The organism is Cytobacillus sp. FSL K6-0265, from assembly GCF_038003465.1.
In the GTDB taxonomy this organism is placed as follows: Bacteria; Bacillota; Bacilli; order Bacillales; family Cytobacillaceae; genus Cytobacillus; species Cytobacillus stercorigallinarum.
On sequence record NZ_JBBOPE010000001.1, the window covers coordinates 4263763 to 4379105 of the forward strand.

Here is a 115343-nt window from a genome sequence, read left to right on the forward strand (position 1 = left end):
TTTGTCATGGTTTTTCGCTTTGGTGCGCAGTCTCATCTTATTTGTTGCAGTTAATGCGGTTTCACTCCCTGAAAAAAAGAATGAAACAAATAAGAGAAAAATAATAGCAATAATCAAATCTAGACCCCCTAACAAATGGACAGCATTTAATCGTTATTAATTTATATACCCATAGTATACCTAACTACTCCTTCCAAAAAACCTACTTGATCGACTTTAAAAGAATGATACATTCTAGGCAATAAAAAAAGGCTAGGAACTGCTTTTCGCGCATCCCCTAGCCTTTCATCGTCACCTTATTTTACGCTTTAATAATTTGCAGCTTTTCTTTAATACTTGTTCGCGGCTTTGCTTCAGGTATATGATCAGCATAACCAATCATTAAAGTAGCTACTACTTTCTCCCCTGGTTTGACACCAATCGCTTCACGGAAGACAGGATTGTAAATCCAATCATTGGTCCGCCAAATCATACCGATGCCTCTTTCCCATGCAGCTAATTGGAAGTTTTGAATCATTGCACTCACTGCCCCGTAGTCTTCATCCCATGTTTTCTGACGAGGGTCCTCAGGCATAACAACGACAAGATGCAATGGAATAGAGCGGAAGTAAGCTGATTTATTCTGTGCTTTTTCAGGAATACTACCATCTTTTGCTTTTTGCGATTGACAATAAGCATCAATAAACTTCTCTTTTCCTTCTTCAGCAAAAAGTAATAAGCGCCATGGTTCCGTCATTTTATGATTCGGTGCCCATTTTGCCACCTCTAGTAGCTCTACAATTTCATCTATACTTACAGGATCTTGTTTAAACTTTTTAATCGAACGGCGATCCTTAATAATCTCATCTATCTTTCTTTCCATTTCAAGTCACCTTCTTCTAACAATTTGCTTACCTGCCTATTATACTATTTTCTGAACTTTCTTTCATGTGCAAGCAACCATCCTTTTCTTTCCATGCCACCTGCATAGCCAGTTAATTTCCCATTTGTTCCAATAATTCGATGACAAGGAATAATGATGCTGATTTTATTTTTACCATTCGCGCTACCGACCGCGCGCACAGCTTTTTCATTCCCGATAATGACAGCAATGTCTTTATAAGAAGCCGTTTCACCGAAGGGAATCGTTGTTAATGCTTGCCATACATTCGTTTGAAAGGTTGTCCCATTTAACTCATAAGTGAGATCAAAAACCTCTCTCTTCCCTTGAAAATATTCCTCTAATTGCCGTACGCATGCCTTCATTACATCTGGAGAGTCATCCCTCAATGGTTCTTTAATTTCCGTTCCATCAAGAAATTGAACAGCTGTGATGGCTTTTTCTGTTCCTTCGATGGCTAGCACACCAACAGGAGAATTTATTTGAACAAGCGTTTTCGCCATAACGATCCCACTCCCTCTTTTTTACTTGTATTCTATCATTCTTTCTAAAATTTAGTTAGAGAAAGGAGGAAATTACCTTGTAAGCGCTTAACTATTTATAAGTAAATAATTATTGAAAAGGAGAGGATCAACGAATGAGTTTATTGAACGCATCATTTCACTTAAATCTACAAACAGATTTAAAATTTGGGTATGAGGTCGTTCAACAAGAGCTTGCAGACAAAGTGAAATCGACAGGAAAGAAAAAAGTCTTTATTTGTACAGATAAAGGCTTGATATCATCAGGTGTCGTAGAAAAGGTTACTCAAGTATTAGAGGCTGGATCGATTGAATACGCTGTTTATGCCGATATCGAACCCAATCCGACTGCCCATTCTGTTATGGAAGGCGTGAAGAGTTTCCAGCTAGAAGGTGCCGACTTGATCATTGCCCTTGGTGGCGGTAGCTCCATGGACTTTGCCAAAGGGCTCGCTGTCGCAGTCACGCATCCAGGACATGTGCTGGAATACTCGCTTGGTGGTAAGAAAATAGAAGATAAGTTGCCACTACTTTTCGCGATTCCGACAACAGTCGGAACGGGTTCTGAAGTCACCATAGCAAGTGTCATTACCGATAGCGATGGCGGTAGAAAACTTGTGCTTGGCTCCCCGTTTCTTGTTCCGAAAGTCGTGTTTGTGGACCCCGCACTTACGCTCGGATTACCGCGTAAGCAAGTCGCGGCAACAGGCGCTGATGCACTTGTCCACGCCATTGAATCTTATGTTTCTCTACCTGCTAATCCGTTTACAGACGCTCTTGCCCTACAAGCCATTCGCATGATCTGGTCCTATTTACCACAAACCTACGCACATGCAGATAATTTAGAAGCGCGAGGCCAAGTCCATCTTGCTAGCACACTAGCAGGCATGTCATTTAGCCTTGGCGGACTAGGAATTGTTCATTCCTTATCACATCCGATGTCTGCGCGGTACGGTGTGCCTCATGGTATTGCCAATGCCGTTATTCTGCCAAAAGTCATTGCCTACAACCTTCCTGCCTCTACAGAAAGATATGCGACCATTGCTCGTATGATTGATCCGTCGTTACACGCCGTTGGTTTACAACAAGCAGGCAAAGCACTGATTCCACTAGTAGAAGATTTATTACAGTCTATTGATATTCCAAAAGATTTCACACATCTCGACCACAACTTCACAGATGGAGATATCGCCCAACTTGCAGAAGATGCTATGAATGACCATGGAACCATCCATTACAATCCGAGAAAAGCGGTGAAAGAGGATCTGGAAGCTATTTATAAAGAAGTCCTACCGGTGAATGTCGACCAAAAGGTTTATCATTGATTAGCTAGTTCTCTACCGAGGATAAAGATAATAGGGTTTATCTCATCGTCTTCGTCAAAAAAGCCTGCACAAACACAGACGCCTTAATTCGTGTTTGTACAGGCTTTTATTAAGCAAGAACTGGATATTGCTTTATTTTCTTGTACGCTGTAAAAATTCCTTCGTTCTGTCTTTCTGAGGGGCATTAAAGATTTGCTCTGGTGTGCCTTCCTCAGCAATGACGCCTTTATCCATGAAGACGACGCGGTCCGATACTTCACGGGCGAATTCCATTTCGTGCGTTACGATGAGCATGGTAAGTCCCGTTCCCGCTAGCTCTTTCATGACTTTTAACACTTCACCAACCATTTCCGGATCAAGTGCTGATGTTGGTTCGTCAAACAGCATGACATCGGGTTCCATAGATAATGCTCTTGCAATGGCTACACGTTGTTTTTGACCACCGGATAGTTGCCTCGGTTTTGCTTCTACATACGCATCCATACCAACGACATGGAGATATTTTTTAGCGACTTTTTCGGCCTCTTCTTTTGAACGCTTTAATACTTTTATTTGACCAACAACACAGTTCCCTAACACATTGTGATTATTGAATAAGTTAAAAGATTGAAATACCATGCCAAGGTTTTTTCGATATTGATGGACATTATGTTTATCATCTAGAATATTTTCACCATTATAAATAATTTGTCCACCGCTTGGCTTTTCCAGTAGATTCACACATCGGAGTAATGTTGATTTTCCCGATCCTGATGACCCGATGATTGTGACAACTTCTCCTTTATTTACTGAGAAGTTAATATCCTTTAGTACTTCATGACTCCCGAAAGACTTACTTAACCCTTGAATGTCAACGACCGTACTCATTTTCTCATCTCTCCTTTCCGCCACTTAAGCTCCTGTTGTCTTTCTTTTGATATCCTCTGCTGTGTCCATTTCACCTGCAATGACATAGTTTGCTGGTCCATCCATTCTTCTTTCGATATAGCGCAAAATTAATGTCACAGTATAAGTCATAATGAAATAAATAATACAAACAACAAAGAATGATTCAAAATAGCGGAAATTATTACCGGCAATCGAATTTGTTTGGAAAAACAATTCGGATATCGAGATGACACTTAGTACAGCGGTATCTTTAATATTAATAATGAACTGGTTTCCTGTTGCGGGAAGAATGTTGCGAATGACCTGTGGTAAGACAACATTCATCATTGTCTGTACGTGGTTCATACCGATTGCTTGTGCTGCCTCATATTGACCTTGATCGACAGAGATAATTCCTCCGCGAACGATTTCTGCCATATAAGCACCTGTGTTAATGGAAACAATGACAATACCTGCAATTAACGGATCCATCTGATAACCAAAAGCCATCGCTGCACCGTAAAAAATAACCATTGCCTGTACAATCATTGGCGTACCTCTAAAAAATTCAATATAAGCTGATAATATAAGATTAACGACCTTCAATAATAATCGTTTTGACCCTTTTTCTGGCATTGGGATCGTCCGTAAAACCCCTGATAATAGACCAATTAACGCACCGAAAACGGTACCAATTAGGGCAATTAATAATGTTACACCTGCGCCGCGTAGGAACATTGGCCAATACTCGACTACGATGCGAATAATCCATTCAATACTCATTGATATTATCTCCTTTTCTCTCATAACGATTGGTCCCTTTTTTACCAATCATTCTGCTAAGGATACATGGTCATGAAGAAACTCGACTGTGGAATAGGCTCTTTTTTATTAAAAGTCTCACCTGCTCCACTATGGTATTAAAAAGACAAGTCTCAACTGCAAAATGGTATTTCCTTATCTCGAAACAAAACCGGCTACATCTCATGCAGCCGGCTCATTTAGTTATTCTGCCGCTGGCTGATTCTCAATCGCAGCATCCATCAATTCTTTCTGCTCTTCTTCAGAAATATCTGCAAGGATTTCATTGATTTTATCTGTTAATTCGCTATCTTTTTTCAACCCTACTGCAATGGCAGTATCTTCTTCACTTGTCTCAAATCCTTCAGTAAATTCAACCATCGCAAAATTATCATTAGCAGCTGAAGCACTTACACCTTCTGGGCGTTCAGAAACATAACCGTCAATAATTCCGGACTCTAACGCAACACGCATAGCAGGGAAGCTCTCCATCGCTGTTTGCTGTTGTACGCCGTCAATTTGATTAATCACTGAATAATGAAATGTATTTAATTGGGCAGTAACTTTTGCTCCACTGAAGTCTTGAATCGATGTAGCATTTTCGTAATCGCCACCTTTTTTCACAACCATCACTAAATCAGATTCGTAATAGTTATCGGAAAAATCAATTGTTTCTTTTCGTTCTGCTGTTGGTGACATCCCAGCGATAATGGCATCAATCTTATCTGAGTTAAGAGAAGGGACTAAGCCATCCCATTTTGTTTTCACAATCACTAGTTCTTTCCCTAAGCCTTCTGCTATTTTCTTAGCAATCTCAACATCGTACCCGCCTGCAAACTCTGAATTACCTTCAATTGCTACTGCGCCGTTACTATCATCCATTTGCGTCCAGTTAAATGGCGCATAACCAGCCTCTAGTCCTACACGAAAAACGTCTTTATCTTCTCCACCTGAACCCGTGTTACCTTCTGCTTCGTCACCTGAACCACAAGCAGCTAGAAACATACTCAGTACTAAAGCCATAGCTAGTAAAGCAAATCTCTTTTTCATTTCTATTCCCCCTAATATATTTTTCTATTAATTAAACTATTCCGAATTAAGAAAAAGAATAACAAAAAAGACCTGAGATGAACTCAGGTCCTTGTTATTCTTCCGCCTAAATCCTCTACTTTTCCCATTTTAGAGATAGTGCAACTTAATAAACCGGGTAAGCTTATTAAGACAGTCCTGCAATTATTCACTGCAGACCCAACATGCTATACAATCGGATATAGCACATTTCGGCGATATTTCCTTCTCTTTAGTCTCATCATGCCTTATCACTCTACTAAAGACTGTTAAATACCGCGCCTCTACCCCACCAGAAAAAGTGAGGTTTATTCAATTTGATATCTATTAGGCTACAATAGTTTAATAGCGTCTGTCAATATAAACTCTATGGAAAATTGGTCCTTTTTTCGCACATCCTTTTGATTAGAGGACAATGATCAATATTAAACTTGTTTACTTGAAGCTAGCTCTTTTAGCTGGACACTCAACCGGTTAATATCGGCTACCGAATGATTTACGTTTGATACCATTGCATGTTCATCTTCTATGATGGCAACGATTTCTTCTGTAGCTGCGGCATTTTCCTCTGATATATTCGCCATATTTTCAATCTGTTCTTGAATTTGTTCAAACTTTTCGGTTGCCGCGGAAACCTCGTTTACTCCTCTCACTAACTCTAAGTTGTTTTCTTGTAATGATGTTTGTATTTCGTTGAAAAAGGCAGATATCTCTGTTAACAGTGCTTGTCCCTGCTTTACAGCACCCTCCCCTTCAATAGAGCTTTTACGTGCTTCAAGGGACTGATTGAAAAGGGTATTCGTCACTTCAGAGATCGCCACCGTAATTTCAGCACTTTGCTCAGCTAACTTCCTTACTTCATCTGCAACGACCGCAAAGCCTCGCCCATGCTCTCCCGCTCTTGCTGATTCAATCGCTGCATTTAATGCAAGTAAATTTGTTTGTTCTGCTATTTGTTTAATGCCTGCCAATAATTTATTCACTTGTTCCATACTTGAATGAACATCTGATACCGTCGATGCTGTCACACTAATCGTTGTATTTACAGTATTCATATGTGTTGTAACATCGACAATCTTAGTTAAACCGTCTTGTACTTTTTCATTCATATTCTTCGATTTTTCTACGACGTCCTCTGAAATGGCAACTGACTCTTTTGTGTTTTGTAAAGACTGACTCATAGAATCATTGACAATATTCAAACTGTTCGCTTCTTCTTGAATACTTGTTGCCATCTGTTGAGCAGCTTCTAATACTTGTTGGCTTGACTCATGTATCGTTTCAATATTTTGCTTAAAGAGCCCAATATGATTTTCTAGCGTCACTGTACCTTTATCAATTGAACCAAAAGTGTCTTGCAACTGCATAAGGAGGTCTTTTGACTCTAATTCTTTTTGCTCTGCTTGGTCAATTAATTCCCTCCCCCAACTAGCTAATAAATAAAATAAATACAAAATCCCGTTGCTGACAAGAATAATAGTTACAATACTCCGGACACTATTACTTTCACCCAATAACTGATGGCCGATAATCAAGTAGGTTGCAATAAAACTAACATTATAGAATACCAAAAAAGCAACAATCATTTCTTTTTTAAAATATAGTACCACCATTGCAATCGTTAAGAATAAAATATAATGCTTATTCAAAGCATACCCGTCAATAAAAAAGAGTGCCATCACAATAAGGTTTGGTGTAGCAGCATACAAAAAACCCTTTACGTAATCATTGATACGCAAAAAGTACAGAACAATTGCCATGACAATGACAAACATCCCAGCACTCATAATGACAATTGAATCGCTTATACCCCGGTCAATAACAATGGGGAAGACTAATAAGACAGCTAATATCATTAATCCCCACATATTCACTTTATGAACTCTTAATAATTCATTCTTTTGCGTATCCAATTGTTTCTCCTCCTAATTTCATCCAAAAAGGACTTTCAGCCTATTATTTGGGTTTTTTTTCTTTTATTTCTAGTATTTATTTCGGTATGATTAACTATAATGTTAGTTCTTTACAACTAAATATTTTAGGAGGATACATATGAGAATTGCTATTATGGGAACAGGATCTTTAGGAACGATTATTGGGGCACACTTATCAAAAGGGGTGCATCAAGTGGAATGCATCGATGTAAATACCGATCATATCCATGCATTAAACAGAAACGGTGCAACAGTTGTGGGGACTGTTAACCTAAAGGCCTCTGTGAAAGCCATCACGCCAAATGAAATGACTGGCATTTATGACCTTGTCTTACTTTTAACTAAGCAAGTATACAATAAATCAGTACTCCTACAACTTCAAGCGCATATGAACGAAGCAAGTATATTACTCTCTCTTCAAAATGGTGTTCCAGAAGAAAGTTTAATAGAATCACTTGGTGCAGATCGTATAATCGGTGGCTCTGTAGAGTTTGGTGCTACTTGGGTAAAACCAGGTGTCTCACAATTAACATCAGACAAACAGGCATTCTCTGCGCACGCTTTTCAAATTGGTGAGTTAGACGGACAGATGACTGATCGTGTGAATCAAGTAAAAACCGTTCTTGAAGATGTTGGTGGCACCATCGTGTCAAATAATCTAATCGGTACAAAATGGTCCAAGCTTCTTGTCAATGTAGCGATGAGCGGTATGTCTGCCGCACTAGGTTGTACATATGGGGATATACTGAGTAATGAGGCCGCTGTCACAAGTGCTGTGATGTTGGCTGATGAAACATTGAAGGTTGGTTACGCGAATAACATTCAATTTAGCGAACTGGCTGGTGTAAATGTAGGTATTTTCTCTATTAACGAAGACAAGAGCAATCTACCAAGGGTCATCCAAATTGCTAAACAAGCATTTGGTCCTCAAGCACTGCTCAAAGCTAGTATGCTACAAGATTTAGAAAAAGGATTACAAACAGAAGTCGACTATATTAACGGTTACATCTCAACAAAAGGGACCGCCCTACAAGTTCCTTCACCAGTAAATGATCTTGTCACTAGCTTAATCAAACAAGCGGAAGAAACAAAACAACTGCCGGAGTTTGATAAGAATATTAAAGCTTTTGAATCCCTATTAAACAAAGAAATGGCTGTTCATTAATCCATAATTGAAAGACTGGTGAGACGTTCTAAATCGAACATCTCACCAGTCTTTTTTTCTTCTAATTCGCATGCGGGTTTAGAGAAATAATTGGTTGATACATAAGTATAATCCAGTAAATAAAAGGATTAAGTAAGAAATAATTGAGAAAAACCTTTGGCTCATGACTTTAAATAATAACTGCCCTAAAAATATGCCAATTAGTGCAACAGGAGCCCCGGCCAAACTAGCGAGCCAAACTGTTTGTGTAGTGCCAGCAACAACCATTTGGATAGCCAGACTAATCACATAGATATATAAATAAAAAGCAATTGTCGTCCCTCTCAGACTTTCCATATTCGTTTTTGTGCCCGAAAAATACAATAATAACGGCGGACCTGGCATACCAATACTTGTCGTTAACATACCAGATAACCCACCAGCACCATAATCTCTATTTTTCGTTTGCTTCATCTTCAATTGAGCAATCATCAACACTGTCAAAACTAAAATTAAAACGCCTATACCTATTTTTAACCAATTGAGTGGTAACCAAAGAAAAATGACCATCCCTAAAGGCAACCCACAAATACTACCGATGGTAAGTCGTTTTAACACTTTTTGATCCACGTCAACCTTGACTTTCCCTATCATGACAATCGAAATAAACAAAGATAAAATTAAGTTGATTTGAATGGCTTCCATCGGCTCAAAAAACAGTAGTAAAAATGGCGTCGCTAGAATAGAAAAGCCATACCCCGTACTCGCCTGTAATATAGAAGCAATTAAAATAAGTAGTATATATAAAATGAGCAATTGAGCAAACCACCTTCACTATTCCAGAGACTTTTTCTCCTTCCTCTATTTTACCATTTTAGCTAACAAAACCCTCATAAGATGAGACTTTTTGTTTCACGTGGAACGAGGACTTATCAGCTTAAGATAAAAAAGTGCCTTTTAGTTAAAGTGGTTCAGGCTTTCTTAAATACAAATACAAATACAAATATAAATATAACTATTACCTTTATTACTTCTTTTCTGCCCTAATGATATAAACCGGCTCATTTCCTAATTTCCTCTGAGAGACCATCATTTCTATATGGTCAAAACCTGCATTTTCCATTGCCTTCATCATATCCCCCGATGAAACTCTCGGTCCTCTGGCATCTGCGGTTTTTTCAATATCAATACATAAGAACGTACCTCGAGCTTTTAAGGTGCGATTGATTTCTTCGAGTACGGTAGATAATGGATTTACCTCATGTAGCGAGATGGAAGCAATCGCAATATCTACTTGTTCATCTGCTAATGGGATCTCTTTAAAATTTGCTGTTACGGGCTGAATGTTTGTGATTCCTCTATTCTCAGCTGTAGACTGCAAATAGTTTAAGATTTCCTCATCTAAATCAAGCGCATAAACTGTATCTACCCTTTCTGCAATAGGTAGTGCCACGTACCCTGCACCAGCTCCTATATCTAATACGACATCACTATGGTTGAGGGGGAGATATTGAAATAATTCCTCAGCAGGAGAACGACCAATATGTTCAAGGTTACTAATTTTTCTTTTTACTTTTTCATTCATAAAAAAACCCCTTTTCAATTACAGATATAAAGACTCCATAATAACTATAATTTATTTACTCTTCTTTGTAAATGGTTAATTTTGTAGTGGAAGAAAAAACGGAGCAGCGTTTTTCTGCTCCTTATTAGGATGCCTTTGTTTGGAGAAGCTTAATGCCTAAGCCGACAAAGATCATGCCTGTTACCTTATTAAGGATAAATTCTGCTTTAGGATTATTTCTAAGTTTTTTCGTCGTTGTAGAGGCAAACAGAGCGACAATCGAACACCAAATGGTCCCTGTTACAACATAGGTCATACCAAGTATGATAAAAGGAAGTGGGCCATATCCATTGTCTACAGAAATGAATTGAGGAAGAAATGAAATATAGAAAAGCGCCACTTTTGGATTGGTTAAATTCGTTAGTAAACCTTGAGCAAACACTTTCCTTGCAGTTAAAGGTTTCGTCTTTTTGACCTCAAATTGAGAGGATTTTTGAATGACCATACGTGCGCCTAGATAAATTAAATACGCCGCACCAATCACCTTTATAATAGTAAATAAAATGGCTGATGTCGTTAAAATAAGGGATAGTCCAATAGCAGCTAAAAATGTATGCACCATCGCACCTGTAGATATACCAAGAACAGAGTATATCCCTGCCTTCTTTCCTTGCGAGACACTCCGTGAGACAATATACATCGTATCTGTCCCTGGGGTAATATTCATAATAATCGCGGCGGCTAAAAACACCGTAAAACTTGTGATGCCAAACATTTAATCTGCCCCCCTCAAGTAATAAATTCACTCCTATTGTACTCCTCTCGCGAGAAAATAAATAGAATATTTTAAAAGTTATTTCTGAACGAAGATAGCCATTTCTCACTTCTATCAGAATAAGGCTCTCCTGCCACATGACTATACTCATTAATCACTTTAACTCCAGCAGTCAAAATTCATCATCAATATTTTTTATTATAAGAGATTTCCAAGTAAGGATTGACAGGCCACAATCCCCCATGATTATTCGTGGACCATTTTGTTTAAAATCTCCTCATACATAAAAAATGCCTCCTGATCGATAGAGCATTCAAGGAAGGTAACGATTATTCTCTTGCTGGATGAATAAATGGTTAACGGCTATACTATAAGAGATTCTTACTGAAAATTAGAGGTGTACAACGTGAAGCATGTAAATATTTTGATTGCCGATGATGAGGCGGAAATTGCTGACCTTGTTGGGCTCCATTTGGAAAAAGAAGGCTTTCATATTTTCAAAGTAAATGATGGAGAAGAAGCAGTAAAAATTGTACAATCACACCCCATTGATTTGGCTGTCTTAGATATTATGATGCCCCGTCTAGACGGGCATGAAGTCACTAGAATGATTCGCGAACAAAACTATCTTTTTCCGATCATCTTTTTAAGTGCTAAAACATCAGATTTTGACCGTATCACTGGGCTTGTCATTGGTGCGGATGATTATATGACCAAACCGTTTAATCCTATGGAATTAGTGGCACGCGTCAAATCACAATTACGGCGGACAATGCTGTATAATCAATCAGCTTCAAAAGAAAATATATTAGAGTTTCGAGGACTTACAATTGATCCTGATCAACATAAAGTAACAAAATATGATACGGTCCTCTCTCTCACCCCGAAGGAATTTGATATTCTCCTCTTACTCGCTAACCATCCGAATAAGGTTTTTAGTGCAGAGCATATTTTTCAAACTGTGTGGGGAGATGCTTATTATGACAACCAAAATACAGTGATGGTTCATATTCGCACATTAAGGAAGAAACTTGGTGAAGACAAGAACGAGTTCATTAAAACCGTCTGGGGAGTAGGTTATGCCTTTCATGGTTAATTATAAAATCAGCTTTCAAACGAAACTATTACTACTCGTCTTCGTTAGCATGATAGTAGCTGGCGTAATCACATATGCACTTTTTGCATTTATGCAATATTATTATCATCAGTTTGTATTAATCGGTGATCCTTTAGCTCAAATCAGGTTGGCATTAGGAAATACAGGGCTGATTATTACTTTTGCAATTCTATATATTCTATTTACACTCGTATTATTCAAATTACTTACAAGAAGAATTTCATCGTATTTCAGTCACATTTCACATGGTTTAAAGCAATTAGCTAACAGTGATTTTCAATACGAAACAAAAATCTCTACTAATGATGAGTTTAGCCAGATAGCAATTGATTTAAATACAGCTAGTCTCAAGCTAAAAGAGGCGATTGAGCGTGGAGATTTCGCTGAGTCAAGCCGTGATCAGTTAATTGTCAATCTCGCCCATGACTTGCGGACACCACTCACATCCGTTATTGGCTATTTAGATATTATCAAAAAAGACACTAGCTTAAACGAGGAACAAAAAAAGCATTATACAAACATTGTCTATAAGAAGGCTGGACGGTTAGAAGAATTAATTGATCACCTTTTTGATATTACGAAATTAAATTATGGGAAGCTCTCTATTACGAAAAGTGAAATTAATTTAAGTGAGTTATTATTACAACTCTGTGAGGAAATGTATCCTGTCCTTAAGAAGAACCACTTAGAGGCAAGATTACAATTGCAACCCTCCTTAATGATTGAAGCAGATGGGAGACAATTAGCACGTGTCTTTGAAAACCTCCTCAATAACGCCATACGCTATGGTGTGGATGGTCAATTTATCGATATTCACTCTTCATTAGATGAAGAAGTAGCGGTTGTGCAGATGATTAACTATGGTGATGATATCAGAGAAGAGGACCTGCCTTATATTTTCGATTCCTTTTACACATCCGACCCTTCTCGCGCCCATCAAGAAGGGGGAACAGGGCTAGGGCTATTTATTGCCAAAAATATTGTGGAACAACATGGCGGTCGTATTACTGTCGATAGTACTGTCATACAAACTAAATTTGAGATTAGACTTCCCGTTCATCCATCTACTTTGGATGATTAAAGGGAAATTTTAAGAAAAACTTTAGATTTACCCCTACTTTTTTTTAAGTTTCATTCTTTATCTTTAGTTCTATGAATTGAAGGAGGAATAGACGTATGAAGAAGTGGGGATTTTTTTTAGCCATTATTTTATTTTTATTAATAGCCGTCAATCAATATCTTACTTCCAATAAAGCCAATTTGTTAAGGGATGATATTGAATATACCATTGAGGATAACGAAAACAATGACTTCAAACCCATTCCCTCTAGTCGAAATTTAGCTTTGGAAGAAGATATGATACACGATGGTCAGTTATTACTTGTTAATGAAGACCATCCATTGAAGAAAAATACGATACTAGACGATGTTGTCAACGTATTTGAATATGATGAAATGAATAAAGAATTTGGTCTTATCGATGCTAATATTGAATTATCGATAGATTTATTAAAACGATTTAATGACATGATACATGCAGCTAACAAAGAAGAGGATTATCAATTTTTACTAACGAGTGGTTATCGAGGCTGGGACACACAACAAGCGCTGTATCAGGAAAAAGGTTCAGATTACGCTCTACCTGCTGGCTATAGTGAGCATAATTTCGGGCTTGCCCTTGATGTTGGATCTCAGACAACAACGATGTATAAAGCAAAGGAAGCCGAATGGTTAGAAGAAAAGGCGTGGATGTATGGTTTTATTTTACGATACCCTGAGAATAAAAGTGATATTACCGGCATTTCATATGAGCCATGGCATATTCGCTATGTTGGCTTGCCACATAGTGCAGTTATGCATGAGAAGAATCTTGTGTTAGAGGAGTATTTAAGACTGCTAGAAACAGAGAAGACAATTGACTTTATATTAGATGATGTAACTTATCATATTCGATATTACCCGGTCCATGATAGCAAAACTATTACCTTACCGGATGACGATTACTATCAAATTTCTGGTGATAATAAAGAGGGAGTGATAGTCACTTCTTACTCTCTTTAAAAAAATAACTGAGCTTTGACCATACTAATACATGAGAAACAAGAAAATTACCCGAGTGATGTGCACAATTCAGCATGCACACCACTCGAGTATAATTAAGCAGGACTTCATAACCGCTGTTATAATACATCTTTCTCCATACCCAATCTTTGAACCACATCTGCTCGATCGACTTCATCAATCCAGTTACCATACTTTTCATATAGCTGCCTCAGTATCTGAACATTGCGGGCAATGACTTCACAGCCACGATCATCGTATATGAAAAAGATGACATCTCTCGTTAAATTAATCAAGAAAACATCTGGATAATTGACATGATAGCCACCAAAACGTGGTTTTAAAGGAAAGTCTTCATGAGCAGCTGCTTTTATAAGTGATTCTATTTGTATGTCTCGGCACTGACATAATAAAGAGAATTGCTGTAATTGGTATACGTCTGCATCCTCCGCTTCAAAAGGGTAAGGCATGGTTTCCACCTGAAGTTGATACAACTTTTTACATTGCTTCAAATGAGATTGGTAAACCTTTAATTTTCTCGTTCTCTTTTCTTTTTCAACCATTTTATACATATTAGTCACTAGCATCACTTCATCCTCGCTAGCAAATAACTCATTAAAAAGGGTTGTTGCCTGTTCATAAACAAGCTCAAATCTATCCATATTTAACTGACCTTGTTCGTTAAATTGGTAGATTTCTCTAGCGAACGTGAAAGGAATACCGATATTCCATTGCTGATAAATACTTGGCATTAGTTTTAATCCTGGAAAATGAGACTGCAAATAGTTTGATAACTCCATAGAAGCCCTTTCTTACATGATTGCATATTGTTCATTTAACACATCGGTAATAAACATATGACCAGGTGCATGCGTAATCATAATCTCTGGTTTTGCCCGCATCGCCACCGCTTGTGGGGTCACGCCACATGCCCAAAATACAGGAACTTCTCCATCTTTAATGGTCACCGCATCTCCGAACTCAGGCTTGTTAATATCTTTAATCCCTATTTTTTCAGGATTTCCTAAATGTACCGGGGCACCGTGGACTGAAGGAAAACGACTCGTTACTTGAATAGCCCTTATCGCATCCGCTTCTTTCATTGGTCTCATACTTACCACCATCGGGCCTTCAAACATACCAGACTTTACACATTCAATATTAGTTTCATACATAGGCACATTGCAGTTTTCTTCAATATGCCTGATTGGAATATGATTATTTAACAGCGCTTCTTCAAAAGTAAAGCTACATCCAATTAGGAAGCCAACCATATCTGTGCGCCAATAACCGGTTGCATCCTGCACCTCATCCACAAGTTCTCCATGCTTATATATACGGTACTTAGGGATATCTGTCATAATATTGCCGTTTGGTGCGGCTAACTTTGGTATAACTGATCCGACCTCTGTTACATCTATAATCGGACAAGGCTTTTGGTTTCTTTGACAAAATAATAAAAAGTCAAAGGCAAGTTCTTTTGGTAATACAGCTAAATTCGCTTGGATAAAGCCATTAGCAATGCCAGCAGTGGGCTGCTTCCAATGACCGTCCCTAATCTGCTTACGTGCTTCTTCAGGACTTACTGTTGTTAAATTCAATCTCATTCACACCTTTCAGGCTCTTATTCAAACAATTGTGGAATACCATTAATTAAAGAGTAACCGCCCATTAATGCCATAACAATGACAATTAGTAGTCCAAAAAGGGTTAACCATAAAGGATGTTTATAGTCGCCGACAATCTTCACCTTATGTGCAGCAATTAACATCACACCTAGCGCGATAGGCAAAATGAGTCCATTTAATGAACCAACTAATACGAGAATCTTTACCGGTTGTCCAATCAAGACAAATACTAAGGTTGATATGGCGATAAAACCGACCGTAAACCACTTCGCATTTTTATCAATAAAATGGGTGAATGTCCGTATAAATGAGACAGATGTATAAGCTGCACCAACAACAGATGTCACCGCTGCTGCCCACATAATCACACCAAATATTTTATAGCCAATATTGCCGGCAGCATGTTGAAACACAGATGCAGCTGGATTATCAGGATTTAATGGTAACCCTTGAGAAACAATCCCTAAAGCAGCTAAGAAAAGGAAAATTCTCATAAGTGAGGCAATTCCGATGGCACTCACTGCACTTCTTGTGACTTGTGGTAAAGCTTCTTTCCCTTTAATACCAGCATCTAATAAACGATGGCCACCAGCAAAGGTAATATAACCACCAACTGTTCCACCTACTAGAGTAACAATAGCTAAAACATCGATAGTCTCAGGTACAAAAGTGCGTACTACAGCTTCACCAACTGGCGGAGAAGAAACAAACATAACATAGACCATTAGACCAATCATCATAAAGCCCATTAATTGGGCAAAACGGTCCATCATCTTCCCTGCCTCACGAACAACAAAGATAGCAATGGCAATTAAGCCACTCAATAACGCACCTAATTCTGGAGAAACACCAAATAATACATTCGTTCCGAGTCCTGCTCCGGCAATATTTCCGATATTAAATGCGAGTCCCCCCATCACAATGAGTATAGCTAAAAAATATCCTAAGCCCGGTAAAACCTGATTAGCGATATCTTGAGCTTTCTTTTCTGAGACGGCTAGAATTCGCCAAATATTCAATTGCGCACCAATATCAATGATAATAGAAATTAATATGACAAAACCAAAACTTGCAACGAGTTTTTCTGTAAAAACAGTTGTTTGTGTTAAAAAGCCTGGCCCTATGGCTGAGGTAGCCATTAGGAAGGCTGCACCCAGAATAATACTTCTTGTAGACTGTGTTTTCATTCGCTTTCTCCTATTCTTTTCACTTGGATACTCTCTTTTTGAAGTGTTGCATGAATAAGTTTGGCAAATGCTAGTGCATGTTTACCATCTCCATGAATACAAACGGTATCCGCTAAGATCTCAACATCCTTTCCACTTACCGATGCTACTTTCCCTTCCTTTACCATACGTACTACCTGTGCGACCGCTACCTCTTGATCGGTAATTAATGCATTTGATTCTCTCCTTGAAGTCAAGGAACCATCATCCTGATACGTACGATCAGAAAATACTTCACTAGCAGTTTTTAAGCCGATCTTCTTACCCGCTTTTACTAGCTCACTACCGGCTAAGCCAAATAAAATTAATTCTGGATCGATTTTGTACACAGCTTCTGCAATAGCTTCAGACAATTGGGCATCTTTTGCTGCCATATTGAAAAGGGCTCCGTGTGGTTTGACATGTTGCAACTTTCCGCCCTCAGACTGTACAAAAGCGGACAATGCGCCAATTTGGTAGACAACAATATCGTACGCTTCTTGAGGGGAGATATTCATTTCCCTTCTGCCAAAGCCCACTAAGTCTTGTGTTCCTGGATGAGCGCCAATACCCACTTTTTTCTCTAATGCCAGTTTCACTGTTTTACGCATCGTTGTCGCATCACCTGCATGGAAGCCACAAGCAATATTTGCACTGGTCACATAATTTAATATTTCCTCATCATTACCAATTGTGTAGTTCCCGAAACTTTCACCCAAATCACAGTTTAAATCAATCTTTGTCATCGTTATCCTCCTTATCGATATTTTATTTGGATGCTCTGTTTATACTCATAAAGTCTTTGCTCCTTTTGAATATAGAGCCTTTGAGCTGCTGCAAAAGATATCTTTTCAAAATACACTTCTTCTCCAGGCTTTGTCTGAGCCAAAACATGTAAATCGATGGATGCCACTTGCCCAATCTTCGGATAGCCTCCAGTCGTTTGCCTATCAGCCATTAAGATGATCGGTTGCCCATCAGGTGGTACTTGAATGGTACCCATAGTAACCGCCTCTGAGATCATTTCTTTCTCTTCTGATAATGCGAGTGCGCTCCCACTCAGGCGATAACCCATGCGGTCAGACTGTGATGCCACTTTATATGGGTGACTGAATAAAGCGATTTTGCTGTCTTTATTAAAAAGAGAAAATTGTTTCCCTTCAATCACTCTAATTCTTTGATTAGACGGTCTCCTTGTTTGAATCGGTATACTCCACTGTGCTTCAACAAACGGCTTGTCTGGTTGTTTTAAAGAATCCATGATTTTGCCCGATAACCTACTCTTCTCTTTCAAAGATAATTGATCGCCTTTTTGAAGAGCACGCCCTTTATGACCACCTATATGAGCTCGTAAGTAAGTAGCATAACTATCCATAACCACCTCGACATCAAATCCACCTGCAATGGCTAGATAAGTCCTACATCCCTCTTTATATGAACCAAATGTTAATTCACTTTTCGCCTTTACCCATATAGGACGCCACAACCTCACCTTTTGACCATTGATTTGCGGGCCAATATCTCCTCCACAAAGACTAATCAAACAATCTTCATGAAAGACAATCCGTGGGCCGATTAATGTCATTTCTAATGTAGGTTGTTCTTCGTTGTTCCCAACAAGCATATTCGCAATCTTATGTGCATCTTGATCCATGACACCACTAGCGATTACACCATACTTCTGGAAACCTGTTCGCCCAAGATCTTGTACGGTCGTTAATAAACCTGGTTTCTTAATCTCTATCATGACTGTTCAGCCTCCAATTGCTTGTACTCCTCAAAGCTAATTGGCTTAAATTGAATGCGATCCCCAGCTCTTAGCAATGTTGGCATTTCTCCCTCTGGAGTAAATAATTCGATTGGTGTCCTTCCGATCAATTGCCAACCCCCAGGTGTTTCAATAGGATATACACCTGTTTGCATCCCTGCAATCCCAACAGTCCGAGCTGGAATTTGTAGCCTTGGTGATTTCCTTCTGGGTGCCGCAATCTTTTCAGACATCCCACCGATAAATGGAAATCCGGGGGCAAAACCAATCATATGGACCAAATAATCACCAGCTGCATGAATCGTAATTACTTCATCGGGTGTTAGGTGATTTAACCGGGCAACTTCATCTAAATCGGGCCCAAACTCCCCACCATAACAGACAGGAATGTCAATTTTCCTGGAAGATAGATGAGTTTGTGTATCCACAGATTTTAATAATTCATTCAGTTCTGCACAGACAAATTCATAAGGCAGTTGGTCTTTACCGCATAATTGACTAACCTTCCAAATATCATAAAAAACTGCAATATTCGTATAAGCAGGAATACATTCCTTCAGCCACGGTAAGCGTTGACCCTCGAGAAAATGCGAGAACATTTGAATATGTTGTTGAGTTTCAGATGAAATCTGATCCCCTAATTCTATGAGCAAAGCTTGATCTCCCAACGGACAAAAGCGCCATTTCAATTTACACCCCTCCTTTATATAGGTTGTTCAGTTTATTTATAAAAAACCAAATTATACTAATAATCTATTTTTACAGATTATTTTATTTAAATAATACAATAAAGTATTTAAAATAAAAAGCAACTCTAACTATATTTACTATTTTTCAATAATAAAGGTTGTTAGCATTGCTGTATTGAAGACATGCTTTTTAGTTTTTTGTATTTAATGGATACTGCTTCATCAAGTTCGTGATTTGATTACAAAAATGAGTAGCGTTTTTCTCACAATCCTCTTTTACCCAGTTTAGTATAATTTTAGTGAACCCGCCGATTTGAAATTGAATTAAGTATTCTGCAATATCAACGTCAGTGAATACTTCCTCTAGCCCTTCTTCTATCATTTCAATGAATTCTTCCATAACTAAGTATTCCAAATCATGAGCAAATAGTTTTCTCAACACTGGCTTTTGTAGTTCTGTAATCATAAATATCATATGGATCATTTGTCCTATAGTTAGGTTGTCTTGTCTCTTCCTCATGTTGAATAAATCTCGATACAATTGACGTAAATAGATGCGAATAATATCTTCTTTTGTTCCAAAGTTTCTATAAAAAGTTACTCGTGCAATCCCTGCTTGTTTCGTAATTGCCGATATTTTTATTTCACGAAATTGGCATTGATTCATCAAATCCATTAAAGCATTGCACACAATCTCTCGTGTTTTGGTTACTTGCTTATTCGTTGCATCATTCAATTGTCTACTCCTTTTAAGGATATTATTTACTATCTCTCTATAAACACAATTGTTCTCATCTAGTTCTAAATACTCAACAAATCTAACGAAACACATTCTTTTTACCTATATCGTATTTATTTTAACATAAAACACGCTAGAAAAAACCTGCTCAAAAATATATAGATAGAATCGACGAATTAACAGTATACTAATTTTTGAATCCAAGAAAAATAGGTGATAGTAAATGACCTTTGATCAACTAAAACATTTTTCAACTGTGGCAAAAACACAATCATTCACTGTAGCAGCTCATGAACTTTTCCTTTCGATATCGGCATTAAGCCAATCCATCAGTAGTTTAGAGACCGAGCTAGGGCTGACGTTATTTAAACGCTCGCGTTCTGGTGCCCATTTAACTGCTGAAGGCGCTCTGTTAATTGAAAAGGCAGAGGAAATCATGAAGATGGCGGAAGAATTTCAAACGATCGCACAAACGCAAACAGAAAAACTCCAAGGACATCTTCGTATTTCTACGATTCCAGGTCCTTCAAACGCCCTACTTGCCGCCGTATTTTCTTTTAAAAAAGAACACCCAAATGTCTCAATAGAGCTTCAAGAGTTAGGACCAAAGGAAATAACCGAAAAACTAATCAATGAAGAAATAGACGTGGGTATGCTTGTTGTTGGGCCATCTTCTGAAGTAAATGAAGATAAATTCCACTTTGAACCTCTACTAGAAGGCTATATGGTTGCTGGTGTACAGGCCCATTCCACCCTTGCTGAAAAGCCTTTTATTTCAAAAAAGGATTTATCAAGATATCCGATTATTTTATATCAAGATGCTTATCTTAGTCAGACAATCAAACAGCTTCTTGATCACAATAGCGAAAGAAATTTAGTTGTAAAAACCAATCATACAAATGCGATTACCCAATGGGTATCGAGTGGTAATGCGATAACGATTGGACTTGATTATTCATTTCAACATATTGATGGGATTACAGGGGTAAAAATACAAGAATTAAAAGAGGAAAAAGTTCACTACGGCTGGGTTCATTTAAAGAAAAAACATATAAACCGACTGACAGATATTTTCCTTGAAACATTAAATCAGGAAATAAACAAACTTCTTGCACAATAAGAAGCAACCTAAAATAGTATTTAATATTGTAATAGTGGGACGTTTAACAAATAAAGTAGCGTTCATTACAGTAGTTCTGGCAATTGATATGGCTATAGAAAGGTAATGAATATTAATGTAAAAGGGGTTTCCCTTGGTTTACAATATATGCTACCAATTATGCTTGTAAATGGATTCAGTCTTTTCATCAAATTGCTCTTCCGTTGCTGGTTGAATGGTCACGCCAGGACAACCGCCGTATGGGCAGCATTTCATAGTTGCTGGTGGTAAAGGTGCATAATAAAAAGAGGATGCCTTTATATGGCACCCTCCTTTTTATATTAAACTAATATTAACCAAAGAATCATTGTTGTAATGAGGGTAACAATCCCCTGTAATAAGGTTGCCATTGTCTGTGCTTTATAAGCATCTGTCACTTGCATCCCTGTGAACTGTGTTACAACCCAGAAATAGCTATCATTTACATGACTTACTGCCATTGCTCCTGCACCAAGCGCCATGACCACTAGTGCTAATGGGACAGCTCCTTCAATTCCAACTACTGGAAGCATTGGAGCTATTAGCGATGACGTTAACACAAGAGAAGTCGTTGACGATCCTTGCGCTGTCTTTAAGGCCGCTCCGATAATAAATGGGATAAGTAGGAATAACACCCCTGTAAAGACATCAGAAATATCCCACCCTTGAATGATATCTGCAATGCCTGAATTTTTAATCATTGTTCCAAATGAACCACCGACACCAGTAATTAATAGGATCGGTGCAGCATCTAATAATCCTTTACCTACCCAACCGGTTAAAGTTTCTTCATCTAATTTCGGTAATAACGGCAATGCAACAACTATACCTAGTAATAAAGCCATCACTGGATTACCTAAGAAGATAAGAAATTGAGCAAAGCCACCATCAAAGTTTAACAATGAAATAACCGAGCCCAGAGCAATTAATAGAATCGGAAAGATTATTGGCAAGAATGCTTGAAAGGTTGAAGGCATTTTACCAAAAGAGGCCACTACCTTATCGTAATCAAATTCTTCTGAACTATTATCTTCTGGTACTTCAATTTTTGTTGCTACTTTGACAGACCATAAGTACCCAACTGCTGCAGCTGGTATTGCAACGATAAAACCAATCAGAATAACTGTACCTAAATATACATCTGCACCAATGTTCCCTGCAGCTGCAATGGGTCCTGGTGTAGGAGGTACGAGGGTATGAGTAGCATAAAGCCCTGTTGCTAATGCAACTGACATAGAAGCCATAGCTACTTTAGCTCTCTTAGCTAGCGCTTGTCTTAAACTATTCAAAATAATAAAACCAGAATCACAAAAAACAGGAATAGAGACGATAAAACCAATAATGCTCATAGCTAATTGTGGTCTTTTCGGACCAACAATTCGTAAGACAACTTCCGCCATTCGATAAGCAGCGCCGGCCTTTTCTAGAATCACACCAATAATCGTACCAAATACGATGACTAGACCAATACTAGTCATTACACCACCAAAGCCTGTATTGATGCTCTCTATAATTAACTCAAAAGGCATTCCCGATGCAAAACCTACGAATAAAGCACCAATAAGTAAGGACATAAATGGGTGGATTTTGAATTTAGCTGTAGCCAAAACTATAATTAACACACCAATAGCAATAATTAAAAACAACATTGTATTACCCTCCTAACAAGCTATTTTATTTATTGTAAGCAAGATACGTTCTTATCACTCGTTCTGCCGCTGACTCGAGTAACTCTTCTGTTCGGGCCATCGCTTCTTCTAAATCCATAGGGCCTGTTGTTAAACTATGCACACTTGTGATTCCGTACTGATACAACTCATCGATCCCTTTACCTATCGATCCAGCTAATACGAAAACAGGTGCTCCCTCAACCTTTGCTGCCTCAGCTACACCCATAGGTGTTTTCCCTGAAGCTGTTTGGTAATCACACTGCCCTTCGCCAGTAAACACACAAGTTGCTCCCTTTAATTTCTCTCGCAACCCTGTATACTCAATAACAATATCAATACCTCTTTTCATTTCAGCAGGGAAAAAGGCTTGAAAAGCGCCCCCAGTACCACCAGCTGCACCTGCACCCGGCCGGTCATGTAAGCGAACTTTAGTCGCTTGTTCAATCACATCTGCCCAGTTAACCATATAACGATCTAACATCTCGACCACTTCAGGACTTGCCCCTTTTTGAGGACCAAAAACATGAGAAGCGCCATTAGGACCAACAAACGGATTCTGTACATCAGAAGCGATTAGAAATTGACAATCCTTAATCCGCGAATCAAGAGAGTCTAATTGAACAGTCGTAACCTTGCCTAACGCTTCTCCACCAAGACCAATTTCTTCTCCGGCATCGTTCATCATTTTTAGCCCTAGAGCTTGTAACATACCAGCTCCGCCATCATTGGTAGCGCTTCCACCAACTGCTAAAATAAAATGGCGATATCCATCATCTAACGCTTTCTTAATTAATTCCCCTGTGCCAAAAGTTGTAGCAATCAATGGATTACGTTCACTTTTATCTATCAGCTCTAAACCGGAGGCACTTGCCATTTCAATGACACATGTTTTTTCATCGCCGAGTACACCATACTCCGCCTCGACCTTTTTGTGTAATGGACCCATTACACTAACTTTTACCTTCTGTCCCTCCGTTGCGGATACAAGACTATCCATTGTTCCTTCTCCACCATCCGCTACAGGAACAGAAATAACTTCACACGAGGGAAGCGCTTTCTTAACACCTCTAGCAATTGCTTCTGCAGCAGAAACACTTGATAAGCTACCTTTATATGAATCAGGTGCAATAACTACTTTCATAAAATCGCCCACCTAACATCTATTGTGTTATCCTTATTATAATTATGTGTTATACTATTTGTCATCGGTATGGTTGAACAAAAAAACAGATTATTTTGGATTAATTTTTATCTATTATAAACAGATTGTGATATTATTTTACTGATATATAACAAACGAAATGAAGAGAATAAGGATGGGCCATATATGTTAACACGTGAAATTGCCGCAGAAATTGTTAAACAAACCATGGTTAGACTGGATAGGAATATAAACATTATGGATGATAGAGGCAAAATTATTGCATCTGGTAATTCCGATCGAATCAATACGATTCATGAAGGAGCAACCGAAGTTTTACGTACTGGTAGAGCTGTCACCATTAGTGATAAGGATATTCAGTGGAAAAATTCATATCCCGGTGTTAACCTACCTATTCATTTTCAAAAAAAAATCATCGGTGTGATTGGCATTACTGGTGACCCAGAGGAAATTTTCGAATTTGGTGAGTTAGTAAAAATGATTACAGAGATGATGATTCAACAATCTTTTAGTTTAGATCAGTTAGAATGGCAACAAAAAGCGAAGGATCATTTATTCGATGATTTATTACAGGACTCAATCGAATATCCATCAATTGAACAACGATTTAAATTATTTGAGATTCAACTTTTGCCCCCCTTTCAAGTGTCAGTCATTAAAACAGATATGCCTAAATTGAAAAAAAATGACTTTATCCAATGGGTGGAGAGATTTTTTCCTAAAGAGAATACATTGATTGGTTTCCTAGGGATAAATCAACAATTTATTCTTCATACAGGCTTAACAGAGAAACAAATCATGAATCGCTACCAAAATTTCATTTCATTTATAGAAGAAAAACAACTCACTGCGAGAATTGGATTGGGTGCGAATGTAAATACTGTCAATGACATTCATCATTCCTATCAGCAGTCGATTTCAGCTTTAACGTTAAGTGATGAGTCTTCTATTTTTTCCACTTTTAAAGAAATTGAAGCACAAGCATTACTGAATGAACTGAGTGAAGCATCTAAAACCTACTATTATACAAGAGTACTGAATGGACTTTCGGAGAAACTCATTGAAACACTTGAAAGCTTGTTTGCAAACAATTTAAACCTTGGAGAGTGTGCAAAAAGTTTATTTATCCATAGAAACTCACTCATTTATCGGTTAAAGAAAATCAAAGAAATAACCGGATATAACCCACAGCATACTCTCGATGCGATTACACTGCAACTTGCGATTTGGCTTAGGAAAATGCATAAAGAGTAAAACACCTTCCTTACTTAATGGATGGTCCCCTTCTCTAGTGTTCCAGCCAAAAAAAGCTCGCCATCTGGTGAGCTTTTCTCATCTATATTGCCTTAAAATAAAAAAATGCAACGCTAAACGATAGCCGTTGCATTTTTATTTTTGTGAAAATCAAATAGACTGCTACTTTAATGAGCACATTCACCTAACCTACCACTGATTGATTCTTCGCTTCTTGCTTCTCCTTTTGCCTGATCGCTTTAAATTTTTTCGTCTCAGATACAATCACTGGAGACAAGAATAAGAGTGCTATTAAGTTAGGCAGAGCCATCAACGCATTGAATATATCTGCAATTCCCCAAACTAACTCTAATTCAAGACCTGCTCCTACCATAACAACAGCAACGAAAACAATTTTATAAATCCATGTGTTTTTATCACCGAATAAATAACCAAAACACTTCTCTCCATAATAAGACCAACCAATAATTGTTGAATAAGCAAATAGTATAATACCGAAAATAACAATATAATTACCTACATGTGGAAGGAAGAATTCAAATGCTTCTCCAGTTAGAGAAGAGGCATCGCCATGTCCAACATATATGCCGCTCATTACAATCGCAAGACCTGTTACAGTACATACAATCAATGTATCAATAAATGTACCCGTCATTGATACGAGTGCTTGTCTTCCTGGATAATCCGTTTTCGCAGCCGCTGCTGCAATCGGTGCAGATCCTAAACCAGCCTCATTGGAAAATACCCCACGAGCAACACCGTATCGAATAGCCATCCCAATTGCACCACCGGCTGCAGCAGAAGGGTTAAACGCTTCTTTAAATATAAGGGCAAAAGCTGCAGGAACCTCTGTTATATTTAAAATAATTATAAGCAGTCCACCAGCTAAATAGAACAAGGCCATGAATGGAACGAAAATTCCGGTAATTCTCCCGATACCTTTAATTCCACCTAATAAAACAAGACCTGTTAACACCATTAGAACAAAGCCTGTTAGCCAAGGATTAATATTAAAATTTGCTTGAAGTGAACCCGCTACTGTATTTGCCTGCGTCATATTACCAATGCCAAAGGAAGCTAAAAAACCAAACAAGGCGAATAAAACAGCTAACCACTTCCACCCAAGCCCTTTTTCAATATAATACATTGGTCCACCTGATATTTCTCCTTTGTGGTTCGTCACACGATATTTAACAGCCAATATCGCCTCTCCATACTTGGTGGCCATTCCAAAAAAGGCTGCTACCCACATCCAAAATAGAGCACCGACACCCCCCATTAAAATAGCCGTTGCTACACCCGTCATATTCCCAATTCCAAGGGTAGCTGCCATTGCAGTCATTAGCGATTGGAAGTGAGAAATATCTCCATTATCTTTCTTGCTATTCTCACTTTTACTAAAAGCAAGCTTCAATGCATAAGGTAAGTCTCGAACTTGTAAAAGCCCTAACCTAATAGTAAGAAAAATACCTGTACCAACAATTAGAATAAGGGTGATTGGGCCCCATACAAAGTTCCCTATCATTTTAACTATTTCATGAAACAACTCCATCCATTCTCCTCCTTTTTTTATCTTTTGATGTAAATAATTCAACATTAAATGAATGATAGTATGATCAAAGTGCTTGAAGGATCTGTTAAAACGTTACTACATTACTCAACTAAATGAATTCTAAATTTTTATTCTAATATGAATATTATATCTAATATTCATCCTTTTCGACAGACTTTTATGATATTTTTCTATCTTAGTCAATATTCGAGTAGATTTTCAAAATTAGTAACTCAGGTGACAAAATGCAAATGTAATGGAGAAAAGAAACTATTAAAATCCGATTCTTTACCTTTATAACGGAGAAATTATTGCGTATGGGATCAAGGAGTGGAACCTATAAAAGAGACTATAGACCCATTCCGATCAAGGCTGGTATTATCAGCACAACAAGCGGGCAAAACGCCAAAGAGTATGTCTCGTAAAGTGACCCGCGCAGACAACACTTTGCAAGCAATGTATTATGGTGAAGGAACTAGTAAGCTATGGGTTGTTTAAAAAGGCGAATGGTAAAATATGTCTACGAACGTTCAAAAGAAAAATTGGCTGGAATGAGCCCTGTTGAATACCAAACTCACTCCAGCCAATCAGCTCCATAATAAAAAAGTAGGCAATCACCGTCACCTACTTTTTTGTTTTAAGCTTGCACTTCCCGATATTCTGCCTTCTTCTTAAATAAGGCAGCGACAAAGGGACAAGCTGGGATAATTTTTTTATTTTGACTTTTCACCTCTTGCACAACCGAATCCACTAGTTGTTCAGCAAGACCTGTCCCTCGTGCTTCTTCCCCTACATATGTATGTTCAATAACAATGGTGTGATCGTCTCTTTCTGCAAAAGTAACTTCTCCTTGTTCCTTCCCACTATCATCAATACCATAATGACGATTACTTGCTTTTTTAATTTCCATGTCTCACACCTCCTTCATTCATTTTCTTTTTTCAAACACGACCGTACATACATTTGAGCACTATACATTTTTAATTATAGTATGTCCAAACCCATAATGGGATATGTGGTTGTTTTTTCTTCACCCGAATAAACGCTATTGGGTTCGTTGTATGGATATGGCCTACATGGGCACATCTAGGGTTCGTTTTCTAGAGCCGTTATTGCAGTTGACGAAGGGGCTTTTGATGCATTAATTCTTGAACCTGCGAAGCATAAGTGGTTTGAGGCTTACGACAATCTAAAGCATTTAACCATTGACTATCTCATATAACTTTGAATGGGTATCATTTCACCCTTCTCTTCATTGATATGTGACATAGTGACGAATGATTTATTTTAAATAGTGAATAATAATTTAAACCCTTATATTTGCTAAAAATACCTTTCTAAGAGGATTCACCCGCCTCCTTTTCTCCATTTCCTCCTTAGCGAAAAAAAACAATTCTTACTAACGCCTTGAATAATCGAGAATTCGAGATATAATACTTGTATACAAGTATACTAAATGAGAAGGTGTCATGATGAACGAACCAATGGAATTTCTCTACCCTTCCAAATGGCTCACGAAAGCTTCGACAGGTGAGCGCGTTGTAAGTGAATTAAGGATGCAAATTCTCTCAGGACGTATTGAAAGCGGTACCATTCTTTCAGAAAATAAATTAGCTGCAGAATTTTCAGTAAGTCGATCACCAATAAGAGAAGCATTAAAGATTCTTTCTGCTGAAAATATTATTCGTCAAGAACGAATGGGTGCAGTCGTCATTGGTTTATCCGAGAAAGAAATAGAAGAAATATATGATGTGCGCATTCTTATTGAAACGTTTATCTATCAACGGCTTGTACGTTCAGATATTACTGACCTTGTAAAGGAACTCAATAAGATTTTAGAAATGATGAAAGTCTCTATTAAATATAATGATGCGGATGAATTCTCACTTCAGGATTTACAATTTCATGAAACAATTATTCGAGCCGCTAATCACTCTTATATATTAATGATCTGGAATAATTTAAAACCGGTCATGGAGGGGATGATTCTTTTATCCATGCGCAAGCGTTTTAAAGAAAACCATCAGGATTTCGAGCGAATTTTCACAAACCACGCACTCTATATTGAAGCAATTGAGAAAAAAGATAAAACATTAATGATTCAATCTCTCCATCAAAATTTTGATGATGTGCAAGGACGAGTTGAAGATATGTGGAAATCCCAAGAGATACTTGCAGAAGGGGGCGGAACAAAATGACCACCTATATGTTAGGTGTAGATATTGGAACAACCAGCACAAAGGCTGTTCTTTTTACAAAAGACGGGAAAGTCATTCAAAAAGAAAATATCGGCTACCCATTGCATACACCGGATATGTCTACAGCTGAGCAAGACCCTGAAGAAATTTATCAAGCGGTCAAGCAGGCGATAACGAACATTATGAAAAAAAATAGCAAAATGATGCCAGCATTTATTTCCTTTAGTAGTGCCATGCATAGCTTAATTGCTATCGATGAAAATGATCAACCATTGACCCCATGTATTACATGGGCTGACAACCGTAGTGAATCATGGGCACATAAAATTAAAGATGAATGGGGTGGCCATGAGATTTATAAGCGAACAGGGACCCCTATTCATCCAATGTCCCCATTAAGTAAAATAACATGGATCACAAACGAACGCCCAGAAATAGCCAATAGAGCGAAAAAATACATTGGTATAAAAGAGTATATTTTCAAGAAGTTTTTTAACCAATATGTTGTTGATTATTCTATCGCATCAGCAATGGGGATGATGAATCTTACTGAATTAACATGGGACAAAGAAGCTTTAAAGATAGCGGGCATTCGCGAGGACCAGCTATCCACCCTGGTTCCCACAACTCAGATATTCACACAATGTGACAGTGAGCTTGCCTTACAAATGGGACTTGATCCCCATACCCCTTTTGTTATCGGTGCAAGTGATGGTGTTCTCTCTAACCTTGGTGTCAATGCAATTGGTAAAGGGGAAATTGCCGTCACCATCGGAACTAGTGGAGCGATTCGTACGATTATTGATCGTCCGCAAACAGACGAAAAAGGGCGGATTTTCTGTTATGCCCTAACGGAAGATCATTGGGTCATTGGTGGCCCTGTTAATAATGGTGGGATTGTCCTCCGTTGGATTCGTGACGAGTTTGCCTCATCTGAGGTAGAGACTGCCAAGCGTTTAGGACTCGATCCATATGAAGTGTTAACGAAAATTGCTGAACGTGTGAGACCGGGCGCAAACGGGCTTATTTTCCACCCTTTCCTTGCAGGTGAAAGAGCACCTGTATGGAATCCAGATGTTCGGGGATCATTCTTTGGTTTAACCCTTTCACATAAAAAAGAACATATGATTCGCGCTGCATTAGAAGGTGTCATTTTTAACTTATACACTGTTTTTCTCGCTCTTATGGAGTGTATGGACGAACCTGTTACGCGTATTCAAGCGACAGGCGGATTTGCCCGCTCTGCCGTTTGGCGCCAAATGATGGCAGATATTTTTGACTCTGAAGTGGTCGTACCTGAAAGCTATGAAAGTTCCTGCTTAGGTGCATGTATCCTTGGGTTATACGCTACTGGTGAAATTGATAGTTTTGCAGTGGCTTCTGACATGATTGGTAGTACACATAAACATACACCAGATGAAGATGCAGCCAATGAGTATCGTCAACTAATGCCTAGTTTTATCAACCTGACAAGAGTATTAACAGAGGAATATACAAAAATCGCCAACTATCAAAGAGGCTTGATAGGGAAAGATAGCGAATAAAAAGGAGAGAGAACTATGCCATTATTTATTGTTGCCTTAGGTATCATCGCCCTATTGCTCCTCATCATGGGACTTAAACTCAACACATTTGTCTCACTGATTATCGTTTCATTTGGTGTTGCCTTAGCTCTTGGCATGCCAACATCCGAAATTGTTGGCACAATTGAAAGCGGTCTTGGCGGAACACTTGGACATATCGCTTTAATCTTTGGTCTAGGTGCGATGCTTGGAAAATTAATCGCTGACGCTGGTGGCGCACAAAGAATTGCAATGACCCTTGTCAATAAGTTTGGAGAGAAAAATATCCAATGGGCAGTTGTCCTATCATCCTTTATCATTGGGATTGCCCTATTCTTTGAAGTAGGTCTTGTATTACTTATTCCTATCGTATTTGCGATTTCAAGAGAATTAAAAGTATCGATTCTCTATCTGGGTATCCCGATGGCAGCAGCATTATCAGTTACACATGGATTCCTACCACCTCACCCTGGACCAACTGTTATTGCTGGGGAGTACGGTGCAAATATCGGTGAAGTGCTATTATATGGGATGATTATTGCCATCCCAACAGTGATTATTGCTGGTCCAGTTTTCACTAAAATTGCGAAGAAAATCGTACCAAACTCATTCACAAAGAGCGGAAATATTGCTTCGTTAGGTGAGCAAAAACAATTTAAACTTGAGGAAACACCAGGATTTGGTATCAGTGTATTTACAGCGATGTTACCAGTCATCCTTATGTCGATCGCAACAGTTATTACATTGCTCCAAGAAACAATGGGCTTTAGCGATAACCTATTCATTGTTGTGATTAAGTTCATTGGTGATGCGTCAATCGCGATTTTGATTTCCCTTCTTGTTGCTATTTACACAATGGGCATTGGCCGCAATATTCCTATCAAACAAGTAATGGATTCTTGCACAACAGCCATCACACAAATTGGAATGATGCTACTGATCATAGGTGGCGGTGGTGCTTTTAAGCAAGTATTGATTGACGGTGGGGTTGGTGATTACGTAGCCCAATTATTCGAAGGCACGACCCTTTCACCTATTTTGTTAGCCTGGACCATCGCAGCTATCCTGAGAATTTCCTTAGGTTCTGCTACAGTTGCAGCACTAACAACAGCAGGACTTGTAATCCCATTACTCGGCCAAACAGACGTCAACCTTGCGCTCGTTGTACTCGCAACAGGTGCAGGTAGCTTAATCGCATCCCACGTCAATGACGCAGGTTTCTGGATGTTTAAAGAGTATTTTGGTTTATCAATGAAAGAAACATTTGCTACATGGACATTATTAGAAACAATCATTGCTATTTCTGGCTTAGTATTTACTTTATTATTGAGCTTGATTGTATAAGTTAGTTTCGGGGTTGAGTGGGTTTTTATAACTCACTCGCCTTTTTTGTTGTATGGGGGAATTGGGGTTAAGGGGGATGGATTGTTGGGGTGTGGTTGGTTTTGGGTGGATGGGTGGATTGATTGGGCGGAGTGGATAAGGCGGAGTGGATCCATTATCCTATTTTATGTATTTGAAGCTGTCGGAGATTTCCCCTTGGAAGCGATGAATCCCTACCTGGAGTAGATTAGGACTGACACACTTTAATTGGCAATTCCCCTTTACTCGAGTTTTCGCATCATTTATATGGCTTATATCCTTTGTAGATTCTCTATTTGCCTTGTTTCTCCTTTTACTTTGCTTATTTCCATTGCGGATTCCCTATTTGCTTTGTTTCTTCTTTTTACGTTGCTTATATCTTTTGTAGATTCTCTATTTGCTTCGTTTCTCCTTTTTACGTTGCTTATATCCATTGCTGGTTCCCTATTTGCTTTGTTTCTTTCTTTTGCATAGCTTATATCCTTTGTAGATTCCCTATCTGCTTTGTTTCTCCTTTTTACGTTGCTTATATCCATTGCTGGTTCCCTATTTGCTTTGTTTCTCCTTTTTACGTTGCTTATATCCTTTGTAGATTCTCTATTTGCTTCGTTTCTCCTTTTTACGTTGCTTATATCCATTGCTGGTTCCCTATTTGCTTTGTTTCTCCTTTTTACGTTGCTTATATCCATTGCGGATTCTCTATCTGCTTCGTTTCTCCTTTTTACGTTGCTTATACCCATTGCTAATTCTCTATTTGCTTTGTTTCTCCCTTTTACGTTGCTTATACCCCTTGCGGATTCCCCATTTGCTTTGTTTCTCCTTTTTACGTTGCTTATATCCATTGCTGGTTCCCTATTTGCTTTGTTTCTCCTTTTTACGTTGCTTATATCTTTTGTAGATTCTCTATTTGCTTTGTTTCTCCTTTTTACGTTGCTTATATCCCTTGCGGATTCCTATCTGCTTCGTTTCTTTCTTTTACATGGCTTATATCCATTGCTGGTTCCCTATTTGCTTTTTTCTTTCTTTTGCATAGCTTATATCCTTTGTAGATTCCCTATCTGCTTTGTTTCTTCTTTTTACGTTGCTTATATCCTTTGTAGATTCTCTATTTGCTTTGTTTCTCCTTTTTACGTTGCTTATATCCATTTTCGATTTCCTATCTGCTTCGTTTCTTTCTTTTACATGGCTTATACCCATTGCTGGTTCTCTATTTGTTTTGTTTCCCCCTTTTACATGCCTTATATCCATTACAGATTCCCCATTTGCTTTGTTTCTCCTTTTTACGTTGCTTATTTCCATTGCTGATTCTCTATTTGCTTTGTTTCTCCCTTTTACGTTGCTTATATCCCTTGCTGATTCCCTATTTGCTTCGTTTCTCCCTTTTACGTTGCTTATTTCCATTGCTGATTCTCTATTTGCTTTGTTTCTCCCTATATCCATTTTCGAATCCCCCATCTGCTTTGCTTTTTCCTTTTTACATGCCTTATACCCGTACTTCACTCTCGTTCCCCATCTTAATTTCCCTCCTCATTAATTAACGTGTAATTCTAGGTTCATTGTAGAATGAGCACTTTTCTACTGCCCAACTAAAAAAGACACGATCAAATTTTGATCATGTCTGATTGTAATTAACTAGCTATTCTATTCAAAAGCAGGAATCGCCGTTTCATCATAATTTTCTTCTAAGAATTTTTTCACTTCAGGGCTTGTCATTGCTTCTGCAAGTTTTTGAATCGCTTCTGAGTCTTTATTATCTTCGCGAGCGACAAGTGTGATGGCAAAGTCATTATCAATACCTTCTGTGAGTAGTGCATCACTTTTCGGTGTTAAACCTAGTGGAGCAGCATAAGCAGGAGTCATTACGACGGCATCAGCATCATCATACATTCTCGCTAGCATTAATAAATCTACCTCTTCGAACTGATAATTCTTTGGATTGGATGTAATGTCTGATTTTGCGTAATATGGACCTGTTTTTTCTTTTAATTCAATCACATCATGTTGTGCTAGTAATGCTAGTGAACGGTCAATATTGGATACATCATTGGCAATGGCAATCGTTGCTCCTTCAGGTAAATCAGCCATCTCTTCAAAGTTCTTTGCATAAACACCGTAATTGGCAAAATAGATTTCTTGGATTGGCACTAAATTGGCATCATTACTACGATTGTACTCTTCCATATAAGGCACATGTTGAAAGAAGTTCGCATCAACTTCTTTCGCCGCTAAAGCTGTGTTCGGTTGCACATTATCACTTAGCACAACCATCTCTAGATGAATACCTTCTTCTTGCAATTGTGGCTCGACTAACTCAAGAATCTCTGTCATCGGTGGAATAAGTGAAGCGACTTTTAGAGTTACCTCTTCTTTACTGTCACCACCATTTGTTTGGTTATCATCTGCTTGCTCTTCTGTCTCTTGCCCACAAGCAGCCAGCATTAACATACTTAGTATCATTAAAGCAAATAGTCTTTTCATATTGTCCTCCTTCAGTATGTAGTCATCTTTTATCAATCACTCTCGCAACCGTTGTCCCAATAAATTGGATGCACTGTACGAGAATGACCATAATAATGATCATATATATCATTAAATCCGTCATAAATTGTTGATATCCGTAGCGAATGGCGAAATCACCAATTCCTCCACCACCTACTACTCCCATAATAGTGGAATAGGAGATGAAACTAATAATTGAAGTCGTTAAGCCAAGAACCAGCCCTGAACGTGCTTCGACAAACAAAAACTTGAAGACGACTTCGACAACCGATGCCCCCATTGCCTTTGCTGCCTCTATTACCCCTCTAGGGACATCTAATAAAGACTGCTCTACAAGGCGGGAATAATGTGCGATAGCGATAATAGAAAGCGGTACGGTTGCTGCCGCTGTGCCAATCGCTGTCCCAATTATGAACCTTGTAAAAGGAATCAAGAAGACGACTAATAATAAAAATGGAAAAGAACGAATCGTATTAACCAGTAAATTTAAAATCGAAAAAACAACGCGGTTTTCTAGCAAATTTCCTTTTCGACATAGAAAAAGTAATGTTCCCACAGGGAGCCCCACGATGATAGCAGCAAGAATAGACATCCCCACCATCGCAAAAGTTTCGCCAATCGCTTGCCATATTTCCGCCTCATACCTTTGCAATACTTCAGGCATCACCGCTCACCTCACCTGTTAATTTTTCAATAAAATATTCAGGAGTGTGGTCCACATCAGGGATGCCTTGTGGTTCAAGGTCAATTGTCTTATAGACAGAACCATCTGCCATGACCGATACGCGGTGACAAATACTTTGTATAACCTCCATCTCATGGCTAACAATGACAATCGTGACCCCTAATGTACGATTAATCTCCTCTAGTACAGCGAGAATTTCCGCTGTTGTATGAGGATCAAGAGAAGAAGTTGGTTCATCGCATAATAAAACCTTAGGCTCGTTCGCAAGGGCTCTAGCAATCGCCACTCTTTGTTTTTGACCGCCACTTAAACTTTGTGGGTAGTGCTTTTCCAAATGAGCAAGGCCGACGAACCTTAAGCATTCCATCACTCTTTCTCTTCGTTGATGCTTCGGGTAGTTTGCTAGCTGAAGACAAACCTCGACATTATCATAAACGGTTAAATTGGCTACAAGATTAAAGTGCTGAAAAATCATCCCCATTGATTTTCTCGCTTCTCGTAACTGTTTAGCTTTCATCGCCATCAAGTTTTTGCCATCAACTACGACTTCCCCGCAATCGGGTACTTCTAACAAGTTCATTAACCTTAGTAGTGTCGATTTCCCCGCTCCACTTGCACCAATGATTCCGTAAATCTCGCCTTCATTTACTTCGATATCAACCGCTTTAATCGCTTCATAATCAGCGAAACGTTTACTTATATCATGTATTTGAATCAATTGAAATAAACCCCCTTTCCAATAATGAAAGGTAATCAATAACGGATATATTATAGCTCAATCCCTCTACTATGTCATTTTGACAGTTATTTACCAACATTCTGTCTATTTATGAGAAAAGAAAAATCCCCCGCCAATTATTTTGGTAGAGGATGCTAGAATTAATGTAATTTAATTGATCCACCATCAACAAGAATGGTTTGTCCAGTAATGTAGTTTGAATCTTCACTTGCTAAGAATACAGCTACTTTTCCGATATCATTTTCTGGGTCACCTAAACGGCGCAGTGGAATTTTATTAACCATCGCCTCATATGCTTCTGGTGCATGTTGCTTCCATTGTTCTACACCTGGCGTTAAGGCAATTGGTGAAATTAAATTGATATTAATATTGTCAGGTCCCCATTCATTTGCTGTCACACGAGTGATGGCACGAATGGCTTCTTTCGCAGCTGCATAGGCTGTTTGTGTCACTTGGCCATCAATCCCCGCTCCTGAGGCGAAATTAATGACTTTTCCTTCATTTTTCTTTAGCTCAGGATATGCCGCTTGCATAAAGCGAACCGTTGGGTAAAAACCCGTGTTAAAAGAAAGGTCAAAATGTTCTTGGGTTGTTTCATTAAAGAGCACCTGCTTCGATACATGTGCATTATTTACAAGGATATCAAGCTTACCAAACTTCGCAACAACTTCTTCAACAATTTGCGTAATGTTTTCTTGGACTGTGATATCTTTGATAAACAGCATCCCTTCTGTGTGAACATTAACCTCTGCTAATGTTTCTTTTCCTTTTTCTTCATTCACATCAACAATGGCAACATGCGCGCCTTCTTTCGCCAGCGCAAGTGCCATTCCTCTGCCGATTCCAGAAGCACTCCCAGTAATAATCGCAACTTTACCATCCAATTTCATGAGAAAGACCCCTTTATTTTCAAAAATATATTTAGACATCTAAATACTTTATAAATCATATCAGATTATCTTATAATCTGACAATAGATAATACTTACACGTCATGGAAAATATAGGTTTAGAAAAGAAACTTTATGGATTTGAAAATGGGGTCGTTCACACTTTTCTGGCAGGTTGTGTGAGCAATTCTCCAATGTCTAACAACCTTCAAGAATACAGGCTTACCCAGATTTCCCACCATCCCTAACCATTCATAAGCATAAAAAGAAAAACCTGAACGCTACAGCAGTAATGTTCAGGTTTTCTCGCTCATATATATTAGTTAAGAATCGCTTTATTTTGATCTAAACCGAGCGCTCGGTCAGTCGTTTGATTAACTTTTTGTAGTAACTCCGGATTTTCTGATAAAGAAAGGCCGTAAGATGGAACCATCTCTTTAATTTTTGGCTCCCAATCTTTTAGGTTTTCTGGGAAGCAGCGCTCAATGATATCAAGCATAACTGGAACAGCTGTTGATGCCCCTGGTGATGCGCCTAATAAGGCAGCTATTGATCCGTCACCTGCCGTTACCACTTCGGTACCAAATTGGAGCGTCCCTTTTCCGCCTTCTTCTGTATCTTTAATCACTTGCACACGTTGACCAGCAATGACTAATTCCCAGTCTTCACTTTTTGCATTTGGAACGAATTCACGTAATTGCTCCATACGTTTTTCTTTTGATTGTAGTACTTGCTCGATGAGATATTTTGTTAAGCCCATTTCCTTCACACCAGCTGATAACATGGTTAACACATTGCTTGGCTTAACAGAAGTGATTAAGTCAAACATGGATCCATTTTTCAAAAATTTTGGTGAGAAGCCGGCGAATGGACCGAATAGTAATGATTTTTGGTTATTAATGTATCTTGTATCCAAATGCGGCACAGACATTGGTGGTGCACCCACAGGCGCTTTACCATAAACCTTCGCATGATGCTGTTCAACGATCTCTTGGTTTGTACAAGACATAAAGATTCCACTTACAGGGAATCCGCCAATACCTTTCCCTTCAGGAATACCTGATTTTTGCAGTAAGTGTAAGCTTCCGCCTCCACAACCGATAAAGACAAAGTCTGCTTTATGGTTTTCCAGGTTTCCACCTGCATGGTCACGTACTTTCACTTCCCAGCCGCCATCTCTTGTACGTTTTAAATCATCTACACTATGCTGATAGTGCATTTCCACACCTTGAGACTCTAATTGTTGGAATAATAAACGTGTAAGAGCACCAAAGTTTACATCTGTTCCTGAATCGATTTTTGTTGCGGCAATCGCATCAGTAGTTGCACGGTTTTCCATAATTAATGGAATCCATTTTTTCAATGTTTCATGATCTGTCGCATACTCCATACCAGCAAATAGTGGGTTTTTAGACATTGCTTCATGACGTCTTTTCAGAAACTCTACATTTTTTTGTCCTTGCACTAAACTCATATGTGGCAAAGGCATAATGAACTCTTGTGGTCTTCTAATTAATTGACTATCAACTAGATAAGCCCAAAATTGTTTAGAAACTTGGAACTGCTCGTTAATATTGATGGCTTTCTTAATATCAACAGAACCATCTGGATTTTCTTTCGTATAGTTAAGCTCACATAATGCAGCATGACCTGTACCTGCATTGTTCCACTCATTTGAACTTTCTTCCCCTGTTTTATCCAATTTCTCAAACACTTTGATTTTCCAGTCTGGAACTAATTCTTTTAAGAGCGAACCTAAAGTCGCGCTCATAATCCCAGCACCAATTAAAATCACTTCTTTGGTTTCCCCGTTGCTCATTTTTTCCCATCCTTATACCGTGAAATTTGCAGAGAAAATAAGACAGTAGTCTAACCTACACCAAAAACGCTTCTCTACCCTTCCAGTTGTTGGTCGATGTAGGCAAACGTTTACATTGTGCAGGCACCTTCTCTTTAATATCGCTAAATTAAATGTCATCAATCTTTGCAAAATATATATTTCTCAATACTAATTATACTATAAAATTGGCAATTATCCATCATAGAAGAAATTCTTCTCCCTCTATAATAGTATAAATCCTATTTATATTATATAAAATTTTTTGATATTTGACTGAAAAAAATAATGGAAAACAGATAAAAGTCGGAAAGTTTCGCGCCTTTTTTCTTAGTGGTTATTCTATTTTTTGCTTTTAACGGATATTTTGCTGTTTTAAACAACTTTACTATTCCCTTTATTTATTATTGCAAAATACTTAAAAGCCCCCGAAAAATTTTCAGGGACTTATCATTACGCATTTATTTTTTCTATTACTTCTGAAGGAATATCACTTTCATTTACTTCATCGTAAGACGTGACTTCATTGCTATCATCAAGATAAAGCATTAAGTAGGCATCCTCTCGCAAAGCTCTAGAAGCAGAGAATTCCACAACGATTGCTTTACCCTCTTTATTATAAGCTGGCAGCTCATACCAATATCGTTTCATCACTTCTCCTGATTCCAATGTTTCTTCTTCTACTCGCGGCTCTTCATTTAATTGAACATACGCATTTTCTTTGCCTAAACGATTAAAATCCAAATTCATTAATAAGATAACCGCCACAATAAAAATGATAACAATTCCTGCGAAAATGCCCGTTGTCTTCTTCATTTATCTCTCCCCCAACATTGAAAATATCGTTTTTTGATAGCTACTTATTGTTAAGAAATAATAGATGAAATAAATAATTGTATATGCTAGCATCCATATGAAAACTGGCATCAGCAGATTCATCATTAACAAATTAGAAAAGGCAACTAAGGCGATCGCTCCATGCATTAATCCAAGTAGTAATGGTGCCGTAAAGATCATTCCCACTTGATGTCTAATCGTTCGTTTCATTTCTTTTTGTGACACACCAATTTTGTATAACACTTGATATTTCCCTTTATCTTCTTCTGCTTCCGTCATCATCTTAAAGAAAATGATGCTACCCGTAGCAACTAAGAATACGAGTCCAAGAAAGCTCCCAACAAAAAGCATAGAGCCTGAAGCTTCAATAGAATCTTTATATTGTTGGGTTGCACTTGAAAATTGTTCAGTAGAAGCAGCTAAATCATCTGATAATGCTTGCTGATTTTTATAATCTTCCACTTGAACTGCCTGGTAGGTCACCTGTGGACTGTCTATTTGTTCAAAAAAATCATCTGTTACAACTACTATTTTACCTCCCATTGTGAAGGTATTAACAACGGATCGATCCTCGTAAGCAGTCACATTTAATGTTTGCTTATTAAGCTTAACCTCATCTACTTTCGTCGACCAACGCTCATCATAATACGTATCCAGGATGAATGCCTCTTCCTGATTAATTGCAGGAAGGTCCTCCCACCCTTGTTGTGTAGCCAATTGCTTGAAGGTTGAATAATCCATTACTTGGTAGTCAATTTCCATGTCACCTTCAGCTATACGGACAGTTTTACTTTCGATTTCCTCTTCATACACAACAATGTCTTGTGTAATTTTCTGTGGCTCGCCCTCCCACATAAATGTAATAGGCGTATAGGTCTCTATTTCTTTGTCCGTATGATAATAAAGCCCAAATACCGCACCACCAGCAGTAATGGTTGTTGCACTTAAAGTCGCAATTACTGTTAGTGTTCGTGCATTCCCACGAATGCGGTGCAATAGCTGTGACGTTGTCCATAGATTTAAGCCTTTCCAAGCCCAGTTCTTTTGATTTTTTAATTTCGATAAAATATAGACAAGGACACTATTAAAAATCAGATACGTTCCTAACACCGTTAATCCAATAATCACTAATGGCATAGCTGCACTAAGTAAGCGCCATACTTCTGAAGTCATCAAATCTTGCAACGCCAACCAATAAGCACCTGCTAAAGATGCCACACCTAAGACAGCCGAGATAAGACGTGCTTTCGGCAATTCCTCGCCTTTCTTTTCTGCGTGAAATAAATCAATTAACTTAAAACGATAAATAACACGATAGCCTTGTAATGACGTAAATAAAAACAGAATCATAAAGACGATGACTGTATTCACGACTGCACTTGGTGAAAATGCTAGACTGCTCATTATTTCTAATCCCATTAATTTTAATAAAACCATTAAGAGCAGTTGTGATAGCAAGAAGCCCAAGCCCACACCAATAATTAAGGCAATGACGCCAATAACAATATTCTCGAAAAATAGCATAAAACCGATGGAGCGTTTACGCACACCAAGTAAAGAATAAAGCGCTACTTCCTGCTTCCTTTTTTTCATAAAAAAAGAATTCGAATAAAGGATAAACACGGCAACAAAAATAATCAGGACAAATGCAGATGCACTCATAATACTACTGACTTGCTTTGAGACTGCTGCCAAAGCCGTGATGTCTTCACTATATTTCAACGTGACAAAAGTAAAATAAATGATAATAGAGAAAATCATCGAGCCGATGTACAGCCCATAACTCTTCACATTTCGGCGAATATTTTTGATCGCTAAATCAAATAGCGTCATTATCGTCACCGCCTAGCTTTGCCAATTCCGCTAAGATCATTTGGAAAAACTCTTTCCTCGTATGTGAACCACGATAGATTTCCTTTGATAATTGGCCATCTTTAATAAACAGGATTCTGCGGCAAAAACTAGCAGCATAGGCATCATGCGTGACCATCATAATCGTTGTTTCATGCTTTTCATTTAATTGACTCATGCTTTCTAGTAAATCTGTTGCTGACTTTGAATCCAAAGCCCCAGTCGGTTCATCAGCAAAAATTAATTTAGGATTCGAAATCAGTGCACGACAAGCTGCTGTTCTTTGTTTTTGACCTCCTGATATTTGATAAGGATATTTATCCAATAAAGAAGCAATCCCGAAAGTATGCGCTAATGTCTCTACTTTTTCAGCCATTTCCTTTGCTGATTTTTTTGCAATCGCAAGTGGCAAGACAATATTTTCGCGAACCGTTAATGAATCGAGTAGATTGTAGTCTTGAAAAATAAAACCTAAATGATCACGGCGAAAATCCGCTAACTTCTCTTCTTTCATTTTGGCAATATTGTCTTCTTCAATATAAATATCACCGTTTGTCGGAGAATCAATTGTTGCCAATACATTTAGTAATGTAGACTTCCCAGCTCCTGATGGCCCCATAACGCCTACAAATTCCCCATGGCTAATGTCAAATGATATATTCTGAAGCGCATGAAATGTGTTTGCGCCTTTTCCGTATAATTTTTCTACCTTTTTTACAACTAATAATGATTCCATATATTAAGCACCTCTTTCTTATGTCTCTACTTTACCTCCCCATCCTTACACTAAATTCACTTCTACCTTACAAAATCCTTAAATTGTATATAATAATCGTTAAACACTGTTAAGATAAGGCTAATAGATAGATGAAAGGAAGGAATCATTGTGGAACAGCCTCGTATTCTAATCGTTGATGATGAACAAGATTTATGTCAGCTCATGCAAACATCTCTAAAAAAAGAAGGATTTCAATCGATACAAACTACCGGTACAGTTAAGAAAGGTTGGGAACAATTTCAAGCATTCTCCCCACATTTAGCGATTCTCGATGTGATGCTTCCTGACGGTGAGGGCTACGATTTATGTAAAAAAATCCGTGAAGTCTCGAGAATTCCAATTTTATTCCTATCCGCGAAAACAGATGAAGTCGATAAGATATTAGGATTGGCCATTGGCGGAGATGACTATATTACAAAACCATTCAGTCCAAAAGAAATGGCTTACCGTGTAAAAGCGCAACTCCGGCGTGCCGGTAGCTATTCACAACAGTTATCTGACCAAACAATGATAGAAAAAACGATGATGACTGCCGGCCCTTTTGCCTTAAATAAAGAGCAAACAGAAGTATACAAGCAAGAGCAGCGCTTAGAATTAACTGCTAAGGAAGTTGGGTTAATGGCTTGCTTTATCCGAAATCCAAATCGAATACTTAGTAAGGAAACATTGTTTCAAACCGTTTGGGGTGAAGACTTCTACGGAGCAGATAATACATTAATGGTTCATATCCGCAGATTACGTGAGAAAATAGAAGATAACCCATCCAAACCGACCTTCATTACGACGGTTAAAGGGCTCGGGTATCGACTGAATGTAAAATAGGTGAGGACAAATGAAATGGAAATTAACTGGTAGGTATTTATTCTCAATTTTAAGCATCGTTTTCATCGTCATCATTGTTAATACAATGGTTTTAATTGGTTTGCTTATTTATCAGCAACAACAAGGCATTGATCAAGTAGAAAGTGGTTCAGCCGAACGATTCACCCGTTCTTTTTCTAACTATTTAACATTAGAAGAGGAAGAGCCCACTCTTTCAGCTGAAGGAGTAGAGGCGCTAGAATCATTCGGTGCATGGCTGCAAATTTTAAATCAAAATGGAGAGGTGATTTCCTCTAAATTTGCACCAGATGGAGTTGCGAATCATTATAGCCCTGTAGAACTTGTACATAAATATAAGTATATGGACGATCATTTTAACACATATTTCATCGGTGAATTTGAAGAATATAGCTACATCATTGGTGTCCCCCAAAGTAAAGAGGAGCGCGTTACCTTCATGATGGATACCACTTCAGTCATTACATATATCTTCAAAGCAATCATTGCCATAACGATTGTTGATTTGATCATCGCCGCCATTGTTGGGCTACTCTTTAGCACAATTCTGACCAAGCCTGTTCATTATATGATTGAACGGATTTCACAACTTAAAGCACGAAATTTCACTGTTCAAAAGACGAAACGAGCAGGTATTTATAAACCTGTGTTTGCCAATCTGAATGAAGTCTCTACTACCCTTCAAGCACATGAGGAAGAACGTAAAAAGCTCGAAAATATGCGCAACGAATGGATCAGTAATGTTTCCCATGATTTAAAAACACCGCTTGCCTCCATTCGCGGCTATGCTGAATTATTAAATGAGGAGCAAGTTTCCCACGAGGAAAGACAGGAGTACGCAGGAGTCATTGAGCGGCAATCTCTTTATATGAAGGAATTACTAGATGACTTTAACCTTACACTGCGATTACGCAACCAAGAATTACCTTTGCACATACAAGAGACAAAGGCAGAACGATTTACGCGCGAGATTGTCATTGATGTCTTGAATGATCCCCGTTATGACGGTTATCATATCAGTTTTGAAAGCGATGATCCGTCATTAACTTGGTCCATCGATCAACATTTAATGAAACGCGCTCTATTGAATTTCATCCACAATGCTCTACTGCATAATCCATCAGACGTTGAGGTGGCTATCCGCCTAGACGCTGGAAAACTAATTATTGAGGATAATGGAAACGGCATCGCGCCTGATGAATTAGAGCAAATTTTTGACCGATACTACCGTGGTACAAATACAAAAGCACAAGGCACTGGGCTTGGAATGGCGATTGCGAGAGATATCATTACAGCCCACGGTGGCACGGTTCATCTGACAAGTGAACAGCATCACGGTACGAAGGTTGTTATTAAAATGTAAAAACAAATTAAAACACCCCTTTCCTTAATCTAGACTTAGAAAAGGGGTGTAAGAATGATATTTTTGTTATATTTACAGAATATTCAAAAATAAAATTGACTACTATCTAACATGTCTCTATAATTAACGTGAAATCAGTCTTACCATTCAAATGAAAGAGAAGGTGACATTTATTAAATTACCTGTGAAAGACCTAAAGAAGTCAATGGACTTTTTTAAACAAATGGGTTTACTTTCCACGATGATTTCACTAACGATGACGCCGCATGTATGGTCATCAATGAACAGACCTTTTCCATGCTGATGACAGTAGGACAGTTTAAAAACATCATTGACTCCAGTGAACAAATACATCTTTTGCCGCTGAAAGCAGAGACCAAGTCAATGAAAAGGCGTTAGATGCTGATGGTAATTGGCATCTGAAGCAAAAGACTTTGGATTTTATGTATCAAATGGGCTTTCAAAACCTAGATGGACATACTTGGGAAGTCATTTATATGGGTAGTCATTTATATGGGTAGTCAGGCGACAAAATAAAGGAGGCGACGATTTTGACCCTATCACTAGGACAAATCATGTTATACGTCAACGACCAACAAACAAGCTTGCAATTTTGGATAGAAAAGATCGGCTTCAAACTAATCGCGGAAAATAATGAAGGAGATTTTAAATGGTATGAGGTTGCGTCGTCCGAACAATCAGAAACAACCATAGTCCTTCAAGATAAACAAATCGTGGCAAAGATGAGCCCCGAATTACATCTTGGCACACCATCTCTCATGTTTTATACAGATGACGCCGAAAAGATTTATCAAACATATAAGAATAAAGAAATCACCGTAGGCGAGCTCGTTGAAATGCCTTTTGGTAAAGTATTTAACTTTGCCGATAACGAAGAGAATTATTTTGCGGTGATGGAGAAGAACTAGATATCCAAACACACGGGCTGTAAGTTCGTGTGTTTTTTTTAGTGGTAGATGATTGAATCCAATTGCCTTTGGCTGTTCCTTCTGTTTCACTGCTGATCCAACCAATTTTTCCAACTGCCGCGGGTTTTTGACGCGGTTCTTGCTTAATCCTATCAGGTTTTTCTACTGTCTCCGGTTTTTGACGCGGTTCCTGCTTAATCCAATCAGGTTTTTCTACTGCCTCTGATTTTTGACGCGGTTCTTGCTTAATCCAATCAGGTTTTTCTACTGACTCCGTTTTTTGACGCGGTTCCTGCTTAATCCTATCAGGTTTTCCTACTGACTACGATTTTTGACGCGGTTCCTGCTTAATCTAATCATTTTTTTCTACTGACTCCGTTTTTTGACGCGGTTCTTGCCTAATCCAATCAGGTTTTCCTACTGACTACGATTTTTGACGCGGTTCCTGCTTAATCTAATCATTTTTTTCTACTGACTCCGTTTTTTGACGCGTTTCTTGCCTAATCCTATCAGGTTTTCCTACTTCTACAGGTTTTTGACCCGTTCGCTTTCTCGCCGTATCCGATCAATTCACGTAATCCCCTAAAAAATCCCCATAAACATACGTAAAAAAAGCAAGGGACATTCCCCCGCTTCTTTTACGTCCCGCAATACGTTTGATAATTATCATCCTGTACCGGTACCTCTTTATACTTCTCCTGCTCTGCCGTATGCGCATATGGATGAGCGAGCACCGCTAATAGCTCGTCAAATAAATGATAATCCGCTTTGTCCACCGCTGCAGTTAATGCTTTTTCAACATAATAATTTCGTGGAATAACAGCTGGGTTATGATTTTTCATTAACTGTTCCACTTCCGCTTCTGATGCTTCCTGTCTCTTTAACCGTTCTTGCCAACGAGAGAGCCACTCTTTAAACACAGGCTGCTCTAATTTTCGATAGGTCAAAGCGATGAATGTGTTCGTATAATCTGCTTCATGCTCTTTCATAAGTTCCAGCAAATCGTGAATAAGAGCCTTATCTGCTTCTTCTGCTGTAAACAGACCGAGTTTGGCCCTCATTTCTCCGGTCCACTTATGAATATAGATACGATTGTATTCGCCGATTTCCTCTTGCGCAATCTTTACCGCTGCCTCGGTCTCTTCATGTAAAAGAGGGATAAGCGACTCTGCGAAGCGCGCCAAGTTCCAACCCGCCATATAAGGTTGGTTTCCGTATGCGTAACGACCTTGGACATCAATGGAGCTGAATACCGTTTCAGGGTCGTATCTATCCATAAAGGCACACGGGCCGTAATCAATTGTTTCGCCTGAAATCGTCATATTATCCGTGTTCATGACACCGTGAATAAAACCGACCGCTTGCCATTTAGCAATCAATCCTGCCTGAACGTCGATTACTTTGCGTAACAAGGCCAAGTATTTATTATCTTCTTTTAAAAGCTCAGGATAATGACGCTCAATGGTATAATCAGCTAACGCCTGCAATTCTTCCGGCTTCGTGAAGGTAGCCGCAAATTGAAAAGTCCCCACACGAATATGACTCGCAGCCACACGTGTCAAAATCGCCCCTGGCAATAGGGTTTCACGGACAATGTCATCACCTGTCTCAACTACAGCCAAACTTCTCGTTGTCGGTATACGCAACCCGTGCATCGCTTCACTGATGAGATACTCTCTCAACATCGGTCCAAGCGCCGCACGGCCATCCCCACCGCGTGAATACGGTGTTCTGCCCGCTCCTTTTAACTGAATATCAACGAGATCACCGTTTACCGTCAACTGTTCACCTAAGAGAATAGCGCGCCCATCACCTAAGCGGTTAAAATGACCAAACTGATGCCCTGCATAACTTTGTGCAATTGGCTCACTGCCCTCTGGTAATTGGTTTCCGGCTAACACGGCAAGACCCGCATCACTCTGTAACCAATCCTTGCTAATCCCTAAACTTTTCGCTACTTCTTTATTCCATTGCACCATCTCTGGCTCACTTGCTCGCTGTGGTTTTGTTTCTGTAAAAAGACCGGGAGACAGCTTCTTATAACTATTTTGCAAATTCCAGCCTGACACATGTCTTTCTGGCATTCTTATCGCCTCTCCTTTTGTATCATATTTGTTTTATTATATCTCTTCTTTTATCTTTACCTTATCTACTAAGAATATAAAGATCTTCGTTATCCCTTTTTATGAATGATTGTTTCTTTAACAAATGGATGGACGAAGCGTTCTCAGGATGAACACTCGCATAAATAGTAGAAATACTTAATTTTTTATTTGCAAATGCTAGAAGTAAGGTGATTGCATCTGTCGCATAACCTTTTCCCCAATATTGCCTGTCTAATCCATACATGAGGTAATATCTTTCAGTGACATCGTCAAAAGTAAAACCTGCATAGCCCAAATAATCATTGTTTTCCCTAGAATAAATGGAAAATTCCCAATTACCATTTTCACCAAAGGTCTGACATTGCTCAGCATATAATAACTCTCTTTCTGCATAACTTATTTGAGGAATGCCTCCCGTATACTTTCGTGCATCCTTATCATTCAGCATTTTCCAAACACAAGGGAATTCTTGCAGTTGGGGACTACCTAAATAAATATGACTACCTATGAGTTTCATCATTCACATCTCCTCTTCCTCTTTAAAATATACCATATTAGAAACTTGAGTATATCGATAAATTTTTATTGTTTTACAATAAATAACCTTGTATCCTATATATAAATTAATTTTATTATGGAGGGTTATAATGTCTTTAATATTATTTGTTGGTTCACTCATCATGTTAGTTATTATATTCTTTAAAAACCCCATCCTCTCTCAACTTGGCAAAGGGAATCCATTCGTGCACCTTTTAAAAAAGACGCCATGGTTCCAATCACATTGGGGAGCTGGGATTCTCCTATTCTTCATGAATACAGTCCTATTTTCTGCTACCATTCTGGCTCTTTATATTGTGGGCTATTTTGTCATTCCCTATGTTCACTTAATTTTTATGGTTTTAGCTGTATGCACAAGCATCTATTTATGGGCATCAGTAAATAAAGCCTGGCATGGCTCAAAAGGGGATAGATTAAAGTTAGCTACTATTGGAAGTAGTTTTTACATGGGATTAACCGTTTTATTTACTTTTTTGTACATCACTCTTGAGCCATCCTATCAAGGAGAGGATATTTTCATGCAGGCTATGGGGTTATTTCTAGCTATAATCGTTACAACCACTGCATGGATTACATGTTTTTTCATTACGGGGTTCTACCAACAAAACGCGGAAAAGATACGTTAAGCAAAATGGATGAGGACCTTGAACAAGTAATACTTCCATCGAAATGGTTAAAAATCATACCGTTTCAGAAGCCTTGCGCTTACTGGCTTTTTCTTTTTGTGCTTTTTGAGGGTTTTCCGAAAAAAAGACCTCAAAATAAAGTTGGACTTGCTTCTGGTTTAGCCTGTATAAACGCGGATAAATAGAGACAAACACCCCTAAAGGAGGTAAGATTTATGGCAATTGGAGAGAGATTTAAAACAGGATGGTTATACAGATGGGACGCGTACACCTAGTCCAACCGGCGAGGAAAAGAAAATCCAACTAGAAACCGAAGAAGTTTTCCCACCGATTAGCTCTTGTGACAAAGGGGCTTTTTGGCGAAAAACATCATACGCATAACGCAACGCCAATCTAGCTTATTGCTGGGTTGGCGTTTTTATTGGCTTTTCTTTCTCTGCTGAAATCTATAGAGCCTCTCTTCTAAAGCTGTATAAACCTCTCTCGGCACCTCCACCAATTCTACATCATCACCAAGAAAGAGCACCCAACTGGCTATTTCCTCTAGTTGATCTCGTTTCTCCATGGTGACATGTATTTTTGCAATAGCTGTTGTTTGATAGGGATCTGTATAGGTAAGCGCGACGTTAAAAGGATGGTACTTTTTATATTGAGCAATGGCTTTTGGTCCGAGTTTCATGACGATATTGTCTTTCACATGATGTTCAGCCATCTTTTTTAGGATGGCTTTATTACTTAATCTTTTTTTCGGATGGAAGACGTTTATCTCGGTCAAATGATCTACCGGTATAAGCCTTTTTCTTTCTTCATTTAGATCAAAACCTTCTACCCACCAAATATTTTTCTCGCGGTATAGATGGATAAGGTAGATAGAATATTTCTCGTTGTTTGCGGAAAGTATGAGATAGCGGTCAAAAAGTAACAGTTGAATCAGTTTTTCTAGTATTGGATGAGGTAAGTCTGATAGTTCTAAAAGGTCAGGATTATGGGGGTTCGTTCCTTCAAATAAGAGAATCTTATTTAAAAGTACAAGATCATCTTGTTGCGCTTCTGAAATCAGGCCAAGTAATTTTTCAGCTAGTGATTGGCGACTCTTTAAATAAGGGAGTTGCAAATTTCTCGTTGCCATAAAGGCGATAAACAGAGCTTTGAGCTCGTTATCAGTGAAGCGAACAGAGGGAAGGACTGCATTTTTCATGACAGCGTAGCCTCCGTCTCGTCCCACTTCTGCAACAAGTGGCACACCCATGCTTTCAATTTCTCGGATATCGCGAATGGCTGTTGACCGCGATATTTGGAATTCCTGCATGATTTCAGCAATCGTAAAATGGGCACGATTATTAATGTATCGCATCATGACATTAATTCTTTCAACCTTTTTCATCTCAGTCTCCTTAACAGTGTCATTTTTTGACATGATTTAAAGTTATTATAAACTCATCAAATGAAAACACCAATCATTTGGTTAAATTTCAAGAAAGAAGGACGATAAAAATGGCTAATTACTCATTACAAGAAAAAGAAGGTTTCGTCGTATTAGGCTTTGGAATTGAAATTGTAGCGGACTATAGAGACCAAGAAAGCATCAATCAACAAAAAAGCGATTTCTGGGAGACGGTGAAAAGTGATGGCACACTTGAGCAGCTTAAATCCGTGGCAGACAATAATTATATTTTCGCAGTCAATGAGGCGGTCAATAACAAAATGATGCATTATGCAGGCGTGATGACAGAAAAGACATTACCTGATGCAACGAGAATTATCCAATTTCCTAAAGGACCCTACCTCGTTGTCGAAGGAAAAGCTGACTCCGCTCAAGAATTAAGTAATCAATTAACAGCCGTGGCCTTTGGTCAAGCATTAGTTGAAATGACTGACTATGCTTATGTTGGTGGACCAAACACAACAGTGGAAATGAGTGAGGACAACGGTACAGTATACGGTGAAATGTGGATTCCTGTTGTTAAAAAATAACAGGAATGGTGATCCCACTTTTAAGGTGGGGTCACTTTCGTTTATATGCAACTAGCTAAAAGCGCAATTCCCTCTTCAATTTCCTCAATGGATAGTCCACCAAACCCAAGCATGATATACCTTTGGCTGTCGCTAATTGGATGTAGCCAAAAACGTGAAGGGGCGTAAACTTTTACACCTTTTTTTAACCCTTTTTCAATCACTTGTGGTGCTGCCTGCCCTTGTAATTCTAGGAGGATATGTAAGCCCGATTTTTCCCCGATTATTTCTACTTTATTGCCTAAATGTTGCTCAATACTATTTAATAGTGTTTGATGTTTTCTCTGATATGTTTTTCTCATTCTCCGAATATGTCGTTCAAAATCACCTGCGTGCATAAACTTAGCCATAGCTACTTGTATCATAGGTGAAACCGGCTGGTCATAATCAGAAAACTTTTGTCCGTACTGCTTCATTAGTGAAGGCGGGAAAACGATAAAGCTCATGCGCATGGAAGGGAGAAATGATTTTGAAAAGGTTCCTAAGTAGATGACTTTTTCTTCTTCATCTAGCGATTTGAGCGAGGGGATAGGCTGACCTTGATAACGAAACTCCCCGTCATAATCATCCTCGATAATATAACCAGCTGATTGATAAGCCCAGTTAAGCATTTGCGTTCTTTTACCGACTGGAAGAATCATCCCGAACGGAAATTGGTGAGAAGGGGTCACATAAACGGCTTTTGCCTTACTTTTCTGTAGATGATAGATAGATAAACCATCTTTCTCAAGTGGCACAGGGACCATCTCACAGCCTTGATCAACAAAGACGGTACGCACCCCACTATAGCCTGGCTCTTCTATCGCCACCTCTTTTCCCTGCAATTTCAAAAGTCGGCAAATGATCTCTACTGCTGATTGTGTGCCACTCGTAATCAAAATCTGCTCTGGTCTCGTATGAACTCCTCTTGATTGCAGCAAATAGGTAGCTATTTCACGACGTAAGGACCACTCACCTTGTTTGTTGCTATACTGGGATAATAACTCCCCCTCTTCTTCCATCGCATCTGACAGGCATTTTTTCCATCTTTTAAAAGGAAACTTGATAACGTCGACATTCCCATACTTAAAATCAATGACCGACTTTCTCACTCTTTCCCTCTCTATCACAAGTGATGGCACTTCTTCAGAAGAATGAGCGAGCCGTTCTTCGATTTCTGCGACCCAAATCCCACTTCTAGGGACACTCTCTAAGTAACCTTCTGCTTGTAATTGTTGGTACGCTGCCTCCACTGTGTTTCTACTAATCTGTAAATAATCGGTTAACTGCCTAATTGAAGGGATCTTTGTACCAGGAGGTAGCCTTCCCTCTTCAATTTCTGTTTTTATCCAATGATAAAGCTGACTATATAGCGGTATAGATGATTCCCTTTGAATAAATGGCGTGATTTCCACCTCGTTGACCCCCAACTGTCCCTAAGAAATTTTTCCATTCTGGCACTTTTACTAAATACAGATTTTTCTTACGATTATTTTAACATTTACTCAAAAAGGATGGGATGGAAATGACCTATGAAATTCGCAATCAAAAATTAGTGTGCACCGATCAGGTCCGCATTGAACAATTAATAAGTACTACACGCACCGGTTATCTGGGATTAACAGATGGTGAACACCCTTACGTCGTTCCATTAAACTATACTTGGATAAACGGATCGCTTTATTTTCACGGTGCTGCTGCCGGCAGAAAAATTGAAATAATCCGCGAGAACCCTCATTGCTGTTTCACCATCGCAGAAGATTACGGTACAATGGTTAGCCCGATTCCGGCGAAAACGGACACTGCCTATATGAGCGTTATGCTTTTCGGGCAACTTCAAGCCGTAACCGACATAACAGAAGCCACCGCCGCTATGCAAGGCATGCTCGATAAATACGTCCCCGGATATTACGATAAAAAATTGGCTCAAACGCATGTGAAAAAATACCAATCTTCTTTAGGGAGTTATACGATGGTTTTTAAATTGACACCGGATGAGATAACAGCGAAGGAGAATAAAATGATTGAGGAGGCACGGTTTTACATGGGGAGAACGGTTTAAATCAAATGCGAAAGCACCTGGATTAATAATCTCGATTGATTCAGGTTCTTTCATTTCTCAGATAGGAAATTATTTAATCCTTTTACTCCGACACGGATTACGAGCAATTGTAACTCATTTTTGTTGGGTTTTTGCGCACATCTCGCGGTTGCGCACATTTCCAGTTTGCTCACATATCTTGCACGTTTCATGCTCATTGTGGGGGTATTTTCTCTTTGACCACACATCTTACTCATTTCTTGCTCACTTGTGGGGGCTTTTCCTCTTTGCTCACACATCTTGCTCGTTTCATGCTCACTTGTGAGGGCTTTTCCTCTTTGACCACACATCTTACTCATTTCTTGCTCACTTGTGGGGGCTTTTCCTCTTTGACCACACATCTTGCTCATTTCTCGCTCACTTGTGGGGGTATTTCCTCTTTGCTCACACATCCACCTCATTTCACACTCTCTTGTGGGGGTATTTGATTAAGTCCATATAATTGTGTAAAAAGAAGAGTCATTTTATTCCTTCTTGTCAACACTGTTTTCAACGACGATAAACAATGAAAGAGGAATAAGAATGACTCAAATACAGTTTAACCTAGATTTGGATGTTTTAAAAGAAGCCGTTATAAACTCAAATATTGATACTGTGGTTAGATCTGCTATTGTCCTTGTATTAAATGAATACATGGAAAAAGAAAGAGATCAATATATACAAGCTGCTGGTTACGAACGCACGACTGACCGTTTAGATTATCGTAATGGCTACTACGAACGTGATTTTACGATGAGTATTGGGAAGCTAAAACTTAAAGTACCACGCACTAGAAATGGTGAATTTTCAACTTCCGTTTTTGAAAAATATGCACGATGTGATCAAGCCTTCGTTATCTCAATGGTCGAAATGGTGATTAATGGTATATCTACTCGTAAGGTTACACATATTGTGGAACAGCTTTGTGGGGAGAACGTTTCAAAGTCTTTTGTTTCCTCTCTTACTCAAAAGCTAGATCCTATCGTTAACGACTGGGCCAAGAGACCACTTAATGTCTCCTACTATCCTTTTATCTTTGTGGACGCTATGTATATTAAGGTGCGCGAGCACCATCGAGTTGTCTCCAAAGCGATTTATATTGCGACCGCCCTGACTGATAAAAACACTCGTGAGATTCTTGGCCTTCAAGTTGATCATGTTGAGAACTATGATAGCTGGAGTCGATTTTTTCAACAGCTTAAATCCCGTGGACTTCAGTCTCCAAAGCTCGTTATTTCAGACGCTCATCAAGGTCTTCAAAAAGCAATTCTACGGGAGTTTATCGGCACTAGCTGGCAGAGATGTAATGTACATTTTAAACGTAATATTATCGAGAAACTCCCAAAGAAAGATTCTGGTGAAATTAGGACGATGGTCAAGCGGATTTTTGAAGCGGTAACTATAGAGGATATGAGGAATTTCAAAGAGGAACTTATGAACCAATTCGGTGAAAACCCTAAATTCACAAACGCCTTAAAAATCCTTGATGAAGGCTTTGAAGATACCATTCAATATATGGGACATTCACAAGCTCTTTGGCCTCATATAAGAAGTACGAATTCATTAGAACGGTTAAATCAAGAAGTTCGTAGAAGGGAAAGAGTCATACGGATTTTTCCTAACACTCAGTCCGCTTTTCGTTTAGTGGGAGCTGTCTTACTTCATTATCAACAAACGGTTTACCAAAAGAGAAAATCCTTATGCAAATAGCCTCTACATTTGAGTGAAACTTCCATTATAGATGGTTTCATAGCCAGGGTGGACTGTCAAAGTGAGGAGCCTTTGACATCCCACCCTGGCTATGAAGGAATAGAACCATGGAAGATTCCCTCAAAAAATGTAAGGGGATAAATCATATCACTAATTAATAGTTGAAAACAGTGGTTTAGAATTTTACACAATATTAAGGACTTGACTGAGCATTTCCTCTTTGCTCACACATCCACCTCATTTCACACTCTCTTGTGGGGGTATTTCCTCTTTGCTCACACATCCACCTCATTTCATACTCTCTTGTGGGGGCTTTTCCTCTTTACTCACACATCTACCTCATTTCTTACTCTCTTGTGGGGGTATTTCCCCTTTGCTCACACATCCACCTCATTTCATACTCTCTTGTGGGGGTATTTCCTCTTTGCTCACACATCCACCTCATTTCACACTCACTTGTGGGAGCATTTCCCCTTTGCCCACACATCTACCTCATTTCACACTCACTTGTGGGGGCTTTTCCCCTTTGCCCACACATCTACCTCATTTTCACTCACTTATGTAGGCAATTGAACTTTCTTTTCCCTAAAGTTCTACGCATAACTCAAAATTACACTGCTAGCCCTTTCGTTCACCCCGTCAACTTCGTCAAATATCAATCATTAACATAAAAAGGTGAAGAACCCTTATGATTCCTCACCTCTCTATTATTATTTCCTTGCCACATGGACCTTCAATTGTTTGCCTTTAACCGTTGTATGCTTCATCGTTTCCAAAACAAGTGGACCTTTATCATTTAATATTTCCACATAAGTGGCAGTATCTTGGATAGTAATGATCCCGATATCGTCGGCTGTGACGCCGTCTATTTTGGCAATTGTACCAACAAAATCAACTGCTCTTAGTTTCTTTTTCTTGCCGCCATTGAAATAAAGCTTCATAATCTGTTCATTTAATTTTTCACTTTTCGCTTCTTTTACTGGTGGCTCGCTGTTCAGTTTTTCCAAAAATGCTGGTCTTGCCGCCGACACTGCTGCTTTCGCAGGCGCTTCAGAAGCAGGGATTCGGAAGCCAATGTATGATTCGATTTCTTTAAGGAACTTATCTTCATGCGGTGTCACAAAAGTAATTGCTTTACCATGATGTCCTGCTCGCCCTGTTCTTCCTGCCCGGTGCACATAGCTTTCCTTCTCTAACGGAAGATCATAATTGATGACATGAGTGATCTGGTCAATATCAATCCCTCTGGCTGCGACATCCGTTGCTACCAAGTAACGAAATTCTCCTCTTCGGAAGTCTTCCATTACTTCTAAACGATCGTATTGCTCCATGCCACCGTGGATCATATCGCAATCATAGCCTTTATCCGTCAACTCGTCACACAGTGTATCAACACGCTCCTTCGTGCGGCAGAAAATAATTGCACTGTCCGGATTCTCAATGGTTGTCACATCCTCTAACAAGGACAACTTTTCGTTTTCCGATACGGTATAAAGGCTATGTGCAATATGGTTCGTCGCCTGTTCGCTTGCTTTAATTTCAATATCAACCGGTGTTTTCATGTAGTTAAGTGACAACGTTTTTACCCGGTCTGGTAATGTTGCCGAGAAAAGATACGTATTCCGCTGTTTGGGCATCTCTTCAATAATCGCTTCCACCTGTTCAATAAAGCCCATATTAAGCATCTCATCCGCTTCATCGATAACTAAATATTTCACTTCATCCAACACAAGCGTGCCCTTTTCAATATGATCGAGCACACGTCCCGGTGTCCCGACAACGACATGCATTTTCTGCTTTAGTTCATTCTTTTGGATATGAAACGGTTGTTTTCCAACAATCGCAGACGCTTTAACCCTTTTAAAACGCCCGATATTGATGATGTCTTCTTTCACCTGTACGGCCAGTTCCCGCGTTGGTGTCAGTACAATCGCTTGTGGCTTATTCTCTTGCCAATCAACTAACTCACAAATCGGAATCCCATAAGACGCTGTTTTTCCGCTTCCTGTTTGTGATTTAACAACAAGATCAATCTTTTCTAGAATCAATGGAATAACCTTTGCCTGTACTTCAGTCGGTTTATGATAATCTAAACTATCCAAAGCACGCACAATCTCACCGCTTAATGGATAATCTGTAAAACTCGTATTGGTCATGTAAAAACCTCATTTTTTTCTTATTATTCTCTTTCATAAACCTCTATTATACCTTATCCACTTACGAAAGTGACAACGGTCCAGTTCAAACCTCACGTTATGTAAGGAAATCTCTAATTAATTAAGAACCATTCAATAGATACATAAAACGAAAATAAAAATACAACAATGAGAAACACACCTATTCCTCTCTGTTCTTTTTTAAATGCTTCTAACCCTAAAACCAACATAGTAAGACCTAAAAATAAAATCATGATATCGCTAAACCTAAAATCTTTTGTCATTACGCCATAACTCGCCATTACTAGCCAGATGACCGAAAAGACATAACGTAAGATTCTCAACAAAATAATCAAACCTTTCTAAATAAAATTCATTGAATTAACTATCCATTGTTTTGTGTCATTCTTAATCTAGTGTTAGCGTATTAGAAAATAATGAAAAAATAGAGGAAACGTTTGTGATTATTCCTTAAAATAAGTATAGTTAGTACTTAACGAACCATTTAAAAAGGATGTGGCAATATGCGCCTTAATAAATATATTAGTGAATCAGGAAAGGCTTCTAGAAGAGGAGCGGATAAATTAATTGCTGACGGAAGAGTCACTATTAATGGGAAACGTGCCAAGATTGGCACTCAAGTCGAGCCCGGCGATGACGTTCGCGTGGACGGCAACCAAATCCGTGTAGCCAGGAATAATGTTTATATTGCGCTCAATAAACCTGTGGGCATTACGAGCACGACTGAAAAAGGTGTGAAAGGGAATATTGTTGACCTCGTGAATCATCCCTTACGAATCTTCAATATCGGTCGTCTTGATAAAGATTCAGAAGGCCTAATTCTCATGACAAATGACGGTGATATCGTCAACGAAATCTTGCGTGCAGAAAACCAGCACGAAAAAGAATATATCGTTTCCGTCGATAAACCGATCACGCCTGAATTCGTGAAGCAGATGTCAGAAGGTGTGAAAATCTTAGGAACCACTACCCTACCTTGTAAAATCGACCCTTTATCAAAATTCGATTTTCGCATCACTTTAACACAAGGGCTTAACCGCCAAATTCGTCGCATGTGTGCTGAATTCGGCTACGACGTATTACGTTTACAAAGAATTCGCATCATGAATATCAACTTAGGCTCCCTTCCACCTGGACAATGGCGCGATTTGTCTAAGAAAGAGAAGAATCAATTGTTTAGAGAATTGAATTATGAGCCGAAGGAATGGTAAAAAAGGAATCTAGGCTGACCTAGATTCCCTTTTTATTTCCCAAACCGCTTACGATACCCACATTTCCTACATAATTCCTCTACAGCCTCTCTTCGTGAAAAGCCATCAACGAGATTCTTCGCACGATCCATCTCAATAATGTCCGAAAATGAATTTTCATTAATATTACCGAGATTGATGATACCCTCACCATCTAAACAACACGGAATCACGGTTCCATTCGCTAAGATGCCTGCTTGATTACGCATGCCGTAGCAAAAGCCTTTGCCATCATCCTCTTCTTCATGAAGAGCGGGCCACTGAAATTCATAATCTTGATTAATATAAATGCGATCAGCAATTTTCACGCCGCTACCAGGCACGACTTTCTCTTCAATGCGGTAATCTAAGTTAAATTCTTTTTCAATGATTTCCAGCACTTCTCTATTTCGTTTTTTCTCCAAATTCGTCGCATTATCCTGCGTCAAATTCCATAACCGTAGTGACACAATCAGCTCCGATTGACTCGTCGCTTCCTTAATAAACGAAAGGATGCTCTTCACATAGCCTTCTTTATCTTCCGAACCAATATGACCATCAAAACTATGAAGTGAGAAATTCATCTGCCTTAGAGCCGGCTTATTTAATAGCTTCTCTCTCTTCTTATTAATGAGCGTTCCATTGGTCGTAATATTCACCTTAAAGCCTTTTTCATGACTGATATCAAGCAACTGCCCAATTTTCGGATGCAGCAGCGGCTCACCCTTCACATGCAAATAAATATAATCCGTATGCGGCTTAATCTGATCCAACCGTTTCGTAAAATCTTCCAATGAAATAAACTGCTTCGCCCGTTCTGTCGGCGGACAAAAACTACAAGCCAAATTACAAACACTCGTAATCTCTAAATAAAACTTCTTGAACTTTTTCAACTTCTCTTCCTCGATTCTTTAACAACTTCAAACAATTTGCACTACTATACTAATTAAAGCAGATATATCGGGGGATGGGTATAGGGAGTTTTTTGGCCCACTACTACAAATAGGTATTGATTAGCTCGTAACACCTTTCTTCAGTAAGATTGGCTAGCACCGATACATATTCTAGCTGTTCCTGTGTTCCACCTTCAAACTTTAATGACGCATTTTTTGCCGTATCATCTCTTTCATTGAGCCAATTTCGTTGTTCTTCTCTTAAATGAGCCATCTCTTTTGTTGAAAGTTCCTCCTCTAACACCTGATAAACTTCATTCAACAACGCATCCCAAGCATCATATCGATCACCCTCTACTTTTTTCATTGCATAAGTGGATGCATCCGCTGGTTTTACTTCTTCCAACTCTTTTTGCGTACGATTGAACTCTTTTATATACGTCTCTTTTAAAGAATTCTCATTATGAGTGATTAGAGGCTGTTCCTTTTCGCTTTGGGTAGGGACTTGTTTTGATTGTTCCGGATCTAACTGTTTATTAGTCTCATTACCAGTATTTCCACAAGCCGAAATCATAAGCAATAATAAAAGCCATACAGTGGTAATAAAAATCCCTTTATTCTTCATACAATCTCCCCCTCGTTCCTCTATTCCACATCTCCTATTTTTTCATAAAAAGGGTAATTTTTCACCTATCAATCTGTAAATCTCTAACTTCCTTCGTTACAATAAAAGGAAGATCTTTTTGGAGGGAGTAACAAAAATGGTTCCTATCTCTAAGATTTCTCTTTGTTGTCTGGGAATAATCATCATGTTGGGTGGATGTTCTAATCCAACTGACACGAGTGAGACAAATGCTTCTGATGACGCCTTAGTAAGTGTGGCGGAATACAACGGTGAAGGCTATGCCTTACCCTACGGAAAAGAAACCGATCAGATTGCCGAAGATCATCGAGAGCAAATTGAAGAGGCCACAGTCACACTTTTTCAAGAAAACTACCAAACCGAAGTCGTAGTGCACAATGTAGTCGGAGCATTAGATGCCGCCACGGTCTTTGTGGAATCGGTGGGTGAACCTCATTTTTATACATACGCCGTTGTACCAATTGATGAAAAAGAAAAGAAAGTAATGACCGAGCAAATTTCAGCCGATGCCTTTCAAGTAGAAAACGCTATTAAGGGCGGGTTGTATCATATGATTTTTAGCGAAGAGTTCAAGAAGCTTGATAATTACTTTGAGTCATTGGTTGCAGAAGGAGAAGTGATTGGTAAAACAGAAGCAGCGCTTAAAAATGTTGGTGGACATGGCTTTATGACGCCTTATTATTTTATTACCTTAACAAGTAAAGAAGAGGCTATTCAACCCGTCTATGACCTATATTTGAACGACTCTAACGAGAGTGTAGTGGCTTTACGAAACGCCTATAAAACAGACTTATTTGATTCAGAAAACTTTAAAATTAATATTCAATTATTCATGGCTGATAAAGAGGAAAATCCAAGTGAAGCTATTTTTCATGAGGTTACTAAAGTGTTAGAAGAAATGGACTCGATACCAAGTGGCACCTATAGCTTTTCTCTCAATGATCATTACATCGATAAAAAAAGTGGTGAAGGAGCGAAAGAAAATTCCTTAAAGCGGAGTTTTCCAGATTATATTGTGAAGGAATAAATTCTTATGAAAGGAAAACACCGCCTTCATTTAACTAATATCTTTAATTGTATTTATATAGATTTGTTTATACTTCATCGCATTTTTACCAATCGAACAATAATAAGGATGTGGTAAACGTTCAGCTATTGGATAGTGTAATCTTCCGCTCTTTCTCATCTGCTTTAAGGATCGCTCAACTTCTTTACTTAAGGGAATGATTATTTTGGGTTGAACCATATCCATTTCTGCAATAAATGTGTCTGTAAAAGTCGTTGCTAGCGATGACGGCAAATCATAATAATTCAAATTTTTACCGTCTCTTGTAAAACCAAACCAAGAGATATTTGTCATATATACATTTTCATAGAATGATTCTCTTCCTACTTCATTAATAATGGAGAAAATGAATTGCGCACTCTGTTCTCTATCATCACCCTCTATGTCAGAAAGCAACTGAGAGATAGACCTAAAATCAAGAAAGGGAATACCTGTCTTACCAGCGCCATTTCTTCCGGGATTAATACCGCATAGGACTATTCTACTCGCATTAGATCTATATACCGTTCGATAATATCTTTGTACAAGTTCGAGGTTCTTATTAAACCCATCCAAAACCGTAATCTTTTCTCTCTTAAGAATTTCTTTCACGACAGGATTATGGTTGAGGTTAGTATAAAAGTCAGTATGCAAATTTAGAATTTTATCCATACACCCACTCCTTCAAAGGTTATAGGACTTATATTCTATGAAAATGGATGGTTTCCCTGCAAATATAAAATCGTTGAGAAAGGCTGTATAAATTATGACTAGACTAACGGGAATTTTGCTCTACAGTATGGGTATAAGCGTATTATTGTCTGGATGTGCCGAAATGAATAATACAGAACAGACCCCCACTTCAGATGAATTCTTGATAAGCGTTCTAGAGTACAATGGAGAGGGCTATGCACTGCCTTATGGCAAAGAAACTGATCAGATTGCGGAAGAATACCGAGAGGAAATTGAAGCTAAAACTATTAAGTTTTTTCAAGAAAACTATCAAACTGAAATCGTTGTGCACAATGTAGTTGGCGCTTTGAATGGTGCCACTATCTTTGTTGAATCTGTCGGTGAACCGCATTTTTATACAAATGCGTTTGTTCCAGTTGATGAAAAAGAAAAGAAAGTGATGACGGACCAAATCTCAGCCGATAACTTTCAAGTAAAAAACGCAATTAAGGGTGGACTATACCACATGATTTTTAGCGATGAATTCAAGAAGCTTGATAAACACTTTGAGTCGCTAGTTGCAGATGATGTAACAGGTAAAACGCTAGAGTCTCTCCAAAATGTTGGGGGCCATGGCTTCCAAACTCCCTATTACTTTATCTCTATAACTAATAAAGAAACAGCTTTAGAGCCGGTATACGAGCTTTATATGCAAAACCCTGAAGAAAGTGTAAAACATCTTAGGGCTACTTTTGAAGATGAGCTATTTGACGCAACGAACCTGTTCATCAACATTCAATTATTTATGGCGGAAGAAAAAGAAAAGCCGAACACAGCATTGTTTGATGAACTTACACAGGAACTCGAAGGAATGGATGAAATCCCCAAAGGCTCTTATAGTTTTGTCCTTAATGATCATTTTATAGATAAACAAAGTGCTAGTGGTATGGGTGAGCATTCGATAGATATGGTGGGGCATATTATAAAAGAATAACCTTAATATATCTGACTATTCTCCTATTTTTGCATAAAAAGGGTAATTTTTCACCTTTATAACTGTAAATATCTAACTTTATCCGCTACAATAATGGAAGATGGCGAAGCCCTTTAGGGAGGATAAACAAACTATGAGGAAACTAACTAAAATATTGCTCTGTAGTATTGGGATTACAATGATGCTTGGAGGCTGCTCAGATATGAATGATACAGATAAGAATGGTAACGATAATGAAAAGGTAAAAGAAACAGGAGCTTCCCCATCAGATAATGGACTGGTCAGTATTCTAGACTACAACGGGGAAGGATATGCGCTTCCATACGGGAAAAAAACTGGTGAGATTGCAGAGGAAAATCGGGAACAAATCGTAGAAGCCACAATCACATTTTTTCAAGAAAAATATAAAACTGAGGTAGTCGTGCATAATGTGGTCGGAGCAAAGGATGGAGCTACCGTCTTTGTTGAATCGGCAGGTGAACCTCACTTTTATACATATGCTGTTGTTCCGGTAAATGAAAGTGAAAAGCAAGTTATGACAAAGCAAATTTGGGCAGATGAGTACCAAGTGCAAAATGCGATCCAAGGCGGACTATATCACATGATTTTCAATCAAGAATTCGGGCAATTGGATGATTATTTTACAACTCTTGCGAAAGAAGAACAAATTACGGGTAAGAATGAAGAAGCTCTCCAAAAAATGGGCGGTCATGGATTTATGACTCCTTATTATTTTATTTCCACTGACGCGAATGATGCTGCTATCAAACCAGTATACGATCTTTATTTACAAAACCCTGATTCAAATATTGAAACTTTAAGAAATGCTTATGAGGAAAGCTTATTTGATAAGGAAAATTTCCAGATTAATATCCAGTTATTTATGAAAGAAAAACAAGCGGAACCAAGTGAAGAGATTTTCACTCAAGTGACAACTGACCTCGAGGAAATGAACAATATTCCTAAAGGAACTTATAGCTTTTATTTAAATGACCATTTTATTCATGAAGAATCTGGTGAAGGTGCCAAAGATAATTCTCTAAAGCGAGCTTTTCCTGATTATATTATTAAAGATTAAAAGAAGGTGAATCTATGACTACCATTGAAAATTCACCCCAAATAAATAATGACAAAGATTTAGTAGAGTTGGCAGGTTATCATGCCTATACCTACCCTTTAGTGGAATCGCGATTAGAAGTAAATAACAATTCTTACAGAGTGATTAATACACTTTACCAAGATCCAACCGGGCTCGATGCCATGACAGTATTAAATATGGAGACGAATGAAATATCCATCATCTATGTCGGTACAGATGCGAGTGGAAAATACGGCAAGCAAGATATCATAACAGATGTGCAGCTTTTAAGTGATCTGACTCCTGCCCAGCTTGCTGCGGCAAGGGACTACTATGATGAGATGAACCGGGAGTATAAACAAGTCGGCGGTGTCCAATCAATCGCAGGAAATTCCCTTGGTGGTGGGTTGGTAGGCGCTGTGGCTATCGAGAATCCAGAGGTTAATGCAGTTACTTTAAACCCTGCTCTCCTTCCTGATGGGATGGTTGATCCTAATCAAACTTATGATCATATCACTAACTACTTCAGTAGCTACGATGTATTGACACAGACTTTGATCGCATTAAATCTGCATGACAGAATTCCAGGTAAACAGTATGAAATCTTTAATGGAATTCCCGGATTTTCCATGCTTGCTACAAACCACACAGGCTATTTACGTAATGAAGATGGTTCCCAGTACTATGTGATTGGGGAAGTTGGCAAACCAGGATACGGTAAGATTTATATCGATGCAGATGCTCATATCGTTTCTAGCATCTGGACGGGTATCCCCCTTTATGGCGGTCAATCTGAACGTATTGAAATTAACAAAGAAAACCTAGATATACTGGCTACATCTCTACAGAATCATATAATGGAAAGATTGAATCTTTCCCGTGAATACCTTGGCCATTCGGTTGCAATTGTGGAACACGAAGGCAATCGGTATTATGAACGACTTAACCAACTGCAAAATACGTTTGAGAATTTGTTTGATAATATTATTAGTGAACCCCTATTTATTGGTATCACGAATATTAGCAACCGATTAACAGCAGAAATCGATCATCTAATTTCCGTATTAGATATTGCAGAAAACAATAGCAAATCTTTGAACTATATCTTAAATTCTCCACCAGCAGAACTTCTTGAACATATTTTTCAAACAGACATCAGTGTAGAAAGTATATTTGCACAGCTTCGTAATCAGCTATACGAACTCAAGGCAGATATTCAAAATATCTCAAGAAACATAATGCAAATCATCTCAGACAAAATTCCTGAATTGTTTAGAGGAGGCAAGGAAGCTTGGTATGATGCAGTAGTAGGTGAATTAAATGCCCATTATGGCATTGTGAATGGTAATAGAGATAAGCTTCTTTCTCATATCACTGAATTCCAAAAACAAGTACAAGATGTTGCCACGAACTTTCAAATGCAGGATCAGTCTCTAGGGCAATCGATTAAAAATAAATCAACTCATTCTCACTCCGTTTCAGTCCAGGGAACGAATACTTACACACTTGAAGACTCCCCTTACATGGAATGGAAAATGAAAATAAAAGACATTCAACTAGACACTGCCTACACTGCATTTACAGTATCGACACAGGCACTGCTTTTCCCACTTTTAGAAACAGGGAAAGTCGTGACTTTCGCCATCGAGAGCACACTTGAAATCTTATCAGCCAGTATCAAAGGAGCAACAAATATAGCATTAAGCCACACATTACCTGGAAAGCTCATCAGTCTATTCACAGACTATGATGATAAAATCAGAAACACCGTCTCAAACACACTCCAGCCACTAGACGAACTAGCTTCTACCGTCGAAGGCATCCGTAAAGGACTAGAACGGTTAATTAGCGAATACCCTACACTACTCAATCACTTTAGACCTTACGTAGAAAGCGCCATCTTTAACAACAATGGCTATTTTAATGTCCACCTCTATAACCAAGCATCCACCGCCATCCTAAAAGAGATGCAAATGCTATTTGACGATGTCGTTTATCAATTAGGTGACAACAAAGCGGATGCTATTAATGCTTTATGTGAGATATCGCGGAAGCTGAAGGTGAATATGGAGGTATTGTATGAGCAGGTGGAGCGTGGGACTTAAGGTTAGCGTATGCCCCCTTGTTTTTTTGGGGGTTACTTCATTTTTGAGTATCTAGCCCGTGATCAATTAGATGTCATAGATAATGTAAAAATTTGATTGGTTCTAACCCTTTACTCATTTCTTTCCTCTTTCCGTCATAGAATTTTAAAATTATTAAAGAAACATTTATAGTAAAAATACACTATTACCATCCTCATATTGAACTATTTACCTATTACCCCTACAATTTACATATATATTTCCAATTTTAACAAATAGCCATATTTGTACGAGACCTACGAGGTGACATATAATGAAAGTATTAGACGCTGATGAGTTACAGTCGGGCATAAATAACACGCAAAATGGATTGAAGCACTTAAGCAACCAGCTCGAAACGCTAGAAATGAGCATCCTTTCTATTAGTAGCTTAGAAAGCGAGCTCCGCGGGGAAGGCGGAAATTCCATCCGCGCGTTTTACAAAGACGTCCATCTCCCCTTTCTCCATTCAATGAAACAAATGGTAGAACAATATGAAGCAACATTAAAGGAACTCACCCAATCACTACGTTCACTAGATTCATCCAGCCGAGCGATGATACGACAAAGCTTCATACAACAAGACCTAACTCAAGGCATCAGAAGAACAAAAAACATCACAAGCGACTTAACGGACGAAGGCAACCGCACCATCCAATCAGTCGATGATATCGTCTCCTTGCCGAGGCTGGATGATCATCGGGTACATCAACATGCCCAATCGGCCACTAGTCAAATGACACAAACGATTGAGAGACTACATCACTTCGACCAACAACAAACAAATAAACTAGAAGCAACTGCCCAAGACCTATCAAGGCTCAAAAGCACCATCAGTGAAATCCAAACATTATTCCAAAATGGGACACTTAGTCTATCATCCTATCAGCCTAATCAGCTCGCTCACCTATTAAACAACCCAGTCATTGGCGGCATGTCATTATCACAAACCTATGGACCAATGGCACTCGGCATGATGCCAACCTATGCACCATTTTCATCCATGAACTTTGCCTTTGGTGGTCAGCCGATAAAGGATATCGAAAAGAATCAATCAACCTTAGGCTGGATTTCGACTGGTTTAGACTTCGTACCAGTTCTCTCCAATCTCAAAGCCGGTATCGAAGCTGCCACAGGAACCGACTTCATCACCGGTAGAGAAATTGGCAACCTAGAAAGAGCTGCCCTCGTCGCCGCGATCTTTGGTGGACCACTTGTTAAAGGTGGCATCAAGGTGGTGAAATGGGGAAGTAAACTTTTCAGTAAGGTTAAGAATGTCCTTAATCCACAGAAGGTTAAAACGGTGGTTGATGGGATCTTTAGTAAGGTGACACAAGGGTTTCATGCTTTGAGGAATACGGCTGCTGAGTTGATGAGGAAGTTTGGGGATGTTCGTATACCGCTGCAACCTCAGTTTGCATTGGCTGGGAGTTCTGGTGGTGTTATTAGAACAAGTGGTGGCATGACGTCTAATGTTAATGATACCTTGGTGAGAGCGAGTAGTTCGGTTAGGGATGCAGGTGGTAAGGGTACGGGTAAATTAACTTCAACAAAAGATATTTATAAAGTATCACCTAAAGATATTTCCCAAGCGCTGGAAGGCTATGAGCAAACTCATAAGTTCAAAGCACATTTTAGAGGGTTTGAAGTAAAAGCACAGCGTTCATTATCGCATATGTCTGATAAACAATTGGTATACTCATTTAAAAAAGGTTACTCACCAAAGGATGGAGCAAATGATACAATTGTACTACATCACCATGAACAAAAAGTTGAGGGACCAATAATTGAGATGCCTAGTAGATACCATGATTTGGGTAATAAAAGACAACATCCATTTGGAAATTCAGGTGGAGTTGGCAGTGGGGAAGCTAGGATAGAGTTTAATAAGTGGCGTAAAGAATATTGGAAGGCAAGATATGCTAATGAAATGATTAAAAGGGGGATTATTGAGTGAAGATAGAAATATTAAATGCTATCGATGATGAGTTCGAAATGTGCCCAGAAGCCTTTGGAGGACCTCTTAATATTGAGGAAGTAAATAAAGCAGAAGAAGAACTAAAAGTAAAATTGCCAGAGGACTTTAAAGAATTTCTTTTGAGATATGGTTCTGGAGCAGTCGGTGAGGCTATTATTTTGGGATTGAAAGAGGCAGAGTTTGTTGCGACACCATCATTTGTAGAGAAATCTCTACATTTTAGAAAAGCACTCCCTCAAGGGTATGAGAATTTTACTGCTATTGGTATAGACGGTGCAGGCAATCCAGTAGGCTTTAATTCTCCGAATACAGAAATTATTACATTTGACTTTAATTTCGGTGGGAAAGTAATTATAGCAGAGAGTTTTGAGGAATACTTAGAAAAAGCAATCCGTGAAGAATTAAATATACATTTTTAACATCCGGGATATTCATTGTAATAAGATAGACCAATAAAATGAAATTAATTGTAAGCACTTTATTGCCTAGTAGGCAAAAAGTGCTTTTTTGAGAGAAATTAACCCTTTGGACAACATAACAAATGATTTGTATCAAATTCATAGCTCACGATGGTTGTCCATCATGGAGTATTACGTAAAATGATAGAAACTGAAAATGAGGTCCGAAGTGCATCTGTAAAAAACGGACATGCTCCTATCCTTAATGATGCGGGTAGTGTTGCATCATTCACAATAAAAATGTGGTGAGTCATTATATGAGGAAAATAATATTCAATGGTACACACTTATTTCTAGAAAGGAACACGGTTTTCCGAAGCAATATCTTGTTTTGAGTGAAATGTCAGCAAATACTGTATTAGTGCTGGACACTGTAACAGATAAAGTTTATAAAGTTAATTTTGAGGGTGGAGATGAAAAGCTTTTAAAAGGTTAAAAGAAACTTGGTCATCGTTTTTTTATTTCTTAAAGGAATATTTTAATTGTTAATTAATGTTCAATAAAAGATAATTCTAAAACCATGGTTGATAGTATACCTTTCAAGGTTTTTTAAGTATCAATTACTATATGGTGAAATTTATATCGCGTTTGATTTAAATACTCATGATAGCTAGCAACATTACAAGAACATTTTAATACAACATCACATTGGTGGAGGTGGTCAAGCTGTAGCGGTACCCTCAAAACTACATCCAGGTTTAGGAGGGATTCATAATGCTGAATGGAGGAACCCGATTGGATAAAAAGGAATTATTTAACTTTATCAATGAACATAAGGAATCAGATAATTTTACAGGTGGAGTAGATGAGAGTCGAATTAATTCTATACAAAATGAGCTTGGGGTGGAATTACCAGAAAGTTATAAATGGTTTTTATATACTTATGGTTCTGGTGGGTTATATGTTGATATTTTAGGAGTGGCTAAGTCAAATAGAGCTCCTGTTGTTGTTCATACAAAAAGATATAGAGAATTAGGAATGGAGAAAGATTTAGTAGTTATTGAAGATGCTGGTGAATATGCTTATTGTCTATACATCAGTGAAATGGAGGATAATGAATGCCCGGTAATAGCGTGGAATAGACCAGGGGGACTTGATGACTACATTACAGCAAAAAATTTCTATGAGTTTTTATCTCAAAGATTGTTAGATGCAAAAGAAGCATGGGAAGAAGATTTTTAAGATAGATAAATAGAAGAAGTTATAAATGAATGAAAATCAAACAAAAGCCGTTGAAATTTTACATTTATAAGAGGATTTATATAGTTAGTCTCTTTGATACATTAAAATATACCAAGACCATGTTGATACTAATTTCTAAATTAAAATTCATGTAAATGCTATTTGCCACCACCTATAATACAATTCACCTTGCTGGAGCTCAGTGAGGCTTTAAATGAAAATATCACTCATATAAATACCTCGAATACTTTACTAATCCCCTTTACTAAAATAAACTAAAATTAGCTTAAATATAGGATATAGGTGATCTATTATGAAAAAAACAGTCCACGTCGTTGGAGCTATTATTGAGAATAAAAAATATGAAATCTTCTGTGCGTTAAGAAGCCCAGAAATGTCATTAGCAAATTATTGGGAATTTCCAGGTGGTAAAATCGAAGATGGAGAAACACCTGAACAAGCATTAGAACGTGAAATTCAGGAAGAATTTTCTTGCTCGATTCAAGTAGGTTCCAAAGTAGAAGATACAGTCTATGAATATGAAAACGTAATTGTACGACTTGAAACTTACAAAGCAGAACTTACAAAGGGGCAACCTACAGCATTGGAACATGCTGCCACAAAGTGGGTTACACGAGAAGAAATTACTAATCTAAATTTCGCCCCTGCAGATATCCCTGCAGTGAAGAAGATTGCTAAGGAAGAAAGATAAGAATTCGAAGGAAATGATGTGAACTGACATGGAGCAGCAAAAACTTATTCAAAAAATAGAAAACTCACTATACAAAGGATTTATAGATCAAAACAAACCAGTCTCTACTCAATTTAAACCAAAACTTTTAACAAACAAGCATCATGAAAATGTTTTATCTACATTACTTCAAGAATTAAAAACATGTAATACATTTATCTTTTCTGTCGCCTTTATTACTGAAGGTGGTTTAGCAACTTTAAAAACAATGCTTTACGACCTAAATAAAAAAGGGATAAAAGGACGTATTCTAACATCAACATTTCTAAATTTTAATCAGCCTAAAATGTTTAAAGAGCTTCTAAAACTTAATAATGTTGAAGTACGAGTAACTAGTGAAAAGGGGTTCCATTCTAAAGGATATATTTTTGAACATCAAGACTACTACTCATTAATCGTTGGAAGCTCTAATTTAACAGACAGTGCATTAAAAGCAAACTATGAATGGAATGTATTTTTAACTTCATTAGAAAATGGTGAAATAATTAACCATTTTAAAAATCAATTTGAAGAAGCCTGGGATGCAGCATTTCCTTTAAAGGAAGAATGGATTGCTAATTACAAACAACATTTTGAACTAAAACCTTTTGTTAAACATATTTCTCCAAATGCACTTGAAATAAATGCTGAGTATTTAACAAACACTCTTGCCGATAGCTTAGCAATCCAACCGAATAAAATGCAAATAGCCGCACTCGAACAATTAAAGGCACTTCGAGAATCAGGCGCTAAAAAAGGATTAATTATCTCTGCAACAGGTACAGGTAAAACGTATTTATCTGCTTTTGATGTTCGTAACTTTGCTCCTGGGAAAATGCTATTTATTGTTCATCGTGAACAAATCTTAAAGAAAGCAATGGGAGATTATCGAAGAATTCTTGGTGGGCACGAAGATGATTTTGGCATTCTTTCCGGTACCTCAAAAGATATTCATGCTAAATACTTATTTGCTACGATCCAAACCATTTCTAGGGATGGCTACCTTCAACAATTTATGAAAGATCAGTTTGATTACGTGTTGATAGATGAAGTACATAAAGCTGGTGCAGAAACCTATTTAAAAATAATTAATTACTTTAATCCTAAATTTTTGCTTGGTATGACGGCAACACCTGAACGAACTGACAAATTTAATATTTATGAATTATTTGATTACAACATCGCGTATGAAATACGTCTACAAGCAGCCCTTGAAGAAGAAATGCTTTGTCCATTCCATTATTTTGGTGTTTTAGACTATGAAAAAGATGGTGAAAACATTGATGATACAACAGAACTCCGAAAATTAGTATCCTCTGAACGTGTAAAACACATTATTGAAAAGATTAATTACTATGGATATTCAGGTGATTCTGTCCGTGGATTAATGTTTTGTAGTTCAAAAGGGGAAGTTCATGAACTTTCAAATGCTTTGAACCATGAAGGTTTAAAAACGATTGGATTAACTGGTGACAACTCTCAAGAAGAGCGTGAAAATGCAATTAGCAAATTGAATAGTGGAGAACTCGAATACATATTAACAGTTGATATTTTTAACGAAGGAATTGACATACCTTACTTAAATCAAATCGTAATGCTCCGCCAAACACAATCTAGCATTATCTTTATACAACAGCTTGGTCGCGGACTACGTAAACACAATTCTAAAGAATATGTTACGATTATTGATTTTATTGGGAACTATAAAAACAACTACCTAATTCCGATTGCCCTTTCTGGTGACCAAACACTGAACAAAGATAACATCCGCCGTAAAACTGTAAATACAAACTATATCCAAGGTGTATCAACGATAAATTTTGAGGAAATTGCAAAAAAGAAAATTTTTGATGCTATTAACAATACTAATTTATCAACATTAAAAACATTACGGGATGCTTATTCGGATATGAAAAATCGTTTAGGTCGAATTCCTACTCTCTTTGACTTTATTGAGCATAATTCAATCGACCCTGAAGTAATCGTGGGTTATTCTCAAACCTACTATAATTTTAAATTGAAAATGAAAGAGTCAATTCCTTCTCTCACTGAATATGAACAATCTGTTTTAGAAATGTTTTCAAAAGAGTTTATGAATGGCAAACGTATACACGAAATTCTTCTAATTGAAACGCTAATTGCTAATGAGTCCATATCCCGAAAATCATTCGTTCAAAAATTAAAAGATTTTGGTACATATGCAGACGATACAACCATTCATTCTATTGAAAATATGTTCTCACTAAGATTTCATGTTAAAAATGATATAAAAAAATATAAATTCAAGCCAATTATTGAAGTAGTTGATGAACACTATCGATTTAATGTAGAAATTCAGGAGAGTTTGAGAGATTTAAATTTTAAAAGTTATATTGAGGATATTATAAGATGCGCTTATGTAAAAAATAAAAAATATGATAAAACAAAAGCATTGACGTTATTTGAGAAATATTCCCGTAGAGATGCTTGTCGTTTATTGAACTGGCCACATGATGATTCATCAACCATTTACGGGTACCGCGCAAAATATAACACTTGTCCAATCTTTGTTACGTACCATAAAAAGGATGAAGTTGAAACAAGTCAAGCTTATAGTGATGAATTTTTATCACCTGAACTATTTAGATGGTTCACTCGTAACCGTTTAACACTAGATTCCACTGAGGTAAAGAAAATCATATCTTATAAAGAGTCGGGATTGAAAATTCATCTATTTACGAAAAAGGATGACGGCGAGGGCACAGATTTTTATTACCTAGGTCAAGTTGATATTGCTGAGGATAGTGTAAAAAACGAAACCATGCCTGATGGAAAAGGAAATCATCTATCAGTCGTTACGATGAATTTAGTACTAGAACAGCCTGTTCTGTATGATATTTATCATTATTTAGTAGAAGAATAAGAATTAATCTCAACTTGAAGTGAATTAAATGCTTCGAGTTCTTTCTTTTCTATGTGATGGCTAATAAAAAAATTATTTTAGCTTCATGGAAATTTTTTTAATACCACACAAGCTTTTTTAAAGGAGCTGTTTGAAAAGCCATACCCCTGACTTTTCAACAGCTCTCTTTTATTAGAGAATTTTATTCGGTTTTTAGATTTCCTTATAATAAGACTCTGTATGGAGATCAGTGACAATCCTAAGAATTCTTAAATTCCGTTACCATATTCCTCAATAACCCACTAGGGGCCGTTTCACTACTTGAGAGACAATTTATTTCTCCAAAGACTAGGAAACTATCTTTCGCTCTTGATACAGCTACGTTTAGTAAACTTCTATTAGCATCAATAAAATAGCACCCATCACTCTTTCCATATACAGTGGACATAATAATAACCTGTCTTTCTCCACCTTGGAATGTATGAACGGTACCCACATCAACTAGTTTTTTCAAATCCTCTGGCAGTGATTTTTTTATCTCTGAAACCTGCTGTTTAAAAGGAGTTATTATACCTAAAATATCTTTATGTTTTATTTTTGGATACATCGTTTTTAAATAATTAAAATTTCCGACAACCCAACTTACTATTTCCATTGCTTCTGCTTCATTATATCTACTACCTGCACGTTTACTAGATTGGATACTATCTATTTGGTAGTGTCCAAAATAAGGAATTGATCGTTCGTTTAGTTTACATTTTTTATCATTTGCACCTAGTCCTCTTTTTGGCTCTAAATTTCCTTTATAAACTAGCTTGTTACAGTACTCAATGATTTCATCATAACACCGTCTATGCTCACTTAAAAATAATCCTCGCTCTTCAAACTTTTCAAATTTGCAGCTTTTGCAAGCAACCTTCATAACACTTGATTCTGATGTATTCAGTCCCAACGTTGTTAGATGATCAAATTCATCTTTTAGATTAATCACTCCAGCTGTTTTTGCTAATGATATATCTAGCTTTCTATGTATATTCCAAACAGGTTCTATTTGATGGACATCGCCAACTACAACTGCTTGTTTAGCCAATGAAAATGAACATGCTGCAATTTCGGGCGTTACTTGCCCTGCCTCATCAACAATTAATAAATCAATTTTATTATAAAGGTATTTTTGCTGTCCCTCATCATATGCAAGAAGTAGCTTTGGCAATTGATAAAATGTCATGACATAACAAGGTGTAATCATACTTAAATTCTCATAGAATAGATTCAATACATTTTGAAAGTTTTTTCCCCTTTGTTTAGTAGTAAGTTTCTTAGCAGTTAACCATCTACATTCATAATAATGAACCGCTAACCAAAATGATAAATATCTTAAAGAAGTATCCAACAGTCCATTCAAATCATCTATATTTTTTACGCTAAAAATATCTAAGTTTTTAATTTCAAGCACATTTAAATTAATTAAATGGTCAATGACTTGTTGAATATTAATCCTTATGCCTTTAACCTTTTTACTTAGTTCCTCTTTTTCGTGAACGCTGTTTCTTACATTTTTAATTATCGAACTATAATTTGAAATAATCTCTTCTATATCCATACTATCATCTAGAAAATCTTCTTCTAGGTCAATAAAAGCACTTATTCTGTTTTGGACTTTATGTTTAAAGTTTGGTAAAAATTTCAGCCAACGATAATAGAAGGGAATTTTCTTATACTCTTCTTGCCATTCCCTTACTCTAGATTTCAACTTTAGTAAATTTTCTTTTCCTTCTTCTATCTCTCTTTCAATATCTACCATAAACATATCTATACTATTTCCATTATGATTCATCTCAAAAAAATCGTTGAAATTTTTTAAAATAGTATTACTATTGTTTTTTATTCCATTTAATCGATTCCAAATTTTCTCTTCACAATCTTTTAAAGAGTGGACAGGCGTATCAAAATAAGTGGAGCATTCCTTTATAAACTTCTCTTGAGAAGTCTGGATATTTTCATCACTTTCCACTTCTTCAAAGAAGTTTTCTCCTTTAGGATTCGTATGGTGAAATCCCTTTTTTGTTGCCTCATTCGCTTTACTAGCAGAAGGAAAATAAACAGCGAAGCTATTTACCCCCTCAACCCATCTCTTCTCTAGATTATTGACAGCCCACTTTTTCTTTATTTTTCCAAATGATTCGATTATATTCGTAACAGCTTGGTTATTGGTTGAAGCTGCGACAATTAATGGAGCCTTTTCTTTATTTAAAGCTCTTTTCACATATAAATTTGCCACAAGTGTTTGTAATAATGTTGTCTTCCCTGTACCGGGAGGGCCATTAACAGCTAAGATATCACCTTCTTCCATATGATTAAAATGAACAAGGCATTCTCTTTGTGAAGGGGATAATCCATATTCTCCCCCCATCTGGCCAACATGTTTTGGTGACTCCTCTATAGAATTCTTAATTAATGGGTTTAACAAGCTAAATTCTTGCTTAATGAAATTTAAATATAATTTAGATTTTGGATAGTTCCCCTTTATCAAATCATCATATAAAGCTAAAATATTTCCTGTTGCAATGATAGTATCATCTTTAAATAAATAAATTTTATCCTCCAACTCTATGCTACCTACTATTGGTTCAGTTATTTTATTTCCTGTAATTTGCTCATACATTCCTTTACACAATTCAAAGTAAGATGCCCAATCGGGGCAGTTTTTAAATTCATGAATATGATCACTCATATAATCATCAAAAATATCTAAACTTCCAACTGCTAAAGATTCATCAATTAACGGAAATAAATATTCCCTTGGTATCCACGGAGTTTTCACCTCTGGAGGAAATAACCTTCCTTTCCCGTCTAACAAAGCTGGAATGAAAAATATCCCGCTTAAATCTTCGATATTGTTATTAACTCTTTCTTGCCTTTCAAAGATGATCTTAATTGTTTTTGGAACAATTACTACTTCAATTTTATCCCCTGAATAATTATTAGCCCTCTTAAAAAATTTTCGATAATTTTCTTCTGAGATCTGACCTATTCCAATATCTTCAAAAGAAACAATCTCATATGAACTCTTTTTGAAGTCTATTGATAGTTTAGCCGCAATACTGTCTCTAAAATATTGGGTCATTTGAAGATCCATTTGCATAAAAATATTTCCTTTCAGTATATAAATGTAGTAAATAATATGAAGTATATGAACAAATTTATAAAATACGAATGTACCACAAAAAACACATAATATTGTCCAAACACTTCTAGACAGTTTAAATAGAAAAGATTATATACTTGCGATAGGGTTCACCGTAGTTATTTTTGACCATGTTAGTCGCAAACTCTGTTTTTCGCCCCATACCTTCCAAGCCAGGAATATAAACCGCATAATCTTTTTAGCAAAACCATTCTACCATCTTATATGAATTAGCATTCAATTGTTTTATTATAGCTAGAGGTTCATTATGAGCCTGTTCCTTAGCTATCCACTCAAATTCCTTTCCAATAAATGATCCTAAACCAGATCCTCTTAAGTTTCCACCAATCTTGATCCAGTTTGCTCCCTATCTCTAAATTACAAAATTCAAAGGCTCATTTTTCTATTTTATCAAATATGGTTCCTTCTCAATGTCCCAAATTAATTTATCTTCTTTTATTTCATAATAAGTTCTCGATTCAGAATAATTTTTTTACTGTTTAAGCAGCAGATTTATCCTTATCATATTTCATACATTTCAGGAGATTAAAGGTCATCCAAACCTTAATTAGTGAAATAATAAGCCTTAACATAATGCAATTTGCTTAATCTCTATTTGATATGGGCTTAACCTCTATGAAGCAATTTTATTTAATTCTTCTGTTACCCATTAATATAAGCTCTGTTTCGCAAATTCTGTCTCTTATAAATACTGATTCATCTTTCATGCCTCTTCCTTTTGCATATACAATAAAAATTTTATATCAATATCCCATCAATAAACTACTAAAATTCCTCTATCTTTTAAGAGATAAAAAAGGCGTTGGTGATTAACCAATGCCTTTCTAAATTAGATATATATATTCTCTTTCCTTTTTAATTATATAAGACTTTTGGCTGTGTTCATACCTATACGCGGTGTACATTCGTCTGGAATCTTCTTTATAGCTAATAGGTCATTATCACGCTTATCAAATGCTTCATCAATATAAAATTCAGGGGTACTGATAAAATCAGAATATTTTACAACCGCACAATAAACATCTTTACTGGTGTAATGGCATTTGTCTCCATTATAAGCATGATTTTTCTTAATTAAATTTGGAATATAATATTCATAAAATGCCTTATTTCTATTCCGAACTATCCCACCGCAATCAGAACACGTATCACTTGTAAAAATTGTGTTATATAAATCATCTCGAATTACTGCTAACAAACCATTATGTTTATTCTTACTAGTGTCGCGTAAAGATGCCTGAATTTCGGAATTAACATATGGGCGTTGTGCAGTTTCCCAACCTAATAAAACAACAGTCACCGTTGAATTATGTAAGTAATCTTCTCTTATAATTCTCATAATTCCATCTTCGCTTAAATCGGTATTTATTTCTCCGTCGGCAACGGATGAATCAATAAAATCCTCTCCTCCAAACTTTTCAATTATTTCATTTTTTAAATCTTGTTCGTTCTTGTGGTGATAACTGATAAATGTTTTATGCACTCTGGATTCCCCATTTCTCTATATTAATGTCAAATTCGGCAGCAACCTGTTCTGTGAAGAATTTATTCAATTTTTCAAAATCAGTTGTTAGTTGTTCATAGTCATGGTAGCTTTGTTGTAGTTCACCAATTGGTTTCATATAAAAATTTTCTTCATCTCGTTTTTCTATGTATGTATACCAACGTCGATAGTTACTTTGGTGCGTAGTTAAGAAATCGTTTAATTCTTTTATGATTTCATTAGATAAATCATATAGATGAGTTCCTTTGCTTATTTTATTACTTTTTCGTTTTTTTTCATCACCTAATATCTTAATTTCATCTCTAACAAACTTATATACTTCAAAATAAGAATCTAGTGTTTCCTTAATATTGTCATGTTCTAAATCCACCTTAAATAAGGTTCGCTTTGTATCTAAGAAAGTACGCAGCTGCCTTTTAAACAATTGGTTTGGATTATCGAATAAAACATTAAATCCACCAATGCTTAATTTTTCAACACGAAAAGCCCACTTTTTAAGCCCTATGAATACCAACAGAAGGGTTATCAACAATAAGGGTATTAACGTGAATAGGGTAGTAGAAATAAAAATTAAATTTCGCCACAAAGTGCTTATATAATGGACTTCTATTTTTTGTATATCAACTATACCAAGAAAGACCATTATACCACCGATAAGTAATACTATGTTTAGCCATTTTGCTATTTGCTTCACGAATTCCACCTCGAATACAACCCACACCTATATTTTACCAATAATTAACCAAAGAATATCATATGTTATCATTAATTAGCAATATTTTCATTTTATTTTCACTAATGTAATTTAAGCGTTCAGACAATGCTTCATATTGGCTTCGAGGTCGTTCAATTTGAATTATTCCAACACATTGATGCACCGAAAATTGTAAATCGTTTTATATCAAACTTCGAGTCTATATTACTTACAATTTATAATGTTGATAAAAAGTAAATTAAGGGGGTTATAAATACTTTAAATATTAACGAAATCCAAAAATTTAATTTACATTATAATGAAACGAAGTATATTTATGCTTATATTTTGTAGTTACTAACACTATGCTAAGGTTGGATCAAAGGACTAATATACATAGATACTGGTTCTCTCGGATTAACTAGATAGATAGCCTATCTTTAATAACAAAACAGGGTGCAATAAGCATCCCATTTTGTTCATATATTTTCTATTTCTTTGTTACGATAAGAGTTTCGGAAATTTTATTTGAAATAAGTATATAATCAACTCTTAATTCTTCTATATATTCAAATAGCTTTTTAACTTGTTCAGCTTTTGGGTTTTCATTGAATCCCTTACTATAAAGTAAGTTACTACTTATTTCTTTAAACTTTTTATATTTATTGTAACGATAATACTTCTTTAAATAATTTATTACTTGGTTTGAGGTATCTGGATAAAAATACTTTAGTAAGAACCAACTTAGATGTTCTTCAAACTTTACGATTATTCCTTTCTCTTTTTTCTTATTTATATTTATTATTCTTTCTTTTGAAAGAAGTAATAAATTAATTATTTTTTTCATTTCTCTAGGTGTTATATGCTGATTTTCACTTATATCTATAATTATTTTTATTAGTATTTCTTTCTCTACCTCAGTAAAAACTCTAAAATAGTCATTTGATGAATTATCTGATAAAAGATGGTTGATATATTGTTTATAGCTATTCTCATAAGGTAAATAGTAAGGAATTGTTATATATTTTTCTAGATAATTTTTCCCAAACGCTAGCTTTTCACTATTCGGCACAAACTCTTTATCAAAATAGTGAAAATTGTTATTAGCCAATGCGAAACATACAGTCTCTTCGTTAATAGCAATTACATGAATTATTGATTCTACTGGTAAAAACAGTTGTAAAGCTTCAAAAAACTCTACGATTGTTTCTTCAGAACAACGGTCTAATTCATCAACTAATATTACTATCTTATCTCCACTTCTTTTTGTCCAAGCTCGAATAAGGACTTCTAAATTCTCTTTAACCTTTTCTCTAGTACCTAGAAGATCCTTGTAATCTGGATACTTTAATTGAGAAATAAGATTGTCGGACATTGGTTTAGTAAGAAATTTTAATTTTTTTATAATAGGTAGGACAATATTAGTAGCTACTGTAAAAGTTGAAACCAATCCTAAAATATTTATTATTACATCATTTTCTGTTATGACTTCTAAAATTGACTTGTCTTTAGAATAAACAAAAATCCAAATCAGGAATAAAGCTAATAGGGAAAAGTTTATTATATAATTCAATTTATTTTCATTAAATGATTTTTTCAACATATATAACCCATATTTTACTTTTGCTAAACTTCCTACTTCCTCTTCATATTTCGCAAAGAGTCGACTTAACATTGAATACCAGATCTTATCTTGATCATTGTATTCTGACGCATCGAATCTAACCACATGGGTTTTATTATATTTAATTTCCTCTTCTCTATCATCTTCTATCTTTTTGTTAATATTACCTAATTCATTTTCAATTAAACCTAAAAATGTAGATTTTCCCTCACCCCAATTTCCATAAATTCCGAGTGTTAGTGGAGTAAGTGTTTGTTTATTAGAAAGAAGCTTGCCTATTTCTTGAGCATGTTCTAATCGAGATAATAAATCACTGGTACTTTCTTTATCTCGAATAATATACCCTTCTCTGTGAATTAGATTTCTTAACTCCTCTCTTCTAAATTCTTCTTCTTCATTATATTCAATTTCTCTTAATTCCTGTTCAAAACCTGATAAATCTCTACCTAATTCATCCAACTCATTGTAGTGAACCTCGTCTTCCTGTATATCTTCATCTAGTGGGTTTTCTCCTCTATCATATGTAATCTGATCTATACGGTCATTTAGCTCTTGAATTTTATCTTTAAGATATTTGACCCTTTCTTCTTTATTCATTAAAAGTCTCTCCTATAAAATTTGAATTTATATTTTTGAATAGTTATTGATACAAGCCTATAAATTAATATTCTAAATATCTCCTAACATATATATAACACATATTAACATTCTTTCCTTTTATAATTTTTTATATTAAAATTTAGGATGGAGGACTTTTATGAATGAAATTAGACATGTAGCTTTTCACTGTCTCGTGTCAACCTAAGAACAAGCAAATGGAAGTTATATTATTGCTGCTCAGTTATATACTCTACGCCAGTATGCCATACTTTATGTTTGGATATTGCTAGAGAATATGTTGATGAAGGAATCAGTGGGGAGAATGTAAAGGGGCGCCCTGCTATACAACAACTTATTGATGTTGAAGCTGACAAATTCGAAGCTGTACTCGTATGAAAGATTTCTCGACTATCTCGAAATATGTTAGATATCCTAATACATCAGGGAGGCTAACAAGCATTTGCTTCATTACTACACTATAAGAATGAAATTAACATCCTTATTAATCATTCAAAATCAGTAAATAAAGTCTTGCTTGAATTTGGCTTTACAGAGGTCAATTTATCAAAGATGTTTAATATTATTCACACATTGTATCGAGAAACGGATAGTGCTGATTATATTCAGTCAGTACCCGCTTCTGATAATAAAATCTCACTATATTTACAATAATTTTTGCTCTATTTACTATACGCTTCTCCGTGATAGCCCTAAATGAGGTTTCCTCATGATATAGAGTTGGTTATTGACCAAGTCATCGATTATTCTATAAATTGAACTTTGTCATATGAATTTACTATTGTTTTTGCATTATGAAATAGAAATTCCTTTTCTTTTCTTTTACGATTTGCTGAATAATAAAGTTGATACACTTTTTTAGGCAAATTCTCATATAATTTTAATATAGCATTATTAAAATCATAAGTTGTTATCCAATGACTTTCAGAAATACCTTTAATTTCATAGCAAAGTTCTTTGTGATCATCATGGTCATAAAAATTTGTATACAAATTTTTCCCTTGTTTATAATATGGGGGATCAAAAAATATAAAAAGTTGCTCTTTGGGAAAAAGAGGAATAACTTGTTTTATAAGATATATTGCATCATAGTTATAAAGATGAATTTTTTCTTTATATGAAGAAATACGTCTAATTTTATTAATTAGATCAACTTTATTAAAGCGACAGTCTAACTTATATTTTCCACCATCATCCCTACTAATTGGTCCACCTTTAATTATTCCAGAACGATTAGTGCGATTTAAAAAAAAGGTAGCAAACCCTACTTCAAGTTTACTGTAATTGAAATGATTATTATAGATGTCTTTCTGTTTTTCCCATTCCATTATATTTATTGGAGTATTTTCAATTAATTTTAGGAAATTATCTGTATCATATAGAACACAACTCCAAAAACTATAAATTGCTTTATCAAAATCATTAATTACAATTGAATCTACATCGCCATTTATAAGTAATTCAATTGCTAAACCTGCACCACCAGCAAAAGGTTCAATATAAATCGGCATATTAATATTATTTTGCTCAATTAATTTTCTTACGAACTTATATAATTGAGTCTTTCCCCCTGGGTATCTAAGTGGAGAAAGTGTTCTTGGCAATAGCCCCTCCTCCTTCTAGTCCGATAAGGACATATTATTGAACAAAATTTCATCCAAACATTTCAAAATCGCTGATACCTTTTTCCAGGAATCTAGTAACTCCTGATAATCCGGAACCTGAGTTTGAGAATGGATATAAAAATTAATAATTCTAGTAGCAGCTGCATTATTATTTTCAGTAAATGTTATTTCTATAAGCTCAATCTCTTCTTCAAATTCTGGATAGAATTTTTTCAGGTGTTCCTTAATATTATTATATAACAGCTCTCTTAATTTTTGTTTTCGCTTTGTTCTGTCCCTAGCAACTCCTTTTATTCTATATTCTATTTTATCGTTTTTAACAAAGTAATCTATATACTCATGAGTATATGTCTCTAGCAATGAGCGTATTAAATACATAGAGCCCATTCTATTTTCTTTATATTTATTATTCTTGATTTCCTTAAGTAACGTATTAATTCTTTTATTTTTTTGATATTTATTAGTAAATGGAAACGCTCCTGTAAGATTAACATATTTCTCTACATCATTGGCAGATCTAATAGGTCCTTTTCCCTCTCTAGACACTTCCTTTGGTTCTGTTGAATTTGTCCCTTTTCCTTCTTTTGGCCTTTCTCCTGAATCTGTTGGATTTGTCCTTTTTCCTTCTTTTGGCCCTCCTCCTGAATCTGTTGGGTTTGTCCCTTTTCCTTCTTTTGGCCCTTCTCCTGAATCTGTTGGATTTGTACCTTTTCCTTCTTTTGGCCCTTCTCCTGAATCTGTTGGATTTGTACCTTTTCCTTCTTTTGGCCCTTCTCCTGAATCTGTTGGATTTGTACCTTTTCCTTCTTTTGGTCCTTCTCCTGAATCTGTTGGATTTGTCCCTCCATTCCCTATAAATTCTCCTTCAATCATTGTAGTTGTTTTGCACATTTCTATAATTTCCGAGTCAAAAACAACATTCATATTTGTACGAGTATCAATCTCATTTTTAATATAAATTCTCACTAGTGTTGCATTAATTTATTTTCACTATTAAAAATACTCAAAATGTTCAATTTTATTATTTTGTGCAAAGAAAAAGTCCTTTATAATGGATAAGTCAGGTGGTAACCCGTCCAAATCCACTAAAAAAGGACCAACTCATGGACAAGATTACACGAAAAACTTCATTTGGACAATGGTTTTCACCAATAAATCTTCAACTTTTTGAAGAAACCGTGAAAACGTTGAAATTAGATTACTATACGAAAAAACTAAAAACAGACTCATTTCTAAAATTACTCCTTTTTGCACAGCTACAAGAAGTCGAAAGTTTGCATGAGCTAAGCGATTGTCTTTTCGACGACCAACTACAAAAAGGCATTGATCTTGATTCAATCAGTATTTCTCAGCTCTCACGCCGATTAAACGGTATAAATCCAGATTTATTTCAAAGGCTTTTCCTTGATTTAGTCGCACAAATTCATGCAAAAACACATTATACAAAGCTTATTATGCCGTTAAAAATTATTGATTCAAGCACATTGCCACTTAATTTGACCAATCATAAATGGGCAAAGTTCCGCAAAACAAAAGCGGGTGTCAAGTTGCATTTGAGACTTGTGTTTATGGAAAAAGGGAGTTCCTATCCTGAAAAGGCTGTTTTAACAACGGCAAAAGAACATGATCGTGGTCAGCTTGAAATCATGGTTGATGATAAAGAATGCATGTATGTGTTTGACCGTGGCTACCTAGATTACGAGCGCTTTGACCGAATGACAGATGATGGTTACTTTTTTCTTTCAAGGCTACGGAAAAACGCAGTCATACGGGAAGTTTATAATTTTAAACTACCCGAGAATTCAGCTGTTTTGTCAGATCAAATGGTGTTGATTGGTACGACTCAAAACCGTGCTGAAAATTACTTTCGTCTTCTAAAAGTGATGGATTCAAAAGGAAATGAACTGCATTTAATTACCAATCGTTTTGATTTGAGTGCCGAAGAAATTTCAGAGATGTACAAATCACGGTGGGCAATTGAGTTGTTCTTTAAATGGATCAAACAGCATCTCAGCATCAAAAAATTCTACGGTCAAAGTGAATGGGCGATTCAAAACCAAGTGTTTATCGCACTGATTGTTTTTTGCCTACATGTTCTCGTACAACTTGAAACAAGAAGTAAGCGAAAAACCTTACAAATTAGCCGTTATTTAAGGGCTGCATTGTGGAAACCAGCCCATATCTGGCTTCGAAAGATTGAAGGGAAAGCCATCCCTTAATAAGCAAATTGTTGTTGTCGCACAAGTCTAATTGTAAAAAAAACCCAAATGGATGGAGCCACCTTTGAATAGGTATTTACCTTTTTGGCTCTAAACAGGGAGGATAATCAGACTGAAAATTGCGACAATATTTATGCAACACTAGTGATAAATTCTAGTAATTATATTTTTCAAAGCTGCTTTAAATATATCTTTAGGTAAATCCGTTTTAATGGATTGATCAGGACCAAAATCAATTTTCAAAATATCTTTAGCCTTTTTTGAAAAAGGCAAAAACCTGTCTAGTTTTGTTGTTTCCATCTTGTAAATTTCCAATTTATGTTTTTCCTCATCACTCCATTCTATCTCATTTCTAATAAACTCAAGAAAAAAGAAAAACCTAATACCTTTTCTTACATCCCCAGTTTTTTCATTAAGCACTCTAGCTATATGATTAATTGATTCACCTTTTCTAAATCTGTTAACAAACCTTTTAGTTGAAGCTATAGTAGACCATCTTTTTACACTTCTATCTCCTGAATGTCTCATCGTAATAAATGCTTCCGCAGAATCTCTATCTGGAGCTAATACAACTGGAAAATTATTGAGATAATTTTCCATTTCAGAGTCTATCTTAGGTATTCTTATTGTTTCTTTATTCGTAAGTAAATATGGATTGAGCAATAATTTACATGCAGAAATTCTCCTATTACCCTCTAGTACAATATACTTATCATTCTCTATAGTTACAACTGGTTTTTCAGCTAATGGTAAACCCCTATTTAAATATATCTGATTGGCTAATTCAATAGATTCATCTTCATCTACTAGGAATCTAAGTAGATTTTCTTGAGTAGAGTCTTCTATGAAAACCCTAGGGTTTTCATAATCAAGTAATACATCTGAAACATTTACTTTAATTTCTTTCCAATCTGAATATGCCACTAAAACATTTCCTTTCTGCTGTAATAATTATTTTTATTGTAATTCTAATTTAATTAACAATAAATAGCTTCTTATGAAATTTCCTAAAAGATTTTAAAAAAATTCAAACCTCATTTACTTATGGTAAGGTTCCCCCCGATTAATCCGAAACCCCCGATAAATCTGCTCCAACAATAACAATCTCATCACCTGATGCGGAAACGTCATTTTTGAAAAACTCAATGCCAGATCACTCCGACTCTCCACTTCCTTACTAGTTCCGAGTGATCCGCCGATAATAAAAGCAATTTTACTTTTACCGTAGGTGGCGAGGTCGTCTAGTTTCTTTGCGAGTTGTTCGGAGGTGAGCATGTTGCCTTGGATTTCTAGGGTGATGACGAAGGTGTCTGGGGCGATGTGGGCGAGTATGCGGTCGCCTTCTTTGCGTTTGACTTCTTCCATTTCGGCTGCGCTCATGGATTCTGGTGCTTTTTCGTCTGGTACTTCGATTAAGGTTAGTTTAGCGTAGGCGCTTAAGCGTTTTTTATATTCGTCGATGCCTTGTTTTAAGTATTTTTCTTTTAGTTTGCCAACGGATACGATTGTGATGTTCATATTGGGCCTTCCTTCCGTGCTTTTTTCTTTCCCTAGTTTACCATAAAGTCTGCTGACTTATTGATGGTCCTCGTTGTTGTCTGAAAAATTTTTCCTTCTTTTTGCAACTTTTCCAAACTTGTTGGCATCTATGTATTATACTCGATTTTACCAGGAGAGGAGGGGCGGTATTTTTGCATCTTGTAGAGCGTTTGAAACAGAAAGAAGAAGAGGCGTATTTTGAAGTGATGGATGCGTATGGGGATTATCTACTAAGGACTGCTTTTTTGCTTTTGAAGGATTACCAATTAGCAGAAGATACGGTTCAGGATACGTTTGTGATGGCTTTCAAGAAGTTAGATCAGCTTGAGGATGAGGAGAAGTTGAAAAGTTGGTTAACGACCATTCTTCTTAATCGCTGCCGCTCCCAGATGAGGAAATGGAATTGGAAAGTCCTGCTGGCCCCACTTGATTTGATTGAACGAACGAAAGCCGACAATCAGGCATTGAATCCTGAAAATGCCCTGCTATTTTCTGAGTGGCATGAGAGCATCAGCACTAGCATTCAACAATTAGACTATAAATATCGTGAAGTCATTACGTTATTTTACTTTAACGAAATGAAGATTAAAGACATTGCCTTATTTACGAATACCAATGAGAACACCGTCAAGTCCAAGTTAAAGCGGGCACGCTTGCTTTTAAAAGAAATTCTTCCTGAAGGGAGTATCGACATATGAAAAAACAACTCGATAAGGAGTTAGAACACCTTCGTTTCACCAAGCAAAGAAATGTAATCGACCAAATCAGCAAACCGACATGGAAACAAAGATTGAACTCCCTTTGGCATAAGGAAATTGAGATTCCCCTCCTTCCAGTTGCTGCTGTTGGGATGTTGATTGTATTGCTGGCTAGTTTAACTTTTGCTGATAACGAGATCAGTTATACGACGAGAGATAGCAAAGAGACGATTAAAATCGGTGGCAACGTGTATTGGAAAGAAGATTATGAAAAGCTGGTTAAGAAATATGAAAATTAAACTACAAGTGAAGCAGCTCGTCTATCTGGTTGTTGCCTTTCTTCTGCTGATTGCTACGATGATTTTATTGATTATCCCACAATGGAATATTTATGATGCAAAAAAACAAGCTGACCAAGGGAATGCTGAAGGTAAAGTCGCCTTACTAGAAACACTTGAAGATGATACAGTTTTTGAGTCGCAAAAATGGAACATCATACAAGAATATATGCTCATACAACCAGTCGAGCAATTTAATATCTTTGCTGGACCCTCTTACTCACAGGTGCAATTAGATCAACCGACCATCCAATTTACATGGAAAGAGAAATTACCTTATCTGAAACAATATGTAAAAGAAGGACCTCTTGATGATTACTTCATTTTAGCCGTCAAACAGCTTACGTCCTATTATAAAGAAATGAATCAACCCGATCTTGCTAAACAGACTTTGGATCAAGCATCAGAACGTACCATTAGCTCCTCTAGTCTCTATTATAATGATCTCCAACTAGAACGGATCGACTTTGCGATTAACCACAAAGAATATACAGAAGCAAACCAACTGTTAGAGACATTTGATGAAAAACTGGAGAAAGATGATTATTATTGGCACGCTAAAATCGGGCAAAGACAAGTAGAAATCGCGATGAAACAAGGGAAGTTGCAAGAAGCTCGTGAACAAGTGAATGTCATTTTAAATGAATATAAACAAGCTGAAGAGAATGATGACACAATAGAGTCAGGATATACTGCTGACGTATACGAATCATTGGTATCACTTAAGGATCGAATAGAAAATAGCATCAATAACCCGACTACTAGTACCGTAAAAGGTAGAATTATGTATAGTGACGGCAAACCTGCGGCCAATGTTGGCGTCATTTTGCGCCATGAATCAGGTATTCATGGCGCTCATGGAGACGAACGTTATTTTACAACGACAGATAGAGATGGCTTTTATGAATGGAACTTTGTTGAATCAGGACGTTATCAAGTCATTCTTGGGTTTTCTTTCGAACAGATTGATGGGTGGACGTATCCTTCTACGATGGATGATTGGCTAACAGTTGGCGATCAGCCAGAAGTAACGAAGGATATCACGCTTCGTCCGTTAATTGAGATTGATTCGCCTGTTAATCAGGAAAAAATCACGACGGACACGGTGAAGTTTTCTTGGGAACCAGTAAAGGGGGCTGCCTATTATCAACTCCATCTCGCTGTCGATATAGATGATGGATCTGGTTCGATTAGTAGCTCCTTTCCCTCTCATATTGCAACGAACGAAATAGAAGTGCCGGTTGAAGAAATATATGACCATACCGTGGGACTCTCTATGTCAGGAGATGAACCAGATTCCGTTGATCCCCTCACATTACTAGCTTTCGCCAACCCAAACAACCGCTTTTCCTGGTCTGTTGATGCTTTCGATGAAAATGATGAATTACTGACGAGAAGCAACGGCTACCGGTTAGGCAATGACACGATCGGTCATCTTCCCTTCTTTTACTTAAAAACAAGAACACTAACTGAAGCTGATCAACTTTTATTAGATAAGAAATTTACTGAGGCATTGAAAGCGTACAAGACAAATCCCGAGGATAAACATAGTCAACGAATGATCAAACGACTAGAGGAATTAGATGAGTAAAATGATGAAAGCACCTTCTCATAACTAGAAGGTGCATTTCTATCCCCCAAAAGATATACACAGCTCATCCTCACACCATAAACAGAATATCCACAGAAGTTATCCACATATCCACATTTTCTATCCACATGTTGTATGGGATTATTTGTTCGCCACCATATATATGGCTGGGTTGGAGCAGAATTCACAGGTTGTTGATAAGTTTTCATCAGGTGCGCATTTTGTTAATACAGGGAAGGTTTCGTGTTCGTCTACTATGGTATCGATGGCGATATCAATATGTTCTTCGCAGCTATAAATCATCTTCGGTGCCTCCTCATTTATCTATTTATACTTTATCCACATCTCATCTTATCAAAACTAAAAAAAACAGGAAAGTGATGCCTACACTTTCCTGTGGATAAATTTAGAATGTATTCTCAGTTTTTAATGCCATGGTTGTTTCTTGTAATTTACCTTCGCGATAATACTTCACTTTCATTTCATCGCCTACATCCTGTACATATAAATGGTGTCGTAAATCTAAGACATCGGTAATTTCTTCACCATCTAGCTCAACGATGACATCCATTTCCTTCATGCCTGCTTCTGCAGCTGGACCATTTGGCTCGACTCCACTCACTACTACACCATGTTCTACATCTTTCGGAAGTTTTAATGCTTCTTCTTGATAATAGGCAGGGATGTCACTTACGGAAGCGATTTGTACGCCCATATATGGTCTTCTTACCTCACCATGCTTTTCTAAGTCGCTGATGACAGTTTGAGCAAAGTTAATAGGAATGGCCAACCCGATTCCTTCAACAGAGGACTCGGCAATTTTCATCGAGTTAATGCCGATGACTTGTCCGCTAATATTGACAAGCGCCCCACCGCTATTTCCTGGGTTAATGGCGGCATCTGTTTGTAATACTTCGGCATTCCAATCGACTGTACCATTTTGATCGATATCGACTGGTACCGTCCGATTTAAGCCTGAGATGATGCCTTTTGTTACTGAGCCTTCAAATTGACCTAAAGGATTCCCAATAGCAATTGCAGGTTCGCCGATTGATAAGGCGTCTGAATCACCGAATTCTGCAACATCTTCTACAATGGAGCCATCAATTTCAAGGACAGCTAAGTCTGTCCATACATCGGAACCTACGAGCTCAGCAGGGATTTTTTCACCATTGAAGAGATTGACTTCAAGTCTCTCTGCCCCCTCGACCACATGGTGATTCGTCACGATAAAGGCTCGTTCTCCTTCTTTTTTATAAATAACACCAGAGCCAGAACCTGCTTCTACTCCTTGTGTGCTTTCACCATTTTGCCCACTCGACCACATGCCTGCCGATTGGATATTGGAGATACTGACAACTGCACCCCTTGCTTTTTCTACTGCATCGGTTATTTCTGTTTCTACATCTACCGATACTTTTTTCGTTTCTATCTGGCTGTTTTCATCCGTATTCGATAAGCCTAATGTTTCTCCACCATTAGAGCCCCCGTTCATTTGGGGAACAACGAATAAAACGAGCAATGCACCGATAATGATACCGACAAGACTTGAGAATATGTAACCTGTTTTACTCCCCTTTTTTGTTTGTCCCTCTCGATTATAATGATCATCATAATAGCCCATTACCTAACCAACCCTTTCATTCAATTTCGTTAGATATATACCTTCTAAAATCTATGTCCTCTTTTTTACCTAGTGTTATCATAACTCTTCTGAATTAGAAACATACTAGGAATAGAAAGATTACCTCATGAAACGTGCTTAGGTCTCCTCCGGTATTATTATTATACGCTTAGATGGAAAAATACAAATACAAAAATGCATAAGATAAACGAATCTTACGAATTTGTTCATATTTTCTTTGTGATTTCGTAAAAAAGAAGGAAAGACTCATAGTTAGCCTCCCCTTCCTTCTACCCATTATTTCTTGCCTTAAACAGCTGTTAAAGCTGTCGGTTTTTTCGGATCTGTATCAAAGAGCTGGAATTGCTCTCCGACGCGTATACCTTTTGTTTCAAGTGTTTGTGCAACAGCCATACGTGCCAAGTCCTTCATATTATTATCTTGACTTAGATGGGCCAGATAAAAGCCTTTCGTGCGATCACCGGCGACTTCGCTCATCGCAATCGCCGCATCTTCATTGGAGACATGACCGACATCGCTTAAGATACGACGTTTAATATTCCAAGGGTAACGACCCATTCTTAACATTTGCACGTCATGATTACTTTCAAATACATAGGCATCGGCGTTTGAAATAAGGCCCTTCATGCGATCACTTACATAACCCGTATCTGTGATAAGCACGAGTTTCTTCTCGCCTTGATGAAAAACGTAAAACATCGGTTCGGCCGCATCATGTGAGACGCCGAATGATTGAATATCGAGGTCGCCGAATGTTTTTACGGTTTCCATATCGAAGGTGAATTTCTGCTCTGTTGGGACTTGTCCAATTAACGGAGACATCGCCTGCCATGTTTTTTCATTGGCATAGATTGGGAGCCCATATTTCCTCGCGACAATGCCGACCCCTTTAATATGGTCACTATGCTCATGTGTCACAAGTATGCCGTCTAAGCGACTCATATCACGATCAATTTCTTTAAATAATGCTTCCATTTGCTTGCCACTGAGGCCAGCATCCACTAAAAAGGAGTGGGTGTTGGTCTCTACAAAAATGGCATTCCCCGTACTGCCGCTCGCGAGAACGCTAAATTGAAAAGACATAAATTTCTCTCACTCCATTGTTTTGTTCTCATTTTTATTTAGTTCGAGTACATTTAGCTCGAATCCGTGTACATATAGACTGTATTCACCATCAATGACGAAGCGCCAAGCTGGCGTTAATACTTGAAGATTACTCATATCGACATACGTATGAAGCCCAAGCTCTGGTTCTGATACTTTACTTCCAGGCGGGATTTTGCCACTGTTGTATAGAGAAGATAACGCTTCAGATGGCGGTTTGATCAACTTTTGATCATCCTCAATTGGTTCGATTGCTTCTAAGTATGTTTGTGTATAAGAGACAATTTCATTATTTTCATTTAAGAAGAAGGTTAATTCAGCATTTTTATTTTGGTAGATGATTTTCTCTTGGTATGTTTGATAATACGTAATGGTATTGCCTTTCTTCTCCCAAAAACGATACTCATTGCCGTATAAGACTTGACTCTGAATAAAGGACTCTAATTCCTTTGGATCAAAGTCTTCACTTACTTTCATCAATGGCTTATTGACATCAAATATATACTCGACACCGCCATCCACCTTAATGTCTTCTCCATTCAGGCTCTTCAATTCGTCTTTTTCAAACTCTTTCGGTGTTGCCCGTAACAACTGACCACTGACTTCTTCTGTCGTAAAAATATCTGCGTCGTACGAAATGTTATCATCCTTTAATTTTTCCTCTAACGTGCTTGATAACGGAAATTCCGTTTCTTGCTCTTTTGCTTGGACGACATTAAAGTACTCGTACAATAAATAGACATTGAGCACAAGGAAGGTCAGTATAAAAATGGTTTTTATTTTGCTCCAATCCATCTACTTTCCCCTCCTGCCTCAATTTGGTATAAACTCATCCTTGGTAAACTTCTTCCACTCATTATTATAACGATAATACCAAGCGGGCTGCAAATTGATGATTTCCGAATTAGTTGTAGCCATATTCTTTTCTACCTTCAGCTCGTAAGCCACCGTTACATCTTGCAGCAAGTTACGGTCAAAATTAGGCAGCTGCTCAATTTCTTTGATGACTTCTTTTCCCGATAATAATCGGCTTTCCTCTCCACCACTTACAATCGTTCCGAGCGCAAAATTGCTACGGGTATATTCATTAATATCTATATCACCAAGCTCTACTTCTATCTTCGCCCGATGATAATCACTAAAAATCGGAATCCCTTGTTGGTTATGAAATAATCGGAAGACAACCTTATTACTCTCTGGTACTTCTTCAAAGTAGCGGTAATTGCCTGTCCAGCCTTTATGTGCATTCATAAAATCAATGCTTCGTCGCAGTAGATTCATGCCAACAAACTCATCACCGACAACAGATGAGATATTTTTATAAGAAATCATATTGCGATCCTCATAGACACGCATAATACTCGTACTATCGGTATATTCAATCATGGATGGTTGTGTCGTACTCTCTTGTACAACAGATGGGTCACTAAATAATGATTCCATCAATGTACGTGGTTTGATTTTATCCATTAAATAGATGCGTTGTGTCGATACAGGAATATGCTCATCTGGGACATAAATCATGCGCTCATTCTGGCCCTGATAACCAAGAAACGAATAGAAATCCTCATCATCACTGGCTGTATCATAATACTTCGTCCGGAAATCGGCCATCGATGCCCCTTGCACTTCACCACGGAAGACCGTACCTTGATCTCTTGCTATAAAATAGGCTAAACCGATATCATCCTCTATAGAATTCATGTCAATCACGATTGTGTCAAATGAAAAATCGGTAGCGTTCTTATCAATATTAGGTATGACTTCGCGAAAAGCATTAAGTGAAACTTCATCTGGGTAGACCAATATCGAATGTCCTGTTTTTTCTATCCATTCATGTAATGAACCGATATCGTTTGAGACATTCGCTAGATTTAATAGTTCCCATTTGCTCATATCATTAGTGATTTGGTCGATTTCCACAGATAAGGTTGTTCCGATTTTCTTATCATCGTAGAAATGAATAAGCTGACTAGGTCTAATGACTTCGCTATACTCTTTGTCATCTCCTATCGGTTCAATCGCTTGTCCTGGGTTCTCAACAGGCGTTAAATTAGGTCGATACGTCCATAAATTAAACGTCAATACGATACTACAACCTACTAAGATAATTAATAGGATATTCTTTATCTTCTCATAGGTCATTCCCAATCATCCTCTTCGGAACGGATATACGGCAAGCTAAAGGAGATCTTTGTTCCTTTTCCTTCAATACTTTCCGCCCAAATTTCACCACCGTGCGCTTCTACCATTTCCTTGGCAATCGCTAGTCCTAATCCCGTTCCACCTAATTTTCTTGTTCTTGCTTTATCTACACGATAAAAACGATTAAAGATTTTTGATACATTTTCTTTCGGTATACCCATGCCTTCATCTGCTACGCTTATGATTAAATACCCTTCTTGTTCTTCAATACTGAAGGTAATCTTTCCTCCTTCAGGTGAGTATTTCATCGCATTGGAGATGATATTATCGAGTACCTGTGTTAATTTATCTGTATCAATCTCAACAAAATCAGCCGTTGTTGGTACCCTACGTTCGAATGTAACATTTTGTTGTTTCGTGAACTCAAAGCGATCAATAATTCGGTTATAGAATTGTGTAAAATCAACCCACTCTTTATTTAATTGATAATCGCTACTATCCATTTTCGATAGCTGCAATAAATCATTGACTAAGCGAATCATACGCTCTGTCTCATTTTGAGTGACGTCAAGGAAATTCGGAGCAATGTCCTTATCTTGCCATGCACCATCTGTTAAAGCCTCTAAATAACTGCGCATGGTCGTGAGTGGTGTTCTTAACTCATGTGAAACATTGGCAACAAATTCGCGACGTTCTTCTTCAATTTTTTCTTGTTCGGTAATATCATGTAAAACAGTTATAAGTCCATTAATAAAGCCTGTTTCTTTTTGAATAACTGAGAAATTAGCCCTTAAAATAAGATTATTCTTTTCATCACTATAATCTAAGATGACCGATTCTCTTTCTTCAAGCAGCTCTTCAAACGTGTAGTCTTCTTCCAATCCTAGTAATGAAACAATCGAATTAGATAAGACTGTTTCACGTGAAACATGTAACATTTCTGCAGCAGGTTCGTTAATGAGAATCACGCGCCCTTTGCGGTCAGTGGCAATTACGCCATCTGTCATAAAGGTGAGGACAGATGATAGTTTTCTTCTTTCCCCTTCAGTGGTAGCTTGTGCTTCCTGCAACTTTCTAGTCAAACTATTAAAAGTCATAGCTAATTGTCCAATTTCATCTTGGCCATAGATTTTTACTTTTCTAGAATAGTTTCCTTTCGCCATGGCTAACGCTTGTTTTCTCATATCGGTGATCGGTCTCGTAATGGTTTGCGCAAGTAATACACTGAGCACAGCGGTTAAAATAAGGGCAATTGCTGTACCTGTTGAGAAGATTTTGATAATCTCCCTCATCTGAGTATAGACATTCTCAATTTTAGACGTGACATAAATCACACCTTTTACGTCATTATCAATAATAATTGGTTTAATGTAGATCCATACTCGCTTGCCATTGATGACACTATCCTGTTCATTTGGCTGACCATTTTTAATTGACGTACGAATAAGCGCATTAGACATCTTCTGACCAACTTTTGATTGATCAGAAACATTCGATGTCCCTAGCACTCTCATAGTCGTGCTTTCGATAACGGCGACTTCACTAATATCGTCAGTGTTGTAGTCCTGCAATAACCTGCGCAGGTCCACCTCCAATGTGGCATCACCGTCTTCTGGCACTCGTTCTTTCACAAATTGTTCTTCTAAATAATAAGATAGCAGCTTCATCTGGTTTTCAATCGTTGTTTTAAAGTTATCGTTTAACGTATCCTCTAATTGTCTGACGAAATAAGCACTGACAATTTGCATGGCAATGAGGATAAGCAACACATATATAATGACGAATTTCAGATGAATTGATCGAAAAAAGCCTACCTTGTTCATGATCTACTTACTCCTGTTCTGGATTTCGCAAGTAGTATCCGACACCTCTTCTTGTAACGATCCATGTCGGATGACTTGGATTGTCTTCGATTTTTTCACGCAAACGTCTAACGGTTACGTCAACTGTTCTGACATCTCCGTAATAATCATAGCCCCAGACAGTTTGAAGTAAATGTTCACGCGTCATTACTTGGCCAATATGTTTAGCTAAATAATGAAGTAACTCGAATTCTCTGTGCGTTAGTTCGATCGTTTCACCGCGTTTAGAAACGATGTACGCGTCAGGGTGAATCGTTAGTGAGCCTACTTCAATTTCATTACTTTCATCTTCTTCATCCACTTTTGAAGCAATTTGTTGATGACGACGAAGATTGGCTTTTACTCTGGCAATTAATTCCCTTGTGCTGAATGGTTTTGTTACATAGTCATCTGCTCCAAGCTCTAGCCCTAATACTTTATCAATTTCAGAGTCTTTTGCTGTGAGCATAATGATCGGCATATCATATTTCTTTCTTACTTCTCGGCAAACCTCAATGCCGTCTTTCTGAGGAAGCATGATATCTAATAGAATCATATCAGGCTTTACTTCTTCTACTTTTTCCAATGCGGAGACACCGTCATATACACAAGTTACATCGAAGCCTTCTTTATTTAAGTTAAACTGTAATATATCTGCAATTGGTTTTTCATCATCTACTACAAGAATTTTCTTATCCATAGTTGTTCTCCTTTATCCAATTATTATCTACTGTCGTCACAATCATGTATCTTTTTCAAGATTATCATATCTAAGCTTATTGGGCTTGTAAAAGCATTTTGTAAAATTTTTTCAGCATGTATCCTACTCTACTTTATCACGTTACATACAAGTCCGCATCATTTGTAATGTATCTTATATGTACAAGTATTGGAAAAGCAAGATAGAAGGGGCTTTTTCTTTTTTTGAAAAAGGGATGAGCGCTCTTGAATGGCGACTTATCATACACACAAAAAAGCACGATAACTTCTGTTTATCCAAGCAGAGTTATTCGTGCTTAATGTTAGCTAAAACACTCCTGTCCCAGCACTTTTTTGATCATTGACTGATATAGTCTAATGGGTTTTTCAACTGACCATCTTTGTATAGTTCAAAATGAAGGTGAACGCCTGTTGAGTTACCAGTGGAGCCCATCACACCTAATTTAGAGCCTTTCGTTACTGTCTCTCCTGCACTTACAGAGAGAGAATCTAAATGAGCATATAAGGTACGGTAGCCATTTTGATGATCAATTTCTACTTTATAACCATAACTGCTACTAAAGCCCGCTGAAATGACCTTGCCATTATCGGCTGCTTTAATCGTGCGATTGCTTGGTCTGGCAATATCAATCCCTTTATGGAGCTTACCCCAACGATGACCAAGCTCACTTGATACATAGCCACCAACTGCTGGCCAAGCAAAGTCACCATCACCAACATCAGGATTTTTTGTTCCTTTAATAATGATTTCCTCTACAGGCTCCTCAATAATTTTCTCCTTTAGTTCACTCTTATCGACTTCTTCACCATTTGATTCTTTCACATGGTATAACACGTTACGTTTTCCTTTTTTACCTTCTTGCTTTACTTTCTCTTCCCCTTTCAACATGTCATCATCTTCTATTACTTTTGTTTGAAAGGGAATCTCTTCTTCTTTAAATTCTGATCGATTCGTAATCACATCAACATACGGTTCGATTGTTTCCACAACAAGTTCTTGACCAACCTTTAGTACATCTTCTTGACTCATCTCATTCAAGTCTTCAAGTTCTTCTGTAGATAAATGAAATTCGTCAGCAATCTTACTAATAGAGTCACCTTCTTCTACTCTATATTTCTCTTGTTCTACTGTTCCTTTATTTAAGAAATTAATGACCTCATCAACAGACTGCACCTTGTTCGGGTCTACTTTTTCTTTCTTCCATTCTATTTCCTCGGAAAATCTCGCATTCAACAAGCGGGTGTCACCAATTGCTAATTCTGGTAGTGGCTCTTCCTCTTCTGAACGCTCTTTTAACTCTTTATAGTCCTTTTCCGAAATATACTGTAACTGTAGTTGCTGAAGCACTTCATCCGCTTCTTCCTCATTCTTAACATAAGCAACGATTTCACCATCAATTTCTAGTGCGAGAGCATCTGCTTTAATAGAGATCCCTTTGAGTACGTTTTCTGATTCCTTCTCGGTTGCCTCATTAAAGGCTTTCCCTTCCTCTTCAGGTGAAAGCTCATGGTCTAACGCCTTTTGTATGCCTTCATAGGACTTCCCTTGATTTTCAAGTTCATCCTCTACGATATTTTCAATCATTTGGGGATTATCGACTGTCCCCACATATTGATCACCGATATATACATAATACAGATCCGACTCTTCTGCTTCTGCCAGTACTGATGTGGATCCGCTCCATGCTAAACAACCACCAATCATAATGATTGCGGCCGCTTTCTTCCATTTATGTGTAAAACGCTTAGATGTACGTTCTGTATATGTAGTCAGTCTTTGCTTCCATTGCTTCATGGTTCTTCCCCCTATACTACTTTACACCTTCTTTTTTTATTAGTGCTATCAGACTAATTACTATTGCACCTACCTAATGTACCATATCGCTTTTTTTACGACTTTGATGTCTCTGTAATGTAATTAAACTGTATATGAGATGACATAGTTTGACGTAATATAGGAAAAAACTACATAGAATTGGGGGTATTTTGTCATATGATTGTAATAGAAAGGAGGAGAAAAACATAAAAAAAGAGAGCACGAATTAAATTCATACTCCCTTTTTGATGGCTCAGGACGGAATCGAACCGCCGACACAAGGATTTTCAGTCCTTTGCTCTACCGACTGAGCTACTGAGCCATAAAAACAGCTTATCCAATTTTCATGATCACTATACAAGTAAATCATGGCGGTCCGGACGGGACTCGAACCCGCGACCTCCTGCGTGACAGGCAGGCATTCTAACCAACTGAACTACCGGACCAAATCTATATAAAATTCGTAATCAATGAAAGAATGAGCGCTTGCATTCCTATGATTACTACTATTAAAAAAAGATGACCCCTACGGGATTCGAACCCGTGTTACCGCCGTGAAAGGGCGGTGTCTTAACCGCTTGACCAAGGGGCCATACGAATATAAAAATGGTGAGCCATGAAGGACTCGAACCTTCGACCCTCTGATTAAAAGTCAGATGCTCTACCAACTGAGCTAATGGCTCGCTTTTTTAATTTGAAGCGTTTTCTTGACGACGCTTTTTATATTATCATAGGGTGATAGCTTTGTACACTCCTTTTTTAATATTTTTTTAGAAAAACTTTTACTTATTAAAATCCTCACATCATTTATCATTTAACAATGCAAAAAAAACTAAATAACATGGGGTCATTTAGTCTTTTCTTTAGTGAGTTTAATTGCCCCTAAAATAAGTGGGATTTGTAACGGTAAACGCATCCATAATAATAACGGATGAATTTTTTTACCTTTATAGAAAGTATTATTTTTTACTGCCATGTTGATATTCGCTGGGAAAACAAGCACCATGAATAATGAAAGCAACTTCCCTACTAGACTTTGACCTCTTTTCGCCCACAGTAACAGCGCAAATGCGACCTCCATTACACCCGTAATGAGGACAATCCCTTTTTTAAATGGTAACGAATCTGGCACAATCTTGCGGAAATTTCGTTCACGGACAAAATGAAGGACTCCTGCTACAAACAAGATCAATGAATACATGCCTTTTAATATTTTCATATCCTCCCACCACCTTTGTCCATTCATTGCCCTGATTTTACATTTTCTAAACCACTATCACTTCGGTTCCTACAGAAAATTAACTTTTTAATAAAAAAAAGACCGTATCTACTACAGATACGATCTTAAAAAACTTCATTTTAGTTTTGTCTCCAAGGGCTTCTAACCACATTTGTTTGCGTACGGTCAGGACCAACAGAGAATATAGACAATGGAATACCTGTTAATTGAGAGACACGCTCTAAATAGTGACGCGCATTTGCTGGCAGCTCATCTAAAGATTTGCATGCTGTAATATCTTCTGTCCAACCTGGGAGCTCTTCATATACTGGTTCGCAATCAGCAAGGACTTTTAAGCTCGCTGGGAATTCTTCAATGATTTCGCCTTTGTAGCTATAAGCTGTACAAATTTTCAAAGTATCAATGCCTGTAAGAACATCAATAGAATTGAGTGAAAGGTCTGTAATGCCGCTCACACGACGAGCATGGCGAACCACGACACTATCAAACCAACCCACACGACGAGGACGACCTGTTGTTGTCCCATATTCACGACCAACTTCGCGAATTTGATCGCCAATCTCGTTATTTAATTCAGTCGGGAAAGGTCCATCTCCTACACGAGTTGTATATGCTTTAGAGACCCCAACAACATGTTTAATTTTTGTTGGTCCAACACCAGAACCGATTGCCACACCGCCAGCTACTGGGTTAGAAGAGGTAACGAATGGATATGTTCCTTGATCAATATCAAGCATAACCCCTTGCGCACCTTCAAATAATACTCTACGACCATCATCAAGTGAATCATTTAATACAACTGACGTATCACATACATATTTCTTCACTTGTTGACCGTACTCATAATATTCGTCCAGAATGTCTTCTATTTTGAAGCCTTCTGTTTCATAGATTCTTTCAAGTAAACGGTTTTTATCCGCTAAGTTACGAGCAAGCTTCTCTTCAAATACTTCTTTATCTAATAAGTCTGCGATACGGATTCCCACACGAGCGGCTTTATCCATATAAGCAGGTCCGATTCCTTTTTTCGTTGTCCCAATTTTGTTATCGCCTTTGCTATTTTCTTCCACCTCATCTAATTTTAAGTGGTAAGGTAAAATGACATGGGCGCGGTTACTAATACGTAAATTATCTGTTGTCACACCTTTTTCATGTAAGTAAGCCAATTCTTGTACCAATGCCTTCGGATCAACGACCATTCCGTTACCAATGACACAAATTTTATCACTATAAAAAATACCTGATGGAATTAAATGCAATTTATACGTTTCACCGTTAAATTTAATTGTATGTCCAGCGTTATTACCGCCTTGATATCTTGCAATCACTTCCGCATTCTCTGATAGAAAATCCGTGATTTTTCCTTTACCTTCGTCTCCCCATTGTGTTCCAACAACAACTACTGATGACATTACGAATGCACCTCCGAGGTTTCTTTTTCCCTTATCAAACAAACTAATTCTACAATTTTATTGTTATAAAGTCAATAAAACACGAACATTTTATTCATATAACGAAAAATACGTTCGTGAATATTTTTGTTGATTCATGTAATGATGGTAAGAAGGCCACCTTCTCTATTGCTTCTTAGTCAGTGGGGAATCTCTAGTAAATTTGGGGAAATTAAAGACTTTTATGTGATATTTGAGCAGCTCCCTTAGAGAATGCTGACATTGTGTAGGGGAAATCGAATTTAATCTGCTATTTTTTCCCTTTCACTCCGGGTGTACGAGGAATTGTGAAAAGATCACATTAGTTGGGGGAAATCTTCATGCTTGTGTGGGCTTATGGGAAATGCTCACATTAGTTAGGGGGCAAACCAGAAATAACCACATTTGTTAAGTGAATGCTCACGAATTGTGTAGGCAAATAATAAATGCCATGTTTAAGCACAAAAATCATCAAGTACAGGTGTAAATCCCCATCCATATCAAATAATAGTTTGCCTATGTACATTCTAAAAATAAGCAAAAATGTAGTTTTAAAACAAAGTCTGGTCATTTAAAAATTGGTAAGAAATCCTACTAGTATTCAACTATCAGCGCAGTTTAGTTGAATAAGAGATTTCATTTCTCCACACCTTTAATTTACTACTTATTTTATTAATATAAGAGCATTGTGTGAAAAACTCGATCAGAATCCTTCTGCTATTCTATAGATATAAATAACAAGGAGGTACTGATATGTACGCATGGGAATCAATAGAAAAAACACTAACCTATATTGAGGAAAACATGTCAGAAGAAATTCAGACGGAAACCTTGGCAAGTATTGCCTCTCTTTCACCGTTTTATTTTCAAAGACTATTTAAACGATTAGTAAGAAAACCAGTACAGGAATATATAAAACTCCGTCGTCTTGCAAAAGCAATCAATGATCTGAAAAATACAAAGCAAAGAATTCTGGATGTAGCTTTGAGCTATGGCTTTTCAAGTCATGCAAACTTTACAAGGGCATTTAAGGAAACATATCAAATGACACCAGAAGAATACAGAAAGAATCTGCCAATGCTTAACACTTTTGACAAACCGGAAATTTCAGCGAATTATGTACTAATCGACGAAAATGTTCCTGTGATAGTAGGTAATATTGTTTTAGAAATCCAGAAGAAATCATTGAAAGAATCAGAAATATACCTTGGTTTTGAAGCAGAAGTAAATATTTCCAATCAGATTCCAGTTGGAGAAAGTACCGGTATTGATGTTCCAGGGCAACTTTGGCAAAAATTTCGCTCAAAGAAAAATATGATAGCAGATTCTCTTTACAGGGACGTTGAAATGGGAATGTCTCATACGGCAAACCTCGATAAAGGAACATTTATTTATTTTGCCGGTGGATTAGCAAACTCGACTAACATAAGTACGAATGATGGTATGGTAAAACAAATTTTGCCTGCTGGAGAATATATAGTGTGTAGAATTGAAGCAGCGTCTTTTGAAGAACTTGTTACAACCGCCTTAAATCAAGCAAATAAGTATCTGTTTGAAACATGGCTTAAGAAACATGAACTGGTGACGCAACCATTCTCAGCAGAAAAATATTACAAAGAAAATGCTGGGATAAACTGTATGGAAATTTGGGTAATTCCTATGGACAAAATAGCAGAGTAATGGAAAAAGCAATTCTTCAATGACTAATGTAAAAAAAGAATTACACGACTAATTTGGAAGTTATATTTTTGCCATGAAAAAACAGAAGTATTGTGAGTGCGTTTATTTAACAAGGAGCTTTAAAATAAGCAAACTAAAATCGAACCCAATTATCAAAAGAAAATCCATAGCCTGAGATTTATAAACCGCTCAAACCACCTTTAACTACCGATCCTAATGTATACTCCCACAAAAAAAGAGGAAAACAGCAATAAACTGTTTCCCTCTTTATGCCCCAGGCGGAGCAAATGAATCGTCAAATCTTTTTTCTAGGTTGACGAATTTATTATATTCTTTGACGAAGGCTAGCTGGACGGTACCGACTGGGCCGTTACGTTGTTTAGCGATGATGATTTCGATGATATTTTTGTCTTCGGACTCTTTGTCATAATAATCATCACGATATAGGAAGGCAACGATGTCGGCATCCTGCTCAATACTTCCTGATTCACGTATATCAGACATCATCGGACGTTTATCTTGTCGTTGCTCAACGCCACGTGATAGCTGTGATAAGGCAATAACAGGTACTTGCAACTCTCTGGCAAGCGCTTTTAAGGAACGCGAGATTTCAGAGACTTCTTGCTGACGGTTTTCACCAGAACGGCCGCTACCTAAAATAAGCTGCAAGTAGTCGATGAGGATCATACCTAAGCCATGCTCCTGCTTCAAACGACGACATTTCGAACGAATTTCTGTGATTCTTACACCAGGCGTATCATCGATGAAAATTCCAGCATTAGATAGGCTGCCCATCGCCATCGTCAACTTGCCCCAATCATCATCGGTTAAAGAACCTGTTCTGAGACGTTGGGCATCGATATTTCCTTCCGCACACAGCATCCGCATTACGAGCTGTTCCGCACCCATCTCCAAACTAAAGATGGCAACATTTTCTTGTGTTTTAACGGCAACATTTTGCGCGATATTTAATGCAAAAGCTGTTTTACCAACGGAAGGTCTAGCGCCAACGATAATTAAATCATTGCGCTGAAAGCCTGCTGTCATATGATCAAGCTCGGCAAACCCAGTCGCTATCCCCGTGATATCCCCTTTACGATTATGCATAACCTCGATATTATCATACGTACGAACAAGCACATCTTTAATATTGTGGAAAGCCCCTGCATTTTTACGTTGCGACACTTCTAATATATTTTTTTCTGCTTCGCCAAGTAGTGATTCTACTTCATCTTCTCTCGTATATCCATCTTGGGCAATGTCTGTTGCCGTACGGATGAGTCTACGTAAGATCGATTTTTCTTCTACTATTTTGGCGTAATATTCTATATTTGCTGCTGTTGGAACAGATGCAGCTAATTCACTTAAATAAGTTACTCCGCCTGTATCCTCTAACATTTTGGCTGCGTTTAATTCTTCTGTTACTGTTACTAAATCAACGGCTTCTCCCTTGTCATTTAATTTCAGCATGACATTAAAAATTCTTTGATGAGCCGCTCTATAGAAATCTTCAGGAATTAATAGCTCTGAAGCCATTGTTAACGAGGAAGGCTCCAGAAAGATTGCGCCTAGAACAGCTTGTTCAGCCTCTATGTTTTGCGGAGGGAGACGATCAGCAAATAATTCACTCAAAACGATAGAACCTCCTCATTCTGACACATTTTAAACACGTGAGATGAACAAAAATGTGATCAGCCTGCACCGATCACATTTTTTTCACTCTATTATTTTACCATGAATTCTTTTGATGCGTTGTTAAATTCTTTAATTGGCTTCTTTTACATGTACATTTAAAGTCGCTGATACTTCAGTGTGCAGTTTAACCGGTACTTTTGTATATCCTAAAGTACGAATGGCGTCACTTAATTCGATTTTGCGCTTGTCGATTTTAATATTATGCGCCTTCTTTAATTCTTCGGCAATTTGCTTGCTTGTAATCGAACCGAATAGACGCCCGCCTTCTCCTGCTTTTGTTGAAAATTCCAGTGTTAGCTTCTCTAATGTTTCTTTTAATTGCTTCGCCTCTGCTAACTCTGCTGCTGCTTCTTTTTCTTCTTTCTTTTTTTGTGCATTCAATGAACTTACATTTGAGTTATTTGCCTCAACAGCGAGTCCTTGTTTAATTAAGAAGTTATGTGCATAGCCGTCTGCTACGTTCTTCACTTCACCTTTTTTCCCTTTTCCTTTAACATCTTTTAAGAAAATGACTTTCATTCTTCTTTTCTCCCTTCTAAATACTCATCAATTGCTTCTTTTAATTTACTTTCTACATCATTGATTGAGACATCATCTAATTGAGTAGCAGCATTTGTTAAATGGCCGCCCCCTTCTAGCGCCTCCATAATGACCTGTACGTTAATATCACCTAATGAGCGAGCACTCACACCAATCATTTCATCGGCACGATAAGAAATGACGAATGAAGCTGTCACACCGTCCATTGCCAGTAATGTATCGGCTGCTTGTGCAATTAACACTTGGTCGTATATATCATCTTCAGCACCTTTAGCAATGGCTAGGCCATTTCGGTAAAATTCTACCGTTTCAATGATTTTCGCCCGTTTTATATACGTGTCGACATCTTCTTTTAAGAATCGTTGCACAAGGACTGTATCGGCTCCTTGTCCTCTTAAATAAGATGCTGCATCAAAGGTTCTTGCGCCGGTTCTTAACGTAAAGCTCTTCGTATCAACGATAATTCCAGCGAGGAGTGCGGTCGCCTCAAGCATATCAATTTTACGATTCTTCGGTTGATATTCTAGCAATTCCGTCACTAATTCTGCTGTCGAAGAGGCATAAGGCTCCATGTAAACGAGCAGCGGATTTTTAATAAAATCTTCGCCGCGACGATGATGATCGATCACAACTACATCTTCTATTTTAGCAAGCAATCGCTCTTCTATCACCATAGAAGGCTTATGGGTATCAACAACAACAAGTAAAGTATCATCCGTTGCCATCTCTAACGCTTGATCTGGCGTGATGAATTTCGCATAAAGCTCTTCTTTTTTCTCTATCTCAGCCATTAAACGATTTACGCTTTGATCAAATTCGTCTTTATTAACGACAATATATCCATCACGATGATTCATCTCGGCTACCTTTTGAATACCAATGGCAGCACCAATCGCGTCCATGTCCGGCCGTTTATGACCCATGACGATGACTTTATCACTTTCTGAGACTAATTCCTTTAATGCGTGGGAAATAACGCGTGCCCGTACTCTCGTGCGTTTCTCAACAGGGTTCGTCTTCCCTCCGAAAAATTTCACTTTACCATTTGGCTGTTTAATCGCTACCTGGTCACCGCCTCTACCGAGAGCGAGGTCTAAACTAGATTGAGCTAAGACACCTAGTTCTGGCAAATCGGAAACCCCAGCCCCAACGCCTATACTTAATGTGAGTGGCACATTTTGTTTGGCTGTCGTTTCTCTGACAAAATCAAGAATGGTAAATTTACTTTTCTCAAACTGATCTAAAATACTTTCGTTAAAGACGGCGATAAATCGCTCTGAAGATACACGCTTAAAGAAGACACCATTTTCCATGGCCCATTTATTTAAAATAGAGGTGACAAGATTATTCAAACTGCTTCTTGTCTGGTCATCCATTCCTTGTGTTAAATCATCATAATTATCTAAAAAGATAATAGCAATAACGGTACGTTCATCTTCGTATAATTTTTCAATCTGTGTTTGCTCTGTCACATCAAAGAAATAAAGCAGACGTTCGTCAGGCTTATGCACCACGCGAAATTTGCGATCTTTTAGCGTAATGGTCTCTGATTCAATCTCTTTCTTAATGATAGGAATTAAAGCATCTGCTACATCATAAAGTGATCTTCCTACCAATGTATCTTCCCCAAAGCATGATGCCATATATGGATTTGTCCAATCAATATAATACTCATCATTAATCAGCATAATGCCAATTGGCATCTCCATTAATGCTTCTTCCCCTACCTTTTTTACACGGTAAGATAAGGTCGATATGTACTCCTCTGTTTCCTTCCTCTGCTCATAATCAAACTTAAATAATAGGTAGAAAGGAAGGCCGAAAAGGAGTAGTGCAACGAGACTCAATATCCAATTGTACAACGCCATAATCGCTAGAAGAACGACGGTTACACCAATTAAAGCAAACAAGCAATAACGCATCGTTTTCTTTTCTAAATACGAGGGCATGTTTTCAACTCCTAAACAGTAGTGTTATGCATCCCTATTATCTAATCGTTTTCTTAAATCAAATCCTATATCAATTATACCTAATATCCTCACAATATAAAGGAAGATTGGAAGTAAAAAGGTAAATACGAGGATGGCAATGGGCACAACCTTTGGCCAATTCTTTAATCTGCTATAGAAGAAGATAAAGCTAAGCCCTTGAATCACCATAATTAGCTGGAAAACGAATAGGAGATTCACAATGGCCATCATTGTAAAAGAACCTTCTTCTGGTTTCATGAAAAGTTGGGCAACCATAGTTATTAAAAAGTACCATAAAATACTTTTTGGAAAACTAATATCAGCAAATGAACGCCATTTTTTTACTTCAATACCAAATCTCCTGACAATGGGTACGCCAATCAGCTGAATAATAAATACATAAATCGCAGAAGTAAGAACAAGAAGGCTTGGAAGTAACGTCTCCAATGCAGTCATTGTCGCTTCTAATTGCTTGAAAATCTGTTCTGCTTCATTATTATCTAACGTAGATAACATGTTTTTTGTCATATCCATCGATTGCTCAAGAACTACCTTTAGTTCTTCAACAAAATTGACATTCAATAACAAATTCATGCCGGCAAAAACGAGTAAAAACATCGCTAAAAACGCTAAAGAACCACCGAGCAACATCACTGTCCGTTCTTTCTTCAGCTTAATTAACTCTCCAATGACTATACCTGTTAAGCCAAAAATTAGAGTTAACGGGATTGCTGTAATGGTTCCAACAATGAATGATATCAAAATAGCAGCAACAAAAAAGATGGCTGTATCACCGCGCTTATTTTTAGCGGCAAATAACATAAAAGGAACCGGTAAGCCGAAAGTGACAATCGTACCGATGATCGGCAAATAAAGGGACATCAATAGTAAGACAGCAAAAGCAGCTAATAATACCGCCCCTTCAGTAAGTTTATGTACATTTTTCAAATAGATTCACCTCTCAAATTGGGCATACGCCCGCATCTATTATTGTATACACTCATGGATAGGTATTCAACTGAATGAATGCTTCATTTCGTGTAAATATATTCATTCATAACCAAATCATCCTTCTCTATCCTATACAGAAGCGTTTGTATAACAAAAAAACCTCCAAGAATGAAGGTTCAATCATTCTAGAAGGTTCTCATTCCGATTTTCCCTTTTATGCTTCGGTTGACATGACCTTTGGTTGGTCGGTTTGTTGTAATAGGCGGAAAAAATGTTTATTTCTTGCTTGATAGAGGATAAAACCGATGATACTAACACCAGCTACCACCATCATTACCCACATCGGCAACCATTCGAGAAATAATCCGAATAAAATAAAGCCTAAAGGCGTGGCTGCACTTGCGCCTGTTTCGAGTATAGCCATCACTCTCCCACGATATTCATCTTTTGTGCTTTTTTGAATAAGTACCATTACTGGAATGTTAATAATCATGATTGCTGCAGCCAAAAGTAAAACAATAATCAATAGGTAGACAAAGATGACTTGATTAGAGACGGCCAAGAACATTGGAAGTTGAGGCACCCCTAGTAACGCAAGGAGTACGCCTAGGCAAAGCATGCCAACAAATAAACTTAAGGATTTCCTCTTTATTTCTGCCTTTAATGAAAGAATGGTACTCATCACTAGCATGCCAACAGCAAAGCTGCCCTCAATAATGCCAAATTGATAGGAAGGCATATCGCGAATGGTGAGGACAAGATAAGGCAGGGCGATTGGAAAAACAGCAAACCAAAAATTGACCCAAATGGATATAAAAATTAATTTCCGAAGAAGGGTTTGTTTTTTTACAAAAGAGAGGCCCTCCTTCAGTTCACTTCCAATGCTCCCAGTTTGTTGTACGGCTGTTTTTTCCGCGAATAAGTAGTAGTTAATAAACAAGCTTGCCAATCCGGAAATGAAAAATCCGCAAATATTCATAATCATAAAGCTTGAAAGGGGCAACAGACCGAAAAATACACCGCCGAGAATGGGACCTAATATGCCAGAGAAGGAGACAACTGCTTGATTGAGAGACATGGCTTTTTGGAGATGATCTGGACCAACCATATTGTATATGGAAGACATCACTGCTGAAGAATAGAAAGTGTTTATAATACTGAGAATGCAAGTTGCTAAGTAAAGGAGCCATATGTCTTGTGTAACAAAAATGAAAAGGACACAAATGACAGTAATCCAAAGGGCACAAGCAAAATTGGTCGTAATAATGATTCTCTTGCGATTCCAACGGTCACTTAATGTTCCTGCCAGTGGTGCGAGTAGGATACGAGGAAGGATTGTGAGTAAGAGTGTAATGGAAAAATTGACAGCAGAACCTGTCACAGAAAGAACATATAACCCAATGGCAAAACTATAAATATTTGATCCAAGCACAATCACCACTTTTGCTAACAGAAACAGCACCAAATTCTTTTTTATCGCTGCTTGAGACACCATTTAACTTTCCTCCTCTTTAGGTAGTTTCATAAACGAGCAGCTCACATCATAAGTATCACGATCATTCGTCAGCTCATCAGGTTTAATCGTCTTTTTAAAATACTTTACAAAGAGCTCATCTAACTCTCCTTGAAACGATTGAAGCTCCTCTTTCGTTAAAGATAGTATCGTCCCTCTTGAACTTTGCTTCTCATCACCGCCAACTCCGTCTGTTTGATTAAGATGAAATTGATTCGCTTTCGCACGATAATACTTTTCTATAATCCCTTTGTACTCATTCGTTGACTCAATCTCTAAGATATCCCCTTTATAAAGCTGCTGAATGTGGTAATGGATACTACCCGCTGATTTCCCCAACTCATCTGCTACTTGTTTGGCCGTAAGCGCACGTTCCGACAGTAAAAAGATGATTTTCATTCGCAACGGATTAGAGATTAATTTTTGCTGATGTAAATTAATATTCATCGCTTTCCACTCAAAAGATGACATGTTTATCTCCCCTATCGATATGTCATTGTACGTTCTAAATTAATAATACGTTCTAAATTTTTAGAACGCAAGATTATTTTAAAAATATTCTAATTATTTTAAATATGGATTACTCCGCCATGGGTATGCATTTTGAACATTCATCAGGTTGATTAATATGACATGCTGAATGAGCATTGGAAGATGGTGGGTGTGTGAATCTAACTGTTGCAAATAATATGATGGCCTGACTGTGTCTGATTGGCTATCTTTCTAAACTTGTTTGGGTTTGGGTTTTGCTCTAATCTAATCAGATTGTTTGCTTTGTGTAAATTAATGACTCGTTTCTGCTTGAATCTAATCAAACTTTTGCTCTCGGTGGTTTATTTGACTCGTTTCTTCCTCAATCCAATCAAACTTTTGCTCTCGACTGGTTTTTTGACTCGTTTCTTTCTCAATCCAATCAAACTTTCGCTCTCGGCTGGTTTTTTGACTCGTTTCTTTCTCAATCCAATCAAATTTTCGCTCTCGGCTGGTTTTTTGACTCGTTTCTTTCTCAATCCAATCAAACTTTTGCTCTCGGCTGTTTATTTGACTCGTTTCACCCACAATCCAATCAAATTTTCATCCTCAGCTGGTTTTTTGACTCGTTTCTCCCTCAATCCAATCAAACTCTCATCCTCGAACTTGTTTTTGACTCGTTTCTCTCTCAATCCAATCAAACTTTCTCCCTCGGCTGGTTTTTTGACTCGTTTCTTCCTCAATCCAATCAAATTTCCAACCTCCAACATGTTTTAACTCGTTTCGACTTCACCCATGTATTTAAACTAAACGAAAACAAAAAACACAGTAAGCACGAAGCCTACTGTGTTTTACATTTACTTATTATTCACCTGAAACGAATGGAAGTAAAGCCATTTGGCGAGAACGCTTAATAGCAATCGTTAATTTACGTTGGTATTTAGCGTTTGTGCCTGTTACACGACGAGGTAAAATTTTACCACGTTCAGAGATGAATTTTTTTAGAAGATCTACATCTTTATAATCGATGTGAGTGATTCCGTTTGCAGTAAAATAGCAAACTTTACGACGTTTTGCACGTCCTCCTCTGCGTCCACCAGCCATGTTTTGTCACTCCTTTTCTTATTATTTTTCAAAGCCTTATTGGTTTAGAACGGAAGATCGTCATCGGAAATATCGATTTGACCGTTATTAGCGAATGGATCTTGATCTACACGAGTTTGGCTTTGGTTGCTGCGGTTATTATCATATGGTCGTTGATTCTGATTATTGTTGCCACCATAAGAATAATCATCTCTCTGGCCACCATATTGATTCGAGCCACCTTGTGAGCCTGCAGCATTTCTTGGTTCAAGAAACTGTACGCTTTCTGCCTGAACTTCAGTCACATATACACGTTTGCCATCTTGTCCTTCGTAATTACGTGTTTGCAAGCGCCCATCGACACCAGCTAGGCTTCCTTTTTTAAGGAAGTTCGCTACGTTTTCAGCAGGCTTTCTCCAAACAACGCAATTAATGAAATCCGCTTCTCTTTCTCCATTTTGATTCGTAAATGTACGATTCACAGCAAGAGTAAAGGTAGCCACTGCTACTCCATTCGGTGTATAACGTAATTCCGGGTCTTTCGTTAAACGGCCCACTAGAACTACACGATTCATCATCAGAATCAACTCCTTTCGATAAAATGAAGCATTTATTATTATTTCTCGTCTTTAACAACGATGTATCTGATAATATCTTCACTGATTTTTGCAAGACGAGTGAACTCATCAACTGCTTTAGAATCAGCATTAATGTTTACTAATTGGTAGTATCCATCACGGAAATCATTGATTTCGTAAGCTAAACGACGCTTACCCCAGTCTTTTGACTCGTTGATTTCAGCACCGTTATCAGTAAGGATTGCGTCGAAACGCTCAACTACAGATTTCTTTGCCTCATCTTCAATGTTTGGACGGATGATGTACATAACTTCGTACTTTTTCATCACTTTCACCTCCTTTTGGTCTAAACGGCCCGTTTGAGGGCAAGGAGCAATTATTCATTACTCACAAGGTAAAAGTATATCATACGTTTGGCCAATATGCAATTGCCTGACAAGGAATACCAGGGGAATGAAACATGGATAAAGTTTAATGACGATGACGCTTCTGCCATTCTAAAGAAAAACCCCAATAAATCCTTTGTTACAAGAATTCATTGGGGTTTTTATTAAACGTTAAATCGGAAGTGCATAACATCTCCGTCTTGAACGATGTATTCTTTACCTTCTAAGCGAACTTTTCCAGCTTCTTTCGCTGCATTCATATTACCAGCAACGACTAGGTCGTCGTAGGAAACTGTTTCGGCACGTATGAAGCCTTTTTCGAAGTCACTATGGATGACGCCGGCACATTGCGGTGCTTTCATTCCTTTACGGAAAGTCCAAGCACGTACTTCTTGTACGCCAGCTGTAAAATAAGTGGCTAAGCCAAGTAAGCTGTACGATGCTTTAATCAATTGATCTAAACCTGATTCTTCAATACCAAGCTCTTCAAGGAACATTTCTTTCTCTTCTCCTTCAAGCTCAGCAATTTCTGATTCGATTTTTGCACAAATGACAATCACTTCTGCATTATCTGCGGATGCGAATTCTTTTACTTTTTGAACGTATTCATTAGTTGAAGGATCAGCTATATCATCTTCACCAACATTTGCTACATAAAGCATTGGTTTAATCGTTAGTAAGTGTAACCCTTTAACCAATTTCATTTGTTCTTCTGTAAATTCTACTGTTCTTGCAGGTTGATCTGCTTCGAAAGCCGCTTTTAATTTTTCAAGGATTTCTAATTCAAAAACAGATTCCTTATCTTTTTGTTTCGCAAGCTTACTCACGCGTACAATGCGTTTTTCAACGGACTCTAAGTCAGCTAAAATCAGTTCCAAATTGATTGTTTCAATATCATCAATGGGATTCACTTTTCCTGATACGTGGGTAATATTATCGTCAGCAAAACAACGAACCACTTGGCAAATCGCGTCTACTTCACGGATATGTGATAGAAACTTATTCCCAAGTCCTTCACCTTTACTTGCCCCTTTAACAATCCCAGCAATATCTGTAAATTCAAAAGCAGTAGGTACCGTTTTCTTTGGTTGAACAAGTTCGGTTAACTTCGCTAATCTTTCATCCGGTACTTCAACAATACCGACATTAGGATCTATCGTACAAAACGGGTAGTTTGCTGATTCAGCACCCGCTTGCGTTATTGCATTAAATAAGGTGGATTTACCAACATTCGGCAAACCGACAATTCCAGCTGTTAATGCCATTTAGGTCACTCCTAATCATTTAATCTATCTAAGAAAAATTATTAATCGATTTTTATACAAGCCTTTAACAATTATAGAGATTTGTATAAAAATAAGCAAGTTCACTAAGCTTTCGCAAAAAAATGGTAAAGACCATCCTTTACCATTGATTACGCCAATACTTTTTTTAGTTTTCTTGTAAATTCTCTTCTGGGAATCATTACACTATGACCGCAACCTTCACATTTAATGCGAATATCAGCGCCCATACGTATAATCTTCCATCGATTTGCTCCACATGGGTGAGCCTTTTTCATCTCAACAATATTATTAAGATCAAATTGTTTTTCTTCCAATTTCATCACCCTTTTCTTCACTTCTATATCCCTATTATACCTTGTCCTACGAATATATTTCCAATAAACATCAGAGGAAAATATATTTCGTGCCCTAATCACGTATAGAATGAGTGAATATTCCGTATACTATTACTACTATTCAATTCAATCGCTAAAAAAGAAAGTAAAGCGCTCTTTTCTATAGAGTGACATTGAAGGAGTGACGCTTGATGAATTTATATCCACGTATATTTGATAAGAAACCTAAATTGACCTCTCGGATTCCACACGATGAACAAAGTGCTACTAATAAACTTGCCCATGAAATCAAGCAGTTTCTCCCGAGTAATATACAAGAAAGACCGTTTGTCCTTATTTGTATCGGTACGGACCGCTCTACCGGTGATTCGCTCGGTCCTTTAGTGGGAACCTTATTACAAGAACGATCCATTCCTAACCTCCATGTATTTGGCACATTGGAAGACCCTATTCATGCTGTGAATTTATCTGAAAAACTGTCATATATTCAAGAACAATTTCCTAATGCTTTTATTATTGGCATAGATGCTTGCTTAGGGCGTGTGAAAAGTGTGGGGATTATCCAAATTGCTGATGGTCCTGTCAAACCAGGTGCTGGAGTAAATAAGGATTTACCTGAAGTTGGTGATATACATATTGCTGGTATCGTCAATGTGAGTGGGTTTATGGAGTTTATGGTATTACAAAATACAAGATTGAGCTTAGTCATGAATATGGCCAAAACCATCGCCAATGGCATCCATGAAGTAACGATGATGGAAAAAGCAAAATTTATCCCTATCGACTGGGGCAAAGAACAGACTTTATAATATTGATAAATAAATCATAGAGCTACCGATACGTGACGATTTTCGTTTTCCAGACGCAAATCGCCGCGTATTTTCTTTGTGCACATTTCTTTTCCTAACAATGCTGGAATCGACAAAAAGAAAAACATATGGAACTTACTTTCGCTTTTCTCTCCGATATGTAAAACGAATGCTGGCCCGATTAGAGTGGGAATGTGATTATTCTAAGAAGATTAAGTATTCTACTGCTTTTGCCTAACAATCCTTCTACGCATTGGGACTCGAATACTTCAATCACCCTTAGTATAGAGACTTGAAACCGAAGAAAAACGAACAATCCATGCCTACTAAGGATCGTTCGTTGCCTAAATTATAAGAAGTAATAGAAAGAAACGACAAGGGCGGTGACAAATATACCAGGTAAGAGATTTGCTACTCTGATTTTCGTTAATCCCATTAAGTTCAAGCCGATGGCAAAAATCATTAAGCCGCCTGTAGCTGTCATTTCTAGAATAAAGCTGTCCATCCACGCTTGGGGAATCCATTTATCAATTTGTGTTGCAAATAATGCGATCAACCCTTGATAAATAAAGACAGGGATGGCTGAGAAAATGACACCGATACCTAAAGTGGTCGTTAAGATTAAAGCCGTGAAACCATCTATAATTGATTTTGTATATAAGACCGAATGATCTCCACGAATTCCACTATCTAATGCACCGATGACACCCATTGCCCCAATAACAAAAATTAATGTGGCTGTGACAAATCCCTGAGAAATGCTACCTTGATGATTGGATCCAATTTTATTTTCTAACAGAATACCGACTTGATTAAGTCTATCTTCTAATTTTAACCATTCTCCAAGCATCGCCCCAAAAACGAGACTAAGAATGACCACTAAGAAGTTTTCACTCTTAAGTCCCATCTGTAAACCTAGTACCATTACCGCCAAGCCAATTGCTTGCATCACTGTATCTTTCATTTTGTCAGGAATACGATTAAGGAACTTACCGACTATTGTACCGAAAATAATTAAAAGTGCATTGACTACCGTACCTAATAAAAACATCAGAGCTACCCAAATATACTTTCTATCTTTTCATGATGTCTATCTAGCAAACGACTAAGTGGCTAGATGGATTCTTTTTGCTGATCTAAAAGATCCAGTATTCGCTCCAAATCGTCGTTAGAAAAGAATTCGATTTCTATTTTCCCTTTCTTTTTTCCTTTTTTAATATGCACGTTTGTGCCAAATCTTTCTCTAAGCGAAGATTCATGTGATTGAATAAATACATCTTTATTTACTTTCTTCTTTGTTTCACGTGGAACTTTTTCGTTTAATTGCCCGATCCATTGTTCTAACTGCCTTACATTTAAAGAGTCTTTTAACACTTTTTCGACAACCGTATCCATAAGGGATTTTTTCTTTAACCCTAACAGTGTCCGACCGTGACCCATCGTTAATTTCCCATCAGCAATCATCTCTTGTACTTTAGCTGGCAGTGAAAGTAAGCGAATATGATTGGCAATATGCGGGCGGCTTTTCCCTAATCTCTTAGCCAATTCCTCTTGCGTAATATTCAACTTTTCTATTAATAATTGATAAGCTGCGCCTTCTTCAATTGGTGTTAAATCTTCTCTTTGAAGGTTTTCTAATATAGCTAATTCCATCATTTGTTGTTCCGATAGATCGCGAATAATAACTGGCATCGTCGCCATATTGGCCTCTCTTGCTGCCCGATATCTTCTTTCACCAACAACAATTTCATAGCCTTTAATGCTTTTACGAACAATGATGGGTTGGAGGATTCCGTGTGTAAGAATCGATTGTTTTAGTTCTTCTATGCTCTCTTTTGTGAAGATTTTTCGCGGTTGATACGGATTAGGACGTATTTCCTTAAGTTTGATTTCTACAATTGTCTCTTCACTTTCTTTGTCCACATTCGTAAAGAAGGCATTGAGCCCTTTTCCTAACCCCTTAGCCATTTGTTAACACTTCCTTTGCTAAGTCTAAGTATACTTCTGCTCCGCGAGACTTTGGATCATATGTGATAATTGGCTCGCCATGACTTGGTGCTTC

Annotated in this window: 109 protein-coding genes, 4 tRNA genes, 2 pseudogenes and 1 riboswitch (2 of these 116 only partly in view); of the genes and pseudogenes, 36 read left to right on the forward strand and 79 right to left on the reverse strand. The window is 37.5% G+C overall.

What is annotated here, in order from left to right; all coding sequences use genetic code 11:
* The 3 genes from MHH73_RS21555 to MHH73_RS21565 form a co-directional block, all read right to left on the reverse strand.
* Positions 1 to 117, reverse strand: partial view of a hemolysin family protein gene (locus MHH73_RS21555; RefSeq protein ID WP_341069439.1) — the start only. It extends 1107 nt beyond the left edge of the window; only the first 117 of its 1224 coding nucleotides appear in the window; the start codon lies at positions 115 to 117; the stop codon falls past the left edge of the window.
* Positions 118 to 301: 184 nt separating this feature from the next.
* Positions 302 to 862: a nitroreductase family protein gene (locus MHH73_RS21560; protein WP_341069442.1), complete on the reverse strand. Its 561-nt coding sequence runs from the start codon at positions 860 to 862 to the stop codon at positions 302 to 304.
* Positions 863 to 906: 44 nt separating this feature from the next.
* Entirely contained in the window at positions 907 to 1383 is a 477-nt protein-coding gene (locus MHH73_RS21565) for a methylated-DNA--[protein]-cysteine S-methyltransferase (RefSeq protein WP_341069444.1), read from the reverse strand.
* A 134-nt stretch (positions 1384 to 1517) separates the two neighbouring features.
* Between MHH73_RS21565 and MHH73_RS21570 the strand changes: the two genes are divergently transcribed.
* Entirely contained in the window at positions 1518 to 2726 is a 1209-nt protein-coding gene (locus MHH73_RS21570; protein ID WP_341069447.1) for an iron-containing alcohol dehydrogenase family protein, read from the forward strand.
* A gap of 132 nt (positions 2727 to 2858) precedes the next feature.
* Here the strand turns inward: MHH73_RS21570 and MHH73_RS21575 are convergent, their stop codons facing one another.
* The 4 genes from MHH73_RS21575 to MHH73_RS21590 form a co-directional block, all read right to left on the reverse strand.
* Entirely contained in the window at positions 2859 to 3593 is a 735-nt protein-coding gene (locus MHH73_RS21575) for an amino acid ABC transporter ATP-binding protein (RefSeq protein WP_191816947.1), read from the reverse strand.
* Between the two features lie 24 nt (positions 3594 to 3617).
* On the reverse strand, positions 3618 to 4376 hold the full coding sequence (locus MHH73_RS21580; protein WP_191816948.1) for an amino acid ABC transporter permease: 759 nt from the start codon (positions 4374 to 4376) through the stop codon (positions 3618 to 3620).
* A 222-nt stretch (positions 4377 to 4598) separates the two neighbouring features.
* Entirely contained in the window at positions 4599 to 5444 is an 846-nt protein-coding gene (locus tag MHH73_RS21585) for a transporter substrate-binding domain-containing protein (protein WP_341069450.1), read from the reverse strand.
* A 128-nt stretch (positions 5445 to 5572) separates the two neighbouring features.
* Positions 5573 to 5757: riboswitch (Lysine riboswitch) on the reverse strand.
* A gap of 130 nt (positions 5758 to 5887) precedes the next feature.
* Positions 5888 to 7375: a methyl-accepting chemotaxis protein gene (locus MHH73_RS21590; protein WP_341069452.1), complete on the reverse strand. Its 1488-nt coding sequence runs from the start codon at positions 7373 to 7375 to the stop codon at positions 5888 to 5890.
* A gap of 139 nt (positions 7376 to 7514) precedes the next feature.
* Between MHH73_RS21590 and MHH73_RS21595 the strand changes: the two genes are divergently transcribed.
* Positions 7515 to 8561 (forward strand): ketopantoate reductase family protein, encoded by a 1047-nt coding sequence (locus MHH73_RS21595; RefSeq protein ID WP_341069454.1) that lies wholly within the window; start codon positions 7515 to 7517, stop codon positions 8559 to 8561.
* A gap of 78 nt (positions 8562 to 8639) precedes the next feature.
* Here the strand turns inward: MHH73_RS21595 and MHH73_RS21600 are convergent, their stop codons facing one another.
* The 3 genes from MHH73_RS21600 to MHH73_RS21610 form a co-directional block, all read right to left on the reverse strand.
* Entirely contained in the window at positions 8640 to 9356 is a 717-nt protein-coding gene (locus MHH73_RS21600; RefSeq protein ID WP_341069456.1) for a sulfite exporter TauE/SafE family protein, read from the reverse strand.
* 211 nt (positions 9357 to 9567) lie between these two features.
* Complete coding sequence (locus MHH73_RS21605; protein ID WP_341069459.1) at positions 9568 to 10125, reverse strand: class I SAM-dependent methyltransferase; 558 nt, start codon at positions 10123 to 10125, stop codon at positions 9568 to 9570.
* Between the two features lie 124 nt (positions 10126 to 10249).
* Positions 10250 to 10879, reverse strand: coding sequence for a LysE family translocator (locus MHH73_RS21610; protein ID WP_341069463.1), 630 nt, complete (start codon positions 10877 to 10879; stop codon positions 10250 to 10252).
* Between the two features lie 406 nt (positions 10880 to 11285).
* On the opposite strand from MHH73_RS21610, the gene MHH73_RS21615 reads away from it, so the two are divergent.
* From MHH73_RS21615 to MHH73_RS21625, 3 genes are all read left to right on the forward strand, one after another.
* Positions 11286 to 11975 carry a response regulator transcription factor gene (locus MHH73_RS21615; protein ID WP_191816953.1) on the forward strand — a complete coding sequence of 230 codons (690 nt, stop codon included), beginning with the start codon at positions 11286 to 11288 and terminating at the stop codon, positions 11973 to 11975.
* Entirely contained in the window at positions 11968 to 13077 is a 1110-nt protein-coding gene (locus MHH73_RS21620) for a HAMP domain-containing sensor histidine kinase (protein ID WP_341069466.1), read from the forward strand. The genes MHH73_RS21615 and MHH73_RS21620 overlap by 8 nt, the downstream gene beginning before the upstream one ends.
* Positions 13078 to 13172: 95 nt before the next feature.
* Positions 13173 to 14057 carry a M15 family metallopeptidase gene (locus MHH73_RS21625; protein WP_341069469.1) on the forward strand — a complete coding sequence of 295 codons (885 nt, stop codon included), beginning with the start codon at positions 13173 to 13175 and terminating at the stop codon, positions 14055 to 14057.
* A gap of 119 nt (positions 14058 to 14176) precedes the next feature.
* Here the strand turns inward: MHH73_RS21625 and MHH73_RS21630 are convergent, their stop codons facing one another.
* The 7 genes from MHH73_RS21630 to MHH73_RS21660 all read right to left on the reverse strand — a co-directional run bounded on the left by MHH73_RS21630 (position 14177) and on the right by MHH73_RS21660 (position 20083).
* The gene (locus MHH73_RS21630) at positions 14177 to 14857 is read right to left on the reverse strand and encodes a DUF3885 domain-containing protein (protein WP_341069472.1); all 681 of its coding nucleotides are present in this window, start codon (positions 14855 to 14857) and stop codon (positions 14177 to 14179) included.
* A gap of 12 nt (positions 14858 to 14869) precedes the next feature.
* Positions 14870 to 15658: a putative hydro-lyase gene (locus tag MHH73_RS21635; RefSeq protein WP_095371426.1), complete on the reverse strand. Its 789-nt coding sequence runs from the start codon at positions 15656 to 15658 to the stop codon at positions 14870 to 14872.
* A gap of 23 nt (positions 15659 to 15681) precedes the next feature.
* Complete coding sequence (locus tag MHH73_RS21640; RefSeq protein WP_341069476.1) at positions 15682 to 16872, reverse strand: NRAMP family divalent metal transporter; 1191 nt, start codon at positions 16870 to 16872, stop codon at positions 15682 to 15684.
* Entirely contained in the window at positions 16869 to 17636 is a 768-nt protein-coding gene (locus tag MHH73_RS21645) for a LamB/YcsF family protein (protein ID WP_191816959.1), read from the reverse strand. Before MHH73_RS21645 ends, MHH73_RS21640 begins: the two co-directional genes overlap by 4 nt.
* Positions 17637 to 17647: 11 nt before the next feature.
* Positions 17648 to 18637, reverse strand: coding sequence for a 5-oxoprolinase subunit C family protein (locus tag MHH73_RS21650; protein WP_341069481.1), 990 nt, complete (start codon positions 18635 to 18637; stop codon positions 17648 to 17650).
* Positions 18634 to 19347: a 5-oxoprolinase subunit PxpB gene (gene pxpB, locus MHH73_RS21655; protein WP_341069484.1), complete on the reverse strand. Its 714-nt coding sequence runs from the start codon at positions 19345 to 19347 to the stop codon at positions 18634 to 18636. Before pxpB ends, MHH73_RS21650 begins: the two co-directional genes overlap by 4 nt.
* Before the next feature lie 190 nt (positions 19348 to 19537).
* Positions 19538 to 20083 (reverse strand): TetR/AcrR family transcriptional regulator, encoded by a 546-nt coding sequence (locus MHH73_RS21660; protein WP_191816962.1) that lies wholly within the window; start codon positions 20081 to 20083, stop codon positions 19538 to 19540.
* A gap of 226 nt (positions 20084 to 20309) precedes the next feature.
* On the opposite strand from MHH73_RS21660, the gene MHH73_RS21665 reads away from it, so the two are divergent.
* Entirely contained in the window at positions 20310 to 21206 is an 897-nt protein-coding gene (locus MHH73_RS21665; protein ID WP_341069486.1) for a LysR family transcriptional regulator, read from the forward strand.
* Positions 21207 to 21526: 320 nt separating this feature from the next.
* Here the strand turns inward: MHH73_RS21665 and MHH73_RS21670 are convergent, their stop codons facing one another.
* Positions 21527 to 22873 (reverse strand): GntP family permease, encoded by a 1347-nt coding sequence (locus MHH73_RS21670; protein WP_341069488.1) that lies wholly within the window; start codon positions 22871 to 22873, stop codon positions 21527 to 21529.
* Positions 22874 to 22898: 25 nt separating this feature from the next.
* A complete protein-coding gene (locus tag MHH73_RS21675; protein WP_341069491.1) occupies positions 22899 to 24035 on the reverse strand; it encodes a glycerate kinase in 1137 nt (378 codons plus the stop codon).
* A 186-nt stretch (positions 24036 to 24221) separates the two neighbouring features.
* Between MHH73_RS21675 and MHH73_RS21680 the strand changes: the two genes are divergently transcribed.
* The gene (locus tag MHH73_RS21680; RefSeq protein ID WP_341069493.1) at positions 24222 to 25310 is read left to right on the forward strand and encodes a CdaR family transcriptional regulator; all 1089 of its coding nucleotides are present in this window, start codon (positions 24222 to 24224) and stop codon (positions 25308 to 25310) included.
* Positions 25311 to 25494: 184 nt separating this feature from the next.
* Here the strand turns inward: MHH73_RS21680 and MHH73_RS21685 are convergent, their stop codons facing one another.
* Positions 25495 to 26862, reverse strand: coding sequence for an alanine/glycine:cation symporter family protein (locus tag MHH73_RS21685; RefSeq protein WP_191816967.1), 1368 nt, complete (start codon positions 26860 to 26862; stop codon positions 25495 to 25497).
* 637 nt (positions 26863 to 27499) lie between these two features.
* A complete protein-coding gene (locus tag MHH73_RS21690; RefSeq protein WP_191816968.1) occupies positions 27500 to 27772 on the reverse strand; it encodes a GNAT family N-acetyltransferase in 273 nt (90 codons plus the stop codon).
* Between the two features lie 562 nt (positions 27773 to 28334).
* On the opposite strand from MHH73_RS21690, the gene MHH73_RS21695 reads away from it, so the two are divergent.
* From MHH73_RS21695 to MHH73_RS21705, 3 genes are read left to right on the forward strand one after another with little or no spacing between them, the layout of a single operon-like run.
* On the forward strand, positions 28335 to 29060 hold the full coding sequence (locus MHH73_RS21695) for a GntR family transcriptional regulator (protein WP_191816969.1): 726 nt from the start codon (positions 28335 to 28337) through the stop codon (positions 29058 to 29060).
* Entirely contained in the window at positions 29057 to 30604 is a 1548-nt protein-coding gene (gene gntK / locus MHH73_RS21700; protein ID WP_341069497.1) for a gluconokinase, read from the forward strand. The genes MHH73_RS21695 and gntK overlap by 4 nt, the downstream gene beginning before the upstream one ends.
* Before the next feature lie 15 nt (positions 30605 to 30619).
* Positions 30620 to 31966 (forward strand): GntP family permease, encoded by a 1347-nt coding sequence (locus tag MHH73_RS21705; RefSeq protein WP_191816971.1) that lies wholly within the window; start codon positions 30620 to 30622, stop codon positions 31964 to 31966.
* A gap of 290 nt (positions 31967 to 32256) precedes the next feature.
* Here MHH73_RS21705 and MHH73_RS21710 read toward each other — a convergent pair whose 3' ends face one another.
* The 10 genes from MHH73_RS21710 to MHH73_RS21755 all read right to left on the reverse strand — a co-directional run bounded on the left by MHH73_RS21710 (position 32257) and on the right by MHH73_RS21755 (position 42057).
* Entirely contained in the window at positions 32257 to 32826 is a 570-nt protein-coding gene (locus MHH73_RS21710) for a hypothetical protein (protein WP_341069500.1), read from the reverse strand.
* Between the two features lie 142 nt (positions 32827 to 32968).
* Positions 32969 to 33484, reverse strand: a complete 516-nt coding sequence (locus tag MHH73_RS21715; RefSeq protein WP_341069503.1) for a hypothetical protein — start codon at positions 33482 to 33484, stop codon at positions 32969 to 32971.
* Positions 33485 to 33625: 141 nt separating this feature from the next.
* Positions 33626 to 34462: a MetQ/NlpA family ABC transporter substrate-binding protein gene (locus MHH73_RS21720; RefSeq protein WP_191816974.1), complete on the reverse strand. Its 837-nt coding sequence runs from the start codon at positions 34460 to 34462 to the stop codon at positions 33626 to 33628.
* A 22-nt stretch (positions 34463 to 34484) separates the two neighbouring features.
* Positions 34485 to 35147, reverse strand: coding sequence for a methionine ABC transporter permease (locus MHH73_RS21725; protein WP_191816975.1), 663 nt, complete (start codon positions 35145 to 35147; stop codon positions 34485 to 34487).
* Complete coding sequence (locus MHH73_RS21730; protein WP_341069507.1) at positions 35140 to 35886, reverse strand: methionine ABC transporter ATP-binding protein; 747 nt, start codon at positions 35884 to 35886, stop codon at positions 35140 to 35142. Before MHH73_RS21730 ends, MHH73_RS21725 begins: the two co-directional genes overlap by 8 nt.
* 161 nt (positions 35887 to 36047) lie before the next feature.
* Positions 36048 to 36797 (reverse strand): SDR family NAD(P)-dependent oxidoreductase, encoded by a 750-nt coding sequence (locus tag MHH73_RS21735; RefSeq protein WP_191816977.1) that lies wholly within the window; start codon positions 36795 to 36797, stop codon positions 36048 to 36050.
* 318 nt (positions 36798 to 37115) lie between these two features.
* The gene (locus MHH73_RS21740) at positions 37116 to 38615 is read right to left on the reverse strand and encodes a malate:quinone oxidoreductase (protein WP_191816978.1); all 1500 of its coding nucleotides are present in this window, start codon (positions 38613 to 38615) and stop codon (positions 37116 to 37118) included.
* 471 nt (positions 38616 to 39086) lie between these two features.
* Positions 39087 to 39449 carry a YxeA family protein gene (locus MHH73_RS21745; RefSeq protein ID WP_191816979.1) on the reverse strand — a complete coding sequence of 121 codons (363 nt, stop codon included), beginning with the start codon at positions 39447 to 39449 and terminating at the stop codon, positions 39087 to 39089.
* A complete protein-coding gene (locus tag MHH73_RS21750) occupies positions 39450 to 41303 on the reverse strand; it encodes an FtsX-like permease family protein (RefSeq protein WP_191816980.1) in 1854 nt (617 codons plus the stop codon).
* Complete coding sequence (locus MHH73_RS21755; protein WP_191816981.1) at positions 41290 to 42057, reverse strand: ABC transporter ATP-binding protein; 768 nt, start codon at positions 42055 to 42057, stop codon at positions 41290 to 41292. The genes MHH73_RS21750 and MHH73_RS21755 overlap by 14 nt, the downstream gene beginning before the upstream one ends.
* 150 nt (positions 42058 to 42207) lie before the next feature.
* Here MHH73_RS21755 and MHH73_RS21760 point away from each other — a divergent pair, with 150 nt between their 5' ends.
* From MHH73_RS21760 to MHH73_RS21770, 3 genes are all read left to right on the forward strand, one after another.
* Positions 42208 to 42921, forward strand: coding sequence for a response regulator transcription factor (locus MHH73_RS21760; RefSeq protein ID WP_191816982.1), 714 nt, complete (start codon positions 42208 to 42210; stop codon positions 42919 to 42921).
* Between the two features lie 10 nt (positions 42922 to 42931).
* Positions 42932 to 44302: a sensor histidine kinase gene (locus MHH73_RS21765; RefSeq protein ID WP_191816983.1), complete on the forward strand. Its 1371-nt coding sequence runs from the start codon at positions 42932 to 42934 to the stop codon at positions 44300 to 44302.
* Positions 44303 to 44853: 551 nt separating this feature from the next.
* A complete protein-coding gene (locus tag MHH73_RS21770; RefSeq protein ID WP_191816984.1) occupies positions 44854 to 45231 on the forward strand; it encodes a VOC family protein in 378 nt (125 codons plus the stop codon).
* Positions 45232 to 45869: 638 nt separating this feature from the next.
* On the opposite strand, the gene MHH73_RS21775 is transcribed toward MHH73_RS21770, so the two are convergent.
* Both MHH73_RS21775 and MHH73_RS21780 read right to left on the reverse strand, forming a co-directional pair.
* On the reverse strand, positions 45870 to 47315 hold the full coding sequence (locus MHH73_RS21775) for a protein adenylyltransferase SelO (protein ID WP_191816985.1): 1446 nt from the start codon (positions 47313 to 47315) through the stop codon (positions 45870 to 45872).
* A gap of 61 nt (positions 47316 to 47376) precedes the next feature.
* Positions 47377 to 47856, reverse strand: a complete 480-nt coding sequence (locus MHH73_RS21780) for a GNAT family N-acetyltransferase (protein WP_191816986.1) — start codon at positions 47854 to 47856, stop codon at positions 47377 to 47379.
* Between the two features lie 127 nt (positions 47857 to 47983).
* On the opposite strand from MHH73_RS21780, the gene MHH73_RS21785 reads away from it, so the two are divergent.
* Positions 47984 to 48520 (forward strand): hypothetical protein, encoded by a 537-nt coding sequence (locus tag MHH73_RS21785; protein ID WP_191817401.1) that lies wholly within the window; start codon positions 47984 to 47986, stop codon positions 48518 to 48520.
* Positions 48521 to 48742: 222 nt separating this feature from the next.
* Entirely contained in the window at positions 48743 to 48901 is a 159-nt protein-coding gene (locus tag MHH73_RS21790; protein ID WP_191817402.1) for a hypothetical protein, read from the forward strand.
* A 37-nt stretch (positions 48902 to 48938) separates the two neighbouring features.
* On the opposite strand, the gene MHH73_RS21795 is transcribed toward MHH73_RS21790, so the two are convergent.
* A complete protein-coding gene (locus tag MHH73_RS21795; RefSeq protein ID WP_191817403.1) occupies positions 48939 to 49904 on the reverse strand; it encodes a helix-turn-helix transcriptional regulator in 966 nt (321 codons plus the stop codon).
* A 110-nt stretch (positions 49905 to 50014) separates the two neighbouring features.
* Here MHH73_RS21795 and MHH73_RS21800 point away from each other — a divergent pair, with 110 nt between their 5' ends.
* Positions 50015 to 50494, forward strand: coding sequence for a GyrI-like domain-containing protein (locus tag MHH73_RS21800; protein WP_191817404.1), 480 nt, complete (start codon positions 50015 to 50017; stop codon positions 50492 to 50494).
* Between the two features lie 41 nt (positions 50495 to 50535).
* Here MHH73_RS21800 and pdxR read toward each other — a convergent pair whose 3' ends face one another.
* Positions 50536 to 51927, reverse strand: coding sequence for a MocR-like pyridoxine biosynthesis transcription factor PdxR (pdxR, locus tag MHH73_RS21805; protein WP_318245534.1), 1392 nt, complete (start codon positions 51925 to 51927; stop codon positions 50536 to 50538).
* A 110-nt stretch (positions 51928 to 52037) separates the two neighbouring features.
* Here pdxR and MHH73_RS21810 point away from each other — a divergent pair, with 110 nt between their 5' ends.
* Positions 52038 to 52574, forward strand: a complete 537-nt coding sequence (locus tag MHH73_RS21810) for a pyridoxamine 5'-phosphate oxidase family protein (RefSeq protein ID WP_191817405.1) — start codon at positions 52038 to 52040, stop codon at positions 52572 to 52574.
* A 50-nt stretch (positions 52575 to 52624) separates the two neighbouring features.
* On the opposite strand, the gene MHH73_RS21815 is transcribed toward MHH73_RS21810, so the two are convergent.
* Positions 52625 to 53014 (reverse strand): hypothetical protein, encoded by a 390-nt coding sequence (locus MHH73_RS21815; protein ID WP_191817406.1) that lies wholly within the window; start codon positions 53012 to 53014, stop codon positions 52625 to 52627.
* 121 nt (positions 53015 to 53135) lie between these two features.
* Here MHH73_RS21815 and MHH73_RS21820 point away from each other — a divergent pair, with 121 nt between their 5' ends.
* Positions 53136 to 54302, forward strand: a complete 1167-nt coding sequence (locus MHH73_RS21820; RefSeq protein WP_341065002.1) for an IS256 family transposase — start codon at positions 53136 to 53138, stop codon at positions 54300 to 54302.
* 710 nt (positions 54303 to 55012) lie between these two features.
* On the opposite strand, the gene MHH73_RS21825 is transcribed toward MHH73_RS21820, so the two are convergent.
* Complete coding sequence (locus tag MHH73_RS21825) at positions 55013 to 56458, reverse strand: DEAD/DEAH box helicase (protein ID WP_191817318.1); 1446 nt, start codon at positions 56456 to 56458, stop codon at positions 55013 to 55015.
* A gap of 113 nt (positions 56459 to 56571) precedes the next feature.
* A complete protein-coding gene (locus MHH73_RS21830) occupies positions 56572 to 56805 on the reverse strand; it encodes a DUF3953 domain-containing protein (protein ID WP_191817319.1) in 234 nt (77 codons plus the stop codon).
* Positions 56806 to 56982: 177 nt separating this feature from the next.
* Between MHH73_RS21830 and rluF the strand changes: the two genes are divergently transcribed.
* Positions 56983 to 57690, forward strand: coding sequence for a 23S rRNA pseudouridine(2604) synthase RluF (gene rluF, locus MHH73_RS21835; protein WP_191817320.1), 708 nt, complete (start codon positions 56983 to 56985; stop codon positions 57688 to 57690).
* 32 nt (positions 57691 to 57722) lie between these two features.
* Here the strand turns inward: rluF and MHH73_RS21840 are convergent, their stop codons facing one another.
* Together MHH73_RS21840 and MHH73_RS21845 are read right to left on the reverse strand one after the other, a co-directional pair.
* Entirely contained in the window at positions 57723 to 58601 is an 879-nt protein-coding gene (locus MHH73_RS21840; protein ID WP_191817321.1) for a radical SAM/SPASM domain-containing protein, read from the reverse strand.
* A 103-nt stretch (positions 58602 to 58704) separates the two neighbouring features.
* Entirely contained in the window at positions 58705 to 59226 is a 522-nt protein-coding gene (locus MHH73_RS21845; RefSeq protein ID WP_191817322.1) for a lysozyme inhibitor LprI family protein, read from the reverse strand.
* 136 nt (positions 59227 to 59362) lie between these two features.
* Here MHH73_RS21845 and MHH73_RS21850 point away from each other — a divergent pair, with 136 nt between their 5' ends.
* Positions 59363 to 60271, forward strand: coding sequence for a DUF1672 family protein (locus tag MHH73_RS21850; RefSeq protein ID WP_191817323.1), 909 nt, complete (start codon positions 59363 to 59365; stop codon positions 60269 to 60271).
* A gap of 30 nt (positions 60272 to 60301) precedes the next feature.
* Here MHH73_RS21850 and MHH73_RS21855 read toward each other — a convergent pair whose 3' ends face one another.
* The gene (locus tag MHH73_RS21855; protein ID WP_191817324.1) at positions 60302 to 60961 is read right to left on the reverse strand and encodes a uracil-DNA glycosylase family protein; all 660 of its coding nucleotides are present in this window, start codon (positions 60959 to 60961) and stop codon (positions 60302 to 60304) included.
* A gap of 163 nt (positions 60962 to 61124) precedes the next feature.
* Between MHH73_RS21855 and MHH73_RS21860 the strand changes: the two genes are divergently transcribed.
* From MHH73_RS21860 to MHH73_RS21905, 10 genes and pseudogenes are all read left to right on the forward strand, one after another.
* Entirely contained in the window at positions 61125 to 61955 is an 831-nt protein-coding gene (locus MHH73_RS21860) for a DUF1672 family protein (RefSeq protein ID WP_225230809.1), read from the forward strand.
* A gap of 133 nt (positions 61956 to 62088) precedes the next feature.
* On the forward strand, positions 62089 to 63033 hold the full coding sequence (locus MHH73_RS21865) for a DUF1672 family protein (RefSeq protein ID WP_191817326.1): 945 nt from the start codon (positions 62089 to 62091) through the stop codon (positions 63031 to 63033).
* Positions 63034 to 63047: 14 nt separating this feature from the next.
* On the forward strand, positions 63048 to 65138 hold the full coding sequence (locus MHH73_RS21870) for an SA1320 family protein (RefSeq protein ID WP_191817327.1): 2091 nt from the start codon (positions 63048 to 63050) through the stop codon (positions 65136 to 65138).
* Positions 65139 to 65430: 292 nt separating this feature from the next.
* Positions 65431 to 67113, forward strand: coding sequence for a T7SS effector LXG polymorphic toxin (locus MHH73_RS21875; protein ID WP_191817328.1), 1683 nt, complete (start codon positions 65431 to 65433; stop codon positions 67111 to 67113).
* On the forward strand, positions 67110 to 67553 hold the full coding sequence (locus MHH73_RS21880; RefSeq protein WP_191817329.1) for an SMI1/KNR4 family protein: 444 nt from the start codon (positions 67110 to 67112) through the stop codon (positions 67551 to 67553). The genes MHH73_RS21875 and MHH73_RS21880 overlap by 4 nt, the downstream gene beginning before the upstream one ends.
* 298 nt (positions 67554 to 67851) lie before the next feature.
* Positions 67852 to 68081 (forward strand): annotated as a pseudogene (locus MHH73_RS21885) (SMI1/KNR4 family protein); the annotation flags it as partial.
* 131 nt (positions 68082 to 68212) lie between these two features.
* A pseudogene (locus MHH73_RS21890) lies at positions 68213 to 68335 on the forward strand (hypothetical protein); the annotation flags it as partial.
* The gene (locus tag MHH73_RS21895; protein WP_191817330.1) at positions 68328 to 68774 is read left to right on the forward strand and encodes an SMI1/KNR4 family protein; all 447 of its coding nucleotides are present in this window, start codon (positions 68328 to 68330) and stop codon (positions 68772 to 68774) included. The pseudogene MHH73_RS21890 and the gene MHH73_RS21895, both read left to right, overlap by 8 nt.
* A gap of 313 nt (positions 68775 to 69087) precedes the next feature.
* Positions 69088 to 69486, forward strand: coding sequence for a (deoxy)nucleoside triphosphate pyrophosphohydrolase (locus MHH73_RS21900; protein WP_191817331.1), 399 nt, complete (start codon positions 69088 to 69090; stop codon positions 69484 to 69486).
* Positions 69487 to 69514: 28 nt separating this feature from the next.
* Positions 69515 to 72406: a DUF3427 domain-containing protein gene (locus MHH73_RS21905; protein WP_191817332.1), complete on the forward strand. Its 2892-nt coding sequence runs from the start codon at positions 69515 to 69517 to the stop codon at positions 72404 to 72406.
* A gap of 238 nt (positions 72407 to 72644) precedes the next feature.
* Here the strand turns inward: MHH73_RS21905 and MHH73_RS21910 are convergent, their stop codons facing one another.
* From MHH73_RS21910 to MHH73_RS21935, 6 genes are all read right to left on the reverse strand, one after another.
* Positions 72645 to 75530: an AAA domain-containing protein gene (locus MHH73_RS21910; protein WP_191817333.1), complete on the reverse strand. Its 2886-nt coding sequence runs from the start codon at positions 75528 to 75530 to the stop codon at positions 72645 to 72647.
* Positions 75531 to 76452: 922 nt separating this feature from the next.
* Entirely contained in the window at positions 76453 to 77076 is a 624-nt protein-coding gene (locus MHH73_RS21915; protein ID WP_191817334.1) for a TIR domain-containing protein, read from the reverse strand.
* Positions 77069 to 77791: a hypothetical protein gene (locus tag MHH73_RS21920; protein WP_191817335.1), complete on the reverse strand. Its 723-nt coding sequence runs from the start codon at positions 77789 to 77791 to the stop codon at positions 77069 to 77071. The genes MHH73_RS21915 and MHH73_RS21920 overlap by 8 nt, the downstream gene beginning before the upstream one ends.
* A gap of 490 nt (positions 77792 to 78281) precedes the next feature.
* Positions 78282 to 80012: a KAP family P-loop NTPase fold protein gene (locus MHH73_RS21925; RefSeq protein ID WP_191817336.1), complete on the reverse strand. Its 1731-nt coding sequence runs from the start codon at positions 80010 to 80012 to the stop codon at positions 78282 to 78284.
* Positions 80013 to 80776: 764 nt separating this feature from the next.
* Positions 80777 to 81637: a DNA adenine methylase gene (locus tag MHH73_RS21930; RefSeq protein WP_191817337.1), complete on the reverse strand. Its 861-nt coding sequence runs from the start codon at positions 81635 to 81637 to the stop codon at positions 80777 to 80779.
* 15 nt (positions 81638 to 81652) lie between these two features.
* Positions 81653 to 82624 (reverse strand): hypothetical protein, encoded by a 972-nt coding sequence (locus tag MHH73_RS21935; RefSeq protein ID WP_341069537.1) that lies wholly within the window; start codon positions 82622 to 82624, stop codon positions 81653 to 81655.
* Between the two features lie 137 nt (positions 82625 to 82761).
* On the opposite strand from MHH73_RS21935, the gene MHH73_RS21940 reads away from it, so the two are divergent.
* Positions 82762 to 83877, forward strand: a complete 1116-nt coding sequence (locus MHH73_RS21940; protein ID WP_016201461.1) for an IS4 family transposase — start codon at positions 82762 to 82764, stop codon at positions 83875 to 83877.
* A gap of 141 nt (positions 83878 to 84018) precedes the next feature.
* Here the strand turns inward: MHH73_RS21940 and MHH73_RS21945 are convergent, their stop codons facing one another.
* A complete protein-coding gene (locus MHH73_RS21945; RefSeq protein WP_191817395.1) occupies positions 84019 to 84801 on the reverse strand; it encodes a hypothetical protein in 783 nt (260 codons plus the stop codon).
* Positions 84802 to 84915: 114 nt separating this feature from the next.
* Complete coding sequence (gene rlmH / locus MHH73_RS21950; protein ID WP_191817394.1) at positions 84916 to 85395, reverse strand: 23S rRNA (pseudouridine(1915)-N(3))-methyltransferase RlmH; 480 nt, start codon at positions 85393 to 85395, stop codon at positions 84916 to 84918.
* A 173-nt stretch (positions 85396 to 85568) separates the two neighbouring features.
* Between rlmH and MHH73_RS21955 the strand changes: the two genes are divergently transcribed.
* Genes MHH73_RS21955 through MHH73_RS21965 form a run of 3 tightly spaced genes read left to right on the forward strand, consistent with a single transcriptional unit; the run spans position 85569 to position 88043 of the window.
* Complete coding sequence (locus MHH73_RS21955; RefSeq protein ID WP_191817393.1) at positions 85569 to 86114, forward strand: RNA polymerase sigma factor; 546 nt, start codon at positions 85569 to 85571, stop codon at positions 86112 to 86114.
* Positions 86111 to 86413, forward strand: coding sequence for a hypothetical protein (locus MHH73_RS21960; RefSeq protein WP_191817392.1), 303 nt, complete (start codon positions 86111 to 86113; stop codon positions 86411 to 86413). The genes MHH73_RS21955 and MHH73_RS21960 overlap by 4 nt, the downstream gene beginning before the upstream one ends.
* Positions 86403 to 88043, forward strand: coding sequence for a hypothetical protein (locus tag MHH73_RS21965; RefSeq protein ID WP_191817391.1), 1641 nt, complete (start codon positions 86403 to 86405; stop codon positions 88041 to 88043). The genes MHH73_RS21960 and MHH73_RS21965 overlap by 11 nt, the downstream gene beginning before the upstream one ends.
* Positions 88044 to 88184: 141 nt before the next feature.
* Here the strand turns inward: MHH73_RS21965 and MHH73_RS21970 are convergent, their stop codons facing one another.
* The 14 genes from MHH73_RS21970 to MHH73_RS22035 all read right to left on the reverse strand — a co-directional run bounded on the left by MHH73_RS21970 (position 88185) and on the right by MHH73_RS22035 (position 99966).
* Positions 88185 to 88346, reverse strand: coding sequence for a CxxH/CxxC protein (locus MHH73_RS21970; RefSeq protein ID WP_191817390.1), 162 nt, complete (start codon positions 88344 to 88346; stop codon positions 88185 to 88187).
* 103 nt (positions 88347 to 88449) lie between these two features.
* Entirely contained in the window at positions 88450 to 89667 is a 1218-nt protein-coding gene (locus MHH73_RS21975) for a S1C family serine protease (protein ID WP_341069542.1), read from the reverse strand.
* 309 nt (positions 89668 to 89976) lie between these two features.
* Entirely contained in the window at positions 89977 to 90771 is a 795-nt protein-coding gene (locus MHH73_RS21980) for an MBL fold metallo-hydrolase (RefSeq protein WP_191817388.1), read from the reverse strand.
* 9 nt (positions 90772 to 90780) lie between these two features.
* The gene (locus tag MHH73_RS21985; RefSeq protein WP_191817387.1) at positions 90781 to 91587 is read right to left on the reverse strand and encodes a two-component system regulatory protein YycI; all 807 of its coding nucleotides are present in this window, start codon (positions 91585 to 91587) and stop codon (positions 90781 to 90783) included.
* 18 nt (positions 91588 to 91605) lie between these two features.
* Entirely contained in the window at positions 91606 to 92937 is a 1332-nt protein-coding gene (locus MHH73_RS21990) for a YycH family regulatory protein (RefSeq protein ID WP_191817386.1), read from the reverse strand.
* A complete protein-coding gene (gene walK, locus MHH73_RS21995; protein ID WP_191817385.1) occupies positions 92934 to 94760 on the reverse strand; it encodes a cell wall metabolism sensor histidine kinase WalK in 1827 nt (608 codons plus the stop codon). Before walK ends, MHH73_RS21990 begins: the two co-directional genes overlap by 4 nt.
* A 7-nt stretch (positions 94761 to 94767) precedes the next feature.
* Positions 94768 to 95478 (reverse strand): response regulator YycF, encoded by a 711-nt coding sequence (yycF, locus tag MHH73_RS22000; RefSeq protein WP_095371356.1) that lies wholly within the window; start codon positions 95476 to 95478, stop codon positions 94768 to 94770.
* Between the two features lie 357 nt (positions 95479 to 95835).
* Entirely contained in the window at positions 95836 to 97293 is a 1458-nt protein-coding gene (locus MHH73_RS22005) for a peptidoglycan DD-metalloendopeptidase family protein (protein ID WP_191817384.1), read from the reverse strand.
* 270 nt (positions 97294 to 97563) lie between these two features.
* A tRNA-Phe gene (locus MHH73_RS22010) sits at positions 97564 to 97636 on the reverse strand.
* Positions 97637 to 97683: 47 nt separating this feature from the next.
* A tRNA-Asp gene (locus MHH73_RS22015) sits at positions 97684 to 97760 on the reverse strand.
* A gap of 74 nt (positions 97761 to 97834) precedes the next feature.
* Positions 97835 to 97906 (reverse strand) — tRNA-Glu (locus MHH73_RS22020).
* 15 nt (positions 97907 to 97921) lie between these two features.
* Positions 97922 to 97997, reverse strand: a tRNA-Lys gene (locus tag MHH73_RS22025).
* Positions 97998 to 98161: 164 nt separating this feature from the next.
* Complete coding sequence (locus MHH73_RS22030) at positions 98162 to 98533, reverse strand: DoxX family protein (RefSeq protein ID WP_191817415.1); 372 nt, start codon at positions 98531 to 98533, stop codon at positions 98162 to 98164.
* A gap of 140 nt (positions 98534 to 98673) precedes the next feature.
* Complete coding sequence (locus MHH73_RS22035; protein WP_191817416.1) at positions 98674 to 99966, reverse strand: adenylosuccinate synthase; 1293 nt, start codon at positions 99964 to 99966, stop codon at positions 98674 to 98676.
* A 771-nt stretch (positions 99967 to 100737) separates the two neighbouring features.
* Here MHH73_RS22035 and MHH73_RS22040 point away from each other — a divergent pair.
* A complete protein-coding gene (locus MHH73_RS22040; RefSeq protein WP_341069550.1) occupies positions 100738 to 101664 on the forward strand; it encodes an AraC family transcriptional regulator in 927 nt (308 codons plus the stop codon).
* A gap of 267 nt (positions 101665 to 101931) precedes the next feature.
* On the opposite strand, the gene dnaB is transcribed toward MHH73_RS22040, so the two are convergent.
* From dnaB to MHH73_RS22105, 13 genes are all read right to left on the reverse strand, one after another.
* Complete coding sequence (gene dnaB / locus MHH73_RS22045) at positions 101932 to 103296, reverse strand: replicative DNA helicase (RefSeq protein ID WP_095371351.1); 1365 nt, start codon at positions 103294 to 103296, stop codon at positions 101932 to 101934.
* A 132-nt stretch (positions 103297 to 103428) separates the two neighbouring features.
* On the reverse strand, positions 103429 to 103878 hold the full coding sequence (gene rplI, locus MHH73_RS22050; protein ID WP_191817253.1) for a 50S ribosomal protein L9: 450 nt from the start codon (positions 103876 to 103878) through the stop codon (positions 103429 to 103431).
* The gene (locus MHH73_RS22055) at positions 103875 to 105848 is read right to left on the reverse strand and encodes a DHH family phosphoesterase (protein WP_191817252.1); all 1974 of its coding nucleotides are present in this window, start codon (positions 105846 to 105848) and stop codon (positions 103875 to 103877) included. The genes rplI and MHH73_RS22055 overlap by 4 nt, the downstream gene beginning before the upstream one ends.
* 24 nt (positions 105849 to 105872) lie before the next feature.
* On the reverse strand, positions 105873 to 106817 hold the full coding sequence (locus MHH73_RS22060; RefSeq protein WP_191817251.1) for a YybS family protein: 945 nt from the start codon (positions 106815 to 106817) through the stop codon (positions 105873 to 105875).
* A 217-nt stretch (positions 106818 to 107034) separates the two neighbouring features.
* Positions 107035 to 108315 (reverse strand): MFS transporter, encoded by a 1281-nt coding sequence (locus MHH73_RS22065; protein WP_341069558.1) that lies wholly within the window; start codon positions 108313 to 108315, stop codon positions 107035 to 107037.
* Positions 108316 to 108804, reverse strand: a complete 489-nt coding sequence (locus tag MHH73_RS22070; protein WP_341069561.1) for an ArsR/SmtB family transcription factor — start codon at positions 108802 to 108804, stop codon at positions 108316 to 108318.
* A gap of 336 nt (positions 108805 to 109140) precedes the next feature.
* Positions 109141 to 109392 carry a hypothetical protein gene (locus tag MHH73_RS22075; RefSeq protein ID WP_341069563.1) on the reverse strand — a complete coding sequence of 84 codons (252 nt, stop codon included), beginning with the start codon at positions 109390 to 109392 and terminating at the stop codon, positions 109141 to 109143.
* Positions 109371 to 109556 carry a hypothetical protein gene (locus MHH73_RS22080; RefSeq protein WP_341069565.1) on the reverse strand — a complete coding sequence of 62 codons (186 nt, stop codon included), beginning with the start codon at positions 109554 to 109556 and terminating at the stop codon, positions 109371 to 109373. The genes MHH73_RS22075 and MHH73_RS22080 overlap by 22 nt, the downstream gene beginning before the upstream one ends.
* A gap of 112 nt (positions 109557 to 109668) precedes the next feature.
* Entirely contained in the window at positions 109669 to 109908 is a 240-nt protein-coding gene (gene rpsR, locus MHH73_RS22085; protein ID WP_095371345.1) for a 30S ribosomal protein S18, read from the reverse strand.
* Between the two features lie 44 nt (positions 109909 to 109952).
* Positions 109953 to 110465, reverse strand: coding sequence for a single-stranded DNA-binding protein (ssb, locus tag MHH73_RS22090; RefSeq protein ID WP_191817248.1), 513 nt, complete (start codon positions 110463 to 110465; stop codon positions 109953 to 109955).
* A 38-nt stretch (positions 110466 to 110503) separates the two neighbouring features.
* Positions 110504 to 110791 (reverse strand): 30S ribosomal protein S6, encoded by a 288-nt coding sequence (rpsF, locus tag MHH73_RS22095; protein ID WP_095371343.1) that lies wholly within the window; start codon positions 110789 to 110791, stop codon positions 110504 to 110506.
* Between the two features lie 224 nt (positions 110792 to 111015).
* Positions 111016 to 112116, reverse strand: a complete 1101-nt coding sequence (ychF, locus tag MHH73_RS22100; RefSeq protein WP_341069566.1) for a redox-regulated ATPase YchF — start codon at positions 112114 to 112116, stop codon at positions 111016 to 111018.
* Positions 112117 to 112265: 149 nt separating this feature from the next.
* On the reverse strand, positions 112266 to 112457 hold the full coding sequence (locus MHH73_RS22105; protein WP_180317033.1) for a DUF951 domain-containing protein: 192 nt from the start codon (positions 112455 to 112457) through the stop codon (positions 112266 to 112268).
* Positions 112458 to 112663: 206 nt separating this feature from the next.
* Here MHH73_RS22105 and yyaC point away from each other — a divergent pair, with 206 nt between their 5' ends.
* Positions 112664 to 113281, forward strand: coding sequence for a spore protease YyaC (yyaC, locus tag MHH73_RS22110; RefSeq protein WP_191817246.1), 618 nt, complete (start codon positions 112664 to 112666; stop codon positions 113279 to 113281).
* 349 nt (positions 113282 to 113630) lie between these two features.
* On the opposite strand, the gene MHH73_RS22115 is transcribed toward yyaC, so the two are convergent.
* The 3 genes from MHH73_RS22115 to MHH73_RS22125 all read right to left on the reverse strand — a co-directional run.
* The gene (locus MHH73_RS22115) at positions 113631 to 114332 is read right to left on the reverse strand and encodes a DUF554 domain-containing protein (protein ID WP_191817245.1); all 702 of its coding nucleotides are present in this window, start codon (positions 114330 to 114332) and stop codon (positions 113631 to 113633) included.
* Between the two features lie 62 nt (positions 114333 to 114394).
* A complete protein-coding gene (locus MHH73_RS22120) occupies positions 114395 to 115249 on the reverse strand; it encodes a ParB/RepB/Spo0J family partition protein (protein ID WP_341069569.1) in 855 nt (284 codons plus the stop codon).
* Positions 115242 to 115343, reverse strand: partial view of a ParA family protein gene (locus tag MHH73_RS22125; protein WP_095371337.1) — the 3' end only. It continues 660 nt past the right edge of the window; only the last 102 of its 762 coding nucleotides appear in the window; its start codon lies off the right edge, out of view; it ends in the stop codon at positions 115242 to 115244. Before MHH73_RS22125 ends, MHH73_RS22120 begins: the two co-directional genes overlap by 8 nt.

What these genes read in the sequence shown, in the direction of transcription:
- MHH73_RS22065 (WP_341069558.1), bottom strand. Translation starts at nt 108,315, where the DNA reads ATGGTGTCTCAAGCAGCGATAAAAAAGAATTTGGTGCTGTTTCTGTTA.
- MHH73_RS21560 (WP_341069442.1), bottom strand. Translation starts at nt 862, where the DNA reads ATGGAAAGAAAGATAGATGAGATTATTAAGGATCGCCGTTCGATTAAA.
- MHH73_RS22070 (WP_341069561.1), bottom strand. Translation starts at nt 108,804, where the DNA reads ATGTCATCTTTTGAGTGGAAAGCGATGAATATTAATTTACATCAGCAA.
- rlmH (WP_191817394.1), bottom strand. Translation starts at nt 85,395, where the DNA reads ATGAACATCACAATCGTATCCGTTGGCAAACTAAAAGAAAAATACTTA.
- MHH73_RS22030 (WP_191817415.1), bottom strand. Translation starts at nt 98,533, where the DNA reads ATGAAAATATTAAAAGGCATGTATTCATTGATCTTGTTTGTAGCAGGA.
- MHH73_RS21965 (WP_191817391.1), top strand. Translation starts at nt 86,403, where the DNA reads ATGAAAATTAAACTACAAGTGAAGCAGCTCGTCTATCTGGTTGTTGCC.
- MHH73_RS21855 (WP_191817324.1), bottom strand. Translation starts at nt 60,961, where the DNA reads ATGGATAAAATTCTAAATTTGCATACTGACTTTTATACTAACCTCAAC.
- MHH73_RS21720 (WP_191816974.1), bottom strand. Translation starts at nt 34,462, where the DNA reads ATGAAAAGACTATTTGCTTTAATGATACTAAGTATGTTAATGCTGGCT.
- MHH73_RS21665 (WP_341069486.1), top strand. Translation starts at nt 20,310, where the DNA reads ATGACCTTTGATCAACTAAAACATTTTTCAACTGTGGCAAAAACACAA.
- MHH73_RS21695 (WP_191816969.1), top strand. Translation starts at nt 28,335, where the DNA reads ATGAACGAACCAATGGAATTTCTCTACCCTTCCAAATGGCTCACGAAA.
- walK (WP_191817385.1), bottom strand. Translation starts at nt 94,760, where the DNA reads ATGAACAAGGTAGGCTTTTTTCGATCAATTCATCTGAAATTCGTCATT.
- MHH73_RS21645 (WP_191816959.1), bottom strand. Translation starts at nt 17,636, where the DNA reads ATGACAAAGATTGATTTAAACTGTGATTTGGGTGAAAGTTTCGGGAAC.
- MHH73_RS22120 (WP_341069569.1), bottom strand. Translation starts at nt 115,249, where the DNA reads ATGGCTAAGGGGTTAGGAAAAGGGCTCAATGCCTTCTTTACGAATGTG.
- MHH73_RS21865 (WP_191817326.1), top strand. Translation starts at nt 62,089, where the DNA reads ATGAGGAAACTAACTAAAATATTGCTCTGTAGTATTGGGATTACAATG.
- MHH73_RS22055 (WP_191817252.1), bottom strand. Translation starts at nt 105,848, where the DNA reads ATGCCCTCGTATTTAGAAAAGAAAACGATGCGTTATTGCTTGTTTGCT.
- MHH73_RS21970 (WP_191817390.1), bottom strand. Translation starts at nt 88,346, where the DNA reads ATGATTTATAGCTGCGAAGAACATATTGATATCGCCATCGATACCATA.
- rpsR (WP_095371345.1), bottom strand. Translation starts at nt 109,908, where the DNA reads ATGGCTGGTGGACGCAGAGGAGGACGTGCAAAACGTCGTAAAGTTTGC.
- MHH73_RS21875 (WP_191817328.1), top strand. Translation starts at nt 65,431, where the DNA reads ATGAAAGTATTAGACGCTGATGAGTTACAGTCGGGCATAAATAACACG.
- MHH73_RS21900 (WP_191817331.1), top strand. Translation starts at nt 69,088, where the DNA reads ATGAAAAAAACAGTCCACGTCGTTGGAGCTATTATTGAGAATAAAAAA.
- MHH73_RS21650 (WP_341069481.1), bottom strand. Translation starts at nt 18,637, where the DNA reads ATGATAGAGATTAAGAAACCAGGTTTATTAACGACCGTACAAGATCTT.
- MHH73_RS21780 (WP_191816986.1), bottom strand. Translation starts at nt 47,856, where the DNA reads ATGATGAAACTCATAGGTAGTCATATTTATTTAGGTAGTCCCCAACTG.
- MHH73_RS21630 (WP_341069472.1), bottom strand. Translation starts at nt 14,857, where the DNA reads ATGGAGTTATCAAACTATTTGCAGTCTCATTTTCCAGGATTAAAACTA.
- MHH73_RS21580 (WP_191816948.1), bottom strand. Translation starts at nt 4,376, where the DNA reads ATGAGTATTGAATGGATTATTCGCATCGTAGTCGAGTATTGGCCAATG.
- MHH73_RS21795 (WP_191817403.1), bottom strand. Translation starts at nt 49,904, where the DNA reads ATGAAAAAGGTTGAAAGAATTAATGTCATGATGCGATACATTAATAAT.
- gntK (WP_341069497.1), top strand. Translation starts at nt 29,057, where the DNA reads ATGACCACCTATATGTTAGGTGTAGATATTGGAACAACCAGCACAAAG.
- MHH73_RS21605 (WP_341069459.1), bottom strand. Translation starts at nt 10,125, where the DNA reads ATGAATGAAAAAGTAAAAAGAAAAATTAGTAACCTTGAACATATTGGT.
- MHH73_RS21575 (WP_191816947.1), bottom strand. Translation starts at nt 3,593, where the DNA reads ATGAGTACGGTCGTTGACATTCAAGGGTTAAGTAAGTCTTTCGGGAGT.
- yycF (WP_095371356.1), bottom strand. Translation starts at nt 95,478, where the DNA reads ATGGATAAGAAAATTCTTGTAGTAGATGATGAAAAACCAATTGCAGAT.
- MHH73_RS21845 (WP_191817322.1), bottom strand. Translation starts at nt 59,226, where the DNA reads ATGAAGAATAAAGGGATTTTTATTACCACTGTATGGCTTTTATTATTG.
- MHH73_RS21745 (WP_191816979.1), bottom strand. Translation starts at nt 39,449, where the DNA reads ATGAAGAAGACAACGGGCATTTTCGCAGGAATTGTTATCATTTTTATT.
- MHH73_RS21960 (WP_191817392.1), top strand. Translation starts at nt 86,111, where the DNA reads ATGAAAAAACAACTCGATAAGGAGTTAGAACACCTTCGTTTCACCAAG.
- MHH73_RS21910 (WP_191817333.1), bottom strand. Translation starts at nt 75,530, where the DNA reads ATGCAAATGGATCTTCAAATGACCCAATATTTTAGAGACAGTATTGCG.
- MHH73_RS21640 (WP_341069476.1), bottom strand. Translation starts at nt 16,872, where the DNA reads ATGAAAACACAGTCTACAAGAAGTATTATTCTGGGTGCAGCCTTCCTA.
- MHH73_RS21925 (WP_191817336.1), bottom strand. Translation starts at nt 80,012, where the DNA reads ATGAATAAAGAAGAAAGGGTCAAATATCTTAAAGATAAAATTCAAGAG.
- MHH73_RS21980 (WP_191817388.1), bottom strand. Translation starts at nt 90,771, where the DNA reads ATGTCTTTTCAATTTAGCGTTCTCGCGAGCGGCAGTACGGGGAATGCC.
- MHH73_RS21725 (WP_191816975.1), bottom strand. Translation starts at nt 35,147, where the DNA reads ATGCCTGAAGTATTGCAAAGGTATGAGGCGGAAATATGGCAAGCGATT.
- MHH73_RS21820 (WP_341065002.1), top strand. Translation starts at nt 53,136, where the DNA reads ATGACTCAAATACAGTTTAACCTAGATTTGGATGTTTTAAAAGAAGCC.
- MHH73_RS21685 (WP_191816967.1), bottom strand. Translation starts at nt 26,862, where the DNA reads ATGGAGTTGTTTCATGAAATAGTTAAAATGATAGGGAACTTTGTATGG.
- MHH73_RS22105 (WP_180317033.1), bottom strand. Translation starts at nt 112,457, where the DNA reads ATGAAATTGGAAGAAAAACAATTTGATCTTAATAATATTGTTGAGATG.
- yyaC (WP_191817246.1), top strand. Translation starts at nt 112,664, where the DNA reads ATGAATTTATATCCACGTATATTTGATAAGAAACCTAAATTGACCTCT.
- MHH73_RS21940 (WP_016201461.1), top strand. Translation starts at nt 82,762, where the DNA reads ATGGACAAGATTACACGAAAAACTTCATTTGGACAATGGTTTTCACCA.
- MHH73_RS21825 (WP_191817318.1), bottom strand. Translation starts at nt 56,458, where the DNA reads ATGACCAATACGAGTTTTACAGATTATCCATTAAGCGGTGAGATTGTG.
- MHH73_RS21990 (WP_191817386.1), bottom strand. Translation starts at nt 92,937, where the DNA reads ATGACCTATGAGAAGATAAAGAATATCCTATTAATTATCTTAGTAGGT.
- MHH73_RS22035 (WP_191817416.1), bottom strand. Translation starts at nt 99,966, where the DNA reads ATGTCATCAGTAGTTGTTGTTGGAACACAATGGGGAGACGAAGGTAAA.
- ychF (WP_341069566.1), bottom strand. Translation starts at nt 112,116, where the DNA reads ATGGCATTAACAGCTGGAATTGTCGGTTTGCCGAATGTTGGTAAATCC.
- MHH73_RS21675 (WP_341069491.1), bottom strand. Translation starts at nt 24,035, where the DNA reads ATGAAAGTAGTTATTGCACCTGATTCATATAAAGGTAGCTTATCAAGT.
- MHH73_RS21975 (WP_341069542.1), bottom strand. Translation starts at nt 89,667, where the DNA reads ATGGGCTATTATGATGATCATTATAATCGAGAGGGACAAACAAAAAAG.
- rluF (WP_191817320.1), top strand. Translation starts at nt 56,983, where the DNA reads ATGCGCCTTAATAAATATATTAGTGAATCAGGAAAGGCTTCTAGAAGA.
- MHH73_RS21595 (WP_341069454.1), top strand. Translation starts at nt 7,515, where the DNA reads ATGAGAATTGCTATTATGGGAACAGGATCTTTAGGAACGATTATTGGG.
- MHH73_RS21565 (WP_341069444.1), bottom strand. Translation starts at nt 1,383, where the DNA reads ATGGCGAAAACGCTTGTTCAAATAAATTCTCCTGTTGGTGTGCTAGCC.
- MHH73_RS21740 (WP_191816978.1), bottom strand. Translation starts at nt 38,615, where the DNA reads ATGAGCAACGGGGAAACCAAAGAAGTGATTTTAATTGGTGCTGGGATT.
- MHH73_RS22115 (WP_191817245.1), bottom strand. Translation starts at nt 114,332, where the DNA reads ATGTTTTTATTAGGTACGGTAGTCAATGCACTTTTAATTATTTTCGGT.
- MHH73_RS21905 (WP_191817332.1), top strand. Translation starts at nt 69,515, where the DNA reads ATGGAGCAGCAAAAACTTATTCAAAAAATAGAAAACTCACTATACAAA.
- MHH73_RS21870 (WP_191817327.1), top strand. Translation starts at nt 63,048, where the DNA reads ATGACTACCATTGAAAATTCACCCCAAATAAATAATGACAAAGATTTA.
- MHH73_RS21785 (WP_191817401.1), top strand. Translation starts at nt 47,984, where the DNA reads ATGTCTTTAATATTATTTGTTGGTTCACTCATCATGTTAGTTATTATA.
- MHH73_RS21735 (WP_191816977.1), bottom strand. Translation starts at nt 36,797, where the DNA reads ATGAAATTGGATGGTAAAGTTGCGATTATTACTGGGAGTGCTTCTGGA.
- MHH73_RS21750 (WP_191816980.1), bottom strand. Translation starts at nt 41,303, where the DNA reads ATGACGCTATTTGATTTAGCGATCAAAAATATTCGCCGAAATGTGAAG.
- MHH73_RS21585 (WP_341069450.1), bottom strand. Translation starts at nt 5,444, where the DNA reads ATGAAAAAGAGATTTGCTTTACTAGCTATGGCTTTAGTACTGAGTATG.
- MHH73_RS21670 (WP_341069488.1), bottom strand. Translation starts at nt 22,873, where the DNA reads ATGTTGTTTTTAATTATTGCTATTGGTGTGTTAATTATAGTTTTGGCT.
- MHH73_RS21625 (WP_341069469.1), top strand. Translation starts at nt 13,173, where the DNA reads ATGAAGAAGTGGGGATTTTTTTTAGCCATTATTTTATTTTTATTAATA.
- MHH73_RS21705 (WP_191816971.1), top strand. Translation starts at nt 30,620, where the DNA reads ATGCCATTATTTATTGTTGCCTTAGGTATCATCGCCCTATTGCTCCTC.
- MHH73_RS21985 (WP_191817387.1), bottom strand. Translation starts at nt 91,587, where the DNA reads ATGGATTGGAGCAAAATAAAAACCATTTTTATACTGACCTTCCTTGTG.
- MHH73_RS21765 (WP_191816983.1), top strand. Translation starts at nt 42,932, where the DNA reads ATGAAATGGAAATTAACTGGTAGGTATTTATTCTCAATTTTAAGCATC.
- MHH73_RS21755 (WP_191816981.1), bottom strand. Translation starts at nt 42,057, where the DNA reads ATGGAATCATTATTAGTTGTAAAAAAGGTAGAAAAATTATACGGAAAA.
- MHH73_RS21810 (WP_191817405.1), top strand. Translation starts at nt 52,038, where the DNA reads ATGACCTATGAAATTCGCAATCAAAAATTAGTGTGCACCGATCAGGTC.
- MHH73_RS21680 (WP_341069493.1), top strand. Translation starts at nt 24,222, where the DNA reads ATGTTAACACGTGAAATTGCCGCAGAAATTGTTAAACAAACCATGGTT.
- MHH73_RS21710 (WP_341069500.1), bottom strand. Translation starts at nt 32,826, where the DNA reads ATGGATATAAGCAACGTAAAAAGGAGAAACAAAGCAAATGGGGAATCC.
- MHH73_RS21620 (WP_341069466.1), top strand. Translation starts at nt 11,968, where the DNA reads ATGGTTAATTATAAAATCAGCTTTCAAACGAAACTATTACTACTCGTC.
- rpsF (WP_095371343.1), bottom strand. Translation starts at nt 110,791, where the DNA reads ATGAAAAAGTACGAAGTTATGTACATCATCCGTCCAAACATTGAAGAT.
- MHH73_RS21570 (WP_341069447.1), top strand. Translation starts at nt 1,518, where the DNA reads ATGAGTTTATTGAACGCATCATTTCACTTAAATCTACAAACAGATTTA.
- ssb (WP_191817248.1), bottom strand. Translation starts at nt 110,465, where the DNA reads ATGATGAATCGTGTAGTTCTAGTGGGCCGTTTAACGAAAGACCCGGAA.
- MHH73_RS21800 (WP_191817404.1), top strand. Translation starts at nt 50,015, where the DNA reads ATGGCTAATTACTCATTACAAGAAAAAGAAGGTTTCGTCGTATTAGGC.
- MHH73_RS21690 (WP_191816968.1), bottom strand. Translation starts at nt 27,772, where the DNA reads ATGGAAATTAAAAAAGCAAGTAATCGTCATTATGGTATTGATGATAGT.
- MHH73_RS21860 (WP_225230809.1), top strand. Translation starts at nt 61,125, where the DNA reads ATGAATAATACAGAACAGACCCCCACTTCAGATGAATTCTTGATAAGC.
- MHH73_RS21775 (WP_191816985.1), bottom strand. Translation starts at nt 47,315, where the DNA reads ATGCCAGAAAGACATGTGTCAGGCTGGAATTTGCAAAATAGTTATAAG.
- MHH73_RS21850 (WP_191817323.1), top strand. Translation starts at nt 59,363, where the DNA reads ATGGTTCCTATCTCTAAGATTTCTCTTTGTTGTCTGGGAATAATCATC.
- rplI (WP_191817253.1), bottom strand. Translation starts at nt 103,878, where the DNA reads ATGAAAGTCATTTTCTTAAAAGATGTTAAAGGAAAAGGGAAAAAAGGT.
- MHH73_RS22040 (WP_341069550.1), top strand. Translation starts at nt 100,738, where the DNA reads ATGTACGCATGGGAATCAATAGAAAAAACACTAACCTATATTGAGGAA.
- MHH73_RS21815 (WP_191817406.1), bottom strand. Translation starts at nt 53,014, where the DNA reads ATGAGGTGGATGTGTGAGCAAAGAGGAAATACCCCCACAAGTGAGCGA.
- MHH73_RS21610 (WP_341069463.1), bottom strand. Translation starts at nt 10,879, where the DNA reads ATGTTTGGCATCACAAGTTTTACGGTGTTTTTAGCCGCCGCGATTATT.
- MHH73_RS22005 (WP_191817384.1), bottom strand. Translation starts at nt 97,293, where the DNA reads ATGAAGCAATGGAAGCAAAGACTGACTACATATACAGAACGTACATCT.